The sequence below is a fragment of the Micromonospora sp. NPDC048898 genome (assembly GCF_043198035.1).
In the GTDB taxonomy this organism is placed as follows: Bacteria; Actinomycetota; Actinomycetes; order Mycobacteriales; family Micromonosporaceae; genus Micromonospora.
Window position 1 is genome coordinate 57,672 of record NZ_JBICUF010000010.1, and the last position, 115,343, is coordinate 173,014.

Below are 115,343 nucleotides of genomic sequence, written 5' to 3' on the forward strand. Positions count from 1 at the left end.
CGCCGTGCCCGGCCACGTGGAAGGTGCCGCCGGCGGTCTGCTCCTGCCGGGAAATGTGCAGGATGGCCGCGCTGGTGTAGTCGACCGGCATCAGCCGGAACCGCACCGGTATGGGTTCCGGGACGGCACCGCTCTGCACCATGCCCTTGAGCGCCAGCCACACGTAGTCGCGGCTCTGGCAGGCCCCGGAGTACCGGTCGCCGGCGATCAGGTCGATGCGGTAGATCGAAACCGGCAGACCCCGGCCGCGGGCGATCTCGATGATCTGCTCGGCCACCCACTTGCTCTGCGTGTAGCCGGTGGGCAGCCGCTCCCCCGGGCCGGCCGGGTCGCCGACACGCAGCCCGGCGCCGCCGGTGTCACGTCCGACGTAGACGCCGAGGGTGGACACGTGGTGGACCGGCACCGTCCGGAACCGGGCGGCCAGTCGCAGAATCTCGGCGGTGCCGCCGACGTTGGCGTCGCGCACGGTCGCGTACGGCTGTACCCAGTTGACGGCCGCGCCCGCGTGGTAGACGGCGTCGACGGTGCGGGCCAGAGTGTCGTAGTGCTGCTCAGTCAGTCCGAGCCGGGGCGCGGCCAGGTCACCGGGGACGACGACGATCCGGTCCTGGTCGATCTGGCCGGTCAGGCCGTACCAGTCGAGGTTGTCCATCAGCCGCCGGCGTGCCTCGTCCGGTCCGGCACCGCGCACCAGGCAGTGCACCCGGGCCCCGGTCTGGCTCACCAGATCGCGCAACAGGTAGGCGCCGAGGAAGCCGGTAGCGCCGGTGAGCAGCACCTCGCGCGGGTCGGCCACGACCCGGTGCAGCTCGTCAGCAGGCCGGATGTCGTCGGCCAGGGTGATGTCGGCGGCGAAGTCCGGCCCGGAGGGCTGGTCGGCGCCGCCCAGCTGGCCGGCGAGGTAGCCGGCGGCGTCCAGCAGAGTCGGGTGGTCGAAGACGAACGTGGCCGGTAGCCGGAGCCCGGCGACCGCGCCGAGCCGGTTGCGGAACTCGACGCCGGTCAGCGAGTCGAAGCCGAGGTCGGACAGGCGCTGATCGGCGGGTATTTCACCGGGGTTGACGTGGCCGAGTACGGCGGCGACCTCGGCACGGACCAGTTCGACAAGCCGGTCGCGGCGCTCGTCGGCGGGCAGCCCGGCGAGTTCCTCGAGCAGGCCCGCCTGCGCGGCGTCGTTGCCGGCCGCCTCGCGGCGGGTCAGGCGCAGCACCGCGTCGAGCATGGCCGGCACCTGGTCGGGCCGCGCGCGCAGGGCGTCCGGGTCCAGGGGCGCGACCACGACGCCGGGTTCGCCGAGGGTGAGCGCCGCGTCGAAGAGCGCCGTCCCGGCGCCGGTGGCGATCGGCGGGTAGCCGGCGCGGGCGATGCGGTCGATGTCGGCGACGCTGAGCTCCCCGCCGGCGCCGCTGATCTGCCAGACGCCCCAGGCGATCGAGGTGGCTGGCAGCCCCTGCTCATGGCGGTGGGCGGCGAGCGCGTCCAGGAACGTGTTAGCGGCGGCGTAGCTGGACTGGCCGGCACCGCCGATGACCCCGGCGAGCGAGGAGAACAGGACGAACGCGGTCAGCGGCAGGTCGCGGGTCAACTCGTGCAGATGCCACGCGCCGTCGGCCTTGGGCCGCAGTACGGCGTCGAGCCGCCCGGTGGTGCCAGAGGTGATCAGGCCGTCGTCGATGACACCGGCCGCGTGGACGACTCCGGTCAGCGGGTGCTGCGGTGCGATGCCGTCCAGGACGGCGCGCAGCGCCTCGCGGTCCCCGGTGTCGCAGGCCGCGATCCGCACCCGCGCGCCGAGTCCGGTCAGCTCGTCCGCCAGCTCCGCAGCGCCCGGCGCGGCGGGTCCGCGGCGGCTGGTCAGCACCAGGTCGGTGACGCCGTGTGCGGCCACCAGGTGTCGGGCGAACAGGGCGCCCAGCGCGCCGGTGCCGCCGGTGATCAGGACGGTGCCGCCGGGCGTCCACGGCGGAGCGGACGCGGTGGCGCCGACCCGGTGCAGGCGCGGGATGAGGATGGTGCCGGAGCGGACGGCGGCCTGCGCGACGCCGCTGGCGGCGACCATCGACAGGATCGGGTACGGGTCGTCGTCATGATCGATGTCGGCCAGCACGAAGCGGCCCGGGTTCTCCGACTGCGCTGAGCGGAGCTGCCCCCACACAGCGGCCGCCGCCGGATCGGTCACCGGACCACCGGCCGGGACCGCGCCGCTGGTGGTGATCAGCAGGGGGACGTCGGTGAGCCGCTCGTCGGCCAGCCACGCCTGTACCAGGGTGAGGACGCGGCGAGTGTGCAGGTGTGCCTGCTCGGCGGTGCGCGATCCGGCGGGCTCGCCGCCGCAGTCGTACCGGACGGCGGTGGCCGCGGCGGCCCGGTCCAGGGCGGCGCGCAGCCGGTCGGGGTGGTCCGGGTCGGCGGACATCAGCTGGGCCCAGTCGTGGTCCGGGGTCGGGCCGGTGACCTCGACGGGTGTCCACCGCACGGCGAGCATCGCATCGGGCACCGGCTGCCGCCCGGAGGTGTGCGCTCCGCGTTCGGCGGCGCCGAGGGTCGCGACGAGCCGGCCGGTGCGGTCGGCGAGGACCGCACCGAACCCGCCGCCGGTGGCCGGAGTCAGGCGGGCGCGCAGGGTGGTGGCGCCGGTGGCGTGGACGTGCCAGTCGCTCCAGGCGTGGATCGGGCCGTCGCCCGGGGCCACGTTCAGCAGGGCGTCAAGCAGGGCCGGATGCAGAACGTACCGGTCCGCCTCGCCGGCGAGGTTCTCCGGGAGGGTGACCTCGGCGTACAGGTGCGGTGAGTCGGTGACCGCCTCGGGTGCGGACGGCCAGTCCGCGATCGGTTCCTGGTCAGCGGTGATGGTGACGCCGAGGGTGCCCTCGGCGTGCCGGGTCCACGGGCCGTCGCCGTCACCGGGGCGGGCGTGCACGGTCACCGGACGCCGGCCGCGCTCTCCGGGCGCCCCGACCCTGACCTGGACCTGAAGGCCGCCCCGGGCGGGCATCTCCAGCGGGGTGATCGTGCGCAGTTCGCGGACGGTCGTGCAGCCGGTCTCGTCGCCGGCGCGGGCGACCATCTCCAGCAGGGTCGCGTCGGTGACCGCCGGGTTGCCGGAGCCGGGCAGGCGGGTGGTGAACACCGTCTCGTCGCCGCCGGCCAGGGACACGGCCGCGCCCAGCAGCGGGTGGGTGGTGTCGCGCAGGCCGAGACCGGTGGCGTTGCCGGTGCGGCCGGCGGCGACATGCCAGTAACGGGTGTGCTCGAACGCGTACGTCGGCAGCGGAACGACCCGCGGGTTCGTCCCGGCGAACGGGTGTTCCCGGTCGACGGGCAGGCCCTGGGTGTGCAGGTGGGCGAGGGCGAGCTGGAAGGTGCGCACGGCGTCGGTGTCGCGGCGCAGGGTGCCGCCGACGAGCGCGTCGGCGCCCAGGTTGTCGCGCAGCGAGGCGACCAGCACCGGGTGCGCGCTGACCTCGATGAACGTGCCGTGCCCGGCGTCGGCGAGGGCGCGCAGGGTGGTGGCGAACTCGACCGGCCGGCGCATGTTGGCGTACCAGTAGCGGGCGTCCATGCCGGTGGTGTCAAGGCGCCCGCCGGTGACCGTCGAGTACAGGGGCACGGTCGCCGCCTGGGGCCGCACGTTGCGGAGGGCTTCGAGCATCTCCTGCTGTACGACGGCGACGTGCGGCGAGTGCGACGGGAAGTCGGCCGGGAACCGCTTGGTGCGCGCGCCGGCCGCAACGCACTCGGCGACGAACTCGTCCAGGGCCTGCCTTTCGCCGGCGACCAGCACCGACGCCGGGCCGTTCTCGACCGCCAGGGTCAGCCGGTCGGCGAAGCGCCCCAGGCGCCGCTCGACGTCGGCGCGGGGCAGGCCGATCGCGGCCATCCCACCGCGCCCTTCCAGCCGGCGGGCGAGCCGGCTGCGGACCGCGATGATGCGGGCGCCATCGGCGAGGGAGATCGCGCCGGCGACGACGGCTGCGGCGATCTCGCCCTGGGAGTGCCCGACGACGGCGTCCGGCCGGATTCCGGCCGCCTCCCACAGGGCGGCAAGAGCCACGTGTACGGCGAACAGGACCGGCTGCACCACCTCGATGCGGTCCAGGGCCGGCGCGCCGGGCACGCCGCGCAGCACGTCGTCCAACGACCAGTCCAGGTGCGGTTCGAACGCCTTGACGCACTCGACGACGCGGGCTGCGAACACGTCCGAGGAGGCGAGCAGCGCGGTCGCCATCCCCGGCCACTGGCTGCCTTGGCCGGGGAAGACGAACACGGTACGACCCCGGTCGGCGGCCGTGCCGGTCATCAGATTCTCGGCGCTCTCCCCGGCGGCGAGCGCGTCCAGGCCGGCCAGCACGGTGTCCCGGTCGGCGGCCACCACCACCGCCCGGTGCGGGAACACCGTACGTGTGGTGGCCAGCGAGTACGCCACGTCGCGCAGGACGTCCGGGCGGTCGCTCGCGGGCAGCGACCGTACGTGGGTGGCGAGCCGGGCGGCCTGGGCCCGCAGCGCGGCCGGTGTCTTCGCCGACACCGCCCACGCAAGCGGCCCCGCGACCACCGTCTCCGGCTCGTCGCCGGACGGCTCTCGGGTTTCCGGTGCCTGTTCGAGCAGCAGATGGGCGTTGGTGCCGCTGGCGCCGAACGCGGAGACCGCGCCGCGGCGGGGTCGATCGGTGCTCGGCCACGGCCGGGTGGTGGTGAGTAGTTCGACGTCGCCGGCCGACCAGTTCACGAACGGCGACGGCTCGTCCAGGTGCAGCGTGCGGGGCAGCACGCCGTGCCGGATGGCCTGCACCATCTTCACGATGCCACCGACCCCGGCGGCCGCCTGGGCGTGCCCGACGTTCGACTTGAGCGAGCCGACCAGCACGGGACGGCCCTCGGGGCGGCCGGCGCCGTACGTGGCCAGCAGCGCCCCGGCCTCGATCGGGTCGCCGAGCCGGGTCCCGGTGCCGTGCGCCTCGATCGCGTCAACGTCGGCGGTGGTCAGCCCGGCGTCGGCAAGCGCCTGCCGGATGACCCGCTCCTGGGCGAGCCCGTTCGGGGCGGTGAGCCCGTTGGAGGCGCCGTCGGAGTTGACCGCGCTGCCGCGGACCACGGCCAGCACGCGGTGACCGTTGCGCCGCGCGTCGGCAAGCCGCTCCAGCACGAGGATCCCGGCGCCCTCGGACCAGCCGATCCCGTCGGCGGCGGCGGAGAACGGCTTGCACCGGCCGTCCGGGGCGAGTCCCCGCTGCCGGGAGCCGTCCAGGTAGCCGCCGGGGTGCGCGGCAATGTACGCGGCACCGGCCAGCGCCAGGGTGGACTCGCCGGAGCGCAGCGACTGGGCGGCCAGGTGCACCGCGACCAGCGCCGACGAACAGGCGGTGTCGATCGACACGGCGGGGCCCTGCAGCCCCAGCGTGTACGCGATCCGCCCGGACGCCATGCTGCTCAGCTTGCTGGTCATCTGGTAGCCCTCGAACTCCTCCGGCGGGTCGAGGTCCAGGTAGCTCTGCTCGACCAGCCCGGCGAACACCCCGGTGCGGGACCCGGTCAGCGTGCTCGGATCGATGCCGGCGTTCTCGAGGGCCTCCCACGCCGACTCCAGCAGGATCCGCTGCTGCGGGTCCATGGCCAGCGCCTCGCGCGGGGAGATGCCGAAGAACGCGGCGTCGAACAGCCCGGCGGTGGCCACGAAGCCGGCCTCGCGGATGTAGATGTGGCCGGGCTTGGCCGGGTCCGGGTCGTAGAGGGCGTCCAGGTCCCAACCGCGGTCAGTCGGGAACGGGGTGATCTCGTCGCGTTCCTCGACGGCGACCCGCCACAGCTCGTCCGGGTCCTGCGCGCCCGGGAACCGGCAGGACATGCCGACGATGGCGACCGGGTCGCGCTGCGGGTTCTCCATCTCGGCAATGCGGGCGCGCGCCTGCTGCAGGTCGGCGGTGACCCACTTGAGGTAGTCGACCAGCTTCTCTTCGTTGGACATGTGCGGTCCCGTCCTCGGGTCAGCCGGCTCGGCGGCCGAGCTCGGTGTCGATCAGGTGGAAGATCTCGTCGGTGCTGGCATCGGCGATCCGGGCGCTCGGGTCGGGTCCGCTGGCCGCGGGGGCGCCGGTGAGCCGGTCCAGGACGGCCCGCAGCCGGGCACCGGCCGGGGCCAGCGCCGGGTCGCCGGGTGTCCGGCCGGTCAGGGCCGCTTCGAGCTGGTCGAGCAGGCTCGGCAGGTCAGCGTCAGGCACGCCGGCGGGCAGCAGGGTGAGCAGGTGCGCGGCGAGCGCGGCCGGGGTCGGGTGCTCGAAGACGACCGTGGCGGCCAGTTCCAGGCCGGTGGCGGCGCGGAGCCGGTCGCGCAACTGGACGGCGGTCATCGAGTCCATGCCGGTCTCCTGGAACGGTCGGTCGGCCGGGATGGCCGTGTCGTCGGTGTGGCCGAGCGCCTCGGCGCTGTGGCGCAGCACCAGGTCACGCACGGCCCGCTCGCGGTCCGCGTGATCCAGCCCGGCCAGGGTGGTGGCGAGCGTCGGGGCCGGCTCGGTGGGCGCCGACTGAGGTTCCGGGGTACGGGCGGTGCCGGTGGCCAGCCAGTAGGCACGGTCGTGGTCGAACGCGTACCGGGGCAGGTCGATGCGGGTGGCGCCGCTGCCGGCGAAGTAGGCGGACCAGTCCACGGCCGCGCCACGTGACCACACCGTCGCCAGCGCGTCGAGCAGCGTCGTCACCTCGTCGCGGTCGCGGCGGCCGGCCGGCACCGCGCCGTCGACCAACGCCGAGAGCGCCGCGTCCGGCCCGACCTCGAGGAACACACCGATGCCCTGGTCGCGCAGGGTGCGTACGGCGTCGGAGAACCGGACGGTGGCCCGGATCTGCCGGGTCCAGTAGTCCGGGTCGCTCCACTCGTCCTGCACGGCGTTGCCGGTCACCGTCGACACCGCCGGGATCGTCAGTCCGGCGTAGTCGACCATCTCGGCCTGTTTGCGGAACTCCGGCTGCATGGGCTCCATCCGGACCGAGTGGAACGCGTGTGACACGGTGAGCCGCCGGGTGCGCCGGCCCCGACCCGCCCACCGGGCCACCACCGCCGCCACGATCTGCTCGTCGCCGGAGATCACCACCGAGTCGTCGGCGTTGACGGCGGCGATGTCGATCTCGTCGCCGATCTCGGCCTCGGTGGCCTGCACGGCGGCCATCGCCCCGCCCGCGGGCAGCGCCTGCATGAGTCCGCTGCGGGCGGCCACCAGCACGCAGGCGTCCGGCAACGACAGCACGCCGGCGACGTGCGCGGCGACCAGTTCGCCGATCGAGTGCCCGGCGAGCGCGTCCGGCCGTACGCCCCAGGACTCCAGCAGGCGGAACTGGGCAACCTCGAACGCGAACAGGGCGGGCTGGGTCAGTCCCGTCTCGTCGAGTCCGGCGCCGCTGTCGATGGCGGCGCTGAGCGAGGTGGGCAGCAGGCGGTCGAAGATGTCGCAGATCTCGTTGTAGGTCGTCCGGAAGATCGGGAAAGCGGACCGCAACCCGGCGCCCATGCCGACCCGCTGCGCGCCCTGCCCGGTGAAGAGGATCGCAAGGCCACCGGTGCCGGCGGTGACGGGCACGGCGTGCTCGACATCGGTGCCGATCACGACCGTGCGGACCGGGAGCGCCGCGCGGGTGGCGAGGGTGTAGCCGACGTCGGCGAGGTCCGTGCCGGGGTGCTGGGTCAGGTGCTCGCGCAGCCGGGCGAGCTGGCGCCGCAGCGCCGGCTCGTCGCGGGCGGAGAGCACCCACGGCAGGACCGGCGGTGTCTGCTTCGCAGTCGGCCCGGTTGTCGGGCCCTGTTCCAGGATGACGTGCGCGTTCGTGCCGCTGATCCCGAACGACGACACCGCCGCACGCCGTGGACGGTCCTCGACAGGCCACGACTGGGCCTGCGACAACAGACGCACTCCCGAGGCATCCCAGTCAATCTCCGACGACGGCGTCTCGCTGTGCAACGAACGCGGCATCACCCCGTACCGCATCGCCTGAACCATTTTGATCACACCACCGACCCCCGCCGCCGCCTGCGCGTGGCCGATGTTCGACTTCAGCGAACCCAACCAGACCGGACGCCCGGAACGACCGTAGGTCGCCTGCAACGCCTGAACCTCAATCGGATCGCCGAGCCGGGTACCCGTGCCATGACCCTCCACCACGTCAACATCCGTCACCGTCAGGCCAGCGGTCGCCAGAGCCTGGCCGATCACCCGCTCCTGCGCAGGGCCACTCGGCGCGGTCAGCCCGTTCGACGCGCCATCCTGATTCACGGCCGAACCACGCACCACAGCGAGGATCTGACGACCGGAAGCGACCGCGTCCGACAACCGCTGGACCAACAGCAACCCGACACCCTCGGACCAGCCAGTACCCTGCGCGTCATCGGCATAGGAACGGCACCGGCCATCCACTGCCAAGCCGCGCTGCCGAGAGAACTCCACAAACGTGTTCGGCGACGACATCACCGTCACCCCACCCGCAACCGCCAGATCACACTCACCGCGCTGCAGAGCGGACACCGCCCAGTGCAGGGCCACCAAAGACGACGAACACGCGGTGTCGACCGTCACCGCCGGACCCTCGAGACCGAACGTGTACGCCACCCGCCCCGACACGACGCTGCTCGCGCTGCCGCCGGCGAGGTAGCCCTCCAACTCCGGGGGCACCTCGCGGACCCGTGCGCCGTAGTCGCTGTACATCGCGCCGGTGAACACGCCGGTGTTGGAGCCGCGCAGGGTCGCCGGGTCGACGCCGGCGTCCTCGAACAGCTCCCAGGTCGTCTCCAGCACGAGCCGTTGCTGCGGGTCGGTGGCGAGGGCCTCCTTCGGCGACAGGCGGAAGAAGTCGGCGTCGAAGCGGTCGGCGTCGTACAGGAAACCGCCGTGCCTCGTGATCGACGTGCCCGGGTGGGCCGGGTCCGGGTCGTACAGCGACTCCAGGTCCCAGCCGCGGTTGGCCGGGAACTCCCCGACCGCGTCGACCTCCTCGGCCACCAGCCGCCACAACTGCTCCGGCGAGCCCACCCCACCCGGAAACCGGCAGGCCATTCCCACGATCGCGATTGGCTCGTCCGCCTCGGCGCGCATCCGCTCGGCGGACGGCGCCTCGGCCGGGTCGCCGCCGAGTTGGGCGGACAGGTACGCGGTCAGCCGCTCGACGGTGGGGTGGTCGAAGGCGAGCGTGGCGGGCAGGCGCAGCCCGGTCGCGGCGCCGAGCTGGTTGCGCAGCTCGACCGCGGTCAGCGAGTCGAGCCCGAGTTCCTGCAACGGACGGTCGGTCGGGATGGCCGTGGGGTCGGCGTGGCCGAGCACGGCGGCGAGCGTGGCGCGGACCAGGTCGGAGGTGGCCCGGTTCGGCTTCGGCGGTGCCGCTGGGCGACGGCGACGCGGCACCAGCTCCCGCAGCAGCGGCGAGGCGTCGGCGGCGTCCAGCGCGGACCGGTCCAGGCGGGTCGCCGCGTACACCGGTTCGGTGCCGGCGATGGCCTGGTCGAACAGGGCCAGCCCGGCTGCGGTGGACAGCGGCCGCAGGCCGAGCCGGGTCAGGCGGCCGCGGTCGGTCCCGGACAGGTGTCCGGTCAGCGCGCTGTCGGCCTCCCACAGCCCCCAGGCCAGGGAGACGGCGGGCAGCCCGGCGGCCCGCCGGTGCGCGGCGAGCGCGTCCAGGAAGGTGTTGCCGGCCGCGTAGTTGGCCTGCCCCGGTGTGCCCACCAGGCCGGCGAGGGAGGAGTACAGCACGAACGCGGACAGGTCCCGGGTGAGCTCGTGCAGGTGCCACGCACCGTCGATCTTGGGTCGCAGCGTCCGGTCGAGGCGGGCCGGGTCGAGGGCGGTCAGCACGCCGTCGTCGGTGATCCCGGCGGTGTGCACGACGGCACGTACCGGATGGTCAGCCAGGACCGCTTCGAGGGCGGCGCGGTCGGTCACGTCGCAGGCGGCGAAGGTGACCCGCGCGCCGGCGGCGGCGAGCTCGTCGCGTAACTCGGCGCCGGGCGGCGTCTCGCCGCGGCGGCTGAGCAGCAGCAGATCCCGGGCACCGTGCTGGTGCACCAGGTGGCGGGCCAGCGCGCGGGCGAGCGTCCCGCCGCCGCCGGTGATCAGGATGGTCCCGTCGAAGCGCGGCGCGGTGCCGGCCGGGGCGACCGGGACGGCCGGGACCAGGCGCGGGACGAACAGCACGCCATCGCGGATCGCGAGCTGTGGTTCGCCGGCCGCGACGGCGGCCGCCAGCAACTCCGGGGTGCCGGGCACGTCGGCGTCCACGAGCGTGATCCGGTCCGGGTGCTCGCTCTGCGCCGAGCGCAGCAGGCCCCAGACGGCGGCGTGGATCAGCGAGGGTGCTTCGCCGGGTGCGGTGGCGACCGCACCGCGGGTCAGCACGACCAACCGGGTGGCGGTGAACCGGTCCTCGGCGAGCCAGTCGCGAACCAGGGTGAGCACGTGCGCGGTGGCGGCGCGCACGGCGGCGGGCAGGTCGCCGTCCGGCGGTGGGCCGGGCACGGGGGCGAGCACGACGTCCGGCGGTTCGGCGGCCAACGCGGCCAGGTCGGACGGGGCGTGCAGCGTCGCCCAGCTCGTGCCGGGTCGCGGATTCCCGGCGGCTGCCGGGCGCCAACGCAGGGGCAGCAGGTCGGCCGCCGGCGCCGGGGCGCCGGAGGTGGACAGCGGGCGCAGCGCGACGGCGTCGACCCCGGCCAGCGGGGTGCCCGCGCTGTCGGCGACAAGCAGGGCGTACGTGTCGGCGCCCGCCGGGGTGAGCCGGACCCGCGCGGTGGTCGTCGCGCCGGGCCGGAAGCGTACGCCGGCCCAGCTGAACGGCATCCGGGCTGGCGCCTCCCCGGCCACACCTGGCAGCAGCGCGTGCAGGGCGGCGTCGAGCAGTGCCGGGTGCAGGGCGAAGTCGCCCGAGTCGACGCCACTCACCTCGGCGAACAGCTCGTCGTCGCGATGCCACAGCCGCCGCAGGCCGCGCAGGCGCGGGCCGTAGCCGTAGCCGAAGTCGCGAAGCCGCTCGTAGGTGCCGGTCAGGTCCAGCTCGGTGGCGCCGACGGGCGGCCACTCGCGCAGGTCCTCGACGGGTTCGGCCGGCGTCTCGGTGAGCTGACCGGTGGCCACCGGGTACCAGGTGCCGTCGGTGGCGGCGTGGATGTCGACGCGCTGGTCGGCGGCGCGGACCGCCACCTGCACGTCGACGCCGGCCCGCGGTGGCACCGTCAGCGGTGTGAGCAGGGTGAGCTCCGCGATGCCGGTGGCGCCGGCCTCGTCGGCGGCACGCCGCGCCATTTCCAGCAGCGCCGTGCCCGGGACGATCACCTGACCGTTCAGCGTGTGGTCGGCGAGCCAGGGCTGGGTGTCGGTGTCGAGGTGCCCGGTCAGCAGCAGGTCGCCGGCGCCGGCCGGGCGGACGGCGGCGCCCAGCAGCGGGTGCCCGGTCGCGGACTGGCCCAGCGCGGCGGCGTCCGGGACGGCGGTACGCGGGCTGAGCCAGTAGCGCTGGCGGGCGAACGCGTACCGGGGCAGGTCGACGTGCGGGCCGGTGCCGCCCGGGAAGTAGCTGGAAAAGTCGACAGGCACGCCACGTTTCCACAGGTCGGTCAGCGCGCCGACGACGGCCGGGACCTCGGGGCGGTCGGCGCGGCAGGCCGGGACCGCGCCGTCGACCAGGGCGGACAGCACCGCGGTCGGTCCGATCTCGACGAAGGTGGTCACGCCGAGTTCGCGCAGCTTGCGTACGGCGTCGGCGAACCGGACGGTGGCGCGGACCTGCCCGGACCAGTAGCCGGGTCGCTGCCATTCGTCGCGGACCGGGGCACCGCTGACCGTGGAGACGGCGGCGAGCTTCGGTACGGCGTACGTCAAGGTGTTCGCCTGCTCGCGCAGGGCGTCCAGCATCGGGTCCATCCGGGCCGAGTGGAAGGCGTGCGAGACCGTCAGGCGGCGGGTGCGCCGGCCGCGGCCGCGCCACAGCGCCTCCACCCGGGCGGCGGCCCCCTCAGCACCGGAGATCACCACCGCGTCGTCGGCGTTGATCGCGGCGACGTCGACGCCGTCGGGCAGCGTCGGGCGCAGCTCGTCCTCGCTGGCCTGGATCGCGACCATCACGCCGCCCGGTGGCAGGGCCTGCATCAGGGTGCCGCGGGCGACGACGAGCCGGGCCGCGTCGGGCAGCGTGAGCACGCCCGCGACGTGGGCGGCGGCGAGTTCGCCGATCGAGTGGCCCACGACGAAGTCCGGACGCAGCCCCCAGGAGGCGAGCAGGCGGAACAGTGCGACCTCGAAGGCGAACAGCGCCGGCTGGGTGAAGCCGGTCTGTTCCAGCCCGTCGCCGGACTCGATGACCGGGCGTACCGGGCGCGGCAGCCAGCGGTCCAGCTCCGCGCAGGCCGCGTCGTACGCGTCCCGGAAGACCGGGAAGGCCGCGCGAAGTTCGCTGCCCATCCCGGCCCGCTGCGCGCCCTGCCCGGTGAACATGACGGCGAGCGCGCCACCGGCGGCGGCCGGGGCCGGTTCGGCGGCCGCGAGCGCGGCGCGCAGCTCCCCCCGGCTGGTCGCGGTGATCACCGCGCGGGTCGGCAGAGCGGGACGAGCGGCGAGAGTACGGCCGATGTCGGCGACACTGGCCTCGGGGTGGGCCTGGGCGAACCCGGCCAGCTGCTCGGCCTGCGCGCGCAGTCCGGCCGCGTCGTGCGCGGAGATCAGCCACGGCACCACCGGCGGCGCGGGTGGCGGGGTGACCGGCTGCGGCACGGTGTGTTCGAGGACGACGTGCGCGTTGGTGCCACCGAAGCCGAACGACGAGACCGCCGCGCGGCGCACCCCGTCGGTCGCGGGCCAGTCCCGGGCCTCGCGCAGCAGCGTGACACCGCCACTGTCCCAGGCGACGTGCGGGGTCGGCTCGTCGGCGTGCAGGGTGCGCGGCATGACGCCGTACCGCATGGCCTGCACCATTTTGATGACCCCGCCGACCCCGGCGGCGGCCTGGGAGTGCCCGATGTTGGACTTGAGCGAGCCGAGCCAGACCGGCCGCCCGGCCTGGCCGTAGGTGGCTTGCAGCGCCTCGACCTCGATCGGGTCGCCGAGCCGGGTGCCGGTCCCGTGTCCCTCGACCACGTCGACGTCGGCCGGGCGCAGGCCCGCCGCGTCCAGGGCGCGGCGGATGACGCGCTCCTGGGCGGGGCCGTTCGGGGCGGTCAGGCCGTTGGAGGCGCCGTCGGCGTTGACCGCGGTGCCGCGGAGCACGGCCAGCACCCGGCGGCCGTCGCGGATCGCATCGGACAGCCGCTGCACCAGCAGCAGGCCGACGCCTTCGGCCCAGCCGGTGCCGTCGGCCGCGGCGGAGTACGAGCGGCACCGGCCGTCGGTGGACAGGCCGCGAAGCCGGGAGAACTCGATGAACGCGACCGGGGTCGACATGACGGTCACGCCGCCGGCCAGGGCCAGGTCGCACTCGCCGCGGCGCAGCGCGGAGGCGGCGAGGTGCAGCGCGACCAGCGACGACGAGCAGGCGGTGTCGACGGCGACGGCGGGGCCCTCCAGCCCGTACGTGTAGGCGAGCCGCCCGGCGGCGATGCTGCCGGCGCTGCCACTGAACAGGTAGCCCTGGAACTCGTCCGGCGGCAGGCCGGGCCGGGTGCCGTAGTCGCTGTACATGGCGCCGGCGAACACGCCGGTGGCGGTGCCCCGCAGCGTCGCCGGGTCGACCCCGGCGTCCTCGAACGCCTCCCACGCCGTCTCCAGCAGCAGCCGCTGCTGCGGGTCGGTGGCGAGGGCCTCGCGCGGCGACATCCCGAAGAAGTCCACGTCGAACAGGTCGGCGTCGTGCAGGAAGCCGCCCTCGCGGGTGATGGAGGTGCCCACGTGGTCGGGGTCGGGGTGGTAGAGCCGCCGCAGGTCCCAGCCCCGATTGTCCGGGAACCCGCCGACCGCGTCGACGCCGTCGGCGACCAGGCGCCACAGCTGCTCGGGGGTGCGCACCCCGCCCGGATAGCGGCAGGCCATGCCGACCACGGCGATCGGCTCCTGCTGGCTGTCCTGCACCTGTTGCAGACGCTGGCGTACGTCGCGCGCATCGGCGATCGCACGCTTGAGGTATTCGCGAAGCTTCTCTTCGTCAGCCATGGGGCCACCCACTTTCCAGGTCGGCGATCACTCGGACTCGTCGACGAGCGCGAACAGTTCTTCGTCGCTGGCGGCCGCCAGGTCGGCACCGGCCGGTCCGGCACCGGGTTGGACGATCTTGAGCAGGGCGTGGAGCCGTTCGGCGAGATCGGCGGCGTCCCCCACCTCGACCGCCGCCGCCAGGTTCTCGCCGATCCGGTCCAGATCGGCCAGCAGCGCCCGCGCGGCGGCCCGCGGGTCCGGAGCGACGATCCGGTCGAGGTAGGCGGCGAGGGCGCCGACGCTCGGATGGTCGAAGACCACCCCGGCCGGCAGTTGCGTGCCGATCGCGGCACCGATCCGGTTGCGCAGCTCAACCGCGGTCAGCGAGTCCAGGCCGAACTCCTGCAAAACCCGGTCCTCGGCCAGGGCCTGCTGATCGGCGTAGCCCAGCACGGCGGCAGCCTGCCCGCGGACCAGGCGCAGCAGGGCGGGACGGCGTTCGGCTGCGGGCAGCGCGCCGAGCCGAGCAGCGGCCGGTTCGCCGGTCCCGGCCGGGCGGGAGCTGGCGGCCGGCACGAGCGCGCGCAGCAGCGGTGGAACGGCACCGGTGGCGCGGACGGCGGCCAGGTCGAGGCCGGTGAGCGCGTACAGCGGCTCGGTGCCGGCGGTCGCCGCGTCGAACATCACCATCGCCGCTTCCGTGGCGACCGGGCGTAGGCCGAGGCGGGCGAGGCGTTGCCGGTCGGCGTCGCCGAGGTGCCCGCTCAGTTCGCTGGTCTGCGCCCACAGCCCCCAGGCGAGGGAGGTGCCGGGCAGTCCGGCGGCGTGGCGGGCGGCGGCGAGGGCGTCCAGGTACGTGTTGCCGGCCGCGTAGGCGGCCTGCCCGGCGGTGCCGAAGAGCCCGGCGACCGAGGAGTAGAGGACGAACGCCTCCAGCTCGCGCTCACGGGTCAGCTCGTGCAGGTTCCGGGCGGCGTCGATCTTGGCGGCGAGGACGCGATTGACCTGCTCGTCGGTCAGCCCGGTCAGCACGCCGTCGGCCACCACGCCGGCGGCGTGCACGACGGCCCGCACCGGGTGGACGGCCAGGACGGCGGCCAGGGCGGCGCGGTCGGTGACGTCGCACGCGGCGAAGGTCACCCGCGCGCCGGCGGCGGTCAGCTCGTCGCGCAGTTCGGCGGCGCCCGGTGCGGTCTCGCCGCGGCGGCTGAGCAGCAACAGGTCGCGGGCGCCGTGCCGGGTGACCAGGTGGCGGGCCAGGATCCGGCCAAGCGTGCCGGTCGCGCCGGTGAGCAGCACCGTTCCGGCCGCCCAGTCGGGCGCCGCGCCCGGTGTGCCGGTGGCCCGGACCAGCCGGGGCACGAGGAGTTGTCCGTCACGTACGGCGAACTGCTGCTCCGTCGTGGGCAGCGCGGGCGGCGACACGGGGTCGTCGTGGTCGACGTCGAGCAGGACGAACCGGCCCGGGTGCTCGGTCTGGGCCGTGCGGATGAGCCCCCACACCCCGGCGTGGACGGGACCGGCCGCCCGGCGGGTGACCACGGCGAGGCGGCGCTCGGCAGTGCTCTCATCGGCCAGCCACCGCCGTACCCGGTGCAGCGTGTCGCGGACGACGTCGCCGGGGTCGGTGCCGGTGACCTCGTACACGTCCACCGTGGTGCCGGGCTCGGAGGCGGCGGGAACCCAGGAGACCGTCAGCAGCGGGTCGTGCGGCATCGCGCCGGCCAGGGGCCGCAGGCTCAGCGCCTCGGCACGCAGCACGGGCGTACCGAACTCGTCGGCGGCGGCGACCGCGACGGTGTCCGGGCCGGTACGGGTCAACCGTACGCGCAGCTTGCGGGCTCCGGTCCGGTACAGCCGCACGCCCGCCCAGCTGAACGGCACGACGGCCGGCCGGTCGTCGGCCGCGACCCCGGGGAGCAGGGCATGCAGGCCGGCGTCGAGCAGGGCGGGGTGCAGCAGAAACCCGGCGTCGTCCTCTTGCTCGACCTCGGCGTACAGGTCGTCACCGGCGGTCCACACCCGACGCAGGCCCTGGAACGCCGGCCCGTACCGGTAGCCGTGTCCGGCGAGCCGCTCGTAGGCGCCGGCCAGGTCGACCTCGGTGGCGGCCGGCGGCCACTCGATCGCGTCGACGGCGGGTTCGTCGTCCTCGCCCGGGGCGAGCGTCGCCGTCGCGTGCGAGGCCCATTCGTCCTGCTCGCCGGCGCGGGCGTGCACCTCGGCGGCGCGGTTCCCGCGATCGTCCGGCGCGGCGATCAGCACCTGCAACCGCAGCGTGCCGTCGTCCGGTACCACCAGGGGCGCGGTGACGGTCAGGTCGGCGACTCTCGGGCAGCCGGTCTCGCGGCCGGCGCGCAGCAGCATCTCCAGCACGGCGGTGCCGGGGATCAGGACCGCGTCGCCGACCCGGTGATCGGCGAGCCAACCGGTCGCGGCGGCGCTGCCGGTGAAGACCATGCCGCGCCGGCCGGCCAGCTCGGTGCCGGTGTGCAGCAGCGGGTGGCCGAACCCGCCGTCGGTGTCGGCGGGCGGCGCCGGGAGCCAGTAGCGGTCGGCCTTGAAGCTGTACGTCGGCAGGTCGGTGTGTCGCCCGCCGGGGAACACCGCAGCCGGGTCCCAGGTCGCGCCGTGCAGGCGCAGCTGGGTGAGCCCGGCGGCGATCCCGTGCGGCTCGGGCCGGCCGGGCGGCAGCAGCGCGGCACAGGTGGCGTCCCGGTCCGCCGGCAGGCACTGCTGGACCAGGGCGGCCAGGGTCCCACCCGGGCCGATCTCCAGGTAGCGGCCGACGCCGAGGGCGTCGAGCTGGCGTACGCCGTCGAAAAAGCGCACCGTCTCGCGGATGTGGCGGACCCAGTAGCCCGGCTCGCGCAGCTCGTCCGGGTCGGCGAGTTCCCCGGTCAGGTTGGAGACGATCGGGATGCGCGGCTGGTGGAAGTCCACCTTCGCCAGCGCGGCGAGGAAGTCGTCCAGCACGACGTCCATGTGCGGGGAGTGGAACGCGTGGCTGACCGTCAGCAGCCGGCAGGCGACGCCCTGCTCGTCCCACCACGCGGCGAGGCGGTCGGCCGCCGGAGCGTCGCCGGAGACGACGGTGGCCTGCGGGCCGTTGACCGCGGCGACCGCGAGCGCCTCGTCCAGTCCGAGGCGGCGCACGTCGGCGCGGACCTGCTCCTCACTGGCGCGGGCGGCGATCATCACGCCGCCTTCACGGGCAGCCTGCATGAGCCGGCCGCGGGCGGCCACGACCGCGCAGGCGCCGGGCAGGTCCCACAGACCGGCGACGTGGGCGGCGCTCACCTCGCCTATGGAGTGGCCGAGCAGGTAGTCCGGGCGTACGCCGTGGTGCTCGACCAACCGGTAGAGGGCGACCTCAACGGCGAAGAGCGCGGCCTGCGTGTACGCGGTCTGATCCAGCAGGGCCGAGTCGGCAGAGCCGGGCTCGGCCCACAGGACCTGGCGCATCGGCCGGGGCAGGTGCGGGTCGAGCAGGTCGCAGATCTCGTCGAAGGCGCGGGCGAATTCGGAACTGGTCTCGTGCAGCTCGCGGCCCATGTCGAGGCGCTGGCTGCCCTGCCCGGTGAACAGGAACGCGGTGCGGGCGCCGGTGTCGCGGACGGCACGCGCGGGCAGCACCGCCGGGTGCGGCGTGCCGGTGGCCAGCGCGTCGAGCCCGGCGAGGGGGTCGTCACCGACGACGGCGGCCCGGTACTCCAGCAGGGGCCGGGTGGCGAGGGTGTAGCCGACGTCGACGGGGTCCGTATCCGGATACCGGGTCAGGTGCTCGCTCAACCGGGCCAGCTGACGCCGCAACCCCGGTTCATCACGAGCCGAGAACACCCACGGCACAACCGGCGACCGCCGCCGCGCGACCGGCTCGACCACCGGACCCTGCTCCACAATGACATGCGCGTTCGTGCCGCTGATTCCAAACGACGACACCGCCGCCCGCCGCGGACGGTCCTCGACAGGCCACGACCGGGCCTGCGACAACAAGCGCACCCCACCGGCATCCCAGTCAACCTCCGACGACGGCGTCTCGCTGTGCAACGAACGCGGCATCACCCCGTACCGCATCGCCTGAACCATCTTGATCACACCACCGACGCCCGCCGCCGCCTGCGCATGACCAATGTTCGACTTCAACGAACCCAGCCACACCCCATCGCGCGAACGACCATAAGTCGCTTGCAACGCCCCAACCTCAATCGGATCACCAAGCCGAGTCCCCGTCCCATGACCCTCCACCACATCAACATCCGCCACCGACAAACCAGCAGCCGCCAACGCCCGACCAATCACCCGCTCCTGCGCAGGAGCACTCGGTGCCGTCAATCCATTAGACGCGCCATCCTGATTCACCGCCGAACCACGAACCACAGCCAAAACCCGACGACCAGCAGCAACCGCATCCGACAACCGCTGAACCAACAACAACCCCACACCCTCGGCCCAACCCGTACCCCCCGCACCATCAGCGAAGGAACGACACCGCCCATCGACCGCCAGACCACGCTGCCGAGAAAACTCCACGAACGTGTTCGGCGACGACATGACCGTCACCCCACCGACCACCGCCAGATCACACTCACCACGCTCCAACGCCGAAACGCCGAAATGCAAAGCCACCAACGACGACGAACACGCCGTATCAACCGTCACCGCCGGGCCCTCAAAACCAAAGGTGTACGCCACCCGCCCGGACACGACGCTGGAGAGGTTTCCGGTGAGCAGGAAGCCTTCGAACTCCGGTGGGGCGCTGCGGCGGCCGGCCGCGTAGTCGTCGTACATGGCGCCGGTGAAGACGCCGGTGTTCGAGCCGCGCAGCGTCGCCGGGTCGATCCCGGCGTCCTCGAACAGCTCCCAGGTCGTCTCCAGCAGCAGCCGTTGCTGCGGGTCGGTGGCGGCGGCCTCGCGGGGGGACATGCCGAAGAACTCGGCGTCGAAGCGGTCGGCGTCGTACAGGAAACCGCCCTGCCTCGTGATCGACGTCCCCGCGTGGTCCGGATCCGGATGGTACAACGACTCCACATCCCAACCCCGGTTGACCGGAAACTCCCCGACCGCGTCGATCTCCTCGGTCACCAGCCGCCACAACTCTTCCGGCGAGCCCACCCCACCCGGAAACCGGCAGGCCATCCCCACGATCGCGACCGGCTCGTCGGAGACCTTCGCGACCGCCGGAACGACCGGCGCGCTCTCGTCGGCGCCAGCACCGAACTGGGCGCTCAGATGGGCCGCGAGCGCCTGCGGGGTGGGGTGGTCGAAGACCACGGTGGCCGGCAGGCGCAGTCCGGTCGCGGCGCCGAGCTGGTTACGCAGCTCCACGCCGCCCAGGGAGTCCAGGCCGAGTTCACGGAATGCCCGCCGCGGGTCGACCCGGTCGGTGCCGCGGTGTCCCAGGACGGTGGCGGTGGCCGCACGCACCAGTTCCAGCGTCCGGTCCTCGTCGAATTCCACGACCCGGTCATCGTCGAGCGAGACGGCAACCTGCGCGACGGGTCGCGGTTGGTATCGGGCCGGCGCGATCAGGGCCGCGTCGGCGCTGATCGCGGCATCGAACAGGGCGAGGCCGTCGGCGGCGCCGAGCGGGGCGAAGCCGGCCCGGCGCCAGCGGGCGAGGTCGTCCTCGCCGAGGCCGGCGCCCATCCCGGCGGTGCCGTCCCACAGTCCCCAGGCCAGCGACAGCGCCGGCATCCCGGCGGCACGCCGGTGGGCGGCGAGCGCGTCCAGGAAGGTGTTCGCGGCCGCGTAGTTGGCCTGCCCGGGTGTGCCGACCAGGCCGGAGACCGAGGAGAAGAGCACGAACAGCGCCGGTGGACGGTCCCGGGTGAGCTCGTGCAGGTGCCAGGCCGCGTCGATCTTCGGACGCAGCACGGTGGTGATCTGCTCGTCGGTGAGGGTGGCGACGGTCGCGTCGGCGAGCACGCCGGCGGTGTGCAGGACACCGGTCAGGGGGTGCTCGGCGGGGATCTCGTCCAGCACGCGGGCGAGTTGGGTGCGGTCCGCCGCGTCGGCCGCGACCGCGCGTACCCGGACACCGTGGGCGGCGAGTTCGGTGACCAGCTCGGGCAGCCCGGGGGTGTCCGAGCCGCGGCGGCTGAGCAGCAGCAGGTGGCGTACGCCGTACTCGGCGACCAGGTGGCGCGCGAACCGGGCGCCGAGCCCGGCGGTGCCGCCGACGATGAGCACCGTCCCCGCCGGGTCGAGCCGCCCGCTCACGGCGCCGGCCGGCGCCGCCGGGACGAGCCGGGGCGCGAGCAGCTTTCCGCCCCGGACGGCGACCTGCGGTTCGCCGGTGGTCAGGGCCCGGCGCAGCTGGAGGTCGTCGGCCGCCTCGTCCAGGTCGACCAGCACGACCCGGCCGGGATGCTCGCTCTGCACCGAGCGCACCAGGCCCCACGCCGTGGCGGCACCGAGACCGGTGACGTCCTCGCCGGGCAACACCTGCACGGCGTTGCGGGTGACGACGGCGAGCCGCTCGTCGCCGGGCAGCCGCCCGCGGATCAGCCGGGCCAGGTCGAGGGCCGTGGTGTGTGCCTGTCCGGGCAGCTCACCGGGCGCGTCGATGGGCACGACGGTCAGGATCGGCGGCGAGGTCCCGGCGCTGACCTCGACCCAGTCGAGGGTGTGCAGGCGAGCGTCGGTGGCGGTCACCGGTCGTACGGTGACGGCGTCGACCGTGGCCACCGGCGACCCGTCGGCGGCCACGAGCCGCAACCCGGCCGCGTCCGTCCCCGCCGGGGTGAGCCGGACCCGCGCCGTGGCCGCGCCGTGCCGCGCGACCTGCAGACCGGCGATCACGAACGGCAGGTCGATGGTGTCCGCGTCGCCGGTTCGCCGGGACAGGAGCTGCCAGACCAGGGCGTGCAGCGCCGAGTCGAGCAGCACCGGGTGCAGGCCGTGGCCGGCGGCGGTGTCGCGCAGCCCGTCCGGCAGGCCGACCTCGGCGTAGACACCGTCGCTGTTGTGCCAGAGACCGCGCAGCCCGCGAAAGGCCGGACCGTAGTGGTAACCGGCGTCGGCGAGGCGGGCGTAGACGTCGGCGATCGGTACCGCGGTCGAGCCCGGCGGCGGCCACGCCCCGGCCGGTCCGGCCCGCTCCGGCACGGCCGGGGTGAGCAGGCCGGTGGCGTGCCGGCTCCACTGTTCCCCGCCGGTGTCCGCCGCGGCGTGCACGGTGAACGCGCGGCTGCCGTCGCCGGCCGGGGCGGCGACGGTGATCTGCACGCGCACCGGCGCGTCCAGCCGCAGCGGTGCCTCCAGCGTCAGCTCCGCGACGCGCGGGGCGCCACACGTCAGTCCGGCGCTCAGTACCAGCTCGGCGAAGGCCGCCGCGGGCAGCAGCGCCCCCGATCCGACGACGTGGTCGGCCAGCCACGGCTGCTCGTCCGTCGACAGCCGGCCGGACAGCACGACCTCGTCCCGTCCGGCGATGCTGGTGCGGGCGCCCAGCAGCGGATGCCCGGCGGGCATCAGGCCGAGGGTGCGCACGTCGCCGCCACCCTGCGGCGCCAGCCAGAAGCGTTCCCGCTGGAACGGGTAGGTGGGCAGATCGGCGCGCGCGTCACCGGGGGCGAGCAGGTCGAGATCGACCGGTACGCCGTGGACGTGCGCCCGGGACAGCGCCCCGGCCACCGACCGGGTGTCGGAGTGCCCGCGACGCAGCGCCGCGATCGCCGTCACGTCCGGCGGCAGCGTCCGCGCGGCGAGCGGTGCGAGCACCGCGTCCGGACCCACTTCGACCAGCAGCCCGGCACCGGCCTCGACGAGCGCGGTCACCGCGTCGGCGAAGCGGACCGTCTCGCGGATCTGCCGGGTCCAGTACTCCGCCGTGGCGATCTCCTCCCCGGCGAGCCGCCCGGTGACCGTGGAGATCAGCGGCAGCCGAGGCCGGTGGTAGGTGACCTGCTCGGCGACGGTCCGGAACTCGTCCAGCGCCCCGTCCATGTGCGCCGAGTGGAAGGCGTGGCTGACGATCAGCGTCCGGGTGCGGCGGCCGCGCGCGGCCCAGCGCTCGGCCAGCGCGGTCACCGCGTCGGCGTCGCCGGAGACCACCACGGCGTCGGGGGCGTTGACGGCCGCGAGGCTCACCTCGGCGCTCAGTTCCGGCTCGACCTCGGCGGCACCAGCCTCGATGGCCGCCATGGCGCCACCCGCGCGGGCGTCGCGCATGGCACGGCCGCGGGCGGTGACCAGGCGGGCCGCGTCGGGCAGCGAGTACACCCCGGCCAGGTACGCGGCGGCCAGCTCACCGATCGAGTGCCCGGCGAGCAGGCCGGCCCGCAGCCCGTGGTGCTCCAGCAGCCGGGCCACGGCGACCTCGACGGCGAACAGGGCGGGCTGGGTCCAATCCGTCCGGTCGATGTCCTCCCCGGCGTGCACGACCTCGCGCAGCGGCCGGTCCAGATGCGGTGCGAAGGCGTCGCACACCTCGTCGAAGGCGGCCGCGAAGACCGGGTCGGCCTCGTACAGCTCGCGGCTCATGCCGGGGTACTGCGCGCCCTGCCCGGTGCAGAGCAGCGCCGTCGGCGCGGACACCCGCGCCTCGCCGGTGACGACGTCCGGATGCGCGCTTCCCGCGGCCACGGCCGCAAGCCCGCCGAGCAGGGCCTCGAGGTCGGTGCCGAGGACGACGGCGCGCCGTTCGAAGGCGGTCCGTCCGGTGGCGAGCGTCCGCGCGACCGCGGTCGGGTCGGTCTCCGGCGCGGCGCTCAGCCGCTCGTGCAGGCGGCGGGCCTGCTCGGTCAGGGCGGCACCGGTGCGCCCGGAGACGGCCCAGGCAAGCGGGTACGGACCGGCCGGCGCGGGAGCGCCCGGCCCCGGATCGTCGCCCTCCTCGAGGACGACGTGCGCGTTGGTGCCGCTGACCCCGAACGACGACACTGCGGCGCGACGTGGCCGGTCGCCGCGCGGCCATTCCCGGTCCCCGGTCAGCAGGCGAACCCCGCCGGCGTTCCAGTCGACATGGTCGGTGGGCCGGTCCACGTGCAGGGTTCGCGGCAGGCGCTGGTGCCGCATCGCCTGCACCATCTTGATGACTCCGCCGACACCGGCGGCCGCCTGGGTGTGGCCGATGTTCGACTTCAGCGAGCCGAGCCACACCGGATGGCCGGCCTGCCCGTACGTGGCCCGCAGCGCGTCTGCCTCGATCGGGTCGCCGAGGCGGGTGCCGGTGCCGTGCGCCTCCACGGCGTCGACAGCGGTCGCGTCCAGGCGGCCGTCGGTGAGCGCGTCGCGGATCACCCGCTCCTGGGCCGGGCCGCTGGGGGCGGTCAGGCCGTTGGACGCGCCGTCGGAGTTGACCGCGCTGCCCCGGATCACGGCGAGGACCCGGTGACCGTGGCGGCGCGCGTCGGCGAGCCGCTCGATGAGCAGCAGGCCGGCACCCTCGGCCCACGAGGTGCCGTCGGCGGCCGCGGCGAACGACTTGCTGCGGCCGTCGGGCGCCAGTCCCCGCTGTCGGGAGAACTCGACGAACATGCCGGGGCCGGACATCACCGCGACGCCGCCCGCGAAGGCGAGGGTGGATTCGCCGGACCGTACCGAACGCACCGCCAGGTGCAGCGCGACCAGCGACGACGAGCAAGCGGTGTCCACCGTGACCGCCGGGCCGTGCAGGCCCAGCTGGTAGGCGATGCGCCCGGACATCACGCTGGCGGTGGTGCCGGTCAGCACGTGCCCGTCGACCTCCGAGCCGGCGGTGTGCATGCGCGGTCCGTAGTCGAGGTGGGTGCCGCCGACGTACACGCCGGTACGGGTCCCGCGCAACGAGCGCGGGTCGAGCCCGGCGCGTTCGGCCGCCTCCCACGCGGTCTCCAGCAGCAGTCGCTGCTGCGGGTCCATGGCGAGCGCTTCCCGCGGTGAGATGCCGAAGAAGTCGGCGTCGAACAGCGCCGCGTCGTAGAGGAAGCCGCCCTGGTCGACGTAGCTGCGGCCGGGCCGGTCGGGGTCGGGGTCGTGCAGGTGGGCGTCCCAGCCGCGGTCGGTCGGGAACGCGCCGACCGCGTCAACGCCGTCGGCGACCAGCCGCCACAGGTCCTCGGGGGAGGCGACGCCGCCCGGGTAGCGGCAGGCCATGCCGATGATGGCGACGGCACCGTCGTCGCCGGTCCCCTCGGCCGTCACGGCCGCCGTGCCACCGGAGTCGGCGCCGGTGCCCCCGGCCAACGCAGCCGCCGTGCCACCGGAGTCGGCGCCGGCTTCGGCCAGGTGGGTCACCAGGTCGCCGATGGTCGGCCGGTCGTAGATCAGTGCCGCGGGCAGCGACCGGCCGGTCGCGGCGGCCAGGGCGTCGCGCAGCTCGACGCCCATCAGCGAGTCGAAGCCGAGGTCGCGGAAGGTGGCGTTCGGATCGAGCCGCTGTCCCGGCGCGATGCCGAGCACGGCTGCGGCGTGCTCGTGGACCAGGGACGCCAGGTCGGTGGTCGCCGGGTGCCGCGGCGCGGCTTCGACCGGCGCGGTGCTCACGGTGTCGAACCAGTGCCGGCGTCGCTGGAACGCGTACGGCGGGAGCTCGGCTCGCGGGCCGGGGCCGCAGGCGGCCGCCCAGTCCACCGGCACGCCCCGCACGAACGCCTGGGCAATCGCGGTGGTGAAGGTCCGTGGTTCGTTCCGGTTCGCCCGCAGCAGCGGTACGGCGGACGCGCCGCCCGCCTCGGGCAGGGCCGCCGCGATCAGCGCACTGCACACCCCGTCCGGGCCCAGCTCCAGGTAGGTAGCGACGTGCTCGGCCGCCAGCGCCCGGATCGCGTCGTGGAAGCGCACCGGCCGGCGAACCTGCGTGCTCCAGTAGCCGGGGTCGGTGGCCTCGTCGTCGCGCAACGCCCGCCCGTGAACGGTGGAGATCAACGAAATCCGGGGCGGGCGCGGATCCAGCCCGGCCACGACGGCGTGGAACTCCTGGAGCATCGGCTCCATCAGCGCCGAGTGGAAGGCGTGGCTGACGCTCAGACGGCGGGTGCGGTGCCCGGCGGCCCGGAACGCCTCGGCGAGTTCCAGGACGGCCGGTTCCGGGCCGGAGATGACCACGGCGGCCGGCCCGTTGATCGCCGCGAGGTCCACGCCGGCGGTCAGGCGCGGGCGCACCTCGTCCTCGGTGGCCTCGACGGCGACCATCGCGCCGCCGGCCGGCAGGGCCTGCATGAGCCGCCCCCGGGCGGTGACCAGGGTCGCCGCGTCGGCCAGGGTGAACACGCCGGCGACGTGCGCGGCGGCGATCTCGCCGATGGAGTGTCCGGTCACGTGATCGAAGCGCACTCCCCAGGACTCGGCGAGTCGGTAGAGGGCGACCTCGACGGCGAACAGCGCCGGCTGGGTGAATCCGGTGTCGTCGAGGCCGTCCCCGGAGACGATCACGTCGGTCAGCGGCCGGGGCAGCAACCGGTCCAGGTGGGCGGCGATCTCGTCGAATGCCTCGGCGAAGCGCGGGAACGCCGCGTACAGCTGCCGTCCCATGCCGGCGCGCTGGCTGCCCTGGCCGCTGAAGACCGCCGCCACGGGTCCGGGCGCGACGGCTCCGGTGATCAGATTCGGCGCTGGGCGGCCGGCAGCCGCCGCGTCGAGAGCGGCCGGGTCGGCGTCGAGGATGACCGCGCGGTGGTCGAAGACCGTACGGGTGCCGGCGAGCGCCCGGGCGACGTCCGCGGGTGGCGGCGGGTCGTCCCGGTTCAGCCAGTCACGCAGCCGGGCCGCCTGCGCGCGCAGCGCGTCCTCGCGCGCGGTGACCACCCAGGGCAGCACCGGCGGGACCGGGCCCTCGGGCTGCTCGGGGGTCGCGGGCGCCTCGGCCAGGACGACGTGGCAGTTGACGCCGCCCATGCCGAACGAGCTGACGCCGCCGACCAGCGGTCGGGTCGGGTCCGGCCACGGGCCGCGTCGCTGCTGGACTTCGAGGCCGAGCTCGGCGAACGGGATGTCGGGGTTCGGCACGCTGAAGTTGCGGCTGGCCGGCAGCTCTCGGTGGGAGAGCGCGAGCAGGACCTTGAGCAGTCCGACGACGCCGGCCGCGGCCTCCAGGTGGCCGACGTTGGTCTTCGCCGAGCCGATCCGCAGCGCCTGCGCGGCGGGGCGCCCGACGCCCAGGGCGGCACCGAGCGCCTGGGCCTCGATCGGGTCGCCGAGCCGGGTTCCGGTGCCGTGCGCCTCGACGTACTGCACCTCGTGCGGGTCGGTGCCGGCCCGGCGGTACGCCGCGCGCAGCAGGTCGGCCTGCGCGTCGGCACGGGGGACGGTCAGCGCCGGCGCCGCGCCGCCGTGGTTGACGGCGCTGCCCCGGATGACGCCGTAGACGCGGTCGCCGTCGGCCCGCGCCTTCGTCAGGGGCTTGAGCACGACCAGCGCGGCGCCCTCGCCGGGGGCGAAGCCGTTGGCCCGGGCGTCGAAGGCGTAGCTCTCGCCATCCGGGGAGAGCGCGCCGAAGCGCCGTTCGGTGACGTGGTCGCCGAGCAGCGCCAGGTTGATCCCGGCGGCGAGGGCGAGGTCGGCCTCGCCGGTGCGCAGGCTCTCGCCGGCCAAATGCACGGCGACCAGTGAGGAGGCCTGCGCGGCGTCCACGGTGAGGCTGGGTCCGCGCAGGTCAAGGAAGTAGGAGACCCGGTTGGCGATGATTCCGCGGCTGAGCCCGGTCATCGAGTGCTGGGTGACGGCCTGCTCGCCGTGCCGGCGCACCAGGTGGGCGTAGTCGTCGCGCAGCGCGCCGACGTAGACGGCGGTGCGGCTGCCGGCGAGGGTGGCCGGGATGATGCCGGCGTCCTCGAGGCCCTCCCAGGCCAGTTCGAGCAGCAGGCGCTGCTGCGGGTCGACGGCGGCCGCTTCGCGGGGCGAGATGCCGAAGAACGCGGCGTCGAAATCGCCGGTGCCGTCGAGGCGGCCCGCCCGCGTGCCGTCGGCGCCGGTGCGCAGGCCGCTGCCACCGGCGGCGAGCAACTCCCAGAACGCGCCGGGCTCGGAGGCGCCGGGCAGCCGGCACGCCATACCGACGACTGCGATCTCGTTCATCATCCGCCTTCCGGGTGGACCTGGGGATCTCCCACCCTTCCGGCCCTTCCTCAGCAGGCGGTAACGATGTGGTAACCCAAAGTGGATGAGTGCTCCGTTGCCCGGCGGTGGGGTCGGCAACGACCGCGCCCGGTTAGCGTCGGCCACCGATGACTTCGGACACCAACGGAGGGAGCACGCCATGACCGTCACACAAGAGCAGCTGGTCGACGCCGCGCGCGAGCACGGGGAGCGATACGTCGAGGCGTTCAACTCGGGAGACGTCGACACGATCAACGCGATGTACACGGAGGACGCGATCTCGGTGTGGGAGCCGGGCAACCCGCAGACCGGTCAGGCCCGGCGCGACTCGCTCGCGGAGTTCATCAGCCAGAAGCCGCAGATGCGCGCGACGCTGCGCGAGTCGCACGTCACCGGCGACACCGCGCTGCTGGTGGTGGACTGGGCGATCGACGTGGAGACGCCGGAGGGTGCACAGCAGCTGGAGGGCGTGGGCCTGGACGTGCTGCGCCTGGGCGCCGACGGCCAGTGGCGGTTCGCCGTCGACAACCCGTTCGGGCAGAGCCCGGCGAACTGAGTGCACGACGCGGAAGGTCCGTCCCGGGGGTGCCCGGGGCGGACCTTCCGCGTCGAAGGGCGCCGGTCAGACGGCGGCCGGTACGCCGAGGCGCACCGGGACGACCTCGTGCCCGTTGGAGACGAACGACTCCACCGGCGGCAGTTTCTCCACCGGCTCGGCGAGCCGCAGGTCCGGGAAACGCTCGAAGAGCGCGGGCAGCGCCACCGATGCCTCCAGCCGGGCCAGCGGCGCCCCCACGCAGTGGTGCACGCCGTGGCCGAACGAGATGTGATTGCCCCGCTCGGGGCGGCTGATGTCGAACACGGACGCGTTGTCGCCGAAGACCTTCGGGTCGCGGCCCGAGGCGGCGAAGTTGACGAGGATGGCGTCGCCCTTGGCGATCGTCACGTCGCCCAGGTCGATGTCCTCGACGGCGAAGCGCAGCGGCAGGCTGCCCAGCGGGGACTGCACCCGCAGCGTCTCCTCCACCACGTCCGACCAGGTCGCGGCGCCGCTGCGGACCAGCGCCAGCTGCTCGGGATGGGTGAGCAGCAGGACCGCCGCGTGATCGAGCAGGTTGACGGTGGTCTCGTGGCCGGCGGTGTACATCAGGAAGATGGTGTCGATCAGCTCGCGCTCGGTGAGGCCGACGCCGCCCTCGTCGCGGACCGAGACCAGGCCGCTGGCCAGATCGTCGCCGGGCGTGGTCCGCTTCAGCTCGATGAACCCGACGGCCAGCTCGTAGAGGGCCGCCTCGTTGGCGCGGGCCTCTTCCTCGCTGGCCGAGGTCTGGAAGATCGCCTGCATCCGCTCCAGCAGGTCGTCGCGCATGCCGGCGGGAATGCCCAGCAGTTCGGAGATGATCAGGGTGGGCAGCGGGAAGGCGAAGTTCGCCCGCAGGTCGACCACGTCGTGCGGGCCGGCGGTGGCCATTCCGTCGAGCAGCGCCGCGGTGACCTCCTCGATCCGGGGCCGCAGCGCGGCGGTACGCCGGGCGGTGAAGGCCTTGGCGACCAGCTTGCGCAGCCGGGTGTGCTCCTCGCCGTACGCGGTGATCATGTTGTGATCCTGGACCCAGATGGCCAGCGGCCAGGAGCGCGCCAGCTCGCCCTCGCCGTTCTCCCAGGCCGGCCAGTGCCGGTACGCGTCGCGGGAGACCCGGTCGTCGGTGAGCAGGCGCTTGATCAGCGCGTGACCGGTGATCGACCACGCGGGGACCTCACCGGGCAGTTCGATGCGGGTGGCCTCGCCGCGCTCGCGCAGCGCGGCCGCCTCACCGTGAATGTCCGAGCCGGCCGGATCGATGGCGTACGGGCATTGGGATTGCTTCGCTTCGGCTTCCATGGGACACCCCGAATCCTGGCGATGAATTGTCACCGGCCACGGTAGGCACGGACTCGTCATCAAACGCTCACGCACCGGTCTATCCACCACACTTACCTCCAGGTAAGTACGGACATATGAGTCCCTACTTGTGTCTCGACATTCCCTGCGGAAGCCTGGCAGCACACCGGGTTTCGGAAACGATGGCGCGCGCCTCGGCGTGGGCTGGCTGGAGACAAGTCATTGAGCAGCTACACGGGTAAGAAGGCAGTGATCACCGGTGGCACGATCGGCATGGGTCTGGCTACCGCGAAGGCACTGATCGACGGCGGTGGCGAGGTCCTGGTCACCGGCCGCAACGAGAAGAACCTCGCCGCCGCGCAGACCGAGCTCGGCGACGCCGCGCGCGTGGTGCGCTCGGACACCGCCGTGCTCGCCGACATCGAGCAGCTCGGCGAGACCGTGGAGAAGGAGCTCGGCCAGATCGACCTGCTCTTCGTGAACGCAGGCTTCGCCCAGCCCGGCCCGTTCGGGCACGTCACCGAAGAGCTGTATGACAACACCTTCAACGTCAACGCCAAGGGCGCGTTCTTCACCGCCCAGCGCCTCGCACCGCTGATCAAGGACGGCGGCGCGATCATCTTCACCACCTCGGTCGCCAACGACTCCGGCAACCCCGGCATGGGCCCGTACGCCGGTTCCAAGGCCGCCGTCCGCGCGTTCACCAAGGTCATCGCCGCCGAGCTGCTGCCCCGCAACATCCGGGTCAACAGCCTCAGCCCCGGCTTCATCCACACCCCGACCGCGGGCATCACCGGCGCCACGCCCGAGCTGCTGGCCACCTTCGAGAAGGTCGGCGACACCATCACCCCGATGCGCCGGCACGGCTCCTCCGAAGAGGTCGCCCGCGCCGTGCTCTTCCTCGCCTTCGACGCCACCTTCACCACCGGCGCCGAGCTCAACGTCGACGGCGGTCTCGGCCAGCGCCTCAACCGCCAGCAGTAACCCCTGATCCGTCAGTAACCCCTGATCCGTCGCTGCGAGGCGACGCTGCGCCTTCACCCTGGCGCAGCGTCGCTTTTGCGCGTTGTCGCCCAACGGCACTCACCGGCCGGTAATCGGCGACTCACCGCGTTAGCCGTGAAGCCGCGGTTACCCCGCCATGACCAGGTTCAGGTTGTTGTCTGCCACGATTCCTGCGTTCCTTCCGGACGTGTGCAGCGTCGAGCCGACAAGGAGACGGAATGACTACTCGGGAAAATGACGTCGAGGCCGTGCTGAGCGCCGTACGCAAAATGGTTCCGCAATTGCGGGAAAACGGCCTGGAAGCCGAGGACCGACGCTGGCTGCCCGACGAGAACCTGCGTCTTCTCGAAGACGCCGGCGTATTCCGGATGGCCACTCCCGACTACCTCGGCGGCCTGGGCTTCTCGGTGGCCGAGCAGGCCGCCGTGCTGTCCGAGATCGCCCGCGGTGACGTGTCGACGAGCTGGATCGCCAGCGTCTGGGTCTCCAGCGCGTGGATGGCCACGCTGTTCCCGGAGGAGATCCAGAAAGAGGTCTTCGCGACGCCCTCGGTGCGCATCTCCGGCGGCTTCACGCCCTCCGGCGTGCTGAAGGCGACCGACGGCGGCTACACGCTCAACGGGTCGTGGAAGTTCAACTCCGGCTGCCGCGGCGCGCACTGGAACATCGCCACCTCGCTGATCGAGCACCCCGACGGCCGGTACGAGGACGCCATCGCGATGGTGCCGATGAGCGATTTCAGCATCGCCGACGACTGGAACACCTCGTCGGTCGCGGCGACCGGTAGCTGCACCTCCACCGCCGAGAACGTCTTCGTACCGGCGCACCGGGTGATCCCCGGCGACGCGGCGGCCTTCGAGGCCGCGCTTGCCGAGCTGCCCGCCGACTGGCAGCCGACCGGCCGCGAGTACGGGCTCTACAGCTTCATCATCGCGCAGGGCGTGGCGACCCTGATCGGCGCGGCCCGCGGCGCCCTGGACGCGTTCCTGGACCGGCTGCCCGGCCGGGGCATCACCTACACCCCGTGGACCGAGCAGAAACTGCACCCGCTGACCCAGATCCAGGTGGCCACCGCCGACGCGAAGATCGCCGCCGCCGAGGCGTTGATGGGCCGGGTGTACGAGACCCTGCAGCGCCGGGCCGACGCGGGCGAGCTGCCCACCCTGCAGGAGAAGGCGGCCACCCGGGGCCACAGCGCGTACGCGGTCGAGCTGGCCAAGGAGGCGGTCGCCATCCTCTTCAACGCCAGCGGCGCGACCGCCATCCAGCGGGCCGTGCCGATCCAGCGGTTCCACCGCGACATCCAGGGCCTGGCCCTGCACGGCATGATCCTGCTCAACTCCAGCCTCGAGGTCCACGGCCGCGTTCTGCTCGGCCTGGACCCGGAGACGCCGCTGCTCTGAGGAGCCGGCCGTTACACCCCGTCCCGCCACGCCGGGCGCGGAACGTCTCCACGTTCCGCGCCGGGCGTATGTCACGGGACCCACTTTTCCCGGGCGAACCGGGAGATCACACCGTCCTGCGCGAGGGGGCCGGACGGTGCCACCTGTCGTCCCGCGCGCGTGGGCACGACCATCACTGGGGGGACCCAACATTGCGGAACCAACACACCGCACCAACGACCGCACTTTCCGGCCACCGGCTGTCGCGGCGCCGGCTCGTGCAGGCCGCCGGCCTGACCGCGGTGGCCGCCTCGGCGGGCACCGCACTGGGCTCGCCGGCCCGCGCCGATTCACCCCGCACCAACCGTGACGTGATCGTCGTGGGCGCCGGGTACGCCGGCGTCACCGCGGCCCGCGAGCTGCGGGCCCGGGGCTTCCGGCCGGTCATTCTGGAGGCCCGGTCCCGCATCGGCGGCCGGACTTGGACCACCACGTTCGAAGGCAAGCAGATCGAGCTCGGGGCACAGTGGATCGGCCCGACGCAGCCGCTGGTCAACGCCGAGGTCCGCCGGTACGGTCTGAGCACCCTGACCGGCTCCATCCCGTCGCGGCTGCTGATGCCGTCACTGTCCGGCCCGGCGGCGGTGGATCTGGAGAGCGGCGACGCCCGCTACGGTGCCCTGATGGAGCGGCTGTTCGCCGGCGCCCGGGACCTGTTTCCGGACCCGCTGAACCCGCTGGCCAACCGTGCCGCGGTGGTCGCCGCCGACGGGCTGACCCTGCGCGACCGGCTCGACCAGCTCGGCCTGACCGCGGATGAGCGGCTCTGGCTTAGCGGCACCACGGCCGGATACTCCGGCGGGGACAGCCGGATCGGCGCGTACACCGCGCTGGCGCACTGGTGGGCGCTGGCCGGGTACAACGTAGCCGGTTACGACGCGGCGATGTCGCTGCGGATCTCCACCGGGATGACCGGGCTGTTGCAGTCGATGCTCAACGACGCGCAGGCCGAGCTGCACCTACGCACGGCGGTGGCGTCGGTGACCGACACCGGCGGCGAGGTGTGCGTGACCACGACCACCGGGGTGACGTACCGGGCGCCCTGGGCGGTGATCGCGGTGCCGGTCAACGTCTGGAAGACGATCGCGTTCCGGCCGGGCCTGGCCGCGGTGCGCGCGAGGGCCAGCGCCCAGGGCGTCGGTGTGCCACACAGCAACAAGATCTGGATGAAGGTCACCGGCCTGCCGGACCGGGTCGCCGCCCGGGGCACCGAGGGCGACCCGTTCACCACCCTGCTGTCGCAGGGCGACGTGAACGGCGGGCAGCTCATGGTGGCCTTCAACAGCCTACCGCCGGTCGACGGCACCAGCGTCTCGGCGGTCCAGCGGGCCCTGCGCTATTACCTGCCCGAGGCCTCGGTGACCAGCGTGCTGGCCCAGAACTGGGGCACCGACCGGTATTCGTTGGGTGGCTGGGCGCTGCGCCGTCCCGGCCAGCTGTCCACCCAGTTGCCCGCCATCCAGACGCCACAGGGCCGGCTGGCGTTCGCGTCCGGTGACATCGCCACCGGCTGGATCGGTTTCGTGGAGGGCGCGATCGAGTCGGGCCTGCGCGCGGCCGGCCAGGTGGCCACGATGGGCACCCCGGCGCTGGCCGCGGTCTGAACCCGCGTCGATGAGCGTGACCGCCGTGCACCCGGACGCGGGCCACGGCGGTCATGCCGGCGACGGCGGGGCTGCCCCGGGACGGAACCCGCCGCCGAAGAAGATCAGCCCGTCGGCGCCCGTTCCTCGCAGGCTGTTGATGACCGAGCCGACAAAGATCGAGTGGTCGCCGGAGTCGTGCGCGTCCACCAGGACGCACTCGATCCAGGCCAGCGCGCCGCTGAGCAGCATAGCCCCGGTACGCGGCCCGGGATGCCAGTCGAACGGTTCGAACTGTGGCGCGCCCAGCGGACGGCTCTTGTCGGCGAAGTAGCGGGCATGCCGTTCCTGGTCGGCGGCCATGATGGAGATCGCGAAGCGGCGCTCGGAGCTGATCGCCTTGTGCATGACCGCGCTGTGCGCCACGCAGCAGAGCACCTGCGCCGGATCGAGGGATACCGAGCTGAAGGCGTTAGCGGTCATGCCGTGCGGATGCTCGCCGCCAACGGTGAGCACGATGACGCCGGTGGCGAACATCGACATGACCTCACGCATGGTCGCCGCCGCGGGCGGTTCCTGAAGGGACATCGCTGCTCCCGTCCGAGGGGACTCGTGATCGAACGTAGTTGCGTCGTGGCAGTCGGTATCCATCACGAGGTAATCGCGTGGCAATCCGCGCCACGCCAGGACGCTTACCGCGCCGAGACCGTACGCTGCCGGGCCGTAGTCGACCCGTCGGTAACGTCCCCGGCGCATACGGCCCGTACCTGCTGACGCGGACGAGGAGCCCCGATGACCACCACCGAATCCCACGCACCCGAACTGGCCGAGCCGCAGATGCTCGGCTTCCTCGCCCAACTCGGCATCGACGTCGAGTTCGTCCGGGCCGAGGGGGACACGCTGTTCTACCGCAGTGGCGCCGGCGAGGACGTGCCGGTGCTCGATGTCGCGGGCGGTTACGGCGCGCTGATCCTCGGACACAACCATCCGGAGATCGTCGACGCGGCCCGCGACTTTTTCGCCGCCGGCCGGCCGGTGCTGGCCCAGGCGTCCCGGCAGAGCGACCCCACGCTGGTGGCGCGGCTGCTGAACGACATCCTGCGGCGCGAGTTCGGCGATCCGGAGCCGTACTACGCGGTGTTCGCCAACAGCGGGGCCGAGGGCGTCGAGGTCGCGATGAAGCACGCCGAGTTCGCCCGGGTGCTGCGCGTACAGGATCTGCTCACCGAGATCGAGACGCACCTGGCCGCCGTGGTCGAGGCGGTGGGCTCGGGCGCCGCGCGCGTACCGGAGGAGGTCCTGCGGCGCCTCGGCGCCGAGCCCGGCGACGGCCCCGGCGTCCTCGCCGACCGGGTCCGCGCCGCCGTGGCCCAGCAGGCCGCCCAGCCGCCGGTCTTTCTCACCTTCGCCGGGTCCTTCCACGGCAAGCTCGCCGGTTCGATCCAGCTGACTCACAACGCGGGCTTCCGGGTCCCGTTCGCCGGGCTGGCGGCGAGCGCCCGGTTCGTTGCGTTCGAGCAGCCGGGCGCGGTCGCCGAGGCGGTCGAGGCAGAAGGGGTCGACGTGCCGGACCTGCTGGTCGAGGGCGGCGAGATCAGACTGGTACAGCGCCCGTTCCCGACGGTCGCCGCGTTCGTACTGGAGGTGATCCAGGGCGAGGGCGGCATCCGGATGGTCTCCGCGCCGATCGCCGCCGAGCTTCGGGCCGCCGCCGACGCGGCCGGGTTCCCGGTCGTGGTCGACGAGATCCAGAGTGGGATGGGCCGCACCGGCGCGTTCTTCGCCAGCTCACACATCGGTCTGCGCGCGGACTACTTCGTGCTCGCCAAGGGGCTCGGCGGTGGTATCGCGAAGACCGCGGTCACCCTGATCAGGGAGAGCTGCTACCGCCCGGACTTCGAGCTGCTGCACAGCTCGACGTTCGCCCGCGACGGGTTCTCGACCGCGCTGGCGCTGCGCACCCTGCGGGTGCTGGAAGCCGACGGCGGCGCCGTGTACCGCCTGGCCGCCCGGGCCGGTGAGCGGCTGCGGACCACCCTGGAGAAGGTCCGGGCCGACTTTCCGGACGTGGTGGCCGAGGTCCGCGGCCGCGGCCTGATGCTGGGGGTGGAGTTTCGCGACCAGTCGACGTCCCCGCTGCCGCCACTGCGCGAGGCGACCGCGAACGGGATTCTGGGCTATCTGTTCTCCGGCTATCTCTTCCGGGCGCACCGGATCCGAACCTTTCCGACCGCGAGTGCGGTGAGCACCCTGCGCCTGGAGCCGTCGGTCTATTTTGGTGACGAGGCGGTCGCCGAGCTCGACGGCGCGCTACGCGCGTTGTGTTCTCTGCTGCGCACCGGCGATCCACGCCTCTTCGAGACTGCGTGACCACAACGACACGTTGCGTTCGGATCGCGCCCGTGGCACGGTGGTGGCGGGTTCGGCGGCCGTGACCGGCACGGCCGCCTCAGTCCCGGCAACGACAAGGGTGTGATGCATGAGCGTGCGAGCGCGACCACCGTTCTGCGGCCTCGACGCCTCGATGGAAGTCATCAGCGGCAAGTGGAAGGTCCTCATCCTCTGGGCCCTGCGCGACCAGCCCCAGCGGTTCGGTGCCCTGAAACGGCAGGTGCCGGGGGTCAGTGAGAAGGTGCTCACTCGCCAGCTGCGCGAGTTGGAGGAGGATCGGATCGTGCTGCGCGAGGCGCACGACGACCAGACCGGCCTGCGCGTCGAGTATTCGCTCACCCAGCGCGGCGTCGACCTGTACAAGGCCCTGGAGCCGCTGGGCGACTGGGGCCGGCGCTATCTGACGCCGGCCCGCCAGGACGAGCTGGCGCACAGCTCAACCGGCAACGCATGAGGTCGTCGTAGCGGTCAGACAGCGCGGCGGCCGCATGGCCAGCAGCGACCGCAGATGGCGGCGGCGCTCGTCGGGGTGGGTGCCGGCACTCGCGCCCAGCAGCTGGCGCAGCCAGCCACCCAGCCCGCGCGCCGCCTGACCGTCGGCGCTGTCGAGAAGCCGGTCGACCGCGGTGTCCGAGAGCGCGTCCAGCGTCAGCGTGGTGATGTGCCGCTTGCCACCGCCCCAGCCGGGCCGTACCTCGAGCAGACACGGCTGGGCGGAGGCCACCACGAGCAGCGGCACGTCGGAGACGTCGGCGAGGCCGTTGACCATGGTCAGCACGTCGTCGTCGGCATCGTGGAGATCGTCGATCAGCAGCACCAGCGGCCGGTCCAGTGGCACGTGCTCCAGGAACTGCCGCCACGCGCCCAGCTCGGCCTGCAGGTCGCCGAGGTGGTCGCGGTCGGCGTCCGGATCGACGTAGGCCCGCAGGCACGCGGCCAGGGTCCGTTGCCGGTCCGGGTCGGGGACGAGGTTGCGCAGCGTCCGGTCCAGCTTCGTCTTCCGCACGTCGACGGAATCGTCCTCGTTCACCTCGCAGAGCGCCAGAATCAGCTCGCGCTGCACGGCGAAGGCACCGCTCACCGCCTGCTCTGCGGCGCCGCCGGCGGCCACCGGGAACCGGGCCACGTGGGCGAGGCCGCTGATGACGTGTCGCAGCTCGGCCAGGAACCGGGTCTTGCCAGTGCCGGATTCGCCGAGGATGGTCACCAGGTGCGGGGTGTTGCGATGGCGTGCCCGCTCCAGCAAGTCGCGGATCAGCAAGAGTTCGAACTCGCGCTCGACCAGCGGGATGCCGTCGTAGGCCGCCTCGTCGAACCGCAGGCCCCGCACCGTCCACTCCCCCGGCTCGGCGAGCCGGTCACTGCGGTACACGTCATCGACGTCGCAGCGGGTCTCGTCGCAGATGCGGATCTCACCGTCGCCGGCACGGGCCAGTAGGGCGTGACAGCGGTCGAGGACCTGGCCGGTGGCCGACGACAGCGCTCCCCCGTCCGGCGACTCGTAGCGCACCAGCGCCGATCCGGTGACCACCGCGGCCCGGAACCGCACCGGTGGGCGGGTCACCTCGTCGCCGGAGTCGCACAGGCGTTCGCGCACGGCCAGCGCCGCGAAGACGGCGCGCTGTGCCCCGTCCTGGCCACCGTCGGCGGGAAAGACGGCCATCGAGATAGGACCGATCGCCGCGGTGGCCTGGCCACCGAGGTGCTCGACGCGCCGGCGGGTGTCGTCCGCGACGCCGGCCAGCAGCGCGTCGGCGTCGGGATGCCCGCTCGACCGGCTCTCGTCGTCCACCTGCGTGCTCACCAGCAGCACGCTGACCTGGCGGCGGGCGCTGGCTGCGGCCGCGACAGGATCGGCCGGTGGCGCGACGAGGGGGGCGCGCTGGGCGGGGACACGCGCCGGGACGGGATCGGCGGCCGGTGACACCACGACGGCCGGCTCACCGGTCGTCGTGGTGTCCACGTCGAGTGCCGGATCCTGGGCCAGGATCGCGTTGTGCAGCACCTGCAGGTCCCGGCCGGGTTCGAGGCCGAGTTCCTCGACCAGGTAGGTGCGCATGCGCCGGTAGACGTTGAGCGCGTCGGCCTGCCGGCCGCTGCGGTAGAGCGCGAGCATGAGCTGCTGGCAGGAGCGTTCGCGCAGGTTGGAGCCGCAGACCATGGTCTCCAGGTCGGCGAGCACGCTCTGGTGCTGGCCGCAGGCGAGCTGGGCCTCGAAGTAGTCCTCCAGGGCGTCCAGCCGGGAGTTTTCCACGGCGGTCAGCTCCGGCCAGACGATGTCGGCCTCGGTGAGGTCGGCCAGCGCCGGGCCGCGCCACAGATCGAGGGCCTGGCGCAGGATCGCGGCCGCGGCGGCGGGCTCGCCCCGGGCCAGTCGCTCGCGTCCCGTGTCGGCCTGGGCCTGGAACTGGACGAGGTCGACGCTGTCCGGCGCGACGACGAGCTTGTATCCGGGTGACTGGGTCATCAGCTCCACCTGGTCGGCGCCGTCGGCCGCGGCCAGCACCCGCCGCAGGCCCCACACCGCGTTCTGCAGGATTTTTCGGGCCGAGACCGGCGCGTCGTCGGCGGGCCAGAGCGCGTAGAGCAGCTGACTGGTGGCGACCACCCGGTTCGGTCGCAGGAGCAGGTATCCGAGCGCTGCGCGCTGCTTGGTTCCTCCCAGTGGCACCGCCCTACCCTCGTGCACTACCTCCAGCGGCCCAAGGACACCAAATCGCATACTTCCCCCGAAGAATGATGTTTCTCGATCTATCGAGCCCTATGTCTATACCGTTATGCCAAGTCGATACATCCTTTTGTGAGCTGCGCCACACGGCGGCCTTTAGGGCAGGATAATGAGCTGCGTCGATGGGATTTAGCTGCTGTCCGGATCATTTCACGAACGTTAAATTCTGCTTCCCGCGGCCAGGATTCCGGCACTGGATCGCCGATCGCGCCACCGCCGTCGCCGATCCGCACCGCCTCTTCCCGTCCGAGTCCCACCCTCTGACGCACGTGTGCCCGACTGGGACTCTAGTGGGCCCACCCACCCCAAAGTAAGTACGGACTTAAAGGTAAGTACCCACCCGACTCTCCTCCGGAGACCACCGGTGAGTAACCGACCAGGCACCCACCGTCGCATCTGGACGGTTACCGCAGCATGACCGTCCGTCGCGGCGTTCGTGGAACGCTTCGGAGGCGGACCCCCTGCCACCCCTGGCGCCGAGCAGACAGGAGCACCGACATGACCATGATCAATGAATCGACCATTCCCGACGACCCAGACCTGCAGAACGAACTGTTCGTACGGATTTTCAATTCCGGCGACGGCGCGTTGTACGACTCGATGTATACGCCGGACGCCATATCGAACATCTCCGGCGCACCGTTGACCGGAGCAGAACGCACGCAGTTCTTCAAGGACTTTCTGGCCACCGGTCCGAAGATCGCGTCGAAAGTATCCCAGACCTACACCACCGGGGACACGTCCCTGCTGATCGTCGACTACCAGTTGGAGCTCCCGCAGCCGGACGGCAGCACCGCGACCGTGCAGGGCACCTGCACCGACGTGCTGATCCGCAACGCCGAGGGCCAGTGGCGACTGGCCATCGACCGCCCCGTCCCCGACGGCGAGCACGCCTGAGCACGCGACGTCCCGGTCCCCGTCCCACGCCGGGGACCGGTCCGGCCGACCCGCTCCCGCGCCAACCTCGCACAAGGAGAATCCATGACGAGCGCCAGGCTCGACACGCGTGCGGACGAGATCCGTACCCTCCCGGACGCCCTGCAGCTGCGTCGCGAGCGCCAGTCGGACGACGTGGCCTACGTGTCCCTACGCGACGGTGAGGTGCCCGACGAGACTCTCACCTACGGCGAACTGGCCGATGCCGCGCACGAGCGCGCCGTCCGCTTCGCCGCCCTCGGACTGGCCGGGCACACCGCGGTGCTGCTCTACCCCTCCGGCCTGGAGTTCGTGCGCACCCTGCTGGGCTGCATGACCGCCCGCACGATCGGCGCGCCCGTGCAGGTGCCGCGCCGCCGCGACGGCCTGGCCCGGATCCGGCGCATCGCGGACGACGCCGGGACCACCGCGATCCTCACCACGGCGGCCGTCAAACGCGACCTGCAGGATCGCTTCGGCGATGCCCCCGAACTGGCCGGGCTGACCCTGCACGCCACCGACGAGCCGGCCATCACTGGGCTCGCCGAGCTGCCTGAGGGGCCACGGCCGGACGACATCGCGCTGTTGCAGTACACCTCCGGCTCCACCGGCGAGCCCAAGGGCGTCATGGTGACGCACCGCAACTTCCTGCACAACGCCCGCGAGACCGCCGAGCTGTGGCCGCTCGAACCGGACGCCACCGTGGTCAACTGGCTGCCGCTCTTTCACGACATGGGCATGCTCTTCGGCGTCGTCATGCCACTCTGGGGCGGAATCCCGTCGTACCTGATGGCCCCGGACTCCTTCATCCGGCGCCCGGCCCGCTGGCTGGAGGCGATCGCCCGCTTCGGCGGCACCCACTCCGCCGCGCCGAGCTTCGCCTACGAACTGTGCGTGCGCGCCGCCGCCGACGGGCAGACCGGCGACGTCGGCGACCTGTCCCGCTGGCGCGTCGCGGCCAACGGCGCCGAACCGGTACGCCGCCACGTGATCACCGCCTTCCTCGAAGCGTTTGCTCCGCACGGCTTCACGCCGCGGGCCATGTGCCCTGGCTACGGGCTCGCCGAGAACACCCTGAAGGTCACCGGCACCGAGGAGCACCGGCCACCCCGGATGGCGTGGTTGGCCGCCGGCCCGCTCGGCGACGGCATCGCCGAGTTCGCGGCCGAGCCCGGCCCCGACACCCTGCCCGCGGTCGGCAGCGGCAGCACGGTGCCCGGCACCACCGTACGCATCGTCGACCCGTCCACCCGCCGCGAGTGCCCGCCCGGACACGTCGGCGAGATCTGGGTCAGCGGCCCCTGCGTCGCCGCCGGGTACTGGAATCGGCCGGAGCTGTCCGAGGAGATCTTCCGCGCCCGGATCGAGGGCGGCGACGCCACCGGCTACCTGCGCACCGGCGACCTCGGCTTCGTGCACGACGGCGACCTGTTCGTCACCGGCCGCCAGAAGGACGTGATCATCCGCAAGGGTCGTAACTTCTACCCACAGGACATCGAGGAGTCCGCCCAGCACGCCGTCGACGGACTGCATCCCAACTGCGCGGCCGCGTTCTCGGTCGACGACGGCAGCTCCGAGCGACTGATCGTGCTTGTCGAGGTCGACGGCCGGGTCGCCCGCGTCCCCGGCATCGCCGCCGCACACGACGCCATCCGCGCGGCGATCTGGGACCGGCACCGGCTGGAGGCCGACGAGATCCTGCTCGTACGCCGGGGCACGCTGTCCAGGACCTCCAGCGGCAAGGTGCAGCGGCGCGCCTGCCGGCAGCGCTACGAGTCCGGCGCGCTGATGCCGTTGACCGCGGAGGCGCAACGATGAGCTCGCACCGGGGCTCGACGATCCTCGGCGTGGGCGCCTACCGCCCCGCCCGGATCGTCGGCAATGACGAGGTCAGTGGACCGATCGACTCCTCCGACGAGTGGATCCGGCGGCGCTCGGGCATCGTCACCCGCCGCTTCGCCGGCCCGGACGAGACCGTCGTGAGCATGGCGGCCGAGGCCGCGCGCAAGGCCGCCGCCCAGGCCGGCACCGATCCCCGCGACCTCGACGTGATCCTGCTGGCCACCATGTCGCTGCTGCACCAGTCGCCGCCGGCCGCGCCGCAGGTCGCCGAGCTGATCGGCGCCCGGGCGGCGGCCGGCATGGATCTCAACGCCGCCTGCTCCGGCTTCAACTACGCGCTCGCGCTCGCCGACGGCTTGATCCGATCCGGCGCCCGCCGCGTCGTGGTGGTCGGCTCGGAACGGATGAGCGACCTGATCGACCGCACCGACCGCAGCACCGCCTTCCTGTTCGGCGACGGCGCCGGCGCGGTCGTGGTGGGCGCCGCCGACACCCCGGGCATCGGCCCGGTCGTCTGGGGCAGTGACGGCAGCCGGCACCACCTCATCGCGCACGACGCCGCCTGGGGCGGACCCGGTACCCGCCCCTACCTACGGATGATCGGGCCCGAGGTGTTCCGCTGGGCGATCGAGATGGTCCCCGACATCTCCCGACGCGCTCTGGCCGCCGCCGGGACGGACCCGAGCGAACTCGCCGCGTTCATCCCCCACCAGGCGAACCTGCGCATCGTCGAGGCCGCCGCCCGCGTCCTCGCGCTGCCGGCGCACACCGCGGTGGCCCGCGATGTCGTCCACGCCGGCAACACCTCGGCCGCCTCGGTCCCGCTCGCCATGGAGGCTCTGCTGGCCCGCGGCGAGGCCGGCTCCGGCGGCCGGGCACTGCTGGCCGGATTCGGCGCCGGGCTCACCTACGCCGCCCAGGTGGTGACGTTGCCGTGAACATGACCACCGCCGAACAACTGGCCGAGTTGCGGCGCCGCCGCGAGCGGGCCCGGCAGCCGTACGACCCGCGTGCCGTCCAGCGGCAGCGGGAGAAGGGCAAGCTCACCGCCCGGGAACGGGTCGAAGCCCTGCTCGACGCCGACTCGTTCGTGGAGTTGGACGCGCTGGCCCGGCACCGCTGCCACACCTTCGGGATGGAGCAGGAGCGTCCGTACGGCGATGGCGTGATCACCGGTTACGGCACCGTCGACGGCCGGCCGGTCTGCGTCTTCGCCCAGGACTTCACCGTCTTTGGCGGCAGCCTCGGCGAGGTGTACGGCGAGAAGATCATCAAGGTGATGGACCTGGCCCTGCGCACCGGCGCCCCGATCATCGGCATCAACGACTCCGGCGGCGCCCGCATCCAGGAGGGCGTGGTCTCCCTGGCCTACTACGCGGAGATCGTCAAACGGCACGTCGAGGCATCCGGCGTCATCCCCCAAATCTCGATCATGGTGGGTCCGTGCGCGGGCGGCGCCGTCTACGCCCCGGCGATCACCGACCTCGTCGTCATGGTCGATCAGATCTCGCACATGTTCGTCACCGGGCCTGAGGTGCTGCGCGCGGTCACCGGCCGGGATGTCGACCACGCGGAGCTCGGCGGCGCGACCAGCCACAACAGTGTCTCCGGCAACGCGCACTACCTGGCCGCCGACGAGAAGGACGCCTTCGACTACGTCCGCGCGGTACTGGCCCACCTGCCCTCGAACAACATGGCCGAACCGCCGGTGCTGACCGTCCTCGGGCCGGAGACCGCTCGCGACCTGACCCTGGACGAGATCATTCCGGATGACCGGAACCGACCGTACGACATGGTCACGGTGATCGAGTCCGTTCTGGACGACGGCGCACTGCTCGAGGTGCAGCCGCTGTTCGCCCGCAACATGATCTGCGGCTTCGGCCGGATCGAGGGCCACAGCGTCGGCGTCGTCGCCAACCAACCCATGCGGCTGGCCGGCGCGCTGGACATCGACGCGGCCGAGAAAGCCGCCCGGTTCATCCGGCTGTGCGACGCCTTCCACCTGCCGGTGCTGACCTTCGTCGACGTGCCCGGCTTCCTGCCCAGCCCGGAACAGGAGCGCGGCGGCATCATCCGGCGCGGGGCCAAGCTCATCTACGCGTACGCCGAGGCCACCGTCCCGATGGTCACCGTGGTCACCCGCAAAGCCTACGGTGGCGGTTACGGGGTGATGGGCTCCAAGCACCTGGGCACCGACGTCACCCTCGCCTGGCCCACCGCGGAGATCGCGGTGATGGGCGGCGACGGTGCGGTCAGCGTGCTGCACCGGCGCGCACTCAAGGACGCCGCAGACCCGGGCGCGGAGCGCGCACGCCTACGCGAGGAGTACGAGCGCACCCTGTGCAACCCGTACCTCGCGGCCGAACGCGGCTACGTGGACGAGGTCATCCTGCCCAGCGAGACCCGCTCCCGGATCGCCGGAGCACTGCGGGCCCTTCGGGACAAGCGGGTGACCCGCGCGCCCCGCAAGCACGGGAACATCCCGCTGTGAATGCCACGTCACCCGATCCTGACGAGGTCGCGGCGGTGCTCGCCGTTCTCTGCCTGCTGACCCCCGCCGCGCCGGCCGCCGCGCCGCCCGCCCGGCGGCGCCGGATCGTCACGTCGCACCGCCCGGCCGTGCTGTCCCGCGGTCCCGGCGTCTGGCGGCACAGTGCCTGGACATGACCAGCACGGGGAGATCGAGATGCGCAAAGTACTGATCGCCAACCGGGGCGAAATCGCCGTCCGCGTCGCTCGCGCCTGCCGGGATACGGGCCTGACCAGCGTCGCCGTTTATGCCGAGCCGGACCGGGACGCACCCCACGTGCTGCTCGCCGACGAGGCCCACGCGCTGGGCGGCCAGACCCCGACCGAAAGCTACCTGGACGCCGGCAAGCTGCTCGCCGCGGCGGACGCGACCGGCGCCGACGCGGTGCACCCCGGTTACGGCTTCCTGTCGGAGAACGCGGACTTCGCCCAGGCGGTGATCGACTCCGGGCGGGTCTGGATCGGACCGCCGCCGGCCGCGATCCGGGCGCTCGGCGACAAGGTGAGCGCTCGCGCCATCGCCCGGCGCGTCGGCGCACCCCTGGCGGTCGGCACCGAAGAGCCGGTCACCGGCGCCGACCAGGTGATCGACTTCGCCCGTGACCACGGCCTGCCGCTCGCTATCAAGGCCGTACACGGAGGGGGTGGTCGCGGCCTCAAGGTGGCGCGGACGCTCGGCGACATCCCAGACCTCTACGCCTCCGCCGTACGCGAGGCGAGCGTGGCCTTCGGCCGCGGCGAATGCTTCGTCGAGCGCTACCTGGAACGTCCCCGGCACGTCGAGACGCAGTGTCTGGCCGACGCGCACGGTTCGGTTGCGGTGATCTCCACCCGCGACTGCACGCTACAGCGCCGCCACCAGAAGCTGATTGAGGAGGCACCCGCGCCGTTCCTGACCGCCGAGCAGGACGTCGAACTGCGCCGGGCCTCCAAGGCGATCCTGGCCGAGGCCGGCTACGTCGGCGCCGGCACCTGCGAGTTCCTGATCGCCGCCGACGGCACGATCGCATTCCTGGAGGTCAACACCCGGCTCCAGGTGGAGCATCCCGTCACCGAGGAGGTCACCGGCATCGACCTGGTGCGGGAGATGTTCCGGCTGGCCGCTGGCGAGGCTCTCGGCTACGACGACCCGCCGGTGCGCGGTCACGCCATCGAGTTCCGCGTCAACGCGGAAGACCCCGGACGCCAGTTCCTGCCCGCGCCCGGGACGCTGACCCGCTTCGACCCGCCGTCCGGCCCCGGCGTGCGCCTCGACGCCGGCGTCCGCTCGGGCACGGTGATCGGTCCGGCCTGGGACTCGCTGCTGGCCAAGCTGATCGTGGTAGGTGCGACCCGCCGGGAGGCCCTGCACCGCGCCCGGCGGGCGCTGCGCGAGTTCACGATCGACGGCACGGCGACCGTGCTGCCCTTCCATCGTTTGATCGTCGAGGATCCCGCCTTCACCGCCGAGCCGTTCGCGGTTCACACGTCCTGGGTGGAACAGGAGTTCGCCGGCCAGTTAGCCCCGCAGGAACCGGCGACCGGCGCGGAAGCGCCGCAGCTGCCGCGCCACACCGTGGTGGTCGAGGTCAACGGCCGTCGCATGGAGGTCTCCGTGCCGGCCGGGCTGGCCGCACCGGCGTCCCCGGCGACGCCGCTGCCGGCGGCCCGCACCCGCCGCCCGCACCGCGCCGCCCCCGCCGGCACCAGCCTCACCAACCCCATGCAGGGCACCGTGGTGAAGGTCGCCGTCAGCGAGGGCGAGCACGTCGAGCAGGGTCAGCTGGTCGCGGTCATCGAGGCGATGAAAATGGAACAGCCGCTGACCGCGCACCGCGCCGGCATCATCAAGGACCTGCGGATCATCGTCGGCGACGCCATCCCGGCCGACGCGGTCATCTGTGAGATCAAGGACTGACCGCCGGCGGTTCGAGGCGCAGGTGGGCGGCGCGTCAGGCGGTGAGGCGGCGGACGAGTTTGCGCATGCCGGCCTGCCAGCCGTCCGGGTCCTCGGCGCGGCGGCGGGCGTAGTCGGCGACCTCCGGGTGCGGCAGGATCAGGAAGCGTTCCTCGGCCAGCCCGGCGATGGCGGCCTCGGCGACCTGGTCGGGCGTGAGCACCGCGCCGGACGCGGCGACCACCCGGGCACCGAGATGACCATTGAGGAGCCCGTCGGCGAGCATCGGGGTGTCCACCCCCTGCGGGCACAGTGCGCTGACCCGGATGCCCCGGTCCCGGTAGGTGATCGCGAGCCACTCGGCGAAGCTCACCGAGGCGTGTTTCGTCGCGGTGTACGCGGCGTCGCCCACCGCGGTCAGCACGCCCGCCGCCGAGCAGGTGTGCAGCAGGTGCCCGCCGCCGCGGGCGAGCATGCCGGGCAGCACCGCGCGGGCCGAGTAGACGTGGGCGAGCACGTTGACCCGCCACGCCCGGTCCCAGCCGGCGTCGTCGACCTCCACGCCCCCGCCGGTGGTCACCCCCGCGTTGGCGCAGAACAGGTCGATGCGGCCGTAGCGCTCCTCGGTGTCGGCGACCAGGTCGCGGACCTGTTCCTCGTCGGTGACGTCGAGGGCGATGGGGTGCGCGACCGGGCCGATCTGCTCGGCCACCGCGTCCGCCGCGTCGGCGTCCAGGTCGGCGACCACGATGGCGGCGGCTCCCTCCGCGGCGAAGCGGCGGCACAGCGCCGCCCCGATGCCGCCGGCCCCGCCGGTGACCACCACGATCCGGTCGGTGAGGTTCACGCGGACGCTCCTTGGGGCTCGGCACCCAACTGGGCGATGAGGCTGAGCAGCGCGGTCGCGCCGCCGGCGGTGACCTCGGGGGTGGGCAGCAGCGCCAGGACCGGCACGTCGACACCGGCGGCGGCGTAGCGGCGTACCTCGGCGCGACACCGCTGCGGTGAGCCGTGCAGCACCAACGCGTCGACCACCTCGTCCGGCACCGCCGCGCCGGCGCCACGCCGGTCACCGGCGGCCCAGGCCGCCCACATGGGCGCGAGAGCCTCGCCGCGGCCGAGCCAGCGGTGGAACTCGGCGTACGCACCGACCGTGAGGTAGCTGGTGATGAGCCGGCGGCCCAGCGCCCGGGCGTACCCGGCGTCCTCGGTGGGGCAGACGAAGATCCGGGCGGCGACCTCGAAGCCGGCACTCCGCTCGCCCACCTCGGCGAGGGCACGCGGCACGTCGTCGGCGCTGAGCCAGTTGAGGATGACACCGTCGGCCTCCGCGCCGGCCAGCCGGAGCATCCCCGGGCGCAGCGCGGCGAGCAGGATCGGTGGCGGCACCGCCGGTGGGCGTTCCAGCGTGAACCGGCGTACGGCGAACGTGTCGTAGGCCTCGTCGACGGTCTCGCCGCGCAGCGCGGCGCGCAGGAACCGCAGCATGTCACGGGTGCGGCGGAACGGCTCGTCGAACGGCACCGCGTTCCAGTCCCGTACGAGCACCGGTGAGGACGCGCCGATGCCGAGCGTGAACCGGCCGGGCGCGGCCTCGGCCAACGCCGCCGCGCTCATCGCCAGCAGTCCGGGCCCTCGGGTGAAGACCGGTGTGATGGCGGTGCCCAACCGCAGCCCCGGCTGCCAGGCCGCGGCGAGCGCCAACGGGGTGAACGCGTCGGTCCCGGCGACCTCGGACGACCAGACGTCGGTGAACCCGGCCCGGTCGAGGGCCGCGTAGGCCGCGTCGTGGTGCGCCAGGGCAATCCCGCCCAGCGGCACCGTCATACCCCATCGATTCGTCACCGACCGATCGTGCCCGTCGGCGGGGCATCCGAGCAAGATCCCCGGGTTGGGCAGAATCGCCGGTTTCCGGCCGCCCGTGCCGGTGCGGATGCTACGACTTCGGCGTGGACCGGACCGACGGCGCAGGCCGCTGACCATGGATTTCAGGGCGGCAGGGCACCTGGAGCCGGTCAAGCGCGACCCGGGCCGGGCGACCTTCCTTGAGCTCTTCTTCGATCTGGTGTTCGTCTTCGCGCTCACCCGGATCTCGGCGCGCGCGTTCGAGGACCTGACCGAAGGGCCGGCTCGGGAGCACACCGCGGCGGCGATCACCGGGAGCGGCAAGACGCTGTTGCTGCTGCTCGCACTCTGGTCGGTCTGGCAGGGCACCGCGTGGACGACCAGCCGCTACGACCCGTACCGCGTGTCGTTGCAGACCGTGGTGCTCACCGCGTTGGTGTGCAGCATGCTGCTCGGGGTGGCGATCCCCCGGGCGTTCAGCGAGACCGGGCTGATGTTCGCGGTGGCGTACGTGGTGGCGCAGCTGACCCGACCGGTGATCCTGTCGATCGCGCTGGGACCCCACCCGTACCGCCGGTTGAAGATCCGCATGGCGGTGGTGTTCGCCGTCAGCGGGGTGCTCTGGATCATCGGGGCGCTGCTGAGCACCAACATGCAGGTCATGCTCTGGACGGGTGCGCTGGCCTTCGAGTACGTGGCCGCCCGCTGTGGCTGGCCGGTGCCGTGGCTGGGCCGCTCGACGGTCTCCAAGTGGGAGATCGCCGGGGAACACCTGGCGGAGCGGTACCAGCAGTTCTTCCTCGTCGCGCTGGGCGAGACGATCCTGGTGGCGGGTTTCGCGTACAGCGAGGGGCCGTACGAGTCGGGGCACGTGTGGGCGTTCGCGCTCGCGTTGGCCACCTCGATCATGTTGTGGCGGATCTACGTGCAGCGGGCCGGGCGGATCCTGGGCGAGGCGGTGGTGAAGGCCCGGCACCCCGCCACCATCGGTCGGTCGGCGGCCGACACCCACCTGGTGATGGTGGTCGGTCTCGCCGCCACCGCGATCGGCTACGAGCTGATCATCCAGCATCCGCTGGAACAGATCCCCGGGCCGTGGCTGGCCATGACGCTCGGTGGCCCGGCCCTGTTCCTGGCCGGGCGGGCCCGCCTGGAGTACGAGGTGTTCGGACGGATCTCCCCGTCCCGGTGGGTTGCTCTCACGGTGCTGGTGGCGGCGTCGGTGCCGCTGCTGTTCCTGCCCGGTGTGGCCGCGACCGCCGTCGGGGTGCTGGTGTTGGCCGCCGTCGCGGTCATCGACGCCCGTCGGGCGCACGGTGCCCCGCCGGAGGCCGCCGCGCCACCCTTCTGAGCCGACCCGGTACGACGATGTCAGGCGCTAATCTCGGCGCGTGACCTTCTCGCTCGTCGCCCGCTCCGCCGACGGTCGCCGGCACGGCGTCGCCGTCGCCAGCAAGTTCCTCGCCGCCGGGGCGCTGGTGCCGGCCGCCGCCGCCGAGGTCGGCGCACTGGCCACCCAGGCGCACGTCAACCTCGCCTACCGCCCGCAGGGTCTCACCCTGTTGCGCACCGGCGTGGCCCCGGTCGACGTGGTGGCCGGGCTGATCGCCGCCGATCGCGAGCGGGAGCACCGCCAGCTCGGGGTGGTGGGTGTCCAGGGTTCGGGTGCCACCTGGACCGGGCCGGCCTGCCACCCGTGGGCGGGCGGGCGCGCCGGCGACGGTTGGGCCGCGCAGGGCAACGTGCTCACCGGCCCGGAGGTCGTCGACGCGCTTGCCGACGCCTGGCTGGCCGGGTCGACGCTGCCGTTCGCCGAGCGGTTGGTCGCCGCGTTGCGGGCCGGCGACGAGGCCGGCGGCGACCGGCGGGGCCGGCAGAGCGCCGGCCTGCTGGTGGTCGAGCGCGGCGGAGGGTACGGCGGCACCAGCGACGTGCTCGTCGACCTTCGGGTGGACGACCACCCGGACCCGGTCGCCGAGTTGGGCCGACTGCTCGCCGTGCACACCATGCTGTTCAGCCGGCCCGACCCGGCCACCCTGCTCGACCTGAGCGGCGCGGTGGCCGACGAGGTCGCGGCGTTGCTCGTCGCGCTGGGTCATCCGGTGGCCGGTGGGGGCACCGAGGCGGCGTTGATCTCTTGGGCCGCGTTGGAGAACCTGGAGGAGCGGCTGGTGCCGGGGCGGATCGACCCGGTGGTGCTGACGCACCTGCGCGGCGCCGCCCCACACGTCCCCGCACCCCGCTCCGCGAGCTGACCCCCCACCGCCGCGCGGACCTCGTTTATCGGCCCGCTCAGCCCTTGACCCGGGGCACCAGCCGGTGCACGACGGTGAGCACCAACGCCATCACCACCGCCATCGTGCCGGCGATCCCGGCGGCGCTGCCCGCGTACCCGACGAACAGGGGCCGGCGGGCCAACTCGTCCGGGCCGATGTCGCGCAGGTCGACGAGCCAGCCGAGGGCCAGGCCGCAGGCGACCAGGGCGAGCGCCCCGCCCACACCGAGCACCAGCACGGCCATCCGGTGCGCGTCGCCGGGTGCGACCTCGGCCTGCTCCCGCTGGGTGATCAGCAGGACCAGCCCGGCGACCGCCGCCCAGACGCCCACCACCAGGTACGCGGCGATCGCGTCGCTGGGCCGGTGCCAGCCGGCGGAGAGGGTGGCGACTCCGGCGATGGCGGCGTAGGCGGCGGCGAGGAAGGCACCGGCCGCCCGCACCTTGGCCGGCAACACGAGCACCAGCGCGACAGCCACCGCACCGGCCACCGTGGTGTGCCCGCTGGGCAGGCTGTTGCCCACCGCGACACGCTCCGGGTCGACGCCGTAGTCGGGGCGGCTGAGCCCGTACTTCAACAGTTGGGTCGTGACGTTCGCGCCGGCGATCAGGAGGGTCGCGGTGATCGCCAGGGCGATCCGTCCGCGGATCACCGCGATGAACCCGATCATCGCGGTGGCGGCCAGCAGGGACACCACCGACATCGCGTTGAGGATCCGGTCGACCGGGCCCTCGATGGTGTCCTGCCCGATCCGGTTGCCGGTGAGGGCGACGGTGTCCACCCACTGCCCGATCTCGCTGTGCACGGCCACCCGCCACACGACGAGGAACGCGGCCGCCTGGACGAGGGTCAGAACGACCAACCAGACCGCGGTCCAACCCCGTGCCGTCGCGCGCATCCGCACACCGTAGCGGCCGGTGCCGGCCGGTCGATCGGTGGCCCGCCGCGCGCCGCCGGTTAGGTTGTGCCAGAGGCGAGGAGGCGGCGGTGGGCGGAACACCGGAGCACGACAGCGGCCAGGCCGCACCCGATCCGGACCAGCGGGTGGGTGCCGACCCGGGCCCCGGAGGGCGGGTGCGCGTCGAGTCGCTGGCGGACCTGTTGGGCGGGCGGGGCGGCGCGGTCGACGCCACCCTGCCGCCGCTCGCGTTCGCGGCGGGCTGGTTGCTGGGCGGCGAGTCGCTGTGGGGTGGGATCGGCGCGGCGCTGGCCGTGGGCGCGGTGGTGGCCGGCGTACGGCTGCGTCGGGGTGACCGGCCGCGTTCGGTGCTGATCGGTCTGCTGGCCGTGTGCGTCGCGGCGTTGATCGCGGTGCGCACCGGCCGGGCCGAGGACTTCTTCCTCATCCAGGTGCTGTCCAACGCCGCCAGCGCACTCGCCTGGGCGGTCAGCATCGTGGTGCGGTGGCCGCTGCTGGGTGTGTTGGTCGGCGGGGTGCTGGGCCAGCGCACCCGGTGGCGGCGCGACCGGGCGCTGCTGCGCGCTTACGGCCGGGCCAGTTGGGTGTGGACGGCGACCTATCTGGTGCGGCTGGCGGTGTTCGTGCCGCTCTACCTGGGTGGGCAGGTGCTCGCACTCGTGGTGGCCCGGGTGGCTCTGACCTGGCCGCTGGTCGCCGCGGCGCTGGCGCTGAGTTGGGTGGTGCTGCGGCGGTCGTTGCCGGCCGGGCACCCCGGTCTGCGTCATCCGGTCACCGGAGAGCCGGGGGCGAACCGGGGCCGATCCGGGCGGGCGTAGGGCAAATCCGGGCGGGCGTAGGGCAAAAAAGTGGAGAGGCCGCCACGGGGGGAGCGGCCTCTCCGGTGACGTACGTTACTCCGTTGCGGACCTCGGCGTGATCCCGTGACGGCCCGAATTTCTGGGCTTTTTCGCGGTTGGCTCCAGTCCGGGCGGTGGGGTGGGCCAGCCGATCCGCTGCGTCGGCCAGATGGCCGGCCCACCCCGGCCTGACCGTGGGTGTCAGGCCGTCCGGCCGGCCGGAGTCCGTCGTTCCCCGGACCCCGGCCGGATCCCGGGGTGGGCGGTCCACGCCACCCACCCCGGGTCGTCGTCAGCCGTTCGGGAACAGGCTGCCGAAGTCGGCGTACGCCATGGCGACGTCAGCCTGTGCCCAGAACCGGTGGTAGTTGAAGCTCGGCTCCGGGCCACCGTCCAGGTACGCCTGCACCTTGGGCCAGTCCGGGTCGTTCTTGTAGAAGGACCGGATGTCGAGGAAGCTCTTGCCGGCGGCGATGGTGTCGCCGTTCGGCATCTCCCCGGTCCAGCCCGGCGGGACGTAGAGGCCCTGACCGGTGGACGCGTTGTAGGTGTCGTCGAAGCGCCGGTAGTCGCCACGCTTCTCGGTGGTGGAGACACCCTTGGCGTCGGCCGCGGCGGAGAGCCCGTCGAGCAGCCCCTTCGCCGTGTCCTTGGCCGCCACGTTGCCCGACTTGGCCGCGTACGCGATCAGGGTCCGGGCGTAGGCGCCGGCGACGCCGACGTCCTGGCCCTTGACCGTGACCTCGACGTGCAGGCCGGTGTTGGGCTGCGGGTTGCTCGGGTTCCAGGTGGTCGGCTGGCCGGTCCACACCATGTCCGACGGGATCGACCAGTTGGTGCCGAGGGTGGTGTTGGCGATCGCCCACGGCACCCACTTGTCCAGCAGCGCCTTGGCCTTCGCGTTACCGGTCTGCAGGTACAGCTCGGCGATGCGCTGCATCGACCAGACCTGCATACCGAACCACTGGTTCGACGGCGGGTCGTTGTAGACCGGGTCGACGTCGTAGAACATGCCGTAGAAGGTGCTGGTGCCGGCCGGCGGCTGGGCGTAGCTGCCGTCCCAGCTGTTGGTCGCACCACCGGCGATGCCGCCCTCGGCGGACTGCAGCCAGGTGTAGAACTCCAGCTGCCGTTCGAAGCTCTTGGTCCAGTCCGCGACCGCGGTCGGCGACTGCGGCTTGAGCTCCGGGGTGTTGGTCAGCGCCCAGGCCGCGAACGGGTTCTGGTAGCCGAAGTGGTTGTGGCTGGAACCGATCCGCCAGGACCAGTTCTGGCTGGTGTCGTACGCACCGCCCCAGGCGTAGTACCAGGACAGCAGGTAGTGCGCCGAGTCCCTGCCGGTGCCGGCGGGGCAGGTGGTGGCCCCGACGCAGTTGCCGATCTTCTTGAAGTACTTGTCGAACATCGCGTACCGCAGGTAGTCGCCCATCTTGGCGGCCTTCGCGATGGTGGCCGCCACGTCGGCCTGCTTGTTCTGGGCCTTGGCCCAGGTCAGCGCCCAGTACGCGGCCTGCACGGCGCGGGCGTCGGCGTCCGGGGCGTTGGTGTACTTCCACTGCTTGGCGGGGGCGCCGGTGTCCTTGACGAACAGGTCGAGGTAGCCGTACTGACCGCCGTGCGCGAAGGTGTCGCAGGAGGGCTGCGGGATGGTCTCCCACACCGACTCCTGGGTGCCCCGCTGGAAGGTGTTGATGTAGGCCGGCTTGGTGGTGCCGTCACCGCAGCGGCCGAAGCCGTAGGTGTTGTCGACGTCCATCAGCCAGTGCATGCCGTAGATGTCGCCGGTGCCGTAGGTGGACTGCAACTCCGCGCGGAGCGGGTCCTGCCCGACCGAGACGTTCGGGTTCAGCGCCGAGGGGTACTGGCTGGGCAGGTTGTACTCCGCCGCGTACTGCGGGGTGCCCGCGGAGCCGGCGGTGGGCTGGTCGGCGTGGGTCGGGATGATGTACTTCTCCATCACCGTCCAGGCGTTGTTGAACGGGGCCCAGTTCTGGGTGACCCGCCCGTAGTTCGCCTCCAGCCACAGCCAGAAGCTGAACGCCTCCGACGTGGTCTCGTGACCGTGGTCGGGCGCCTCGACGATCAGCGTCTCCACCGAGTGGTACGGCACGCCCTCGGGGCTGAAGTAGCCCGAGTTCTTGATCTTGCCGTACTGCTCGAGGAACTTCGCGATGTAGGCGTTGTCGCCGCCGGGGGTGTCGTTGTCGATCTCGGTGGCGGAGACCGCCAGCGAGGCGAGACCGGTGGCGGCGGCGGTGATGGTGGCGGCGCCACCGACGGTGTCGGCGTCCTCCGCCGCGGCGACCGTGACGGTGACCCCGGTGTTCCAGTTGCTCGGGGTCAGCGTGGCGGTGGTCGGCGTGACCGTGACGTCGGCGTCGCCGCTCGGGGTGAGGGTGATCGGCACGCTGCCTGTCGGCGCGTCGCTGAGCCTCAGGTTGAAGGTGGAGGTGCCACCCTCGCTGACGCTCACCGCGGACGGGCTGGCGAGCAGCCTCGGGCCGTTGGCGGTGCCGACGGTGAACGCCTTCTCGTCGACCCCGATGCCGTTGGCGTTGTCGTACGCCTTCGCCTGCACGGTGTAGTTGCCGGCCGGCAGGTCCTCCTGCGTGTAGGCGTACGGCGCCGAGGTGTCGGTGTTGACCAGCAGGCCGTTGCGGTAGAACTCAACCTTGCTGATCGTCCCGTCCGGGTCGCTGGCCGTGGCGGTCAGCGGCACGTCGGCCGGTGCGGTGAACGGCCCACTCGGCAGGCCGAGGGAGACCGTCGGCGGCAGGTTGGCCGGGGTGCCGTTGCACGGGGTGCCGTTGAGGGTGAACGAGGTCGGCTTCGGGTTGGTGCCCGAGTGGGCGCCGTTGAAGCCGATCGTGGTGGAGGCCCCGGCGGCGAGGTTCCCGTTGTACGACTCGTTGGTCACGGTGACGTCGCTGCCGGTCTGGCTGTATCTGGCCGACCAGCCCTGGACGACCCGCTGGCCGCTGTTCGGGAAGGTCCACTTGAGCGTCCAGTTACTGATCGGATCGCCCAGGTTCTTGATCGTCACGTTGGCGGTGAAGCCGTTGTTCCAGTCGTTGGTCGCGTAGACCACGTCGCAGGCGGGCGCCGCCTGTGCGGCGCCGGCGGGCAGGGTCACCCCGCCCGCGGCGAGCGCGGCGGCGGCGAAGATCGCCACTCGACGGCGTCGTGCCAGTTGTCTCATGTGCGCGGTGTCTCCTCGGACCAGGCCGGGACGGTCCCCGGCGAGGCGCCTGCCCGCGAGGGTGGTGGTCCGCGGGGATTTCGAGGCGCCGGGAAGGTGGTCTCCCCCGGGCCCGGCCGGGGTAGGGCGGTGCGGCCGCACGGGAGGGGTCCCGCCGGCCGCGATGGGGTGACCGTGACCGGAAACGTGCTGCCGGCTGCCCTCGGTGAACCCGCGCTGACGCGATGTGGCTCCTGTCGCGTTGAATCGATAGTCTGCCATGGAAGCGCTCCCACAACAAGCGCAGACGTCTCTCGTTCAGCCCGTTGTTTCGATCTCGTTTTGGGTCTTTCACAAAGCGGTGACGGGCGTTACAGTCGCAACATCGGTCGATGGGAGCGCTTCCATCGACAAGGTTCCAAAAAGAAGATCGCTGGGGTCGTCCTGACGGGCCCGGCGAACCATCCCGAGGGCCGACGACGGGCCAGCCCGGACGCCGTCGTCAGCCATCATCCCGCCTTACGGAGGGAGGTGGAACCAGAGCCACTCGCGTGGCCCGGCTCCCGCGCGACACGCACGGCAGGACCCAAATTCCGCCCGTGTGTGTGCAGTTACGGTGGGGACGGGGGTTGCCCTCCCCCGTCCCCACACTAAACCCCCGTACACGATGGGAAAAGAGGCCGACGGGACAGGCGCACCGCGCCGCCCGGCGGCCTTGTTCGCTGTCTGGGGTCCCCAACCGCCTCGACCCGCCATCGCCGGCCGCCAAGACGGCCAGCTGACCCGGGCCGGCCTTCCCTGGCCTATCCTGGGAGCGCTCCCGAATCCCCGGCGGTGGCCCCGTATCCACGAGGAGAATCCATGTCGATACCTACCGGGCCCGCCGGCCCGCTGCGCTTCCCCGCCAACTTCGGCTGGGGCGCGGCCACCTCGGCGTACCAGATCGAGGGCGCCGCCAAGGAGGACGGGCGTGGTGAGTCCGTCTGGGACACCTTCAGCCGTGTCCCGGGCAGCACCCGCAACGGCGACACCGGCGACGTGGCCGCCGACCACTACCACCGCTACACCGAGGACCTCGACCTCATGCGCGACCTCGGGTTGCGCAGCTACCGCTTCTCCATCTCCTGGCCCCGCATCCAGCCCGACGGCACCGGCGTGCCCAACCAGCGCGGGCTCGACTTCTACCGCCGGCTCATCGACGGCCTGCACGACCGTGGGATCACCCCGATGGCCACCCTGTTCCACTGGGACCTCCCCCAGGCCCTCCAGGACGCCGGCGGCTGGGAGTCGCGCGACACCGCCCACCGCTTCGCCGACTACGCCGACGTGGTCTTCCGCGCCCTCGGCGACCGGGTGCCGGTGTGGCTCACCATCAACGAACCCAAGACCGTGGTGCAGAACGGCTACCTCACCGGCCACCACGCCCCCGGCCGGCAGGACCCGGACGCCGCCTACCTGGTCGCCCACCACCTGCAACTCGCGCACGGGCTCGCCGTCGGCGCGCTGCGGGCCACCGGCAGCGGCAGCCGGATCGGCCCCGCGCTCAACCTGCACCCCTGCTACCCCGCCGACGACTCCCCGCAGGCCGCCGCTGCCGCCCGGCTCTACGACGGCTACGAGAACCGCCTCTACCTCGACTCCCTGCTCCGGGGCGACTACCCGGAGGACCTGCTGGCCGACCTGGGCCCGCAGAGCCGGATGGTCCAGGGCATCCGCGACGGCGACCTGGCGATCATCTCGGCGCCGATCGACCTGCTGGCCGTTCAGTACTACACACCCATCTACGTCACCGCCGACGGCGGCACCGTGCGACGCTGGGCGACCACCGAGGCCGAGTGGCAGCAGATCTACCCCGAGGGGATGTACGACCTGCTGACCCGGGTCACCCGCGACTACGGCCCGATCCCCCTCACCATCACCGAGAACGGCCTGCCCACGGCGGACACGCTGGCCCCGGACGACACCGTCCACGACACCGGTCGGATCAACTTCCTGCGCGACCACCTCACCGCCGTGCACCGGGCCATCGCCGACGGGGTGCCGCTGGAGAGCTTCCACGTCTGGTCGCTGCTGGACAACTTCGAGTGGGACGCGGGTTACGACCAGCGCTGGGGCCTCGTCTACGTGGACTACCCCACCCAGCGGCGGGTGCTCAAGAGCAGCGCCACCTGGTATCGCTCCGTCATCACCGACGGCGGCTTCTGAGCGGGCCGGCACCCGGATGTTGCCGGGCCCGGACGGCTCGGCTCGGGTGAGCCGGTGACCGTCCGGGTCCCGGCCGGGGCCGGTCAGCGGGGCAGGGCCTGCTGCAACTCCGCTCGCAGCGCCGGAGTGAGCATCTCCCCCGCCTGCTTGGCCAACCGGGCCATCTCGTAGCCCACCACGCCGATATCCGCGTCTCCGGCGGCCAGCGTGGCCAGGATCGAACCGTCGCGGACCTGCATCACCAGGAAGTAGCCGCGACCCATCTCGACCACCGTCTGCTTGACGATATCGCCGTCGAACATCGAGGCCGCGCCCGCCGTGATGCTCATCAGGCCGGAGGTCACCGCCGCGAGCTTGTCCGCGTTGTCGCGGGGCAGGTGATCGGAGATCGCCACCAGCAGCCCGTCCGAGGAGACCACCACCGCGTGCGCCACGCCCGGCACCCGCTCCGCGAACGCGCTCACCAGCCAGCTCAGGTCACGCGCCTCCTGGCTCAACGTCGTCACTGTCGTCGTCCTCCTTCGTCGTACCCCCCGGACGGTGGCACGGGTATCTCGGTGGTGTCCTCGGCCTCGGCACGCCGCACCCCGCTGTAGAGCCGGGAGAGCATGCCGCCGACCGCTTCCGGGTCCGGGTCGACGCGTTTCGGCGCCGAGGTCGGTTGTGCCGTACGGGTGACCGCGCTCAACTGCGCCATCGGCACCCGCACCGGCAGCCCGCGTTCGTTCGTGCCGCCGGTCACCGGGACGGCCGGCGGCACCGCCGCCGCGGGCACCGCCGCCGCGGACGGACCCTGCCGCGACCACCAGCCCCCACCGTCGCCGGAGGCGGCGGCCGGGGCCAGCACATCCTCCGAGCGCACCGGCACCGAACGGGCCTGACGCGGCACGGCGACCCCCGGCGGACGACCGGCCACCGGCAGGTCCCTGGTGTCGAAGCCCGCCGCCGGGGCACCGGCCTCCCAGGCACCCGCGGGCTGCGCGGCCCCATCCCGGGCGGCGTTCGCCGCCAGCATCCGGGCCGACGCGGGTGGATCCAACTCCACCGCGCCCGCCGGTGCCAGCAGCCCCGCGGGCAGCACCAGCCGGGCGACCAGGCCGTCCTGGCGACCGTCGAGGCGCACGGTCACGCCCAGCCGGGCGGCCAGGTGGCTGACCACGAACAACCCCATCCGCTCCACCGCCGCGACATCCGCGGCCGGAGGGCTGGAGAGCACCGCGTTCGCCTCGGCCAGCGCGGGCGGGCTCATGCCCAGACCGTTGTCGACTATCTCGATCAGCGCGGTCGCGGCCTCGATCCGGGCGGTCACCACCACGGGGGTGTCCGGGCGGGAGAAGGCCGTCGCGTTCTCCAGCAGCTCGGCCGCCAGGTGCACCAACTCGCCGACGGCGTGCCCCACCACGTACACGTCGGCCACCGACTCGATGCGGACCCGCTGGTACTGCTCGATCTCCGCGGCGGCGGCCAGCAGCATCGCACCAAGGCCGACCGGCCGGTTCCACCGCCGGGTGGAATCGGTGCCGGCGAGCACCAGCAGACTCTCGTCGTTACGGCGCATACGGGCGGCCAGGTGATCGAGCTTGAACAGGTTCTCCAACTGGTCCGGGTCGCTCTCCTCACGCTCCAGGTCGTCCAGCAGCTCCAGTTGGCGCTCCACGAGCACCTGGCTGCGGCGGGCCAGGTTGACGAACATCGCGTTGACGTTGCGCCGCATGAGCGCCTGCTCGACGGCGACCGTGACCGCGCTGCGGTGCACCGCCACGAACGCCTCGGCCAGCTCACCGATCTCGTCGAGCGAGCGGACCACCGCCGGCGCGACCTCGATGGTGGGCACCCCACCGCCGACGGTCTTCAGCCGGCCCAGGGCGTCCGGCAGCTCGACCTGCGCGATCCGCAGCGCCTGACTCCGCAGCAACCGCATCGAACGCGCCACCGACCGCCCGACGAGCAACGAGATCAGCAGGGCTGCCAGCAGGACCGCGACGACTCCACCGACGACCAGCAGGGTGGCCCGGAGCTGACCGTTGCTGGCGTCGTCGGCCTGCCGCACGGCGTCGTCCAGCACTCCCGCCTCAAGCTGGCGCAGCAGGTCCTGGCGCTGCTGGCTGGCCGACCACCACTGCTCCGACGGCAGCACCTCGGGTGCCGCGTCGCCGGCTGGCAGGCTGCGTTCCTCCAACTGCGTGGCGACCAGGAACCCCGGGGCCACCGTCGTCTCGTCGTAGCGGCGGATCTGGTCGTTGGTCGCGGCCACCCGGAACGCGCTGAGCGCGGTGAGCTGTTGGGCGCGCAGGTCCGCGAGGAGCACCCGGTCCTCGGTGCCGTACCCACCGGTGCGGCCGGCGGCGTAGAGCCGGGCCCGGACCTGGGAGGAGAGCTCCTTGACCCGGGCGAGCTGCACGTAGCGCAGGACCGCGTCGTTCAGCTCGGGCTGGCCCTGGCCGGGGGTCGGCTCGGCGAGCAGGTCGAGCATCGCGCCGATCGCCCGGAAGTAGTTGCTCAGGATCGTGTCGCTGCTGAGCACCGCGGGCGGGATCGCCGGCCGGATGTCGTCGACCTGGTCGTACGCCTCCAACGCCTCGGAGTAGGCGACCCGCCAGGACGCGTCGGCGTCCGCGAGGGGCGCGGCGGCCCGCCGCAGGTTGTCGATGGCCCGGTCGGCCGCCGCCTGCAACGGCCGCAGGTTGTTCACCGCGGTTTCCCGGTCGCCGCCCCGGCGCAGCTCACCCAGCTCCCCCGCCGAGCGGTCGCGCTCCTGCTGGAGCTGGTGCACCACAGCGGTGATCTGCCGGCCGATGCCGACCTGGCGGGAGAAGTCGTTCAACGCCGTCGTCCGCCCGACCAACGCGCTGGTCTGCACACCGGCGAGCACCAGGAACGCCAGCGACGGCACGATCAGCACCGTCGCGAGCTTCGTGCTCATCCGCCAGTCCCGCAGCCGGAACGGTGACCGGCGTCGATGCGGGACAACTCGGACGTCGAAGCGCCGCCGGCGGTGGCTCGACACCGCGCCGTTCGCCGGGTCGGGACCTGCCGCCACCCTGCCTCCTCGGTCCTACCGCGTCCACCGCGGTCCGGGGAGCGCGGTCCATCCAACCAGGCTCGCGACCAGTGTCAACGGCCCGGGCGACGCGAGGTTCAGGAAGGATACTGCGGGTGCGAACCTCCTGCCGTGGTCGGTAAGACCAGCTCGTCCGTCCGGCCGATGTCGGCGAGCTCGATCGCGTCACCGAACCGACCCAACGCCACGAGTGCCGCGCCGGTGGCACCGATCTCCGGATTGCGTTGGTGCGACACCGGTCGCGGTGCCAGCGCGGTCGCGAACGCCTGCCGCCACCACACCGAGGCCGCCACCGCACCCCCGCCCAGCACCACACCCACCGGTTTGTCGACTGTGGACTCCAGCACCGCGAGATCCTCGGCGACCAGCTCACACAGCCCCTGCATCAGCCCGGCCAGGATGTCCACCGAAGTGGTGCTGAAGCTGAGGCCGCGGAGCTGCCCGCTGCCGGCGGGCGCCAGGCCGGGCGGTCGGTCGCCACCGAAGCGGGGGTCGGTCGGTCGGCCACCACCCGCCGGCACCAGCGCCAGTGCCGCGTCCAGCTCGGCGCCCTGGGGCAACCGCAGCTCCCGGTTCGCCCAGGCGAACAGGTTGCCCCCACTGGAGTACGCCGCGCCGGTGACCACATGGTCGTGGTCGACCCGGTAACGCCACAGTCGTTCGGGGAGCCGGGGCATCGGTTCGCCGGCCGGGATCCGCTGCATCAGCCGTACGGCCGCCGAGGTGCCCACGGTGACCGCGGCCCGGCTCGGGTCGACGCAGCCCGATCCGACGTTCGAGGCCCCACCGTCGCCCACCGGCTGCGCCCACCGCGCCTGCGCCAACTGCGGCCACCGGCGGGCCAGCTCGGCCCGGAGCCGGCCGTGCCAGTCCAACTCGCCGAGGGCCGGCAGGTCGGCTGGTCGCGCCCCGGCCAGCGTCAACGCCTCCTCGTCCCAGCGCAGGGTGCGCAGGTCGAGCAGACCGGTCCCGGATGCCTGGGACACCGACATGGGCGCGTCGTCGAGCAGCTCGCCCAGCACATACTCGGGCAGGCCGACGAACCGGGCGATCGGCGTGCCGGACTGCTCGCGCAGCCAGGGCAACCGCATCGACCAGTACGAGCGGTGCCACCAACAGCCGGTGCGCTGGTGGAAGCCGTCCGGGTCGGAGGGTCCGGCGGTACCGCCTACCGGCGCGGGCCGGGTGTCCAGCCAGGTGACCACCGAGCCGATCGGGGTGCCGTCGCGGTCGAGCGGGAGCACCGAGTGCCACTGGGCGGACACCGCCACCAGGTCGACGTCGTGCAGGTGCCCCGCGTCGGCCAACTCGTCGAGGCACTCGACCAGGCAGGCGAGGTAGCCGGGACCGGACAGCGTGCCGGTGCCGTCGTCGCCGATGGCGAGGTCGACCTTGCGCCGGGCCAGGGCGCCGGGCAGCGGACGGCTGTCGCCGTCCAGCACCAGCCCGCGTACCGAGGAGGTGCCCAGATCGAGCGCGAGAATGTTCATCGCCGGTCAAGTTACCCGGTGTCAGCCGGGCGTCGGGCGCGTAGGGTGGATCACATGCTCGCGCATCCGACCTGCTGGTGGCCCGCCAACCCGGCGGCCACCTTCCGCGCGTAGCTTCATCCACGCGGCCGCCATCGAGGCGGCCGCCGGTTCTCCCGGCCCGGATGGCCGCCCCGAACGGCGGCGGCCCCGGCCCCACGGAGACTCTGATGACCCACCTGACCGACCTGATCGCCGCCGTGACCAGCGGCGCCGACCCGGGACCCTTCGCGCTGGTGCGCCGCGACGACACCGACGAGCTGGAGTTGTTCACCGGCACCGTCGGCACCGTCGACCGTCTGGCCGACATCCCGCTGCCGCCGGGCACGCCGGGAGCGCGGACGTTGGCCCTGGTGCCGTATCGCCAGATCACCGAGCGCGGCTTCGCCTGCGTCGACGACGGTGCCCCGCTGGAGTGCCTCCAGGTCCGCGAGCATCGGCGGATCGCGCTGGCCGACGCCCTCGCCGCGCTGCCCGACGAGCCGGTCCGCACCACCGACGCCGCCTTCGACGTCACCGACGAGGAGTACGCCGAGACCGTGCGGCGGGTGCTCGCCGAGGAGATCGGCAGTGGCGCGGGCGCGAACTTCGTCATCCACCGCACCCTGCACGCCACCGTGCAGGGCCGACCGCTGGTGGCCGCGCTGGCCGCGCTGCGCCGGTTGCTGGTCGCCGAGCGCGGCGCGTACTGGACGTTCGTGGTGCACACCGGCACCCGGACGCTCGTCGGTGCCAGCCCGGAGCGGCACGTGAGCGTCGACGACGGGCTGGTCATGATGAACCCGATCAGCGGCACCTTCCGACGCTCCGGTGACACCCCGGACCGGGCGGCGCTGCTGCGCTTCCTCGCCGACCCCAAGGAGGTCGAGGAGCTGTACATGGTGCTCGACGAGGAACTGAAGATGATGGCCACCGTCGCCGAGCACGGCGGCCAGGTGATCGGCCCGCACCTGAAGGAGATGTCGCACCTGGCGCACACCGAGTACCTGCTCGCCGGGCGGGGCACCCGCGACGTGCGGGAGGTACTGCGCGAGACGATGTTCGCCCCGACCGTGACCGGCAGCCCGATGGAGAACGCCTGCCGGGTGATCGCCCGACACGAGGGCCGCGGCCGCGGCTACTACGCGGGTGTGCTCGCCCTGCTCGGCCACGACGGGGCCGGGCGGCAGACGCTGGACGCGCCGATCCTGATCCGTACCGCCGAGATCTCCCCCACCGGCCACCTGCGGGTGCCGGTGGGCGCCACCCTGGTCCGGCACTCCACGGCGGACGGTGAGGTGGCGGAGACGCACGCCAAGGCTGCCGGTGTGCTGGCCGCGCTGGGCCTCGGGCCGGCGGCGCCCGCCGGCGACGGCGGCCCGGTCGCGCGGCTGGCCGACGACCCGGAGGTACGCGACGCGCTGGCCGCGCGCAACGCGCCGCTGGCGCGGTTCTGGCTGGACCAGCGGGCACCGGGCGCGCCCGGGTTGCCCGGTCTGGTCGGCCGCCGCGTGTTGATCGTGGACGCCGAGGACACCTTCACCGGGATGCTGGCCCACCAACTGGGCGCGCTGGGCCTCGCGGTGAGCCTGCGGCCGTGGCACGCGGGCGGCCCCGTCGACGGGTACGACCTGGTGGTGGTCGGCCCCGGGCCGGGCGACCCGGGCAGCCCGGCCGAGCCGAAGATGGCGGTGCTGCGGGGGTTGCTGACCGAGTTGCTGGCGACCGGCCGTCCCACCCTCGCGGTCTGCCTGGGCCATCAGGTGCTGGCCGGGATGCTGGGGCTCGCGCTGCACCGTCGGGAGGCGCCCTACCAGGGGTTGCAGCGGGAGGTGTCGCTGTTCGGGCAGACCCGCCGGGTCGGGTTCTACTCCACGTTCACCGCCCGCGCGCAGGCCGACCGGCTGGTCACCGCGTACGGGCCGGTGGAGCTGGCCCGGGACCCGGGCGACGACGCCGTGCACGCCCTGCGGGGGCGGGGCTTCGCCGGGGTGCAGTTCCACCCGGAGTCGGTGCTCAGCCCGGACGGGCTCGCGGTGCTCACCGAGTTGTTGGCTGACCTGCTGCCGGCACCGCGCACCGACGAGCTGTCCACCACGGGCGGGCGCGCATAGGGTCTGTGTCAAAGTCCTCGGTCGAGCCGAGGCGGAGTCCAGGCGGCGACCGGTGGCGTGGGCGGGCCGAGAGCCCCCGCCCGTGCCACCGGTCGCCTCCGCCGTCAGCCGGCCATGCCCGCCTTCAGCGCGGCGCCCAGCAGCACGGCGCGTCGTGCGGTGAGCGCGCAGGCCCCGAGCGCCACGGCGTCCGGGGCGATCTCCCCGTTGTTGCTCGTGTGCGAGGCGCCGTACGGGTTGCCGGCGATGAACTGGCTGGTGTCGGTGTACGCAGGGGTGACCACGACACCGCCCCAGTGGTAGAAGACGTTGAACAGCGAGGTCAGAGTGGTCTCCTGCCCGCCGTGCGCGGTCGCCGTCGAGGTGAAGGCGGCGTAGACCTTGTTGGCCAGCGCGCCCTGCGCCCAGAGCGGGCCGGTGGTGTCGATGAACTGCTTCAGCTGGGCCGCGATCATGCCGTACCGGGTCGGCGCACCCATGATCACCACGTCGGCCCAGGCCAGGTCGTCGACCATCGCCTCGGGCACGTCCTGGGTCTCCAGGTGGTGCGCCTGCCAGCCGGAGTTGGAGCGGATCGCCTCGTCCGGCGCCAGCTCGCGCACCTTGCGCAGGCGCACGTCCGCGCCGGCATCTCCAGCGGCCTCGCAGACGGCCTGCGCCATCTGGTACGTGATGCTGGTGGCGCTGTAGTAGATCACCGCTACCTTGGTCTGGGCAGCCATCAGATGTTCCCCTTCTCGTCTCGGGTCAGCTCCCGCGACTACCCGCTGGGGGCAACCTCTAACGGCAGGGCGCACGGGCCCGTTCCGGTCGGTCCGGCTCAAGTTTTCCGCAACTTCCCGACTGTTCCGGTCCCCCGACGCGTACGGACCGCGATCCTGATGTCACCGGTGCCGGTGGTAACCAACCGCCGCCCCGCACCGCGCACCTGAACGGGGGATCGCGCTCCGCCACCAACGGCGCTGGCGTAGCGCGATCAGGGGGCTGCCTGAGCACCGCCGCCGGCCGGCTCCGCTCAGCGGACCAGGGCCGCCATCAAGCGGTCCAGCTCGGCCGCCGGATCGGCGGTGAGCCCGGTGTGCACCGGCCCGGTCTGGATCATCGTGCTGCGCGGAGCGGCCAGCCAGTGGAACCGCTCACCGAGCCGCATCCGGGTCGCCGGCCCGTCGCCGGAGCAGGTCCGGTCCCAGGAGGAGAGCACCGCGGCCACCGCCGGCAGGTCGACGTCGGGCGCCAACGCGCGGACCCGGTCGGCGTCCAGATGTGTACGCGCGGCCAGGAAGTCGCGCTGCTGGCAGTAGAGCAACACCCCGACGTTTATCTGTTCGCCGCGCTCGATGCGGGGCACCAGCCGGATCAGCGCGTACTCGAAGGGTTGCCTCATGCCGCGCTCCCCTGCGGCAGCCAGTCGGCGGTGCGGGCGACCCGGTGGGACAGGTGTTCCAGGTACGCGGCGCGGGCGGCGTCGGCCGTCTCGTAGTCGGCGGCGGTCAGCCACTGCGCCGGCACCAGGGCCAACACCTCGGTGAGCAGCTCCGGGGTGACCCGGGGAGCCAGTTCGGCGTCGGCGTCGGCCAGCCGCGAGGCGAACGGCGCCAGCACGTGGTCCTCAGCTCGGTAGGCACGGTGCACGGCCGCCTCGGCGCGCGGCCAGTTGTGGTGGAAGTACAGCGACGCGCCGTGGTCGATCAGCCACAACTCCCGGTGCCAGACCAGCAGGTTGGGGTTTCGCCAACTCCGGTCGACGTTCTCCACGTACGCGTCGAACCACAGCACCCGGGACGCCAGCACCGGGTCGACGGGGTGCGCCAACGGGTCGAAGCCCAGCGCCCCGGGCAGGAAGTCCATCCCCAGGTTGGCGCCGCCGCTGTTGCGCAGCAGCTCCTGCACCTCCTGGTCGGGCTCGGCCCGCCCGATGACCGGGTCGATGTCGAGCACGACCAGCGGGGGCACCCGCAGCTCCAACCGGCGGGCCAGCTCGCCGCAGATCACCTCGGCGATCAGCGCCTTGGGCCCCTGGCCGGCGCCCCGGAACTTCGCCACGTACGTGCCCAGGTCGTCGGCCTCCACCACGCCCGGCAGCGACCCACCCTCGCGCAGCGGGGTGACGTAACGGATCGCGGTGACCTGGCGGAGCACGCCGCCCACCCTACTGGGGTCCGGGGCCGTGGCGGGCAGGTGTGCCGCCTTCCCGGCGGGCGTCAGTCGAGCTTGTCGCGCAGCTTGTCGACCTGGGTCTGGAGCCGGTCCACCGCGTTCTCGTTGTTGACGAACGTGGAGATGCCCGCGGCCAGTCCGAGGCCGATCAGCACGGCCAGGATGCTCAGCACCAGGCCGCCGATCGACACGCCACGCCCGGTGACCCCGGGTCGGCGTGCCATCTTGAGGCCGACGATGCCGAGGATGATCCCGATGATGCCGAGCACCAGCCCCAACCAGGCAAGGATCGCCGTCAACACGCTGAAGAGCCCGGCCACTCCGAACACCAGGGCGAAGGTGGCGGCGGCGCTCGTCTTGGCGCGGACGTCCCCCCGATGGCTCCGGGATCCGGCTGGTGCGCCGGCACCCCGCACCGGCTCGCTTGCGGCAGTCATGAGAGTCCCTTCCGTACGCGCGGTGCGCGCACTTGCGCGAGCCGCTTTCCCCCGACGACAGCCCTTACGCCTCCCGTCGCGAAAGTGTCGGTGGTCGGCTCTAGGCTGGCCGTCCAGCCTGGGAAGGGACCGCCCGATGCCTGCCGACCTCAGCGCGGCCGACGCGCTGGCTCTGCGGATGACAAGCCTCCTGTTGCGCCCGCACCCGAGCACCCGGCCCGCCGGCGTCGCCGAGGTGGTCGAGTGGTTCGGCGCGATGCAGGCACAGGACCTGGCCAGCGGCCTGTGGTCACTGGGCGCGCGGCTGCCCGGGCGGGCCATCGCGGATGTGCAGGCGGCGTTGGAGCGGCGCGAGGCCCTGCGCACCTGGCCGATGCGGGGCACCGTGCACCTCGTCCCACCCGCCGACGCCCGCTGGATGCTGGAGCTGACCGGCGTTCGCTCACTTGCCGGCGCGGCGACGCGTCGGGCACAGCTCGGGCTGACGGACGCCGACGCCGACCGGGCGGTCGACGTCCTCGGCGCCGCGTTGGCCGGCGGCGGCCGGCTCACCCGGGCCCAGTGCCTGGCGACGCTGCGTGCGGCCGGGCTGGCCACCGACGGGCAACGCGGTTACCACCTGCTCTGGTATGCGAGTGTGCGCGGGGTGACCTGTGTGGCACCGAACGTCGGCACCGACCAGACCTTCGCCCTGCTCGACGAGTGGGCGCCGGACGCACGCAAGCTGGAGCGGGACGAGGCGCTGGCCCTGCTCGCCCACCGCTACGTGCGCGGGCACGGGCCGGTCACCGCCCGCGAGTTCGCCGGTTGGAGCGGCCTCACCCTGACCGACGCCCGACGCGGGCTGGCCGCCGCCGATGACGTGCTGGGCACGGTCCGGGTCGACGGCGAGCCGATGCACGTCGACGCGGCCTTGGCCGACGCGCCGCGCACCTCGCTGGACGACGTGGTGGCGCTGCCCGGCTTCGACGAATATCTGCTGGGCTACCGCGACCGCACACTCATGCTCGACCCGGCGCACCAGGCGGCCGTGGTGCCGGGCAACAACGGCATCTTCCAGGCCACCGTGGTCCGCGCCGGCCGGGTGGTGGGCGTGTGGAAGCGCAAGGTCGGCCGGGCCGCGGTCACCATCACGATCCAGCCGCTGACACCGACGGCGACCGTCGAGCGGGCCCGTGTCGAGCAGGCGCTTGAGCGCTACGCCGGCTTCCTCGGGCTACCTCCCCGGTACGACTGGCTGACCTGAGCGCGCTCGCCAGCGACGGCCTGGCCTTGGTCTGGGCTGGCCTGGTCGAGCGTCAGTCCTCGGGTGGGCGCGCCGCTTGCGCGTCACCCGATGGTGGGCGCGCCGGTCGCCCGTCACCCGATCGTGGGCGTGCCGTGGTGAGCAGGTCGACGACCCGGGCCACCCGCGGGTCCGTGCGGATCTGCGCCACGGTGGCCGGCAACGGCAACCGCCAGTTCGGGTATTCGTCGACAGTGCCCGGCAGGTTGGGCTGGCGCACCTCGCCCAGCACGTCGTAGAGGGAGACGCCGAGCAGCCGGGCCGGGCTTGCGGCGAGCGCGGCGTGCATCGCCACCACCACCTCGCCGTCGTCCGCCGTCGCGGCCAGCTTGGTCCGCGCCGGATCGGTTGGCGCGGACAGCGCAGCCGGGTCGGTTGGCGAAGCCGGGTCGGTCGGCGCAGCCGGGTCGGGCAGCGCAGCCGGGTCGGGCGGCGCGGACAGCGGCGGCGCGGCCGGGTCGGTTGGCGAGGCCGGGTCGGGCAGCAGGCTCTCGGCCCGCAACATCGTGAGCAGGCGCTCCCGGTCCGCGACGGCGCGGGCCCGCTCCACCGCCACGTCGGTGTCGAGCAGCTTCAAGTCGTCGCGGACCCGCACGTGCTCGCCGGTCAGGAAGCCCGCTGCGGTCGGCAGGTCGTGGGTGGAGATCGTGGCGAGGGCGTTGCGCGGCCACCGGGCCGGCGGGACGAAGTCACCCTCGCCGTCGCGCGCGAACCACAGCACCGTCGAGCCGAGCATGTTGCGCCCGCGCAGCCCCCGGGTCACTGCTGGTTGGACGGTGCCGAGGTCCTCGCCGATCACCACCGCGCCGGCCCGGTGCGCCTCCAGGGCGAGGATGCCGAGCATCGCCTCGGCGTCGTAGCGGACGTAGGTGCCCTCGGCGGCCCCGCCGCCCGGCGGCACCCACCACAGCCGCCACAGGCCGGCGACGTGGTCGACCCGGAGGCCGCCCGCGTGCCGCAGGGTCCGGCGCAGCATGTCCCGGTACGCCGCGTACCCGGTGGCGGCGAGCCGGTCCGGGCGCCACGCGGCCAGCCCCCAGTCCTGGCCGAGCTGGTTGAAGTCGTCGGGTGGGGCACCGACCCGCACGCCCTGCGCCAGCACGTCGGCGAGCTGCCAACCGTCCGCGCCGCCCGGGTCGATGCCGACGGCCAGGTCGTGCACCACGCCGACCGGCATCCCGGCCGCGCGGGCCGCCGCCGTGACGGCGTCGAGTTGTTCGTCGCACAGGTGTTGCAGCCAGGCGTGGAAGGCCACCCGGTCGGCGAGCTGGCGGCGCTGCGCGGCGACCGCCGGGGCGTCGGGGTGGTGCAGCTCCGCCGGCCAGGCCCGCCAGTCGTTGCCGTGCCGCTCGGCCAGGGCGCACCAGGTGGCGAAGCTCGCCAGCGCCGGGTCCGCGGCGAGGTCGACCTGCTGGGCGTACGGGTGCAGCAACTCCAGGGCGTGCCGTTTGGCCGTCCACACCTCGTCGTAGTCGATCAGGTCACCACGGTCGGGGCGCAGGGCGTCGACCACTGCCCGGGTCGCCGGATCCGCCGCCCGGTACGCGGCGGTGTCGCTGACCCGCAGGTAGAGCGGGTTGACGAAGCGTCGGCTGGCGGGAGAATACGGTGATGCGGCCACCGGGTGTGCGGGCCCGACCGCGTGCAGCGGGTTGAGCAGCACCAGCCCGGCACCTGTGGCACCGGCCCACTCGGTGAACTCGGCGAGGTCGCCAAGGTCACCCATGCCCCAGGAGCGGTCCGAGGTGAGCGCGTAGAGCTGGAGCATCCAGCCCCAGGTGCGCGGCGGCACGGGCAGCCGGCGGGGCACCACCACCACTGTCACGTCCCGGCCGGCGCAGGCCAGCCGGTGCCAGCCCAGCGGCAGGTCCGCCGGCAGCTCGCCGTCGACCGCGCGGCGGCCACCGTCCTCCAGGGTCACCACGCCGGGGCCGGGCAGTGCCCGGGTGGCGCCGTGGGTGAGCACGACAGTCTCCGGCAGCGCGCCGCGATCGACCGCACGGGCGGCGGCGAGCGCGTCGGCGATGGCCGTCGGGCTGGTGGCGTCCACACCGAGCAGGCCGAGCACGCCCACCACGGTCTCCGGTGCGACCTCGACGCGGCGCTGCCGCCAGTCCTCATACCAGGTGGACACGCCGTGCGCCTTGGCCAGCGCGGTCAGTCGTCGGTCCATCCCGCCCCCCGCCTCACGAAGCGACCTCCGACCACCTTGCCACGACCGACGGCGCGGCGCAGGACACGGACGGGGTCGGCGGGTGAACCCGCCGGCCCCGGCCGGCCCACTGCGTCGCCATGACCACGCAACATCCTTGTTGTAGTGGCATCCCGCGCGACCGACACCACTACAACAACGACAACACCATTGCGTTAGGTGGAACGGCTGTTCGTCGACCAGCACTGCCTCGCCGATCATGGAGTTGTGGTGGGTAACAGAACGCCCGTAAAACCCCCAAAGTCGGCACCACAACTCCATGATCGCCAAGCCGGGCCCAACCCGCTCCCCGATCGGGCACTTCCTGTCCCGGGTTGACCCGCCGGCTACAGCCCTAACGCAACGGTGTTGACAACAACGATCGAGCACGATCTTCACGCCGGACACGCGCGCACGCGCGCACGCGCGGACGCGGCGGACGCGCGGACGCGCCGCACGCGTCAGGGCCGCTGTCAGTCGGCGAGCGCGCCGGCCGCTCGGCCCTCGTGGAGGGTCAGGTTGCGGCCGGTGGCCGGGTCGAACAGGTGGATCTTCTCCAGGTTGAACCAGACCCGGCGCGACTGCCCCTCGGCGACCGGCGACTCCGCGGACAGGCGGGTCACCAGGTTGCCGCCGCCACCGGCGAAGTCTGCGGCACCGGCGTCGGCGGCCAACTCCTCCAGCTCGGCGGCGGTGGCCTTCTCGCCCTCCACGGTGAAGTAGACGTACTTGTCCGAGCCCATCGACTCGACGATGTCGACAGGCGCCTCGAACTCCATGCCCCGGCGGCGGGTGTCGTCGTCGACAAGTTCGGCGTCCTCGAAGTGCTCGGGGCGGATGCCGAGGATCAGCTCGCGGGGCGCGTCGGCCGCCTCCAACTCGCGGCGGATCCGGTCGCCGAGCGGCACGTCACCCAACGCGGTGTGCAGCCCGCCCTCCTGCACGGCGGCGTGCAGGAAGTTCATCGACGGGGAGCCGATGAAGCCGGCCACGAAGAGGTTGCGCGGGTGGTCGTACAGCTCCTGCGGAGGGCCGACCTGCTGCACCGCACCCCCGCGCATGATCACCACCCGGTCGCCGAGGGTCATCGCCTCGGTCTGGTCGTGGGTGACGTAGACGGTGGTAGTGCCGAGCTGCTTCTGCAACCGCGACACCACCGTACGCATCTGCACCCGCAGCTTGGCGTCGAGGTTGGACAGCGGCTCGTCCATCAGGAACGCCTTGGGCTGGCGGACGATCGCCCGGCCCATCGCCACCCGCTGGCGCTGCCCGCCGGACAGGTTGGCCGGCTTGCGGTCCAGCAGTGCGGTCAGCTCCAGCACCTTGGCCGCCTCGTCGACCTTCTGGTTGATGGTCTCCTTGTCCAGCTTCGCCAGGCGCAGCGGGAACGCCATGTTCTCCCGCACTGTCATGTTCGGGTAGAGGGCGTACGACTGGAACACCATCGCGATGTCCCGGTCCCGGGGGGCCTTGTCGTTGACCCGTTGACCACCGATGCGCAGCTCGCCGGAGCTGATGTCCTCCAGGCCGGCGATCATGTTGAGGGTGGTGGACTTGCCGCAGCCCGAGGGGCCGACCAGGATCACGAACTCGCCGTCGGCGATCTCCAGGTCGACGTCCTGCACGGCGACGGTCCCGTCCGGGAAACTCTTGCTCACCTTGTCGAGCACGATGTCAGCCATGACTACCCACCTATCCCTTGACTGCGCCGGACGTCAGGCCGGACACGATGCGGCGCTGGAAGAAGAGGACGAACAGGATGATCGGAACGGTGATCACCACGGCGGCCGCGCAGATCGCCCCGGTGGGGTCCTCGAACTGCGACGCGCCGGTGAAGAACGACAGCGCGGCCGGCACCGTGCGGGACCGCTCGGTGGAGGTCAGCGAGATGGCGAACAGGAAGTCGTTCCAGCAGAAGATGAACACCAGGATCGCGGTGGTGAACAACCCGGGCGCGGCCAGTGGCGCGATCACCCGGCGGAACGCCTGGGCCTGGGTCGCGCCGTCCATCTTGGCCGCCTTCTCCAGGTCCCACGGGATCTGCTTGAAGAACGCCGACAGCGTGTAGATCGCCAGCGGCAGGGCGAAGGTGATGTACGGAAGGATCAGCCCGAGCCAGGTGTCGAAGATGCCGATCGTCCGCTCGATCTCGAACAGCGGCGACACCAGTGACACCTGTGGAAACATCGCGATCAGCAGGGAGACGCCGACCAGCACCTTCTTGCCGGGGAAGTCCAGCCGGCTGATCGCGTACGCGGCCATCGCGCCGAGCACCACGGCGATCAGCGTGGCGATCAGGGCGATGCCGATGGAGTTGGCGAGTGCCCGGACGAACTGGTCGGTGTCGAAGATCGTCTTGTAGTTGTCGAGCGTCCACTCCCGAGGGATGAATTTCCCGTCGGTGAGGGTGGCCGGCGTCTTGAACGACAGCGACGCGATCCACAGCACCGGGACGAGCGCGAAGACGACCACGATGACGTCCAGCAGACCCCAGCGCAGCTTCGCCCGGGTGGTGGTTTCGACAGCCATGTCAGCGCCTCTCCCCGTCGTCGCTGCCGGGGGCAGCGGTGCCGAACAGCTTCACGAAGATGAACGCGATGATCGCCACGGTGATGAAGATCAGCACCGACATCGTCGAGCCGATGCCGAGGTTGAGGCCCCGGATCAGGTTGTTGTAGGCGAGCATCGACACCGACGACGTCTCGTTGCCACCGGCGGTCAGCACGAAGATGTTGTCGAAGACGCGGAACGCGTCCAGGGTGCGGAACAGCAGCGCGACCAGGATCGCCGGCTTCATCACCGGCAGCATCACCTTGGTGAACTTCTGCCAGGCGGTGGCACCGTCGGTGGAGGCCGCCTTGAGCAGGTCCTCCGGCACCAGCGCCAGCCCGGCCATCAGCAGCAGCGCCATGAACGGTGTGGTCTTCCAGATCTCCGCGAGCATGATGATCGCCAGTGAGCTGGCCCGCTCGGTGAGGGGCGCGCCGTCACTGAACAGGTCGGCCAAGTAGCCGGTGCCGGGCGTCCAGGCGTATCGCCAGGAGAACGCCGCGACCACTGTGACGATCCCGTACGGGATGAGCGCCGAGGTGCGCACGATGCCCCGCCCGACAAGCGTGCGGTGCATGATGATCGCCAGGCCCATGCCGAGCACCAACTCGACGGCCACCGTGACCACCGTGATCAGCGCGGTCACCCCGAACGCGGTCCACCAGAACTCGTTGCTGAGCACTGTGACGTAGTTGTCCAGCCCGATGAACTCCCGCTGGTCGGGGAAGCGCAGGTCGTAGCGCTGCAACGACAACCAGACCGAATAGATGATCGGGTACGCGGTCACCAGGATCATGACCAGCGCGGCGGGTGCGCAGAGCAGCCAACCCAACCTGCGTTCGGATCTCTTGTTGGCGCTCAGTGGCGGCTTACGGCGACCACCACGTTGGGTGGGCACGGCGGCGCGCTGGTCGTCGGTCTTCTCCGGGGTCTCGGTGGTGGCGGGCCGGGTCACGGTGTCACCTCTTCTCGCGACTGCGGGGCTCGCAAAACCGGCTCACTCCTCGCGCTCACGGCAGCACCCCCTTCGACTGGAGGGCGTCGGCGATGGCGCCGCGCAGCTCGTCGGCGGTCTGCTGGGGACGGATCGCCGACGGCGGCGACAGGATCGCCGACATCACTGTGGAGATGCTCTGGTACGCCGGTGTCAGGGGACGGGTCGCCGGCTCCTTCAGCTCTTCCAGGATGGTGTCCTTCATCGGGTACGCCTCGGTCATCTCCGGGTCCTCGAAGACCGCCTCGATGGTGGGTGGCACGCCGTCGTTGATGGCGGAGAACTTCTGGTGCTCGGGGTTGCGGAGGCACCGGGCCGCCTCGAAGGACAGCTCCGGGTGCTTGGAGTAGGAGCTGACCGCGAGGTTGGCCCCGCCGATGGTGACCTTGCTCGGGGTGCCCTCGTCGATGCCGGGGATCCGGGCCCAGCCGACCTGCTTGGCCAGCTCCGGGTTGGCTTCCTGCAGGGCCGGGTAGACGAACGGCCAGTTCACCTGGAACGCGCCCGAGCCGGACTGGAACTCCAGCCGGACCGGGTCCTCGGTGGCGTTGCTGAACGACGGCGAGGTCACGCCCGACGTGGCGAACTCCTTCAGCTGCTCCAGCGCCCGGACCGTGCCGTCGTCCATCACGGCCTGCGTGCCGTCGTCGTTGAGGATCTTTCCGCCGGCGCTCTCGGCCATGGTGTTGTAGAGGACGACCAGACCCTCGTACTGGGCGCCCATGGTGAGCACCTGGTACGGCTTGCCCTGGCCCTTGAGTTGCTGGGCCGCGCTGATCATCTGGTCCCAGGTGGTCGGCGGCTGCGGCACCAGATCCTTGCGGTACCAGAGCAGTTGGACGTTCGTGTGCTTCGGTGCCGCGTACAGCTTGTCCTGATAGCGGGCGGTGTCCAGCGGCCCGGCGAGGGTGCCCTGCTCGACCTCGGCCTTGTCCTGGCCGGTCCACTCGCGGATCCAGTCGGCGCTGGCGAACTCCTGGGTCCAGGTCACGTCCAGCCCCAGCAGGTCCATTCCGCTGTCCTCGGCGGCCAGCCGGCGCACCATCTGCACCCGTTGGTCGTCGGCCTGCCGGGGCAGCACCTGGTAGGCGATCTCGTACCGCCCCCGGGCCTGCGCGTTGCAGTCGTCGACGACCTTCTGCAGGTTCTGCTCGGGCGGGTAGTACAGGTTGATCGTCGGTGGGCCACCATCGTCGTCCGCGCCGCACGCGGCGAGCGGTGCGACAAGCGCCAACGCGGCAGCCGCCGCCCCCAGCCGCACAATCGGCCGGCGTCGGTGTCGAGCCGTTTCGGGGTCCGTCATCGCCCTCCCCCTCTCTTCGGCGGAAAACCGGGGAGGGCATCCGTGCCCCGGCGCACGGCGAGACATCTCCGAGCCGACGAGCTGCGAAAACGCCACGGTCCGGATGCTCTGTGCGGCTACTCTGCCCCACCCGCGAAGTCACGAAACCTGGCTGTCACAGCGGAATTACGCGTCGCGCCGCCGCCGTCACCGCACGCCGGCAGGCCGAGGCGCGGGACGTGCGACGCCGCACGCCGGTGCTCCGAACGTGATCGACTCGACTTCCTGAAAGTCGCGCTATCACCCGCACCAGGACACCCCGACATTCAGAAAGCCGAGTCGATCACGCGCGGAGATCGCCATGGTCCTGGCCGCGCTCGCGGGCGCCACGATGTTGGCGCGTCGCCTGTCACTGCGCGAGGGCCGGCCCGCCTCCGACACCTCGCACGCCACCACGGTCAAACCCGCCTGACGGTACGAGCAACACCCGTCCTGAAGTATGACAGGTGTAAGCTGCGCGTATGACAGAGCCTCAGCGCCGCTTCACGATCTCCGTTCCCCCGGACGTGAGTCAGATCCTGGAGAGCCAGGGCAACCGCATGGCCAGTGCCTACGTCACCGAGTCGGTGCGCCGTCGCCGACGGGTGGAGCAGCACAGGGAGTTGTTGCTCGCCGCCGGCATCCATGTCACCGAGCAGGGCGTGGCAGAGGCTCGGGCCCGCCGCCTGGGCGTGGACGCCGAGTGGTCCCCGGAGCGGTTCGAGGCCGAGCGCGCCAAGATCCGCGCCGCCATGGCGGCCGAGATGAACGGCGACGACGACGCTCCCGCCGGCGACGCCGCATGACCTCGGAAATGACGCCACCGGTTCGGCTGATCCTGGACCGGTCGGCCCTGCTGGGCTACGCCGTCCTCCGGACGGTGCACGTGGGCGAGCCCGTCCACGAGGTGATCGAGGACGGGGTGCGGTTCGGGGTGCCGGTGGTGGTGGCCGCCGAAGCGTTGACCATCGCGACCGGCAAGGATCTGGCTCTGCTGCACAAGTTGCTGGCCCTGACCTCCTGCGCGCTGCTGCCCGAGCGGGCGGAAGATCTGCCGGAGCTGACCTTCTGGCAGCGCAGGACCCGCCGCTTCGACCTGGCCGCCGCCGCCGTGGCGGGCCTGACCCATGACTCCGCGGTGCTGACAAGTGAGGGCCCCGGCTACACCGACGGGGTGCCGCTGATTCACTTCCCGGGATGACCGACGGCGGGCCGAGCGTCAGCCCCGGGCTCTCGCCCAGGAGAGGAAGCGCTCGGTCATCCGGGCCGGCGGGTGGTCCGGGTGGAGTTGGGTGAGCTGGGCCGTCGCCTCGCTCATGAGAGTGCCGAGGTAGATGAGCAGCGCGATCCTGTTGGTCCGGTACTCCGACAGCAGGGTGAGCTTCGCCGGCTGACAGGGCCATTCGCTGCCGCAGCTGCGGCACCGCCACAGCGGACGCATGGCCACGTGCGGGACGGGCGGCCGGACCACCATCACCGCCACCCCGCGATGTGGTGGTGATCTGTCGGGCTCAGCACATCGACCTCCTCGGGGGCGGGAAGGGGCCGCTCCCGCAAGGGGGTGACGGGAGCGGCCCGGGGCAGAGCCCGCCGCCGCCATCCCCGGCCACCAGCGAGCCCGCCACTGGTGACAGTTTGCGATGACCCGACTACGGTCGATACGTGCTCGCGGCATCCGTGCAGGTCAGCGGCCCGGTCGAGCAGCCACGAAGGACACGCCCGTTCAGGTTGGGCAGGGATTGGGGATTCGATGGGCAACGTCACCGATTACGTGTTGGAGGAGCTGCGCCTGTTCCGCACGGGGCTCGGGCTCAGTCAGGACGACTTCGGCAGGAGCATCGGCTACTCCGGCTCACACGTCAGCTCGGTGGAGACCGGCGGACGAGCCCCCACGAAGGAGTACACGCGGGCCATCGACACCCACCACCCGACCGAGGGACGCTTCCAACGCATGGTGGAGAAGCTGGCCCGGCTCGACGCCGAGCCGGCCTGGCTGCGCGAGTGGATCGAGTTCGAGCGGGAGGCGACCACGCTGCGCTGGTTCGAGTTGGCGTACGTGCCGGGTCTGCTCCAGACCGAGCGGTACGCGCGGGCCACACTGGCCGGTGGTCGGTTCGACGCCGAGGACGTGGACCGGATCGTCGCCTCCCGGCTGGAGCGGCAGGCGATCCTGCAACGCCCGCGCCCGCCGCAGCTCATCGCCGTCCTGGACGAGGCGGTGCTGCGCCGGCCGGTGCTCGACCAGCCGGGGCTCATGGTCGAGCAGTGCGAGCACCTGGCGCAGTTGGCGACGGCGGAGCACATCCAGGTGCACGTCGTGCCGGTGGATGCGGGGATGTATCTGGGGATGGGCGGGCAGTTCATCATCGCCGAGATGCCCGACGGTGAGCGGGTGGCCTATGCGGACAACCAGCTCACCGCGCAGATCGTCGATACACCGACCGAGGTCGCTAAGCTGGCGAAGACGTGGGAGATCGTGCGGAACGAGGCGCTCCCCCGCCGGCAGTCAACCGAGCTGATCAAGGAAGTGGCGAAGTCATGGACATGCTGACCCCACAGTGGCGCAAGTCGACCAGGTCCGGCGGCAACGGCGGAGCCTGCGTCGAGGTCGCCGACAACCTGCCGAGCGTGGTGCTGGTGCGCGACACCAAGGACCGCGACGGCGGCACCCTGCACGTCGACCCGACGGCCTGGAAGGCCTTCGTCGCGTACGCCAAGCAACGCTGAGCGTCGATCAAGCAGCACCGAGCGTCAATTCGGAGAGGCCCGAACCACGCCCCACACTGGGCCGGGTCGCCGGACCGGGAATGCAGGACCTCTGTCTGGACGCCACCGACGCGCTCGCCCTGGGCGGGTTCTGGGCCCGGATGCTCGACGGCGACGTGGCCGACGCCGGTGAGGACGACACCCGGGTGGACCCCCGCTCGGCGCGCTCGGCCGCCGAGTCGATCTGGGTGAACAAGGTTCCCGAACCGCGGGTGGGCAAGACCCGCGTACACCTGGATCTGCGGTTGGCCGGCGCGGACCCGGCGGCGTTGCCCGCGGCCGGCGCACGGCTGGTTCGCGAGCCGGCCGGGGAGGCCACCTGGTGGGTGCTCGTCGATCCGGAGGGCAACGAGTTCTGCGCCTTTCCGCCGCGCCCCATCGGGTGACCGGCCGACTACCGGGCGCGGGCGACATCGACTAGCGTTTTCGTAACGCCGCAGCCAGCGCGCTCGCCGCCGCCGTCGACACGCCTCCGGCCGACCCCATACCTGCCCGATCGGTTGGTAATCGCGGGAACGTCGCACCGCCGCTCCCCCGGTTCGGCAGGATCGTCCCAACGAGGAGGTGCCGTCGTGCAGGACACCCGCGCTCTCGCCCTGACGTTCGAGGTGAGCGGCCTGCCACCGGTCAAGACCGAAGCGTTGTCCATCTTCGCGGCCGGGCACCGGCAGGCGACGAGGGTCCGCGCCCTGCTCCAGTCCGCTCTCACGGCGGCTCAGCACACCGGCTGGACGCCGTTGCGCGGGCCGATCGAGGTGGATCTGGTCCTGCGGTGCCCGCCCGGGCACCGGACGGCCGACGCCAGCACCCTGCTCGGCGGCGTCTGCGCCGTGTTGCAGGACAAGCGGCGCGTGACGTCGATCGGCCTCAGCCACCTCGGGGTGCTGGTGGACGTCGCCCTCTACGACGACGACCGGCAGATCCGCCGCTTGTCGTACCACGAGGAGCCGGCGGAGGAATTTTCTTACCAGGTACGGGTCGCCGCCGTGCCGGACGGGGTTTGACCGACGACCGCGGTGGGGTATCGCGGACGCCGACGAAGGGAGCACCGATGTCGGAGCCACATGTCACGCTCGACCCACGCGGGCTCGACCCTGTGCAGCAGAAGCTGCGCGGCCCGCTGGAGGAGCAGCTGACCTCGGCGCTTCAGGCTGCCACCGACCGGGTCCGCGCCCACTACGGGGGCGAGCCGGTCGAGCAGGTCTGCCAGCGGCTGTTGGAGGAGACCCGCTCCGGGTTGCATCCCGACATCGCGGCCGGGTTCAACCCGGACATGGACGAGTTCTGCCGGGTGGCGGTGTCGATCGTCCGCGGCGGGGCCTCCTGAGGGCAGGCCCCTGATCAGTACCGTTCGAGCTGGGCGTACGGGCTGAGCACGATGCGCGGCGAGAGGGCCGGGTCCAGCCAGTTGAGCACGCCGACCAGGTGGTCGTGGGCGAGCGAGACACAGCCGGCCGTGGCGTTGCCGGCGCTGAGCCTGAACTCGTGCAGGAAGATGCCGCTGCCCGCGTTGGGGATCGGGGTCGGCACGTTCGGTGGCATGTTGTAGGTGATCACCGCGAAGTGCGTGTACGACGGGATCTCCTGCCACAGCGCCTCGCTGGCCCCACCGGGGTTGGTCGCGCTCTGCTGGAAGGTGTTGTAGCGCGGGGACGACGGGTTCTCGTTCCACCAGTCACCGCTGACCAACCGGTGGTAGGGGTATCGCACGCCCGGGTTGGCGGCGATGCCGTACATGGTGGGGCCGATCGAGTAGACACCGGTGGGGGTGGTCGGCACGCCCTCCACGTGGTTGTCGGTGAACCCCTTGGAGCCGATGCGGGCGGGCAACGCCGCCGAGGCCGGCTGCCAGCGACCCCGGATCCGCGCGTACGCCTCAAGGGTGGCGTAGGTGGTGGTGTAGCTGGTCGCGCCGACCACGATCACCTGTTGGGTCTGCGGCGGCAGGGTGGTCAACCGGGCGGCCCGGTTGGGGCGCGGCGTGGTCGGCCGGGGGCTGCGGCGCACCGGTGGGGTGGTGCCCCCGGGCGGCGGCGGCCGGGTCGCGCCGAGCGCGGGTGCCGTCGACGCGAGCAGGCTCGGCGCCGCCAGACCCGCCGCACTGCCGAACAGGAGAAATCTACGCTTCATCCGGTCATCCTGACAGTCGAACCGACGTGTGGTCCGCCCCGCTCGCCGGATCCTGTCCCGTTCCGTGGCCGGGTCAGGGCCGGGTCCGCAACTACCCTGCCCTGACCCTCGGCCGTCCGGATGATGGGAGCGGACAGCTCCGGCACTCAGCTCCACGGTGCCAACCGCCGAACGCCGGCGCCTACGGCACGTACCCCGCCGAGCCGTGAGCGCCGGCCCAGGCTAGGCCGGTCCGAACCGGGCGGACAAGCCGCGCGGGGCGACCGAGGGCACGACTGACCCCAGGGTAGAAATCAGGCAAGTCGGCGTAACGCGATCATGATCGCTGACGCTGTTCGCCTTCAGTACGCTCAGAAGTGCCGCAGCAGGTCGCGGAACGCGGCGAGGCGCAACACACCGCTGTCGGTGGGGTCCAGTTCGTCGTTCTCCAGGACCCACGTGTTCTCGTTCGGGATGAAGACCGCGTTCAGCCCGGCCGCTCGTGCCGGCAGGATGTCCGACTTCGGGGAGTTGCCGATCATCCAGGCTCGCGACGGTTCGAGGCGGTGTTCCCGGATCAGCCACCGGTACGTCTCGACATCCTTCTCGGCGACGATGTGCGCGGCCCGGAAGTGGTGCAGCAGCCCGCACGCGTCCAGCTTGCGCTGCTGGTCCGCCTGGTCCCCCTTGGTGAGCAGCAGCAACTCGTGCCGGCCGGCCAGCTCGTCGAGCGCGTCGGCCACCCCGGGCATCAGCTCCACCTGGTGTTCGACCAGGGCGACCGCCAGTCGTTCGATCTCCTGCCGCTCGGAGTCGGTGGCCGGTCGTTCGCGCAGCCGTTCCAGACACTCCGCCAGACTGCGCAGGAAGACCTTGCTGCCGTAGCCGTGTGCCACCGTGTTGGCTCGCTCGATGTCGTCGAGGATGAGCCGGATCTCCGTGCGGTCCAGTGTGGGGTGGTCGAGCCACTCCAGAAAATCGTTGATCACCTGCTCGAAGACGATGTTGTTCTCCCACAACGTGTCGTCCGCATCGAAGATCAACGCCTGCGCCTGCCGTCGCGCCGCCTCGCCGCCTGTCATACCGTCCCCTCCCCGTGCTGTCGCCGCCCAGTCGAAGGGACAGGATAGGCGGAAGATCGACGCTGGGTTTCGGGCTTTTCCGTGAACCGTCCCGGCCCGGCGTTCGTCTGGAGGGCGGAATGGATTCCTGGTGGCCGCGAGGTGCGGGACAGCTCATGAGGAGCAACGTGATCACGATGAAGTGGGTTGCCGGCGCGGCGTTGCTGGCGTGCACCGGTGCGCTGGTGGCGTGCGGGGCCGACGCCGACAGGGCACCGACGGCCGGGGCGGGCACGCCGACACCGTCGGGCGCCGTGGCGGGCACGCCGACGCCCCCGGCGGGGAAGCCGTCACCGACGATCGCGACGGACCCCCTGCTGTCCGGCAAGCGCGAGATCACGATGCTGCGGGCGCAGGGGTCCGGCGACGCGCTGGAGCTCAGCGGTCGACTCGAGGAGGGCGGCGACACCGGCGGACGCGTCCTGTTCGTTCCGGTGCCGATCGGCGACGACAGGTACGTGATCAAGGCTTTCGGCACGAAGGACGACCACCCGGCCAACGACGACCCGTCCTGCTGGGCGGTGAACGCCCTGGACATCGAGCCCGAGCTGACCATCGACGCCGCCATCTGCGACGTGGACGACCCGATCCAGCGGTTCACCATCCTCGCCCAGGGCAACGGCACGTACGCGATCCGCAGTGAGAACCGCTTTCTTCAGCACCTCGCCGGCAACGGGCTGATCCTCAAGGAGTTGGGCAACAAACCGCTGGGCACCACGTTCCGGTTCGTCGACAAGGGGCCCCACGACCGCGAGCCCCTCAACTGACCACGCCGCCCGTCACGGCCAGCGCAGCAGCCGTTGGGCGATCAACGCCTCCCGTTCCTCCTGCCCCTCGGGTCGGAGCCGACCACCCCGGGTGAGCATCACCACGCCGTGCAGCAGGCTCCAACCCACCTCGGCGAGGGTGTCCGGGTCGCGGCCCTCGGCCAACGGCGTCAGGGCCGCGCGCAACTCGGCGAAGACCGCCCGCGGCGCGGACGGAACACCATCGACGCCGAGCGCCAGGTCGGGGGTCAGCGCGAGCATCGCGTCATAGACCTCCGGATTGGTGTACGCGAAGTCGAGGTACGCACTCGCGACCGCCGGCCAGGCCCCTTCGGGGCTGCCGGCGGCCTCCGCGTGCGCCTCCGCCAGATCGGCGGCCAGGTCGGCGAAGGCGCAGACGGCGACGGCGGCGAGGAGTGCCTCAAGATCTGCGAAGTGCCGGTAGAGGTCACCGACGTCGATCTCGGCCCGCTCGGCGAGCCGTCGGGTGCTCACCCCCGCCCAGCCCTCCGTCTCGGCCAGCTCTCGCGCGACAGTGACGATGAGGTCACGCCGGTCCTGTTCGGTGGCCTTCTCGGCAGGTCCGGGCACGCAGTCGAGCGTAAGGGCGGACACCTGCCGTAGTCGCCTGGTGACGGATTGGCGACTGTGCGGGGCGGCTCAGGCCAGCAACGCCAACCGGTCGATGAGGGAATCTCGCAGGCGCGGCGGCCAGGGGAACAGCGGCGTCGCCACCTGGAGCTGCGCGTACCCGTGCAGACCGACCCAGAGGGCCGTCGCGTCGGCGAACGGGTCCGCACTTGTCGAGAGTCCCTTCGCGACGCACTCGGCGAGCGTGCGGTGGAAGACGTCGAAGGCTCCCATGCCGAGCACGGCAAGGTCGTCCGCCAGCGCCGGGGCACGATCGCGGGCCTGGCTGGCGTCCCAGACCGCCCCGAACATCAGGGCGTACCGGTGGGGCTGACGCTCGGCGAAGGTCAGGTAGGCCGCGCTGATCGCCCGCAGACGCGCGGCGGGATCCGCGTCGTCCGGCCGGGCCAGCTCCTGCTCCAGGGCGGCGAACGCGCGCTGGGCGACCACGAGCAGGATCGAGTCCAGGTCGGGGAAGTGCGCGTAGATCGACGGTGCCGAGATGCCGGCCTCCCGGGCCACCGCCCGCAGCGTCACGCTCTGCGGATCGCCGCCGTCGAGCAACTTGCCGGCGGCACTGACGATCTCCTCGCGCAGCTGCGCGCCTTCGCCGCGCTTGTTACGTGCCCGCGTTCTCGGTGTGGTCACCCCGTAAGCTTACACCCGTAAAGCCAGCGGCCCAGGTCTCTCGCCCCCAGGTGCCGGAGCAGCCCGTCGCTCGTTGGGTGAGGGGATCACCACGACGGGAGGGCACGTGGTCGCTCGACGGCACCGACCCGTGGCGCACGGATGAGCGAGAGGCGCGACGAAGGGCTGGTGCGCGACGCCGCCAGTCGGCAGCGGGCGACGTTTCTGGAGTTGTTCCTCGACCTGGTCTTCGTCTTCGCTCTCACCCGGATCTCGGCGCGGGTGATCAGCGACTTCACCGACGGTCAGCGGGGCGTGTACGCGGGCCTCGGTCAGGCCCTGCTGCTGTTCCTGGCACTGTGGGCGGTCTGGTCGTTGACGGTCTGGTCGACAAGTTGGCTGGACCCGGAGGCACCGATCGTCCAGACCGTCATCGTGATGACAGCGGTCGGCGCCATGACGATGGCGGTCGCGGTGCCCGACGGCTTCGGCGCGCGTGCCTCCCTGTTCGCCATCACCTATGTGAGCCTCCAGATCGGCCGGGTGGTCTACTTCCACGTCGCCGGGCACGGCCGGCCCGATCCCCGGCAGACCTTCCGGGTCCTGTTCTGGTTCGGTCTGAGCGCACCGCTCTGGGTCCTCGGTGGCCTGACCGCCGAGGGGAGCGTACGAGGGCCGCTGTGGACCACCGCCGCGCTGATCGACTACGCGGGGCTGTTTCTCGGCTGGCCGACCCCCCGCCTCGGCGCGCGACGGCTCGGCGTCCAGGCGATCGCGGCCGAGCACCTGGCCGAGCGGTACCAGCAGTTCCTCCTCATCGCGCTGGGTGAGGCGATCTTCGTCATCGGGTTGGCGTTCAGCGGCAGCGAATTCCACGCCGACCAGACCGGCGGTTTCCTCGTCGCGCTGGCGACGACCGTCCTGCTCTGGCGGATCTACTTCCACGTGGCGGGAGGGCTGCTCGACGCCGCGATCAGCCGCTCCCGCAAGGCCGCGCGGCTCGCCACCGACATGGCGTTCGCCCACCTGATCATGATCGCGGGCATCGTCCTGACCGGCGTCGGCTTCGAACTGTTCATCACCGAGCCACGCGGGCATCTGCCGGCGGCGTGGCTGATCGCCATCCTCGGCGGCCCGGTGCTCTTCCTCGCCGGCCGGGCGACCCTCGAATACCAGGTGTTCGCCCGGGTGTCCCGATCCCGGATCGCTGGCCTACTGGCCCTCGGCCTGCTGGTGCCGGTGACGCTGCGCCTCGATCCGCTGAGCGCGGGGGCCGTCACCGCCGTGGTGCTGCTCGGCGTGGCGGTCGCGGACTCGCGCCGCTCACGGCAACTCCCACCGGAGACACCCGCTCCTCCGCTGTAGTGCCCCGCGGGGCATCGATCCGCCGTAGTGCCCCTGCGGGGCATCGCTGCCGCTGTGGTGCCCCGCGGGGCATCGATCCGCTGTAGTGCCCCTGCGGGGCATCGCTGCCGCTGTGGTGCCCCGCGGGGCACCGATGCCCGCCGACCAGGCATGTCGCCCCTTGCGACGCTGCCGGCTCAACGACGCAGGCCGGCCTCGCGCCGCATGTGCGACAACTTCTCGGGGTTACGCACGGCGTAGATCGCGGTGATCAGGCCCTCGTCGAAGCGCAACGCGATGACCGTGTCGATCCCGCCGTCGAGATGGAAGACCAACGCCGGGTGCCCGTTGACCTGGGCCGGTCGCAGCGACATGGCCGCGGCCCTGGCCTGTCTGCTGGCCAGCAGGCGGGCCACCCGGTCGGCTCCCACGACGGGCCGCAGCAACGCCTGTTTGATCCCGCCGCCATCGCCGAGGAACACCACGTCCGGTGCGAGGACGTCGAGCAACCCCTGCACGTCGCCCGTTTCGACAGCCCGCCGGAACGCGTCGAGCGCCCGTCGGGAGTCGGCCGGAGAGATCGCCCCGCGGGGTCGGCGCGCGGCGACATGCGCTCGCGCCCGGTGCGCGATCTGGCGGACCGCCGCCGGACTCTTGTCGACGGCTCCGGCGATCTCGTCGTAGTCCAGCGCGAAGACCTCGCGCAGCACGAACACCGCCCGCTCGGTCGGCGCGAGCGTCTCCAGCACCAGCAGCATCGCCATCGAGACGCTCTCGGCGAACTCCACGTCGTCGGCGACGTCCGGTGCGGTCAGCAGCGGCTCGGGCAACCAGGAGCCCACGTAGGACTCCCTGCGCCGGCCGACCGCGCGCAGCCGGTTGAGCGCCTGGCGGGTGGTGATCCGGACCAGGTACGCCCGCGGATCCCGCACCGTCGCGAGATCCGCGTCCGCCCACCGCAGCCAGGTCTCCTGGAGTACGTCCTCGGCGTCGGCGGCCGAGCCGAGCAACTCGTAGGCGACGGTGAAGAGCAGGTTCCGGTGGTTGACGAACGCGTCGACGGCGGTGCCATCCCCACTCATCACTGTGCTCCGCTCCAGTCTTCTCGTTCTCGACCGCGTCGCCCACCGGACACCGGTCCCCCGCCCGCTGTGACACCTGACGCCTGTGTGCCGCATCACCCGCCAACCTGTCACAGCGCGTCGGCCGGTGGTGTCTCCTGTTCGACCCGCAACGGACGGAGGAACCTCATGAACCTGGCTCTGTGGATCGCGGCCGGACTGCTTGCCGCACTCGCCCTGGCCGCCGGCAGCACCAAGACATTCGTACCCAAGGAGAAGTTGGCCGCCGCCAACGGCGGTGGGTGGACCGACGATGCCAGCGTGGGCTTCGTCAAGACCCTCGGGATCCTCGAACTCCTGGCCGCGGTCGGCCTGATCCTGCCCGCCGTGCTCGACATCGCACCGGTGCTGGTGGCGGTGACCGCCGTCTGCTGGGTCCTGCTGATGGTCGGCGCGATCATCACGCACCTGCGGCACGACGAAGCACGGCTCGTCGTGCTGAATCTGGCCTATCTCGCGCTGGCCGCCTTCGTGGCCTGGGGCCGGCTCGGCCCCGAGCCCTTCACCGGCTGACCCGGCCCGGCACGGGCCAGACCAGAGCCTCACCCGTCGGACAGCGTCTTGATGCCATGGGTGTCGAGCAGCGCGGGCAGCGGGTCCGCGAGACCCCGGCGCGCCGGTCGCCAGATGTGGCCCACGTTGACCGACGAGATGGGCCCCGGCACGTCGTACGGGCCGCCGCGGGGAAAAACCGTCAGCGTGCTCCCCCACATCCCCGCGTCCGCCCAGCCCATGCGCTCGATGTCAGCCCAGGCGTACGAACGCCGCAGGCCGGCGCGCCCGCGAGTCAGCAGCCCGATGTCGTCCGCGAGGACCGCGTTCCGCCAAGTGGTGAACGCCAGGATGATCGAGGCGGCGCTCAACAACAACCCGGCCCAACCGACCCGGTCGAACAGCACCCCGACGAGGACCAGGGCGACCACGAGAGCGCCCGGGATCGCGATGGCCGGCCAGACCCGGGACTGCCCGAGGACAAGCACCTCACCTACTGGTTCGACCGGTTCCCCCATGGACGTCCACGATAGTGAACGAGTCACACATTCGCGTCGATCCACACGCTCCCGTGGCGACTGCCCGCCGCCCGCCGCCCGCCGCCCGCCGCCCGCCGCCCGCATGATCGTGCTCGATCCAGGATCGAGTGGCCTCCCGGCGCCAGCGACACCACTACAACATGGATCGAGCGCGATCATGCCCACAGGGGCAGCGGATCGGGGCGCGAGGCCCGTGCACACCTGCGGGACGGGGTCAGCGGCGGAGGGTGAGGATCAGGTCGGCCACCAGGGCGGTCCAGCCGGTCTGGTGCCAGGCTCCCAGGCCGGCCCCGTTGTCGCCGTGGAAGTATTCCGGAAAGGAGATCAGGTCCCGCCAGTCCGGGTGGGTCTGGAAGAGCTGGCACGCCCCGTAGATCGGCCGTCGAGCCCAGTCGTCCTGGGTGAAGAGCGAGATCAGCCGGGCCGAGAGGTCGTCGGCGATCTCGTCGAGTGTGCGCTTCACCCCGGAGCGGGTCGGGTATTCCACCTGGAGGTCGTCGCCGAAGAACGCCGCGTAGTCGCGCAACGCGCTGACCAGCAGGAAGTTCGTCGGCATCCAGATTGGACCCCGCCAGTTGGAGTTGCCGCCGAACAGGCCGCTCGTCGACTCGGCCGGCTCGTAGCCGACGGAGAACTCCTGGCCGCCGAGGGTGACCGAGAACGGCTTGTCCAGGTGCGCACGGGACAGCGTACGCAGGCCGAAGTCGGACAGGAACTCGTCGGGGTCGAGCATCCGGGCGAGCAGTCGGACCACCTGTTCCGGACCGACCATGGACAGCAGTCGCTGCTGCCGGCCGTCCGGGCCCAGTCGGCGGGTGCCGATCACCTGTGCGTACTCCGGGCGGTTGGTGAGGAACCAGCGCAGCCGCGCGCCCAACTCCGGTAGGCGGTGCAGGGTCTTCGCGGTGAGCCGGGTGGTCGCGGCCAACGGCAGCAGGCCGACGACGGAACGGACCTTCAACGGCACCTTCGTGCCGTCGACGAGGCGCAGCACGTCGTAGAAGAACGCGTCCTCGTCGTCCCACAACCCCTGTTCGTACGCGGCGGCGGCGATGTAGAGGAAGTGCTCGAAGAACTTGGTGGCGGTGTCCACCCAGGTCCGGTCATGCTCGGCGAGCACGATCGCCATGTCCAGCAGGTTGAGCGCGTACATGGCCATCCAGCCGGTGCCGTCGGACTGCTCCAGCACACCGGCCACCGGCAGCGCCGCCGACCTGTCGAACGGCCCGACATTGTCCAGCCCGAGGAAACCACCCTCGAAGACGTTGTTGCCGCCGGTGTCCTTGCGGTTGACCCACCAGGTGAAGTTGAGCAGCAGCTTGTGCATCACCCGGCCCAGGAACTCGTAGTCCCGACCACCGTCGATCTCGAACACCTTCAGCGCCGCCCACGCGTGCACCGGCGGGTTCACGTCGCCGAACGCCCACTCGTACGCCGGAATCTGTCCGTTGGGGTGCAGATACCACTCGCGCAGCAGGAGCAGCAGTTGTTCCTTGGCGAAGCCCGGGTCGACCCGGGCGATGCTGACGCAGTGGAAGGCCAGGTCCCAGGCCGCGTACCAGGGATATTCCCACGGGTCGGGCATGGAGATGACGTCGAAGCTGGTCATGTGCCACCAGGCGCTGTTGCGCCCGTGTCGGCGCCCGGCCGGTGGTGTCGAGCCCGGGTCGCCGTCGAGCCAACGTTTGACGTCGAAGTGGTAGAACTGCTTGCCCCACATCAGCCCGGCGATGGCCTGCCGGGCCACCAGCGCCTCGTCGGCGGTGGCGGCCGGCGGGATGACGCCGGCGAAGAAGCGGTTCGCCTCGGCCCGCCGCGCCCACACCACGGCCTCGAAGCCCTCGCTGAGGTCGGCCGGGGGTGGCGGCGCGGCGGCCGGCGGTGACGCGGTGCGGGTCAGCCGCAGTCGGATCTGGCGTTGCCCGCCGGCCGGCACGTCCAGCACGTAGTGCAGCGCGCCCTTGGTGCCCTCCCGCGCGGGGTTGACCGTGGCCGCGCCGTTGACGACGTGGTCGTTGATGCCGTCCTTCGGGTACGGCGAGCGGCCGGGCAGACCCCAGAGCCGCTCGGCGTTCGTGTCGTTGTCACAGAGCAGCGGCACCGGGCCGCCGTCACCCTCCAACAGCAGTTGACCGAGCACGCGGTGCTCGCCGACGAGCCGGGTGCCCTGGCCGGTCAGCTTCGGGATGCGGTCACCACCGGGCAGGCCCCACGCCCACGTGTTGCGGAACCACAGGGTGGGCAGCACGTGCAGGGTCGCCGCCTGGTCGCCCCGGTTGGCCACGGTGACGACCATGCACAGGTCGGTCGGGGACGCCTTGGCGTAGTCGACGGTCACCGCCCAGTACCTGTCGTCGTCGAAGATCCCGGTGTCGACAAGCTCGTACTCGGTGTCGTCGCGGCCGCGCAACGCGTTCACCGCGACGAGTTCGTCGTACGGGAAGGCGGCCTGCGGGTAGTGGTAGCGCCAGCGCATCCAGGAGTGCGTTGGAGTCGAGTCGAGATACCACCAGTACTCCTTCGCGTCCTCGCCGTGGTTGCCGCTGTCGCCGCCGAGGCCGAACATCCGTTCCTTGAGGATCGGGTCCTTGCCGTTCCACAGCGCCAGAGCGAACGCGAAGGTCTGTCGTTCGTCGCAGACGCCCGCCATCCCGTCCTCGTTCCACCGGTAAGCTCTGGACCGCGCGTGGTCGTGTGGGAAGTAGTCCCAGGCCGTACCGTGCTCGCTGTAGTCCTCCCGTACCGTCCCCCACGCCCGTTCGGACAGATAGGGACCCCATGCGCGCCAGTCCTGCTCCCCCGAGTCCGCCTGGGCGAGCCGGAGCCGCTCGGCGTCGGGTGGCGAGGCGTCGGAGGACGATCGGTCAGTGATCACGTGCATATCTTTGACGTCGCCGCGGTGCTTGACCACAGCGGCCATTCTCGTCGTGGCGTGTTACACCCCGCCGCCGGTGGAGGAAAGTTGATTGACATTCACTTCGGTCCGCAGGTCTGCGGCGATCTGACCAGCGCGGCCAGCCGGGAATGGCTGGTTCCGGACGGTCTCGGCGGCTATGCGATGGGCACGGTCGCCGGGCTGCGGACCCGCCGCTACCACGGTCTGCTGGTCGTTCCCGGTGAAACCCCGGCGTCTCGCCAGGTGGGACTGGTCAGTCTGGATCCGGCGGTCACCCTGCCGTCCGGTGCGCGGGTGCGGCTCGGCGCGCACGAGTGGTCCTCCGGCGTCGTGGATCCGCGTGGCTTCGAGCTGTTGGAACGCTTCGACCTGGTCGACGGCCTGCCCCGGTGGCGGTGGCGGATCGGCGCGGTGGTGATCGAGCGGGAGGTGGCCATGCTGCGCGGTCGCTCCTGCGTGGCGGTGGTGCACCGGCTGATCGCCGGTGGGCCCGTCCGGCTGGAGCTGTCGGCCGCCTGCACCTGGCGCGACGCACACGGCGAGCGGCGGGCCGACGGCCCGACCCCGCAGGTCGAGTCGGTGGCCGGCGGTGCGGTGGTCGAGGGCGCGTACCGGCTGGCCGGGCCGGGGTGGGCGCCCGAGGGGCAGTGGTGGCTGGGCGTACACCACCGCGAGGAGGCCAACCGGGGCCTGCACCCGGACGAGGATCTCTGGTACGCGGGGCGTTTCGTCGGCGAACTGGACCGTCCCGGCGACACGGTGTCGGTGCGGGCCTGGGCCGATCCGCTCGACCTGGAGCCCATGGCGGCGGAGGAGATCGTGGCGACGGCCCGGCGGCGCAACCGGCAGGTGGTGGCGACGGCGAAGCCGGCCGACGACGTGGAGGCCACCCTGGCGCTGGCCGCCGACGCGTTCGTGGTGCGCCCAGGCGACGCGGCGGTGGACGTGGTCGCCGGTTACCCCTGGTTCGGGGCCTGGTCCCGGGACACGATGATCTCGTACGAGGGGTTGTTCCTCTGCACCGGCCGGGCCGACCTGGGAAGGTCGCTGCTGCGGTCGTACGCGGCGACGCTGTCCGAGGGGATGCTGGCCAACACGGCCGACACCGGCCGGGTGGAGTACAACACCGTCGACGGCACGTTGTGGTTCCTGCACGCGGTGAGCCGGCACGTCACGGTCACCGGTGACACCGATCTCGGCGACGAGTTGTTGCCCGCGCTGCGTGCGGTGATCGACGCCCACGTGGCCGGCACCCGCTACGGGATCGCCGTCGACCCGGCCGACGGGCTACTCGGCCAGGGCGCCGCCGGCACCGCGCTGACCTGGATGGATGCCCGGGTGTACGGGGTGCCGGTCACCCCGCGTACCGGCAAGCCGGTCGAGGTCAACGCGTTGTGGATCAACGGGCTGGCCGGGCTCGCGGAGTTGACCGAGCTGGCCGGGCAGGACGCGGACGAGCTGTGGCGACGGCACGGGCAGGCGACCGCCTCGTTCCGGGAGCGGTTCCCGGCACCGACCGGCTGGCTGCACGACGTGCTGGACGCGCCCGCGCCGGCGTATCCCCTGGGTGGGGCCGCCCTGCACGACGACGACGCGCTGCGTCCCAACCAGTTGCTGGCCTGGTCTCTGCCGTTCGCGCCGCTGGAGCCGGACGAGGCGACGCTGCGCCGCGTCGCGGACGGGTTGCTCACCCCGCTCGGGCCGCGCAGCCTCGCCCCGGATTCGACCGAGTTCGTGGGCCGGCACCGGGGTGGCCCGGCCGAGCGCGACGGGGGCTACCACCAGGGCACGGTGTGGCCGTGGCTGCTCGGCCCGTACGCCGACGCCGCCCGCCGGGGAAAGATGTCAGTCGATGACACGTTCGTGGGGATCGAGTCTCATCTGACCGAATATGGATTAGGCTCGGTAAGCGAGACGGCCGACGGCCTCGCGCCGCACTCCGCGACCGGCTGCCCATTCCAGGCGTGGTCGGTGGCCGAGCTGCTGCGGGTGCGCCGAAGGGGCCAGTAGCGCTTTACACGACCGCAACGGTGGTGTTGCCGCCGGTTATTTCGGTCCCGGCAGGATTGGCCCCGATCCAGACGCGACGGCGGCATCAATCCGGTGTCGGTCGGCGCGCGCCCGGGGACAACTCAAAGGGGGCCGCATGTCACCCGACGCCCACGTGATCGACATCCACCCCGCCCGGCAGCTGCGGGTGCTGATGCTGTCCTGGGAATATCCGCCGGTGCTCGTCGGCGGCCTCGGCCGCCACGTACACGCCCTCTCCGTCGCCCTCGCCGCCGCCGGCCACGAGGTCACAGTCGTCACCCGCCACACCGACGGCGCACCCATGGAGGAGTACGCCGACGGCGTCCGCATCCTGCGCGCCCCCGAAGACCCGGTCGCCTTCCCCCTCGCCACCAGCTCCCTGCTGGCCTGGACCATGGCCTTCAACCACACCCTCACCCGCACCGCCCTACGCGCCACCCAGGCCGGCTCGTACGACGTCATCCACGCCCACGACTGGCTCGTCGCCCACACCGCGATCTCCCTGGCCGAGCACCTGGACCTGCCCCTGGTCACCACCATGCACGCCACCGAGGCCGGGCGACACCAGGGCTGGCTGCCCGACGAGATGAACCGCACCATCCACGGCATCGAGCAGTGGCTCACCAGCGAGTCCGGCCGGGTGATCGTCTGCTCCGGTTACATGCGTGAGCAGGTGAAGGCCCTGTTCGACATCCCGGCCACCCAGGTCGACGTGGTGCCCAACGGGGTCGACGGCCGGGCCTGGCGGGCCCGTCCACGCGCGGTCGCGTCGGCCCGGGCACGGTTCGCCGGCGACGGCCCGTTGGTGGGGTACGCCGGGCGGCTGGTCTACGAGAAGGGCGTCCAGCACCTGGTGCACGCGGTGCCCCGACTGCGCGAGCGGCATCCGGGGCTGCGCGTGGTGATCGCCGGCGACGGCCCGTACCGCGCCGAGTTGGAGGCCCAGGCCCGCCGGCTGGCGCTGTCCTCGACAGTCCGGTTCACCGGCTTCCTCGATTCCACCCAACTGCCGGCGATGCTCGGTGCCACCGACGCGACAGTGGTGCCCAGCCTCTACGAGCCGTTCGGCATGGTGGCGTTGGAGGCGGCAGCCGCCGGGGCGCCGCTCGCCGTGGCCCGCACCGGCGGCCTCGCCGAGATCGTGGAGTCCGGCGTGACCGGAGTGACGTTCCCGCACAGCGACCCGGACGCGCTCGCCGGTGCGGTCGGTCAACTGCTCGACGACGAGATCTTCGCCCGGAGGGTGGCGCGCCGGGCCCGCACCATGGTCGGCGAACAGTACGGGTGGACCACGATCGCGGCCCGCACCGCCGCCAGCTACACCGCTGCCCGTCGGGAGCACGGCCCGCTACAGACCCGCCGTGCCACGGCCCAACTGGCTGGTGGACGTGCCCGGATGACCATCCCGGAGGGAAATCTGCTGGCGCGCGTGGACCACGCCGCCTGCTGAGCCAAGTCGGACGACCGATAGGTGACTCCCGATCCGCTGGTTAGGGTGAAGCCCGGACAGCGGCTGAGGAGGAGCGTGCGCAGGTGCTGATCGCCGGTCGGTACCGGCTGCTCGACCTGGTGGGTCGCGGGGGCATGGGTCGGGTGTGGCTGGCCCGCGACGAGATGCTGCACCGCGAGGTCGCCGTCAAGGAGATCGTGCCGCCGACGTGGCTGGCCGACCACGAGCGCACCGAGGCGCGCTCGCGCACCCTGCGGGAGGCCCGCGCCGCGGCCCGGCTCAACCACCCCGCCGTGGTCCGGCTCTACGACGTCATCTCGGTCGACGACAACCCGTGGATCGTGATGGAGTACGTCCCGTCCCGCACGCTCCAGGACCTGGTGGACGCCGAGGGGCCGCTGGAGCCGGCCCACGCCGCCCGGATCGGCCTCGCCATCCTCGACGCGCTGCACGCCGCGCACACCGCCGGGGTGCTGCACCGCGACATCAAGCCACAGAACGTGCTCGTGGCGCACGACGGTCGGGTGATGCTCACCGACTTCGGGCTGGCCACCTTCGACGGCGGCGACGGGGTGACGACCCGCCCCGGCATGGTCCTCGGCTCCCCGCAGTACGTGGCCCCGGAGCGGGCGGCCGAGGGGGCGTCCACAGTCGCCGCCGACCTGTGGTCGCTCGGGGCGACCCTGCACGCCGCCGTGGAGGGCCGCTCCCCGTACGCCCGCAGCACCGCGATGGCCACCCTGAGCGCACTGGCCGCCGGCCCGCCGGACCCGGCCCCGCACGCCGGGTCGCTCGCGCCGGTGCTCGCCGGGCTGCTGCGCCGCGACCCGCGCCACCGCCTCGATCACGACGCGGCCCGCCGGTTGCTGATCCGGGCCGCGGCCGGCCACACCGACCCGACCCCGACATCGGAGTCCGCGTCGTCCTCGGAGTCACCGTCAGCGTCCGGGTCTGCGTCAGTGTCCCGGTCGTCGCCCGGGTCGTCCTCGCGGCCGGCGTCAGCGTCCGGGTCATCGTCGGCGTCGACGTCCGGGGCGGGGTCATCGTCGGCGTCGGCGTCCGGGGCGGGGTCGGCGTCGGCGTCCGGGGCGGGGTCGGCGGGTCGGCTCGATCCGGCGCCGGGCGACCCGCCCGCCGGGGCCGACGAACTGGCCGGTCAGGAGCCGACCATCCCGCTTCCCCCGCCCGGTCAGGCCAACGGACCGGGCGATGCGGTTCCGGTGCCCGACGAACCGAAGGGGCGGCGCACGACACGGCGGGCCGCGCTGGTCGCCGTGTCACTACTCGTGGCCGCGGCCGCCGGCGTCGGCACCACCCTGGCCGTCACCGCCGACCGACCCGCCGACACCGCCCGGACCTCCGACCCACCGCCGTACGCACCGCCGGGCGGCGGCGGCCCGTACGGCCCCGGCCCTGGCCCCGACCGGCGCCGACCACCACCGGGCGGGCCCGGCGTGCCCCCGCCACCGTTCGACTGCGTGCGCCCGGACATCGGCGGTGCGCCGGTGCCGGCCCGCGCCCCGGCCCCCGGCGAACGGTTCCGGCCGCCGTCAGGCTGGATCTGGCACGCCGACACCGCCGGCTTCTGGGTCTCCGTGCCGGCAACCTGGTACTACTCGCGCGACGGGGTGACGGCCTGTTTCCAGGACCCGGCGACCGGCCGGGCGTTCAGCGTCGCCGCGGGCGGCGCCACCGATCCGCTGGTCGGGCTGCGGCAGGTCCGCGACGCGGCGGCCGGAGCCGGGGCACTACCGGAGTACGACGAGATCCGACTCGCCGCGCGCGACGGCGGTGCGGAGTGGGAGTGCCGCTGGCGGGCACCGGACGGGCCACTGTTGCACGCCCGACAACTCGTCGTCGGCGCCGCACCCTGGACACTGGGTTGGATCACCGCCGACGAAGACTGGGCGGCGGCCGACGCCGACTGGGCGATGGTGCGAAGGAGTTTCCGACCACCCCGCTGACCTGCACCGTACGGCCATGATCCGGACCACCGTCCGGCGTGGATCGAGGCCGCTCAGCGGATGAGAACACCGAGATCGGTGGCTATCGTGTAACCCGGGGTGACCGAGGGGGAGCGACCGTGCATCAGTTGCTGATCGCGGGTCGGTACCGGCTGCTCGACCTGGTCGGCACCGGCGGGATGGGCCGGGTGTGGCTTGCTCGTGACGAGATGCTGCACCGCGACGTCGCGGTGAAGGAGGTCGTGCCGCCGTCCTGGCTGGCCGAGGCCGAACGCGAGGAGTTGCGGCTGCGGACCCTGCGCGAGGCCCGCACCGCCGCCCGGCTCAACCACCCCAACGTGGTGCGCATCTACGACGTGGTGCACGACCGGGAGAGCCCGTGGATCGTGATGGAGTACGTGCCGTCCCGGTCGGTGCAGCAGATCATCGGTGCCGAAGGTCCCCTGAGCCCGCAGCGCACCGCCCGGATCGGGCTGGCGGTGCTCGCCGCGCTGCGGGCCGCGCACGCCGCCGGGGTGCTGCACCGCGACGTGAAACCGCACAACGTGCTGGTCGCCGACGACGGGCGGGTGGTGCTCACCGACTTCGGGTTGGCCACCTTCGACGGTGGTGAGGGTGCGATGACCGGCCCGGGCACGGTGCTCGGTTCGCCGCAGTTCGTCGCGCCGGAGCGGGCCCGCGAAGGGGTGTCGGATCCGCGTACCGACCTGTGGTCGCTGGGCGCGACGCTCTACGCGACGGTCGAGGGGCAGTCACCGTACGCCCGGTCGAGTGCCATGGCGACGCTCAGCGCACTGGCCACCGACCCACCGGACCCGATGCGCCGCGCCGGTCCGTTGCGCCCCGCGCTCACCGGCCTGCTGCAACGCGACCCCTGGCGGCGGTTGACCGCCACCGAGGTGGAGCCGCTGTTACGCGCTGTCGCGGCGGACCACGACCAGCCCGTCGCACCGGTGCGGTCCTCGGCGGTGGCCGCGGTACGCAGCGCGAGCCGGGCCGTCCTGCCCGACCCGGTCGAGCCGCAGGCCCCGCCCGACGAACCGCCGACACCGACTCGCCCGACGGGAAAGCGGCCCGGCACACGGCTTCGTCTGATCGTTCTGGGCGGAGCGACGACCGCCCTCCTCGTCGCCGCGGGTGTGACGTTGACGCTTGTCGGCCGCCACGTCGAGCGGACACCACCGTCCGGCTCCGGAGGCGGCACGCCGACCTCCCGGCCGGCCGCGTTCGCCTGCGCGGCACCGCCGCCACCGCCGTCGACGGCCACGCCGGTGGCCTCGGTGTCGCGCCCGGCCGACGCGCCCTACCGGCTCCGCGACGGCTGGACCTGGCACGTCGACCCGACCGGGTTCCGGATCGCCGTGCCGGTGGGCTGGACACGCTGGACCGAGGGGGCGGTGACCTGTTTCCGGGAGCACGACGGCGCCCGGGTGCTCAGTGTCGAGGCGGGGCCCGTGCGGGCCGACCCGGTGGCGTACTGGAAGGCCGAGGAGACGCGCCTCACCACCGGCGAGGCGCTGCTGACCGGCTACCGCAGGGTGGACATCTCCGCGATGGACATCTTCGAGGGCGGCGCGGTCTGGGAGTGCGGCTGGGTGAACGCCGCCGGCGACGAGTTGCACAGCTTCCGGTTGCTGGCCAACACCTCGGCCGAACGTTCCTACACCGTCTCGTGGTTGACAAAAGAGTTCGACTGGCAGGTCAACGCGGCATACTTGCCGATGATCCGGCAGAGCTTCAGCCCCACGGCGTGATCCCGTCCGATGTGGACCTTCCGGGTGATGCCCCTGCGGCGCCGACGCTGACTACAGTGGCGTAGTTTTGGCGCTCAAGATCCCTGGGGAGGGTGAGCCGAGATGATGGGACCGCAACACGCGCTGTCCGGCGCGGCGGCGTGGTTGGCCGGGTCCTGGGCACTGGACCAGTTCGCCGACTATCACCAGTCGCCGCTCGCGTTGGCGGTGGGCACCGCGGTGTGTGCCGGCGGCGCGCTCTTTCCCGACCTCGACATGTCGGGCAAGGTGACCAGGAACCAGGGTGGGGCCACGGTGGCCCGCACCTTCGGCGTCTTCTCGCTCTTCGCCGCCGAGGTGATGGAGAAGATCTCACTCGGGGTCTACTACGCCACGAAGCTCAGCAGGGACCCGCGCCGCAACAACGGGCACCGGACGCTGACCCACACCCTGCCGTTCACCGTGCTGGTCGGCTGGGGCACCACCGCGCTCTGTGCCGCGTACGGCAAGTGGGCGGTGATCACCATCCTGTTCTTCATGTTCGGCCTCGCCCTGCGCGGGCTGTTCGACGAGTGGGCCGAGCGGGCCGGTTGGGTGATCATCACGCTGGCGTCGGCCGGGGCCGCCTGGTTCACCTTCGCCAACCTGCCGGGTGGGCGCGGCTATCCGCTGATCGGCACCGCCCTGGGGGTGGGCTGCTTCGTGCACATCCTCGGCGACATGATCACCCGAGCCGGTGTGCCGATCCTCTGGCCGATCCCGGTCAAACGACGCATGTGGATGATGATCGGCCTACCGAACCGCTTCGCCCTGCGGGTCGGCAGCAAGGCCGAGGTGGTCGGAATGCGCATCGCGCTGACCGTCGTCTCGGCGCTGGCCACCGTCGGCCTGATCGCGCCCTCGGTGCTGAGCCGGTTCGACATCGAGATGTGACAGGTCCGACGCTCGGGTCACCGCCGACGGCCGACGACCGGGTGCCGGCGTTCTGGCACGCGCTGGGGCTGCCCGGCCTTGCCGACGTACACGTGCACTTCCTACCGCCACGGCTGATGCGCCGGGTGTGGGCGTACTTCGACGCGCCCGGGCCGCTGGTCGGCACCGAGTGGCCGATCCGGTACCGGTGGAGCGATACCGACCGGGTCGCGCACCTGCGCCGCCTCGGGGTACGGGCGTTCAGCGCCCTGGCGTACGCGCACCGGCCGGGCATGGCGGCCGACCTCAACCGCTGGACGCTGGAGTTCGCCCGCGACACCCCGGGTTGCCTGCCCTCGGCCACGTTCTTCCCCGAGCCGGACGCCCCCGGATACGTCGAGGCGGCGCTGGCCGGCGGGGCCCGGGTGTTCAAGGTGCACGTGCAGGTCGGTGGTTTCGCGCCGACCGACCCGGCGTTGGACCAGGTGTGGGGGATGCTGTCCGACGCGGATGTGCCGGTGGTCGTACACGCCGGGCACGCCCCGGTGGGAACGGCACACACCGGCCCCGACTCGTTCGCCGCCCTGCTCGCCCGGCACCCTCGACTGCCCGCGGTGGTGGCGCACCTCGGCGCACCGGACTATCGGGAGTTCATGGACCTCGCCGAGGCGTACGAGCGGGTCCGCCTGGACACCACGATGGCGTTCACCCCGTTCCTGGACCAGTTCGTCCCCTTTCCCAGCGACGAGTTGCCCCGGCTGCGCGAGTTGGGGTTGGCCGGCAAGGTGCTGCTCGGCAGCGACTTCCCGAACATCCCGCACCCGTACGCCGACCAACTGGCCGGGCTGGCCCGGCTGGGCCTCGGCGACGACTGGCTGCGCGCGGTCTGCTGGGACAACGCCGCCGCGCTGTTCGACCTGACCTGACGCCCCGTGCCCGCGGGGTGACCGGAATTCTCTTCGACATCGGCTATTGACGTCGCCGTAACAGGTGGCCTAGCGTCTGTCGAACCGCTTCGTCGAAACGTTTCGACGATCATCCGGGAGCGATCCCACGCCTGGCCAGAGGAGGTGCGCGGTGGCCACCATGCACGACGTCGCCCGCCTCGCGGGCGTCTCGGTCAGCACCGTCTCGTACGTGCTCACCGGCGCCCGGCCGATCTCGCAGGCCACCCGGGGCAAGGTGCTCGCCGCGATGGCCGAGCTCGACTACCAGCCCAACGCGATGGCCCGTGGCCTGGCCAGTCGCCGCAGCCGGATCCTCGGCCTGCTGATGCCGATGGACGAGCGCGGCCTCGGTGCCACCGAGACCGCCTTCGTCACCGGTGCCGCGGCGGCGGCCAGCGCGGCCGGCTACCACCTGGTGCTCTCGCCGGTCGGTGGTGGAGACCTCGACGACCTGCGTCGGCTGGCCACCCAGCGGATGCTCGACGGTGTCGTGCTGATGGAGGTCCAGCTCGCCGACGAGCGGGTCACCGTGCTCCAGGACGCCGGCGTGCCGCTGGTCCTGATCGGCCGCACCGGCGACACCAGCGCGCTCTCCTACGTCGACATCGACTTCGACCAGACCGTCCGGGAGGCCGTCGCGCACCTGGTCGGTCTCGGGCACCGGCGGATCGTCTACGTCAACCACTCGGCCGCGACGGTGGCCAGCGGTTACGGGCCCGCGCTGCGTACCCGGGACGCCTTTGTCGCGGCGATGACCGGGCACGGCCTCGACCCGCTGATGATCACGGCCGAGGACAGCGCCGCCGGCGGTCGTGCGGCCCTGGCCGCCGCGTTCGCGCAGGCCCCGGAGCTGACCGCCGTGCTGGCCATGAACGAGACCGCGATCTTCGGCATCCTGGGCGAGCTGACCGGGCGTGGGTTGTCGGTGCCCGAGGACGTCTCCGTCGTCTCGATGGTCACCTCGACGCAGGTGGCAGAGTTGGCGACCCCCGCGCTGACCGCGATGACGTCACCCGGGTCGGCGTTGGGTCGGATCGCGGTCGAGGCGCTGGTGCGCCACCTGGACGTCGCGGGCGATCAGCGCCACCAGCAGTTGCTGCCCTGCGCGTTGGAGATCCGGGGATCGACAGCCGCACCACGAAGCCGCCACCTCATGGGGGCTGACCAGTAAGAACGGCCCGCCGCCGCGCTGCAACGCGACGACGGGCCCCGTGCAGTACCGCTAGATACTCAACGAGGAGGATTGTAATGCAGCGATTCCGCCGGATCGTCGCCGCGCTCGCCCTGGCGGCGACCGCGACGACCACCGTGGCCGCCTGCGGCGGTGGCGACAACGGGGACGACAGCGACGCCAAGGTTCTCAAGCTCTGGCACTACGAGAGTGAGAACAGCGCGATGGGGGTCGGCTGGAACCGGGCCATCGAGATCTTCAAGAACGAGCACCCGGGCGTCGAGGTGCGCTTCGAGCGCAAGGCGTTCGAGCAGATCCAGCAGAACGCCGGCATGATCATCAACTCGTCCGAGGGCCCGGACATCATGGAGTACAACAAGGGCAACGCGACCGCCGGTCTGCTCTCCACCCAGGGCCTGCTCTCCGACCTGAGCGCCGAGGCCGACAAGCGCGGCTGGGCCGGCAAGCTCAGCCCCAGCCTGCAGACCACCGCCCGCTACAGCGACAAGGGTGTGATGGGCTCGGGCAAGTGGTTCGGCGTGCCGAACTACGGCGAGTACGTCACGGTCTACTACAACAAGGACCTGTTCCAGCGCAACGGCGTCAAGGTGCCGACCAGCATGGCCGAGATGACCGCCGCGATGGACACCTTCGTCGGCAAGGGTGTCACCCCGCTGGGCATGGCCGGCGCCGAGTACCCGGCCGGGCAGCTCTTCTACCAGCTCGCCCTCTCCAAGGGCGACCGGCAGTTCGTCGACAACTACCAGCTCTACAAGAACCCTGTCGACTTCAAGGCCGACCCCCTCAAGTACGGCGCGGACACCTTCGCCGAGTGGGTGCGCAAGGGCTACGTCGCCAAGAACTCGGCAAGCCTCAAGGCCGAGGACATGGGCACCGCCTTCATCGGTGGCAAGGTTCCGATGATCGTCTCGGGTAGCTGGTGGTACGGCCGGTTCAAGACCGAGATGAAGGCCAACTGGGACACCTTCCTCTTCCCCGGCAACACCCTGCAGGCCGGCTCCTCCGGCAACCTCTGGGTCGTCCCGGAGAACAGCAAGGCCAAGAGCCTGGCGTACGACTTCATCGACATCACCCTGCGTCCGGAGATCCAGGACCTGATCGGCAACAACGGTGGTGTTCCGATCGCCGCCGACGCGTCGAAGATCAGCGACCCGAAGGACCGCAAGCTGATCGAGGACTTCAACACGGTCAGCAAGTCCGACGGGCTCGCCTTCTACCCGGACTGGCCGGTCCCCGGCTACTACGACGTGCTGGTCTCCGGCTTCCAGGGCCTGATCAACGGCTCCAAGTCCCCCGACCAGGTTCTCGACGCGATCGCCAAGCCGTACGCCGACGGCGTCAAGGAGATCACCGGCAAGTGACACGGCGAGCGGCGGGCACGACCGGCACGACCGGCGTGCCCGCCCGCTCCACCGGGAAGGATCTTCCATGGCAGTCTCCGAGACCGTCGCCGCCACACCATCGGCCGCGACGCCCACCCCGCCCGCGCCCAGCCGCAGACGCCGCGGCCGCAACGCGGCGTACTGGCTCTACCTGCTCCCCGGAGCGGTGCTCTTCCTCCTGGTGATCGGCGCACCCCTGGTCGGCACCCTCTACCTGTCGTTGACCAAGTGGTCCGGCATCGGTGACCCCAGGTGGGTCGGCCTGGACAACTACCAGCAGTTGATGCAGGACGACGTGTTCTGGGCGTCGTTCCGCAACACCGTCTGGATGATCGTCGCGATGGTGGTGGTGCCCACCCTGCTCGGGCTGTTGCTCGCCGCGGTGCTCTTCGACGTGATCGGCCGGCGGTTCAAGCCTCGCACCGCCGCCGCGCTGCGGGCGGCGTTCTACCTCCCGCAGGTGCTGCCCGTCGTGGTGGCCGGCATCGTCTGGGGCTGGATCCTGCGCCCCGACGGCGCGTTCAACAGCCTGCTCGACGCGGTCGGTCTGGGCGCGCTGCGCCACGACTGGCTCGGCGACCCGGGCACCGCCCTGCCGGCCGTGATGGCGGTGATGATCTGGGTGCAGATCGGCTACCCCGTGGTCGTCTTCATGGCGGCGCTGCAGCGGGTCGATCCGGAGCTGTACGAGGCGGCCGAGGTCGACGGCGCGAACTGGATCCACCGGTTCCGCGCGATCACCCTCCCGCAGATCCGGCCGGAAACCTTCGTGGTGGCCCTGACCTGCACCATCGCCGCGCTGAAGGTGTTCGGGCCGATCTTCGCCCTGACCCGGGGCGGCCCGGACAACGCCACGAACGTGCCGAGCTACTTCGCGTACTACACGTTCTTCAAGAAGTTGCAGGTCGGCTACGGCTCCGCGATCTCCACGGTGCTTACCCTGATCATCGTTCTGGTGGCCGTGGTCTTCATCTGGATGCAGGCGCGCAGCGAGCGCCGGGACCGGGGGAACTGAGATGGCCGTCATCACTCCGACCGCGGCCCCGGTGACGCCACGCCGGCCCGTGCCCGATCGGCACCACCGCGGCGTCAGCCGCTGGATCGTGCTCACCCTGGTCGTCCTCGGTGCGCTGGTCATGCTCGTGCCGTTCGCGTTCATGCTGCTCAACGCGTTCAAGTCGCCCGGTGACTACTCGTCGAGTGGCCCGTTGAGCTGGCCGAGCGAGTTCTACACCAAGGGTCTGCGCACGTACTGGACCGAGGTGAACTTCCCGCTCAAGCTCTGGAACTCGGCGCTCATCGCCGGCTCCGTGGCCGTGCTCGGCGTCGCCGTGTCACTGCTCAACGCGTACGCTCTGGGCATCGGCCGGGTCCGTGGCCGGCTCTGGATCGTCGGGTTGTTCCTGCTGGCCAACATGCTGCCGCAGGAGGCACTGATCTACCCGCTGTACTACGCGGCGAAGCAGATCGGCCTCTACAACACCCAACTCTCGGTGATCATCATCTTCACCGTCATCCAGAGCGCGTTCGGCACCTACCTGCTCGCCTCGGTGCTGGGGACGTTCCCGCGTTCGCTGCTGGAGGCCGCCGCGCTCGACGGCGCCGGCAAGTGGACGGTGCTGTGGCGGGTGGTCTTCCCCAACCTGCGGCCCACCCTCTCGGTGCTGCTCATCTTCTTCTTCATCTGGACGTGGAACGAGTTCCTCATCCCGCTGGTCATGCTGATCGACAACCAGACGCAGACGATCCCGGTCGCGCTCGCGTCGTTGCAGGGTGACCGGCTGATGGACGCTCCGACCACCAACGCCGGCGCCCTGATCAGCCTGGTGCCGGCAATCCTCTTCTTCCTCATCTTCCAGCGCACCCTGGCGCGCGGCATCACGGCAGGAGCCGAGAAGTGAAGTTCACCGACGGGTACTGGCAACTACGCCCCGGTGTCAGTGTCCTGCGTCCCAGCGTCGTGGAGTCGGTCGAGCCGGACGACCGCGGCTTCACCGTCTTCGCGCCGACCGCCCCGATCACCGGTCGCGGCGACACCCTGAACCGTGCCCTGGTCACCGTCCGGTTCTTCTCCCCCGCCTCCGGCGTCATCGGCGTGACCATCGCCCACCACACCGGCGGGCTGCCCCGCGAGCCGCACTTCGGGCTGAGCACCGACGAGACGCACCCGGTCACCGTCGACGTCACCGGGATCAGCGCGACGCTGACCACCGGTGAGTTGACCGCGCGGGTCGCGCTCGTCGACGGGTGGCGGGTCGAGTTCCAGCACGGCGACCGGCTGGTCACCGCGTCCACCGGGCGCAGCATCGGCGTCGTCACCGACGCCGAGGGCCGCCGGCACGTGCACGAGCGGCTCGCGCTCGGTGTCGGCGAGACGGTGTACGGGTTGGGCGAGCGCTTCGGCCCGTTCGTCAAGAACGGGCAGACCGTCGACATCTGGAACGCCGACGGTGGCACCGCCAGCGAGCAGGCGTACAAGAACGTGCCGTTCTACCTCAGCAGCGCCGGCTACGGGGTGTTCGTCGACCACCCGGAGCACGTGTCGTTCGAGGTCGGCTCCGAGGTCGTCGCGCAGACCCAGTTCAGCGTCGAGGGGCACTCGCTCACGTACTACGTCATCGACGGGCCCGACCCGAAGGACGTGCTGCGCCGCTACACCGCCCTCACCGGCCGGCCGGCCCGCATCCCCGCCTGGTCGTACGGGCTGTGGCTGTCCACCTCGTTCACCACCTCGTACGACGAGAAGACGGTGACCGAGTTCGTCGACGGGATGGCCGAGCGTGGGCTGCCGCTGTCGGTGTTCCACTTCGACTGCTTCTGGATGCGCCAGTTCCACTGGGTCGACTTCGTCTGGGACCCGGCGACCTTCCCCGACCCGGAGGGGATGCTGCGCCGGTTGCACGAGCGGGACCTGAAGGTGTGCGTCTGGATCAACCCGTACATCGCGCAGCGCTCGTACCTGTTCGAGGAGGGCCGCGAGGCCGGCTACCTGGTCCGCAACCCGGACGGGTCGGTCTGGCAGTGGGACAGGTGGCAGGCCGGCATGGCGCTCGTCGACTTCACCAACCCGGATGCGGTGCGCTGGTTCACCGGCAAGCTCAGGGCGCTGCTGGACATGGGTGTCGACTGCTTCAAGACCGACTTCGGTGAGCGCATCCCGACCGACGTCGTGTGGCACGACGGCTCGGACCCGCAGCGGATGCACAACTACTACTCCTACCTCTACAACAAGGCGGTCTTCGAGCTGTTGGAGGCCGAACGCGGCAAGGGCGAGGCGGTGCTGTTCGCCCGCTCGGCCACCGCTGGCGGGCAGCAGTTCCCGGTGCACTGGGGCGGCGACTGCGAGTCGACGTTCGTCGCGATGGCCGAGTCGCTGCGCGGCGGGTTGTCGCTGGCCGCGTCCGGCTTCGGCTACTGGAGCCACGACATCGGCGGCTTCGAGGGCACCCCCGATCCGGCCGTGTTCAAGCGGTGGGTCGCGTTCGGGCTGCTCTCCTCGCACTCGCGGCTGCACGGCTCCGGCTCGTACCGGGTGCCGTGGGCGTTCGACGACGAGGCCGTGGACGTGCTGCGGCACTTCACGCGGCTCAAGCTCCGCCTGATGCCGTACCTCGCGGCCGCCGCCCAGGAGGCGCACCGCGACGGTACGCCGGTGATGCGCCCGATGTTCCTGGAGTTCCCGGACGACCCGGCCACGGCGCACCTGGACCGCCAGTACATGCTCGGCCCGGACGTGCTGGTCGCGCCGGTGTTCAGCGCCGACGGCGACGTCACCTACTACGTGCCCGCCGGCACCTGGACGCACCTGGTCAGCGGCGCGCAGGTCACCGGCCCGGCGTGGGTCACCGAGAAGCACGCGTTCGACAGCCTGCCGGTGCTGGCCCGGCCCGGCGCGGTCATCCCGTTCGGCTCCCGCACCGACCGACCGGACTACGAGTGGGCCGACGATGTGCGGCTGCGGCTGTACGCACCGGCCGAGGGGCAGCGGACCCGGGTCCGGGTACCGTCACCCGGGGACGGGCCGGGCGCCGAGTTCGACGTGCGCTACGAGGGTGGGACGGCCAGTGCGGAACTGGTCGTCGGTGCCTCGACGGGCTACAGCTGCGAGATCCAGGGGACGGAACGATGACGCGACACCACTTCCCGGAGAGCTTCGTCTGGGGGTCGGCGACGGCGGCGTACCAGATCGAGGGTGCGGCCACCGAGGACGGCCGCGGACCGTCCATCTGGGACACCTACAGTCACACGCCCGGTCGGACGCTCAACGGCGACACCGGTGACGTGGCCGCCGACCACTACCACCGGTGGGCCGACGACCTGGGGCACATCGCCGACCTGGGGCTCAGCGCGTACCGGTTCTCCATCGCCTGGCCGCGGGTGCAGCCGGGCGGCTCGGGCCGCTTCAACCAGGCCGGCGTCGACTTCTACTCGCGGCTGGTGGACGGTCTGCTGGACCGGGGCATCCGTCCGGTGGCGACCATGTACCACTGGGACCTGCCGCAGGAGTTGGAGGACGCCGGCGGCTGGGCGGCACGGGAGACCGCGCTGCGTTTCCAGGAGTACGCGGCCGGCATCGTCGGTGCGCTGGGCGACCGGGTGCACACCTGGACGACGCTCAACGAGCCGTGGTGCTCGGCGTACCTGGGCTACGCCTCCGGCGTGCACGCACCGGGTCGGACCGAGCCGGCGGCGGCGCTGGCCGCGGTGCACCACCTCAACCTCGCGCACGGGCTGGCCGGTCGGGTGGTACGGGAGTTGGCGCCGGCCGCCGAGTTGTCGGTGACGCTCAACCTGCACGTCATCCGAGGCGCCTCCGACTCGGCGGCCGACGCCGACGCGGTGCGGCGGATCGACGCCCTGGCCAACCGGGCGTTCCTCGGGCCGATGCTGGACGGCGAATACCCGGCCGACCTGCTGGCCGACACCGCGTCGGTCACCGACTGGTCGTTCATCCGTGCGGGCGACGAGAAGCTGATCGCGGTGCCGTTGGACGTGCTGGGGGTCAACTACTACTCCAGCACCCTGGTCCGGGCCTGGGACGGGGTGTCGGCCCGCTCCGACGCCGACGGGCACGGTGCGTCGACGTCGACGCCGTGGGTCGCCGCCGACAACGTCGACTTCCTGCCGCAGCCCGGCCCGTACACGGCGATGGGGTGGAACATCGACCCGCCGGCCCTGACCGAGCTGCTGCTGCGCCTGCACCGGGAATACCCCAGCCAGCCGATGATGATCACGGAGAACGGCGCGGCGTTCGACGACGTGGTCTCGGCCGACGGCCGGATCCACGACGACCGGCGGATCGACTACCTGCGCCGGCACATCGGCGCGATGGCCGACGCCCGCGCGCAGGGTGCCGACGTCCGTGGCTACTTCGTCTGGTCGCTGCTGGACAACTTCGAGTGGGGCTACGGCTACGACCGCCGCTTCGGGATCATCCGCGTCGACTACGACACCCAGGTCCGCACCTGGAAGGACAGCGCGCACTGGTACCAGCGGCTGGCCGCCACCGGCGAGCTGGACTCGGCGCAGGACTGAGGTCTGCCACGCCCGCTCCGATCACCACCGGTCGGGCGGCCATGCCCTGACGAGCGTGATGCCGGTGAGTCATCTTGATGACTCACCGGCATCACACGTTCTGGGCTGCGCGACGCGACGCCTCCCGCGGCTCGCGATTGACGACGTGCGCCACTGCCTCTCCGGTGCCTGACCTGGCGTCGGTGGGTCCAGGACCCTGTCCTGGACCCACCATCGCCGGTGTCAGTTCTCGTTACGTCGCAGTCTCAGTCGGGCCAGCAGTAGCAGGGCCACACCGAGGCCGATTCCGGCGCTCCCTATCCCCAGCATCGGCCAGGTCGAGGTGCCGGTGACCGGCAACGGGTGCTTGGTCGGGTAGCCCGTCGGGCTCACCGGCGGCTGGGTCGTCGGTGCGGAGGTCGGCCCGGTCGGTGTCGGCGTCGGCCCGGTCGGTGTGGGTGTCGGCCCCGTCGGTGTCGGTGTCGGTGTCGTCGGGGTCGGGGTCGGTGTCGTCGGTGTCGTCGGTGTCGGGGTTGGTGTCGTCGATGTGGGTGTCGGCGTCGGTTGGGAGCAGTTCAGCAACGTCGAGAACGGGAAGTCGTGGATCTCCCCGCCGTCGTGCGTCAGCGTCCGGCTGATGACGCTTCCCTCGATGTTGCCGTTCGTCGCGGCATTCAGGGCGGCGTTGGGCGCGTAGATCGTGCCCTCCAGCGTCGCGCTGTCGTCGGTGAGCGTGATCGAGGTGGCGGTCGGGAGGTTGAACAGGATGTACCTGGCCTGTTCTCCGCCGATTCCGGCGAAGTTCGGCACCCGCCAGACGAACGCGTCAGAGACGTCGCTGGTGTCCACGTTGACCAGCAGTGGCGTGTCGGCGGTGGGCTGGTCGGCGAAGGTGAGCACCGAGATGTTGGCAAGATCGCTGGCCGACAGATTGAGCACGTTCGTGACACCCGGGGCGAGGTTGACCACCGCGTTGCTGCCCGGGGGAACGGGCCGGGGCAACGGCGCACCCTCCGGGGTGGTCAGCACGACGTTCTGCTGACAGGTGGCCAGGCTGGTGGCGGTCGCGCGGAAACCCTCGAAGGCGCTGTCGAAATCCAGCGGCGAGGAGGGCCCGACACTCGCCACGGGTTGCCGGGTCACGAGCTCGACCCGGGGTGATGCCTCGTAGTCGTCCACCGGCAGGACCCGGGTGTTGACCTGGGCGCCGTTGTTGTCGGTGTCGCGGACGAAGGTGCCGGTCAGGTCGCCGACCTTCACGTAGCCGCTTCCCAACACCTGCAACCGCGACCCGGGGACACTGGCGGCGAAGTCGACCCGGCCACCCACCAGCAGGGCCGTCGGATTACTGTCCGGCGGCACCACAAAAGACCCGGCGCTGCTCCCGGCGACCTGATAGTTGCCGAAGCTGAGGTTGCCCCCGACCGCGATGGTCCCCTCGTTCTCGGCACCGATCAGCCGCGCGTCTCCGGCGGTCATGACCAGGAAGCCCTGCGTGCCGGCCACCGGATCGACGGCTAGCCGGGGCTGGGCCTCGGAGGTGGTCGCCAGCATCGCCAGTACGACGGCAGTCGCCCCTCCCACCAGGGGCAGAAGCAGGCGTCGAGTGCCCACCCCGGTCTTCGTTCTCATCTGCACTGTCTCGGCAAAGGTCACGAACCGGTAACGAGCCCCCTCATGGCAAGGGACGCCCGGTCCACGAAATCACCCAAAAGGTGATGCATCGCCTAAATCACCCACACGGGTGGGATTCCGGGGAGCAACCGTCCGCGTCACCCGGCAGCCACCCTCAGACCCCGACCCGCTGCGGCGGGACGGTCAGGCCGTAGAGCGCCATCAGCTCCGGGGTGTCGACGCGGCTGCCGTCGGCCACCGAGTCGCAGGCGATGTCGACGATCTGGTCCTTGTGCGCCAGCAGGTACGGTCGGGCACCCACGTCGGCGCTGGCCAGGGTGGCGATGCCGGGCCAGTGCCGGCGGCCGAACAGCATCGGGTAGCCGCGCAGCCCGTCGTAGGTGGCGCAGACCAGCACATCGGGGTACGGCAGTGCGGCCACCCGGCGGACCGCGACGGCGGTCAGCCCCGGCATGTCGACCGGGACCACCACCACCGCCTCGATCCCCTCGTCGTCCAGGGCGGCAAGACCGGCCCGGATGGACGAGCCGACCCCGGTGCCCCACGCCTTGTTGATGACGACCGTGGCCCGGCCCAGGTCGGCGGTTTCCCGGACCTGCTCGGCGGCGGCACCCAGCACGACCACGATGCGCGCGCAGCCCGCCTCCGTCATCGTGTCGATCATCTGGTTGACCAGTGGCTTCTCGCCCTGGTGCAGCAGCGCCTCGGGACCACCGATCCGTCGTCCCCCGCCTGCGGCGATGATCATTCCTGCGATCCCGTTCAGCTGCGCCCCCTCCAGCGTGGGACCGACCGTGACCGATCCGCCCCTCCTACGGACACTGCAACGAGGACGGCCAGCCGAGAGTAGCGGGGCGAAAAGGAGAAAAAGTGCAATCGTTATACACCGCTCCACTGATTCGACGATCAGGCCGACAAACGTGCGGCGGCGAGCGCGACCGGCATCGCGTCCCGCGGGTGCCGACCCAGCAACCCGGCGAGGTCCGCGTGCCCGCCAGCGAGGAAACCGGCCGCCGTCGCCGAGTAGATCGACATCAGCATGGCTGGCTGGAAGGGCAGCAGGCTCAGATCGTCCAGGGCGCGCCGCTGCGCACCCAGCGACACCGGGCGATAGGGCACCTCCAGCGCCTCGGCAAGAGCGGCCGCCGTCAGCGCGACCGGGCCGGTCAGCTCGTACACCCGGCCACGGTGCACGGTCGGGTCGTGGGCCACCCGCACGGCGGCGTCGGCGAGATCCTGCCGGCTCACCGCAGCCAACCCTCCCGTCCCGAACGGAGCCGTCACCACACCGCCGACCGGCGCCCCCAACTGACCGAACAACTCGGCGTAGATCCCGTTGCGCAAGATGGTCCACCCCAGGGCGCTCTCCTGAAGGCGGCGCTCGGTCCACCGGTGCGCCAGCGCGAACGCCAGGTGGTCACCACCGCCGGCCAGGCTCGTGTAGACGACATGTTCCACCCCGTACCGCTCGGCGGCCGCGATGACCCGGCCGTGGCGGGCGATGACGACGTCGTCCTCGCCGTAGCCGGCGGAGACCAGCACCAGCACGCTAACCCCCGCCAGGTCCGGGCCCGCCGGGTCGTCGAAGTCCATGGCGCGACCAGAGTCGCCGTACGGGGCGGGACTCCGAGTGCCAGCCAACGGCGACATTCCCCGGGCGAACAGCCCGGCGTGGATGAGTGAACCCAGGTGCCCGGAGGCACCGGTGACCAGCAGCATGGGGATCCTTCCAGTGGTACTGATCAGGAACTAACTTCATCGTTGGGAACCGCCGGACCGGACACAAGGAGGCACTTCCGTGTCAGTAGGCCACACCGTGGTAACCGCCGCCCTCGAACCCTGCGGGCTGCCCGAGCACCCGGACTGCGGGATCCGCGACGTGCTCGACCGCATCGGCGACAAGTGGTCGGTGCTGGCGATCGTCGAGCTGTCCGTCGGCACCAGGCGTTTCCGCGAGCTGCAACGCGCCATCCACGGCATCTCGCAGCGGATGCTCACCCTCACCCTGCGCCGCCTGGAACGGGACGGCCTGGTGCTGCGGACGGTCTTCCCGACCGTCCCGGCGACGGTGACCTACGAGCTGACCGACCGCGGCCGAAGCCTTACCCACCTGGTCCGGCAGTTGACCGACTGGTCACTGGCGCACAAGGACGCGATTGCCGAATCCCGCCAGGCGTGGGACGCGGCGAACCCGGGGTCGGCCGTCTCCTGACCCGATCGGCCGCCGGGCGGGCCACCCGGGTCAGGCCGCGTCGGCGTAGCAATCCACGATGGACAGGTCGAGCGGAAACCGGACCGGCGTGGCACCGAAGAGCAGCGTGGAGGCCCGCTCGCCGCACCGGGTGACGGCCGCGGCGACCGCATCCGCCTGCGCGGCCGGCGCGTGCACGACCACCTCGTCGTGCTGGAAGAAGACCAACTCCGCGTCGGTGTCGGCCAACTCCGTGCGCAGCGTGGCAAGCAACGTGGAGGCCCACTCGGCGGCGGTGGCCTGGATGACGAAGTTACGTGTGAAACGACCCCTCGACCGCGCGGCCCGCGCCCGGGGGCCCTGCGGATCGGCCGCCGCGTCCGGGTCGGGGGGCGCGTCGTCCGGATCGCCGAACCCCACCGAACCGGGCGGGCACGTCCGCCCCAGCCACGACCGCACCAGCCCACCCGCCTCGCCGGTGCGCGCCGCCGCCTCGACGAAGGCGAACGCCGTCGGGTAGCTGCGCTTCAGCACCGCCAAGGCGGGCACCGCCGCGCCGCCGGTCTGCCCGTACATCGCGCCGAGCAGCGCCACCTTGGCCTTGGCCCGGTCGCCGCCGAACGAGTCGCGGGCCAGCGCGGCGTAGAGGTCACCGGCCCCGCCCGCCGCCGCCAGCCGGGCGTCGCCGGAGACCGCCGCCAGCACCCGTGGCTCCAACTGGCCGGCGTCGGCGACCACCAACCGCCAGCCCGGATCGGCCACCACCGCCCGGCGGATCACCTTCGGGATCTGCAACGCGCCACCACCCCGGGTCGCCCAGCGGCCGGAGACGACCCCGGCGGGCACGTACTCCGGTCGGAACCGCCCGTCGCGCACCCACTGCTCGAGCCAGGACCAGCCGTGCGCCGTCCAGATCCGGTAGAGCTCCTTGTATTCCAACAGCAGCGGCACCGCCGGATGGTCGACCCCACGCAGCACCCAGGCCCGGGTGTTGGGCAGCTCCACCCCGACCCGGGCGAACGCCTTCAGCAGCTCCGCCGGGGAGTCGGCGTGCAGGCGGCGTACGCCGAACGCGTCGGCCATCCGTGCGGCCAGCTCGGCGAGTCGGCGTGGCGGGCCACCGACCGGGGACGCCTCGCCGAGCAGCTCGTGCAGGATCTCGTCGTGCACGTCGGCACGCCACGGCAACCCGGCGGCACCCATCTCCACCGCGATCAGCGCGCCGGCCGACTCGGCGGCCACCAGCAACCGGAACCGGCCCGGGTGCTCGGTCGCGGCGATGCGGGCGAGCTGGTCGGCGTACACCTGGATCAGTGCGTCGATGCCCGGCCCCGACGGGCCGGGCAGCGTGTCGAAGAGCGCGCCCTGGCCGTGCCCGGGAGGCGCGGCGGCGCGCGGCGGTGGGTCGGGCGGCACCGACGCACCCGTCAACCGGGCCCAGGCCGCGGCCAGCGCGCGGGGCTCGCCCCAGCGGCCCGCCTGGCCGAGCAGCAACGCCTCGGTCAACTCCACGTCGTGGCACCTGTCGACCCGGACGCCGGCACGCAGCAGCGGCGGGTAGACGGAGGTGGCGGCGGACCAGACCCAGCGCGGATGCTCGGCGGCCTCGCGGGCGGCGACCGCGGCGACCAGGTCGACGACGGGCTCGGTCGGACCGACCGGCCGGCCGGCCGAGTCCAGTGGGCAGAGAACTCCCCCACCTCGCTCGTCGGACACCACCGCCACCAGCACGAACGTGATTCTGCCTCTCCCGTGCGACAGAACCGGAGGCGGACCTCACCGGCGTCGGCGCCCTCCGGTGTCGGGGACGGTCGGTAGCGTGGTCGGGTGCCCCCACAGATCCCGCATTCCGATCCCGGCACTCCCGACACCCGGGGTCCGATGCGATACCTGTGGTGGCTGGTCCGCTGCCAACCCTGGCGGGTGCTGCGCGGCAGCCTGATCGGCACGGCCTGGATGGTCGGGCTCTCCGCCCGGCCCTACCTGATCTACCGCGCCGTCGACGACGGGCTGCGCACCGGAGACACGCGCGCCCTGGTCTTCTGGGTCGCGGCGATCGTCGTCGCGGGGGTGGCCCTGTCCTACCTCGGCATCATGCGGCACCGCACGATGACCTTCATCCGGGAGGACGCCAAGGCCCGCTCGGCGGAGGTGCTGCTGCGCCACCTGTCCCGCATCGGCGCGGTGCTGCCGCGCCGGGTCGGCGCGGGTGAGGTGTCCACCATCGGCGGCTCCGACATCGACTGGACCGCGCAGGTGCTGACGCTGACCGGGCCGGGCGTCGGCGCGGTCGTCGCGTACGCGATCATCGCCGTGGTGCTCTGGTCGATCTCCCCGCTGCTGGCGCTCTGCGTGCTGGTGGGAGTGCCGGCGGTCGGCCTGGTCGTCGGGCCCCTGCTGCGCCGCCTGGAGCGGGTCGAGTCGGTCTACCGCCGGCATCAGGGCGCGCTCACCGCCCGCTCCGGCGACATCGTGGCGGGGCTGCGGGTGCTCGCCGGGGTGGGCGGCCGGGACCTGTTCGCCCGGCGGTACGCGGCCAGGTCCCAGGAGCTGCGCGCGGAGGGCTACCGGGTCGGCGCGGTCTACAGCTGGATCGACGCGGCGACGGTCGCCATCCCCGGGTTGTTCCTGGCGGCGGTGGTGTGGCTGACGGCTCGGATGGCGGTGACCGGTGCCGTCACGATCGGCGAGCTGGTGGCCGTCTACGGCTACGTGGCGACCCTGATCGTGCCGGTGTGGTTCCTGCTGGAGGGCAGTCACCAACTGATCCGGGGGCGGGTCGCTGCCCGGCGGATCGCCGACCTGCTCAACGTGGCCCCGGACGAGGTCGGTGGCCCGGGTCGCCGGTGGTCGGGCGCGGTGCCCGACGCACGCCGGCCGGGTGCCCTGGCCGCACCGGCCGGCCCCGCCGACCTGCACGACCCCCAGAGCGGTCTGACCGTGCCCGCCGGCCGGCTGACCGGGGTGGCCGCCGACGACCCGGCGGTGGCCGTGGCGCTGGCCGACCGGCTCGGCCGGTACGTCGTCAGCGACACCACCTGGGGCGGTGTGCCGTTGACCGCTGTCGCCCTGGACGAGGTCCGGTCCCGGATCGTGGTCGCCGACCACGACTCGTACCTCTTCGCCGGGACACTGCGCGACGTGCTGCGCCCCGGGGCCGACGACGACCGGATCCGGGCGGCTCTGCGGGCCGCCTCGGCGGACGACATCGTCGACGCCCTGCCCGCCGGGCTGGACACCCCGCTGGACGCGCGCGCCCGGACGCTCTCCGGCGGTCAACGCCAACGGGTCCGCCTGGCCCGGGCGCTCCTCGCCGAGCCGGAGGTGCTGATCCTCGTCGACCCGACCTCGGCGGTGGACGCGCACACCGAGGCGCGGATCGCCGAACGGTTGCGTGCCGCGCGGGCCGGCCGGACGACCGTCGTGATCGCCACGTCGCCGCTGCTGCTCGGCCGCGCCGACGTGGTCGCGTTCCTGAGCGCCGGCCGGATCACCGCCACCGGCAGCCACGCCGACCTGCTCGACGCCGACGCCGACTACCGGCGCCTGGTGGCCCGGGGCAGTGCCGATCTCGACCAGCCCACCGACACCGAGGAGGTCTACCGGTGAACCGGCTGCCGGTGGCCGACCGCCGCACCGTCCGCCGCGCCCTGCGCGACATGATCGGTCGGCATCGCCGCGCGGTCGGTGTCGTGCTGGCGCTGCACTGCGCCGCCGCGGTCGCCGGCCTCGCCCCGCCGTGGCTGCTGGGCACCATCGTCGACCGGGTCACCGCCGGTGCCGGCGTGGCCACCGTGGACCGGCTGGCGCTGGCCATCGCCGGCTGCGTCCTGGTCAGCGCGCTGCTCTCCCGCTACGCCCAGTACGCCGGCCACCGCTTCGGTGAACGGGCCGTCGCCGAGCTGCGCGAGGAGTTCGTCTCCCGCACCCTCGGCCTGCCGGTGTCGGTCGTCGAGCGCGCCGGCTCCGGCGACCTGGCCACCCGCAGCTCGGTCGACGTGGCGACGGTCGGCACCACCGTGCGCAACGTGGTGCCCACCATCGTCATCGCGTCCGTGCAGTTGACGTTGCTGTTCGGGGCGATCTTCCTGCTGCATCCGCTGCTCGGCCTGGCCGCGCTGGGCGGGCTCCCGTCGATCGTGGCGACCACCAGGTGGTACCTGCGGCGCGCCAGTCCCGCGTACCTCACCGAGGGTGCGGCGGCGGCCGAGTTGACCGAGACGCTCACCACCACCGCCGAGGGCACCCGCACGGTGGAGGCACTGCGGCTGAGCGACGACCGGGTCCGGCACGGCACCAGCCGGATCGCCCGGGTGTGGCAGGCCCGCCGGGCGACCCTGGCGCTGCGTACGGTGTACTTCTCGGTCGTCGAGGCCAGCTATCCGCTGCCGATCGCCCTGGTCCTGCTCGTCGGCGGTTACCTGCTCTCCCGGGAGGTGGTCTCGCTCGGCGCGGTGGTCGCCGCCGCGCTCTACCTGCAACAGGCGATCGACCCGATGGACCGGCTGTTGCAGTGGACCGAGCAGGCGCAGCGCGGCTTCGCGTCGTACGCCCGGGTGCTCGGCGTCGGCATGGTCCCGCCGGAGGCGCCCGGTCGGGCGGCCACCTCGCGGGGCGAGCGGGTCGTCGTCCGCGGGGCGCGGTTCTCCTACTCCGGTGGGCCGGACGTGCTGCACGGCATCGACCTGGAGGTGCAGCCGGGTGAGCGGCTGGCCGTCGTCGGTCCGTCCGGTGCCGGCAAGTCCACCCTGGCCCGGCTGCTGGCCGGGATCGACGCGCCACGCCACGGCGTGGTCAGCATCGGTGGCTGCCCGGTCACCGACCTCGACCCCGCCGAGCGTCGGCGGCGGATCGCCCTGGTCACGCAGGAGCACCACGTCTTCATCGGCTCGGTGCGCGACAACCTCTCCTTCGCCGCGCCGGACGCGTCGGACGAGCAGATGCACGCCGCGTTGGTCACCGTGGGTGCCGACTGGTTTGCGGAGCTGCCCGACGGACTGGACACCGAGCTCGGCGACGGGGCCCGGCAGCTCGGCGCGGCCGAGGCACAGCAGCTCGCGCTGGCCCGACTGGTGCTCGCCGACCCGCACACGCTGATCCTCGACGAGGCGACCGCCGCGCTCGACCCGAGCACCGCCCGCCGTACCGAACGGGCGCTGGCCGCCGTGCTGGTCGGGCGGACGGTCATCGCGATCGCGCACCGGCTCAACACCGCGCACGACGCCGACCGGGTCGCCGTGCTGGCCGACGGCCGGATCACCGAGATCGGCAGCCACGACGACCTGGTGGCCGCCGACGGGGCGTACGCCGCGCTGTGGCACTCGTGGCACAGCCAGGCCGACGAGCGCCCGAGGTGACCTGCTACTTGACGGCGCCGGAGGTGAGGCCGGCCTGGATCTGGCGTTGGAAGACCGCGTACACGATGATCATCGGGAGGATGGCGAGGGTCAGCGCGGCGAACAACCCGGACCAGTCCGCCTCGTAGCCGGCGTTCACCGAGATCTCCGCGATGCCCTGGGTGAGCACCCACTTGTCCTTGTCGGACAGCAGCACCAGGGGCAACTGGTACTGCGCCCACTGACCGATGATGTTGAAGATCGCCACGCTGATCAGGCCCGGCTTCGCCATCGGCATCATCACCTGGAAGAACAGCCGGGTGTGCCCACAGCCGTCGATCATGCCCGCCTCGGCGACCGACGTCGGCAGCGTCTTGAAGAACGCGGCCAGGAAGAACACCGTGAACGGCAACGAGTACGCGGTGTAGACCAGCACCACCCCGAGGTGGCTGTCC

General features: G+C 72.2%; 77 protein-coding genes and 1 pseudogene (2 of these 78 cut by a window edge). 43 read left to right on the plus strand and 35 right to left on the minus strand.

What is annotated here, in order from left to right:
• From ACGFIQ_RS24040 to ACGFIQ_RS24050, 3 genes and pseudogenes are all read right to left on the minus strand, one after another.
• Positions 1-5,968, minus strand: partial view of a thioester reductase domain-containing protein gene (locus ACGFIQ_RS24040; protein WP_393247087.1) — the 5' portion only. Its footprint begins 317 nt before the window's first position; 5,968 of the gene's 6,285 nt are visible here — the first part of the coding sequence; the start codon lies at positions 5,966-5,968; the stop codon falls past the left edge of the window.
• A gap of 19 nt (positions 5,969-5,987) precedes the next feature.
• Positions 5,988-14,102 (minus strand): annotated as a pseudogene (locus ACGFIQ_RS24045) (SDR family NAD(P)-dependent oxidoreductase); the annotation flags it as partial.
• 39 nt (positions 14,103-14,141) lie between these two features.
• Entirely contained in the window at positions 14,142-27,095 is a 12,954-nt protein-coding gene (locus ACGFIQ_RS24050; protein WP_393247089.1) for an SDR family NAD(P)-dependent oxidoreductase, read from the minus strand.
• A gap of 181 nt (positions 27,096-27,276) precedes the next feature.
• Between ACGFIQ_RS24050 and ACGFIQ_RS24055 the strand changes: the two genes are divergently transcribed.
• Positions 27,277-27,672, plus strand: a complete 396-nt coding sequence (locus ACGFIQ_RS24055) for a YybH family protein (protein ID WP_393247091.1) — start codon at positions 27,277-27,279, stop codon at positions 27,670-27,672.
• Between the two features lie 66 nt (positions 27,673-27,738).
• Here the strand turns inward: ACGFIQ_RS24055 and ACGFIQ_RS24060 are convergent, their stop codons facing one another.
• Entirely contained in the window at positions 27,739-28,998 is a 1,260-nt protein-coding gene (locus ACGFIQ_RS24060) for a cytochrome P450 (RefSeq protein WP_393247093.1), read from the minus strand.
• Between the two features lie 222 nt (positions 28,999-29,220).
• Here ACGFIQ_RS24060 and ACGFIQ_RS24065 point away from each other — a divergent pair, with 222 nt between their 5' ends.
• The 3 genes from ACGFIQ_RS24065 to ACGFIQ_RS24075 all read left to right on the plus strand — a co-directional run bounded on the left by ACGFIQ_RS24065 (position 29,221) and on the right by ACGFIQ_RS24075 (position 33,049).
• Positions 29,221-29,982: an SDR family NAD(P)-dependent oxidoreductase gene (locus ACGFIQ_RS24065; protein WP_393247095.1), complete on the plus strand. Its 762-nt coding sequence runs from the start codon at positions 29,221-29,223 to the stop codon at positions 29,980-29,982.
• Positions 29,983-30,221: 239 nt separating this feature from the next.
• A complete protein-coding gene (locus ACGFIQ_RS24070; protein ID WP_393247097.1) occupies positions 30,222-31,406 on the plus strand; it encodes an acyl-CoA dehydrogenase family protein in 1,185 nt (394 codons plus the stop codon).
• A 191-nt stretch (positions 31,407-31,597) separates the two neighbouring features.
• Positions 31,598-33,049: an FAD-dependent oxidoreductase gene (locus tag ACGFIQ_RS24075; protein ID WP_393247099.1), complete on the plus strand. Its 1,452-nt coding sequence runs from the start codon at positions 31,598-31,600 to the stop codon at positions 33,047-33,049.
• A 51-nt stretch (positions 33,050-33,100) separates the two neighbouring features.
• On the opposite strand, the gene ACGFIQ_RS24080 is transcribed toward ACGFIQ_RS24075, so the two are convergent.
• On the minus strand, positions 33,101-33,616 hold the full coding sequence (locus ACGFIQ_RS24080) for a flavin reductase family protein (RefSeq protein ID WP_393247101.1): 516 nt from the start codon (positions 33,614-33,616) through the stop codon (positions 33,101-33,103).
• 204 nt (positions 33,617-33,820) lie between these two features.
• Here ACGFIQ_RS24080 and ACGFIQ_RS24085 point away from each other — a divergent pair, with 204 nt between their 5' ends.
• A complete protein-coding gene (locus tag ACGFIQ_RS24085; RefSeq protein WP_393247103.1) occupies positions 33,821-35,398 on the plus strand; it encodes an aminotransferase class III-fold pyridoxal phosphate-dependent enzyme in 1,578 nt (525 codons plus the stop codon).
• Between the two features lie 109 nt (positions 35,399-35,507).
• Positions 35,508-35,873 (plus strand): winged helix-turn-helix transcriptional regulator, encoded by a 366-nt coding sequence (locus ACGFIQ_RS24090; protein ID WP_393247105.1) that lies wholly within the window; start codon positions 35,508-35,510, stop codon positions 35,871-35,873.
• On the opposite strand, the gene ACGFIQ_RS24095 is transcribed toward ACGFIQ_RS24090, so the two are convergent.
• Positions 35,856-38,090 (minus strand): BTAD domain-containing putative transcriptional regulator, encoded by a 2,235-nt coding sequence (locus ACGFIQ_RS24095; protein ID WP_393247107.1) that lies wholly within the window; start codon positions 38,088-38,090, stop codon positions 35,856-35,858. The genes ACGFIQ_RS24090 and ACGFIQ_RS24095 overlap by 18 nt on opposite strands.
• 555 nt (positions 38,091-38,645) lie before the next feature.
• Here ACGFIQ_RS24095 and ACGFIQ_RS24100 point away from each other — a divergent pair.
• The 6 genes from ACGFIQ_RS24100 (at position 38,646) to ACGFIQ_RS24125 (ending at position 45,330) form a co-directional block, all read left to right on the plus strand.
• On the plus strand, positions 38,646-39,044 hold the full coding sequence (locus tag ACGFIQ_RS24100; protein WP_393247109.1) for a YybH family protein: 399 nt from the start codon (positions 38,646-38,648) through the stop codon (positions 39,042-39,044).
• Positions 39,045-39,128: 84 nt separating this feature from the next.
• Positions 39,129-40,880, plus strand: a complete 1,752-nt coding sequence (locus ACGFIQ_RS24105; RefSeq protein WP_393247110.1) for a fatty acyl-AMP ligase — start codon at positions 39,129-39,131, stop codon at positions 40,878-40,880.
• Positions 40,877-41,842: a beta-ketoacyl-ACP synthase 3 gene (locus ACGFIQ_RS24110; RefSeq protein ID WP_393247112.1), complete on the plus strand. Its 966-nt coding sequence runs from the start codon at positions 40,877-40,879 to the stop codon at positions 41,840-41,842. The genes ACGFIQ_RS24105 and ACGFIQ_RS24110 overlap by 4 nt, the downstream gene beginning before the upstream one ends.
• Before the next feature lie 2 nt (positions 41,843-41,844).
• Positions 41,845-43,395, plus strand: coding sequence for an acyl-CoA carboxylase subunit beta (locus tag ACGFIQ_RS24115; RefSeq protein ID WP_393247370.1), 1,551 nt, complete (start codon positions 41,845-41,847; stop codon positions 43,393-43,395).
• Positions 43,392-43,571, plus strand: coding sequence for an acyl-CoA carboxylase epsilon subunit (locus ACGFIQ_RS24120; protein ID WP_357074519.1), 180 nt, complete (start codon positions 43,392-43,394; stop codon positions 43,569-43,571). Before ACGFIQ_RS24115 ends, ACGFIQ_RS24120 begins: the two co-directional genes overlap by 4 nt.
• 19 nt (positions 43,572-43,590) lie before the next feature.
• Positions 43,591-45,330: an acetyl/propionyl/methylcrotonyl-CoA carboxylase subunit alpha gene (locus ACGFIQ_RS24125; protein WP_393247115.1), complete on the plus strand. Its 1,740-nt coding sequence runs from the start codon at positions 43,591-43,593 to the stop codon at positions 45,328-45,330.
• Positions 45,331-45,364: 34 nt separating this feature from the next.
• Here ACGFIQ_RS24125 and ACGFIQ_RS24130 read toward each other — a convergent pair whose 3' ends face one another.
• Together ACGFIQ_RS24130 and ACGFIQ_RS24135 are read right to left on the minus strand one after the other, a co-directional pair.
• Entirely contained in the window at positions 45,365-46,156 is a 792-nt protein-coding gene (locus tag ACGFIQ_RS24130; RefSeq protein ID WP_393247117.1) for an SDR family oxidoreductase, read from the minus strand.
• Positions 46,153-47,136, minus strand: coding sequence for an LLM class F420-dependent oxidoreductase (locus tag ACGFIQ_RS24135; RefSeq protein WP_393247372.1), 984 nt, complete (start codon positions 47,134-47,136; stop codon positions 46,153-46,155). The genes ACGFIQ_RS24130 and ACGFIQ_RS24135 overlap by 4 nt, the downstream gene beginning before the upstream one ends.
• A 154-nt stretch (positions 47,137-47,290) precedes the next feature.
• On the opposite strand from ACGFIQ_RS24135, the gene ACGFIQ_RS24140 reads away from it, so the two are divergent.
• Positions 47,291-48,505, plus strand: a complete 1,215-nt coding sequence (locus ACGFIQ_RS24140; protein WP_393247119.1) for a low temperature requirement protein A — start codon at positions 47,291-47,293, stop codon at positions 48,503-48,505.
• A 40-nt stretch (positions 48,506-48,545) separates the two neighbouring features.
• Positions 48,546-49,409, plus strand: coding sequence for a DUF1028 domain-containing protein (locus tag ACGFIQ_RS24145; protein WP_393247121.1), 864 nt, complete (start codon positions 48,546-48,548; stop codon positions 49,407-49,409).
• A gap of 37 nt (positions 49,410-49,446) precedes the next feature.
• On the opposite strand, the gene ACGFIQ_RS24150 is transcribed toward ACGFIQ_RS24145, so the two are convergent.
• Positions 49,447-50,334, minus strand: coding sequence for a phosphatase PAP2 family protein (locus tag ACGFIQ_RS24150; RefSeq protein ID WP_393247374.1), 888 nt, complete (start codon positions 50,332-50,334; stop codon positions 49,447-49,449).
• 140 nt (positions 50,335-50,474) lie between these two features.
• On the opposite strand from ACGFIQ_RS24150, the gene ACGFIQ_RS24155 reads away from it, so the two are divergent.
• Positions 50,475-51,167: a DUF3159 domain-containing protein gene (locus ACGFIQ_RS24155; protein WP_393247376.1), complete on the plus strand. Its 693-nt coding sequence runs from the start codon at positions 50,475-50,477 to the stop codon at positions 51,165-51,167.
• Between the two features lie 313 nt (positions 51,168-51,480).
• Here the strand turns inward: ACGFIQ_RS24155 and ACGFIQ_RS24160 are convergent, their stop codons facing one another.
• A complete protein-coding gene (locus ACGFIQ_RS24160; RefSeq protein ID WP_393247123.1) occupies positions 51,481-54,387 on the minus strand; it encodes a glycoside hydrolase family 48 protein in 2,907 nt (968 codons plus the stop codon).
• Positions 54,388-55,227: 840 nt separating this feature from the next.
• Here ACGFIQ_RS24160 and ACGFIQ_RS24165 point away from each other — a divergent pair.
• Positions 55,228-56,571 (plus strand): GH1 family beta-glucosidase, encoded by a 1,344-nt coding sequence (locus tag ACGFIQ_RS24165; RefSeq protein WP_393247125.1) that lies wholly within the window; start codon positions 55,228-55,230, stop codon positions 56,569-56,571.
• An 83-nt stretch (positions 56,572-56,654) separates the two neighbouring features.
• On the opposite strand, the gene ACGFIQ_RS24170 is transcribed toward ACGFIQ_RS24165, so the two are convergent.
• From ACGFIQ_RS24170 to ACGFIQ_RS24180, 3 genes are all read right to left on the minus strand, one after another.
• On the minus strand, positions 56,655-57,068 hold the full coding sequence (locus ACGFIQ_RS24170) for a roadblock/LC7 domain-containing protein (protein WP_393247378.1): 414 nt from the start codon (positions 57,066-57,068) through the stop codon (positions 56,655-56,657).
• Between the two features lie 5 nt (positions 57,069-57,073).
• Positions 57,074-59,611 carry a nitrate- and nitrite sensing domain-containing protein gene (locus tag ACGFIQ_RS24175; RefSeq protein WP_393247127.1) on the minus strand — a complete coding sequence of 846 codons (2,538 nt, stop codon included), beginning with the start codon at positions 59,609-59,611 and terminating at the stop codon, positions 57,074-57,076.
• 98 nt (positions 59,612-59,709) lie between these two features.
• The gene (locus tag ACGFIQ_RS24180; protein ID WP_393247129.1) at positions 59,710-61,122 is read right to left on the minus strand and encodes an FGGY family carbohydrate kinase; all 1,413 of its coding nucleotides are present in this window, start codon (positions 61,120-61,122) and stop codon (positions 59,710-59,712) included.
• Between the two features lie 209 nt (positions 61,123-61,331).
• Between ACGFIQ_RS24180 and ACGFIQ_RS24185 the strand changes: the two genes are divergently transcribed.
• On the plus strand, positions 61,332-63,254 hold the full coding sequence (locus ACGFIQ_RS24185) for an anthranilate synthase family protein (protein ID WP_393247131.1): 1,923 nt from the start codon (positions 61,332-61,334) through the stop codon (positions 63,252-63,254).
• Positions 63,255-63,358: 104 nt separating this feature from the next.
• On the opposite strand, the gene wrbA is transcribed toward ACGFIQ_RS24185, so the two are convergent.
• The 4 genes from wrbA to ACGFIQ_RS24205 all read right to left on the minus strand — a co-directional run bounded on the left by wrbA (position 63,359) and on the right by ACGFIQ_RS24205 (position 65,848).
• Positions 63,359-63,976, minus strand: coding sequence for an NAD(P)H:quinone oxidoreductase (gene wrbA, locus ACGFIQ_RS24190; RefSeq protein WP_393247133.1), 618 nt, complete (start codon positions 63,974-63,976; stop codon positions 63,359-63,361).
• A gap of 293 nt (positions 63,977-64,269) precedes the next feature.
• Entirely contained in the window at positions 64,270-64,638 is a 369-nt protein-coding gene (locus ACGFIQ_RS24195; protein ID WP_357074482.1) for a DUF3037 domain-containing protein, read from the minus strand.
• Positions 64,635-65,393, minus strand: coding sequence for a HipA family kinase (locus ACGFIQ_RS24200; protein ID WP_393247135.1), 759 nt, complete (start codon positions 65,391-65,393; stop codon positions 64,635-64,637). The genes ACGFIQ_RS24195 and ACGFIQ_RS24200 overlap by 4 nt, the downstream gene beginning before the upstream one ends.
• Positions 65,394-65,455: 62 nt before the next feature.
• Positions 65,456-65,848 carry a hypothetical protein gene (locus ACGFIQ_RS24205; protein WP_393247137.1) on the minus strand — a complete coding sequence of 131 codons (393 nt, stop codon included), beginning with the start codon at positions 65,846-65,848 and terminating at the stop codon, positions 65,456-65,458.
• Positions 65,849-65,984: 136 nt separating this feature from the next.
• On the opposite strand from ACGFIQ_RS24205, the gene ACGFIQ_RS24210 reads away from it, so the two are divergent.
• Positions 65,985-67,094 carry a winged helix DNA-binding domain-containing protein gene (locus ACGFIQ_RS24210; protein WP_393247139.1) on the plus strand — a complete coding sequence of 370 codons (1,110 nt, stop codon included), beginning with the start codon at positions 65,985-65,987 and terminating at the stop codon, positions 67,092-67,094.
• 52 nt (positions 67,095-67,146) lie between these two features.
• Here the strand turns inward: ACGFIQ_RS24210 and malQ are convergent, their stop codons facing one another.
• The 5 genes from malQ to ACGFIQ_RS24235 form a co-directional block, all read right to left on the minus strand.
• Positions 67,147-69,306 carry a 4-alpha-glucanotransferase gene (gene malQ / locus ACGFIQ_RS24215; RefSeq protein WP_393247141.1) on the minus strand — a complete coding sequence of 720 codons (2,160 nt, stop codon included), beginning with the start codon at positions 69,304-69,306 and terminating at the stop codon, positions 67,147-67,149.
• Between the two features lie 491 nt (positions 69,307-69,797).
• Entirely contained in the window at positions 69,798-71,006 is a 1,209-nt protein-coding gene (locus ACGFIQ_RS24220) for an ABC transporter ATP-binding protein (RefSeq protein ID WP_393247143.1), read from the minus strand.
• Between the two features lie 10 nt (positions 71,007-71,016).
• A complete protein-coding gene (locus ACGFIQ_RS24225) occupies positions 71,017-71,853 on the minus strand; it encodes a carbohydrate ABC transporter permease (protein ID WP_393247145.1) in 837 nt (278 codons plus the stop codon).
• Between the two features lies 1 nt (position 71,854).
• On the minus strand, positions 71,855-72,772 hold the full coding sequence (locus ACGFIQ_RS24230; RefSeq protein ID WP_393247380.1) for a carbohydrate ABC transporter permease: 918 nt from the start codon (positions 72,770-72,772) through the stop codon (positions 71,855-71,857).
• 112 nt (positions 72,773-72,884) lie between these two features.
• Positions 72,885-74,171 (minus strand): ABC transporter substrate-binding protein, encoded by a 1,287-nt coding sequence (locus ACGFIQ_RS24235; protein ID WP_393247147.1) that lies wholly within the window; start codon positions 74,169-74,171, stop codon positions 72,885-72,887.
• Between the two features lie 500 nt (positions 74,172-74,671).
• On the opposite strand from ACGFIQ_RS24235, the gene ACGFIQ_RS24240 reads away from it, so the two are divergent.
• Both ACGFIQ_RS24240 and ACGFIQ_RS24245 read left to right on the plus strand, forming a co-directional pair.
• Positions 74,672-74,995, plus strand: a complete 324-nt coding sequence (locus tag ACGFIQ_RS24240) for a hypothetical protein (protein ID WP_393247149.1) — start codon at positions 74,672-74,674, stop codon at positions 74,993-74,995.
• On the plus strand, positions 74,992-75,390 hold the full coding sequence (locus tag ACGFIQ_RS24245; protein ID WP_393247151.1) for a hypothetical protein: 399 nt from the start codon (positions 74,992-74,994) through the stop codon (positions 75,388-75,390). Before ACGFIQ_RS24240 ends, ACGFIQ_RS24245 begins: the two co-directional genes overlap by 4 nt.
• Positions 75,391-75,408: 18 nt before the next feature.
• Here the strand turns inward: ACGFIQ_RS24245 and ACGFIQ_RS24250 are convergent, their stop codons facing one another.
• The gene (locus ACGFIQ_RS24250; protein ID WP_357524533.1) at positions 75,409-75,663 is read right to left on the minus strand and encodes a flavin reductase; all 255 of its coding nucleotides are present in this window, start codon (positions 75,661-75,663) and stop codon (positions 75,409-75,411) included.
• 276 nt (positions 75,664-75,939) lie between these two features.
• Between ACGFIQ_RS24250 and ACGFIQ_RS24255 the strand changes: the two genes are divergently transcribed.
• The 5 genes from ACGFIQ_RS24255 to ACGFIQ_RS24275 all read left to right on the plus strand — a co-directional run bounded on the left by ACGFIQ_RS24255 (position 75,940) and on the right by ACGFIQ_RS24275 (position 78,282).
• Positions 75,940-76,740, plus strand: coding sequence for a helix-turn-helix domain-containing protein (locus ACGFIQ_RS24255; protein ID WP_393247153.1), 801 nt, complete (start codon positions 75,940-75,942; stop codon positions 76,738-76,740).
• Positions 76,734-76,916 carry a DUF397 domain-containing protein gene (locus ACGFIQ_RS24260; protein ID WP_393247382.1) on the plus strand — a complete coding sequence of 61 codons (183 nt, stop codon included), beginning with the start codon at positions 76,734-76,736 and terminating at the stop codon, positions 76,914-76,916. The genes ACGFIQ_RS24255 and ACGFIQ_RS24260 overlap by 7 nt, the downstream gene beginning before the upstream one ends.
• An 80-nt stretch (positions 76,917-76,996) precedes the next feature.
• On the plus strand, positions 76,997-77,341 hold the full coding sequence (locus ACGFIQ_RS24265) for a VOC family protein (protein WP_393247155.1): 345 nt from the start codon (positions 76,997-76,999) through the stop codon (positions 77,339-77,341).
• A gap of 186 nt (positions 77,342-77,527) precedes the next feature.
• Positions 77,528-77,959 carry a hypothetical protein gene (locus ACGFIQ_RS24270; protein ID WP_357074439.1) on the plus strand — a complete coding sequence of 144 codons (432 nt, stop codon included), beginning with the start codon at positions 77,528-77,530 and terminating at the stop codon, positions 77,957-77,959.
• Between the two features lie 47 nt (positions 77,960-78,006).
• Positions 78,007-78,282 carry a hypothetical protein gene (locus tag ACGFIQ_RS24275; protein ID WP_357074436.1) on the plus strand — a complete coding sequence of 92 codons (276 nt, stop codon included), beginning with the start codon at positions 78,007-78,009 and terminating at the stop codon, positions 78,280-78,282.
• A gap of 14 nt (positions 78,283-78,296) precedes the next feature.
• Here the strand turns inward: ACGFIQ_RS24275 and ACGFIQ_RS24280 are convergent, their stop codons facing one another.
• Together ACGFIQ_RS24280 and ACGFIQ_RS24285 are read right to left on the minus strand one after the other, a co-directional pair.
• Entirely contained in the window at positions 78,297-79,085 is a 789-nt protein-coding gene (locus ACGFIQ_RS24280) for a L,D-transpeptidase (protein ID WP_393247158.1), read from the minus strand.
• A gap of 350 nt (positions 79,086-79,435) precedes the next feature.
• The gene (locus ACGFIQ_RS24285; protein ID WP_393247160.1) at positions 79,436-80,146 is read right to left on the minus strand and encodes an HAD family hydrolase; all 711 of its coding nucleotides are present in this window, start codon (positions 80,144-80,146) and stop codon (positions 79,436-79,438) included.
• A 155-nt stretch (positions 80,147-80,301) separates the two neighbouring features.
• On the opposite strand from ACGFIQ_RS24285, the gene ACGFIQ_RS24290 reads away from it, so the two are divergent.
• Entirely contained in the window at positions 80,302-80,952 is a 651-nt protein-coding gene (locus ACGFIQ_RS24290; RefSeq protein ID WP_393247162.1) for a hypothetical protein, read from the plus strand.
• A 12-nt stretch (positions 80,953-80,964) separates the two neighbouring features.
• Here ACGFIQ_RS24290 and ACGFIQ_RS24295 read toward each other — a convergent pair whose 3' ends face one another.
• Both ACGFIQ_RS24295 and ACGFIQ_RS24300 read right to left on the minus strand, forming a co-directional pair.
• Positions 80,965-81,543: a TetR/AcrR family transcriptional regulator gene (locus ACGFIQ_RS24295; protein ID WP_393247164.1), complete on the minus strand. Its 579-nt coding sequence runs from the start codon at positions 81,541-81,543 to the stop codon at positions 80,965-80,967.
• A 69-nt stretch (positions 81,544-81,612) separates the two neighbouring features.
• A complete protein-coding gene (locus ACGFIQ_RS24300; protein ID WP_393247166.1) occupies positions 81,613-82,230 on the minus strand; it encodes a TetR/AcrR family transcriptional regulator in 618 nt (205 codons plus the stop codon).
• 141 nt (positions 82,231-82,371) lie between these two features.
• On the opposite strand from ACGFIQ_RS24300, the gene ACGFIQ_RS24305 reads away from it, so the two are divergent.
• On the plus strand, positions 82,372-83,574 hold the full coding sequence (locus tag ACGFIQ_RS24305) for a low temperature requirement protein A (RefSeq protein ID WP_393247167.1): 1,203 nt from the start codon (positions 82,372-82,374) through the stop codon (positions 83,572-83,574).
• Positions 83,575-83,750: 176 nt separating this feature from the next.
• On the opposite strand, the gene ACGFIQ_RS24310 is transcribed toward ACGFIQ_RS24305, so the two are convergent.
• The gene (locus ACGFIQ_RS24310; RefSeq protein WP_393247170.1) at positions 83,751-84,635 is read right to left on the minus strand and encodes an RNA polymerase sigma-70 factor; all 885 of its coding nucleotides are present in this window, start codon (positions 84,633-84,635) and stop codon (positions 83,751-83,753) included.
• A 168-nt stretch (positions 84,636-84,803) separates the two neighbouring features.
• Here ACGFIQ_RS24310 and ACGFIQ_RS24315 point away from each other — a divergent pair, with 168 nt between their 5' ends.
• Positions 84,804-85,187: a DoxX family protein gene (locus tag ACGFIQ_RS24315; RefSeq protein ID WP_393247172.1), complete on the plus strand. Its 384-nt coding sequence runs from the start codon at positions 84,804-84,806 to the stop codon at positions 85,185-85,187.
• 29 nt (positions 85,188-85,216) lie between these two features.
• Here the strand turns inward: ACGFIQ_RS24315 and ACGFIQ_RS24320 are convergent, their stop codons facing one another.
• On the minus strand, positions 85,217-85,684 hold the full coding sequence (locus tag ACGFIQ_RS24320; RefSeq protein ID WP_393247174.1) for a hypothetical protein: 468 nt from the start codon (positions 85,682-85,684) through the stop codon (positions 85,217-85,219).
• A 235-nt stretch (positions 85,685-85,919) separates the two neighbouring features.
• Positions 85,920-88,586, minus strand: a complete 2,667-nt coding sequence (locus ACGFIQ_RS24325) for a glucosidase (RefSeq protein ID WP_393247176.1) — start codon at positions 88,584-88,586, stop codon at positions 85,920-85,922.
• Between the two features lie 81 nt (positions 88,587-88,667).
• Between ACGFIQ_RS24325 and ACGFIQ_RS24330 the strand changes: the two genes are divergently transcribed.
• From ACGFIQ_RS24330 to ACGFIQ_RS24385, 12 genes are all read left to right on the plus strand, one after another.
• On the plus strand, positions 88,668-90,611 hold the full coding sequence (locus ACGFIQ_RS24330; RefSeq protein ID WP_393247178.1) for an amylo-alpha-1,6-glucosidase: 1,944 nt from the start codon (positions 88,668-88,670) through the stop codon (positions 90,609-90,611).
• A gap of 136 nt (positions 90,612-90,747) precedes the next feature.
• A complete protein-coding gene (locus ACGFIQ_RS24335) occupies positions 90,748-92,082 on the plus strand; it encodes a glycosyltransferase family 4 protein (protein WP_393247180.1) in 1,335 nt (444 codons plus the stop codon).
• A gap of 83 nt (positions 92,083-92,165) precedes the next feature.
• The gene (locus tag ACGFIQ_RS24340) at positions 92,166-94,046 is read left to right on the plus strand and encodes a protein kinase (protein WP_393247182.1); all 1,881 of its coding nucleotides are present in this window, start codon (positions 92,166-92,168) and stop codon (positions 94,044-94,046) included.
• A 119-nt stretch (positions 94,047-94,165) separates the two neighbouring features.
• Entirely contained in the window at positions 94,166-95,800 is a 1,635-nt protein-coding gene (locus ACGFIQ_RS24345) for a protein kinase (RefSeq protein ID WP_393247184.1), read from the plus strand.
• A 102-nt stretch (positions 95,801-95,902) separates the two neighbouring features.
• Positions 95,903-96,712, plus strand: coding sequence for a metal-dependent hydrolase (locus ACGFIQ_RS24350; protein ID WP_393247186.1), 810 nt, complete (start codon positions 95,903-95,905; stop codon positions 96,710-96,712).
• Positions 96,709-97,617, plus strand: a complete 909-nt coding sequence (locus ACGFIQ_RS24355) for an amidohydrolase family protein (RefSeq protein WP_393247188.1) — start codon at positions 96,709-96,711, stop codon at positions 97,615-97,617. Before ACGFIQ_RS24350 ends, ACGFIQ_RS24355 begins: the two co-directional genes overlap by 4 nt.
• A gap of 160 nt (positions 97,618-97,777) precedes the next feature.
• On the plus strand, positions 97,778-98,809 hold the full coding sequence (locus ACGFIQ_RS24360; protein ID WP_393247384.1) for a LacI family DNA-binding transcriptional regulator: 1,032 nt from the start codon (positions 97,778-97,780) through the stop codon (positions 98,807-98,809).
• A gap of 77 nt (positions 98,810-98,886) precedes the next feature.
• Positions 98,887-100,191, plus strand: a complete 1,305-nt coding sequence (locus tag ACGFIQ_RS24365; RefSeq protein ID WP_393247190.1) for an ABC transporter substrate-binding protein — start codon at positions 98,887-98,889, stop codon at positions 100,189-100,191.
• Positions 100,192-100,258: 67 nt separating this feature from the next.
• A complete protein-coding gene (locus ACGFIQ_RS24370) occupies positions 100,259-101,227 on the plus strand; it encodes a carbohydrate ABC transporter permease (protein WP_393247192.1) in 969 nt (322 codons plus the stop codon).
• A gap of 1 nt (position 101,228) precedes the next feature.
• Positions 101,229-102,113, plus strand: a complete 885-nt coding sequence (locus ACGFIQ_RS24375; RefSeq protein ID WP_393247194.1) for a carbohydrate ABC transporter permease — start codon at positions 101,229-101,231, stop codon at positions 102,111-102,113.
• Entirely contained in the window at positions 102,110-104,341 is a 2,232-nt protein-coding gene (gene yicI, locus ACGFIQ_RS24380; RefSeq protein WP_393247196.1) for an alpha-xylosidase, read from the plus strand. Before ACGFIQ_RS24375 ends, yicI begins: the two co-directional genes overlap by 4 nt.
• Positions 104,338-105,747, plus strand: coding sequence for a GH1 family beta-glucosidase (locus ACGFIQ_RS24385; protein ID WP_393247198.1), 1,410 nt, complete (start codon positions 104,338-104,340; stop codon positions 105,745-105,747). The genes yicI and ACGFIQ_RS24385 overlap by 4 nt, the downstream gene beginning before the upstream one ends.
• 222 nt (positions 105,748-105,969) lie before the next feature.
• Here the strand turns inward: ACGFIQ_RS24385 and ACGFIQ_RS24390 are convergent, their stop codons facing one another.
• The 3 genes from ACGFIQ_RS24390 to ACGFIQ_RS24400 form a co-directional block, all read right to left on the minus strand.
• On the minus strand, positions 105,970-107,358 hold the full coding sequence (locus tag ACGFIQ_RS24390) for a collagen-binding domain-containing protein (protein ID WP_393247200.1): 1,389 nt from the start codon (positions 107,356-107,358) through the stop codon (positions 105,970-105,972).
• Positions 107,359-107,515: 157 nt separating this feature from the next.
• Positions 107,516-108,109: an NTP transferase domain-containing protein gene (locus ACGFIQ_RS24395; protein WP_393247202.1), complete on the minus strand. Its 594-nt coding sequence runs from the start codon at positions 108,107-108,109 to the stop codon at positions 107,516-107,518.
• A gap of 158 nt (positions 108,110-108,267) precedes the next feature.
• On the minus strand, positions 108,268-109,080 hold the full coding sequence (locus ACGFIQ_RS24400) for an NAD(P)H-binding protein (RefSeq protein ID WP_393247204.1): 813 nt from the start codon (positions 109,078-109,080) through the stop codon (positions 108,268-108,270).
• A gap of 79 nt (positions 109,081-109,159) precedes the next feature.
• On the opposite strand from ACGFIQ_RS24400, the gene ACGFIQ_RS24405 reads away from it, so the two are divergent.
• A complete protein-coding gene (locus ACGFIQ_RS24405; protein WP_393247206.1) occupies positions 109,160-109,573 on the plus strand; it encodes a winged helix-turn-helix transcriptional regulator in 414 nt (137 codons plus the stop codon).
• 30 nt (positions 109,574-109,603) lie between these two features.
• Here ACGFIQ_RS24405 and ACGFIQ_RS24410 read toward each other — a convergent pair whose 3' ends face one another.
• A complete protein-coding gene (locus ACGFIQ_RS24410; RefSeq protein WP_393247386.1) occupies positions 109,604-111,313 on the minus strand; it encodes a bifunctional 3'-5' exonuclease/DNA polymerase in 1,710 nt (569 codons plus the stop codon).
• Between the two features lie 120 nt (positions 111,314-111,433).
• On the opposite strand from ACGFIQ_RS24410, the gene ACGFIQ_RS24415 reads away from it, so the two are divergent.
• Together ACGFIQ_RS24415 and ACGFIQ_RS24420 are read left to right on the plus strand one after the other, a co-directional pair.
• Positions 111,434-113,161: an ABC transporter ATP-binding protein gene (locus ACGFIQ_RS24415; RefSeq protein ID WP_393247388.1), complete on the plus strand. Its 1,728-nt coding sequence runs from the start codon at positions 111,434-111,436 to the stop codon at positions 113,159-113,161.
• Positions 113,162-113,211: 50 nt separating this feature from the next.
• Positions 113,212-114,909, plus strand: coding sequence for an ABC transporter ATP-binding protein (locus ACGFIQ_RS24420; RefSeq protein WP_393247390.1), 1,698 nt, complete (start codon positions 113,212-113,214; stop codon positions 114,907-114,909).
• A gap of 4 nt (positions 114,910-114,913) precedes the next feature.
• On the opposite strand, the gene ACGFIQ_RS24425 is transcribed toward ACGFIQ_RS24420, so the two are convergent.
• A protein-coding gene (locus ACGFIQ_RS24425) for a carbohydrate ABC transporter permease (protein WP_393247208.1) crosses the window boundary here: on the minus strand, positions 114,914-115,343 show its 3' portion. 497 nt of this gene lie beyond the right edge of the window; 430 of the gene's 927 nt are visible here — the last part of the coding sequence; the start codon falls outside the window, past its right edge; it ends in the stop codon at positions 114,914-114,916.

Excerpts from the sequence above, each read along its gene's own strand:
- ACGFIQ_RS24050 (WP_393247089.1), bottom strand. The coding sequence starts at position 27,095 with ATGAACGAGATCGCAGTCGTCGGTATGGCGTGCCGGCTGCCCGGCGCC.
- ACGFIQ_RS24055 (WP_393247091.1), top strand. The coding sequence starts at position 27,277 with ATGACCGTCACACAAGAGCAGCTGGTCGACGCCGCGCGCGAGCACGGG.
- ACGFIQ_RS24060 (WP_393247093.1), bottom strand. The coding sequence starts at position 28,998 with ATGGAAGCCGAAGCGAAGCAATCCCAATGCCCGTACGCCATCGATCCG.
- ACGFIQ_RS24070 (WP_393247097.1), top strand. The coding sequence starts at position 30,222 with ATGACTACTCGGGAAAATGACGTCGAGGCCGTGCTGAGCGCCGTACGC.
- ACGFIQ_RS24080 (WP_393247101.1), bottom strand. The coding sequence starts at position 33,616 with ATGTCCCTTCAGGAACCGCCCGCGGCGGCGACCATGCGTGAGGTCATG.
- ACGFIQ_RS24085 (WP_393247103.1), top strand. The coding sequence starts at position 33,821 with ATGACCACCACCGAATCCCACGCACCCGAACTGGCCGAGCCGCAGATG.
- ACGFIQ_RS24090 (WP_393247105.1), top strand. The coding sequence starts at position 35,508 with ATGAGCGTGCGAGCGCGACCACCGTTCTGCGGCCTCGACGCCTCGATG.
- ACGFIQ_RS24100 (WP_393247109.1), top strand. The coding sequence starts at position 38,646 with ATGACCATGATCAATGAATCGACCATTCCCGACGACCCAGACCTGCAG.
- ACGFIQ_RS24105 (WP_393247110.1), top strand. The coding sequence starts at position 39,129 with ATGACGAGCGCCAGGCTCGACACGCGTGCGGACGAGATCCGTACCCTC.
- ACGFIQ_RS24110 (WP_393247112.1), top strand. The coding sequence starts at position 40,877 with ATGAGCTCGCACCGGGGCTCGACGATCCTCGGCGTGGGCGCCTACCGC.
- ACGFIQ_RS24115 (WP_393247370.1), top strand. The coding sequence starts at position 41,845 with ATGACCACCGCCGAACAACTGGCCGAGTTGCGGCGCCGCCGCGAGCGG.
- ACGFIQ_RS24125 (WP_393247115.1), top strand. The coding sequence starts at position 43,591 with ATGCGCAAAGTACTGATCGCCAACCGGGGCGAAATCGCCGTCCGCGTC.
- ACGFIQ_RS24135 (WP_393247372.1), bottom strand. The coding sequence starts at position 47,136 with ATGACGGTGCCGCTGGGCGGGATTGCCCTGGCGCACCACGACGCGGCC.
- ACGFIQ_RS24140 (WP_393247119.1), top strand. The coding sequence starts at position 47,291 with ATGGATTTCAGGGCGGCAGGGCACCTGGAGCCGGTCAAGCGCGACCCG.
- ACGFIQ_RS24160 (WP_393247123.1), bottom strand. The coding sequence starts at position 54,387 with ATGAGACAACTGGCACGACGCCGTCGAGTGGCGATCTTCGCCGCCGCC.
- ACGFIQ_RS24165 (WP_393247125.1), top strand. The coding sequence starts at position 55,228 with ATGTCGATACCTACCGGGCCCGCCGGCCCGCTGCGCTTCCCCGCCAAC.
- ACGFIQ_RS24180 (WP_393247129.1), bottom strand. The coding sequence starts at position 61,122 with ATGAACATTCTCGCGCTCGATCTGGGCACCTCCTCGGTACGCGGGCTG.
- ACGFIQ_RS24185 (WP_393247131.1), top strand. The coding sequence starts at position 61,332 with ATGACCCACCTGACCGACCTGATCGCCGCCGTGACCAGCGGCGCCGAC.
- wrbA (WP_393247133.1), bottom strand. The coding sequence starts at position 63,976 with ATGGCTGCCCAGACCAAGGTAGCGGTGATCTACTACAGCGCCACCAGC.
- ACGFIQ_RS24195 (WP_357074482.1), bottom strand. The coding sequence starts at position 64,638 with ATGAGGCAACCCTTCGAGTACGCGCTGATCCGGCTGGTGCCCCGCATC.
- ACGFIQ_RS24205 (WP_393247137.1), bottom strand. The coding sequence starts at position 65,848 with ATGACTGCCGCAAGCGAGCCGGTGCGGGGTGCCGGCGCACCAGCCGGA.
- ACGFIQ_RS24210 (WP_393247139.1), top strand. The coding sequence starts at position 65,985 with ATGCCTGCCGACCTCAGCGCGGCCGACGCGCTGGCTCTGCGGATGACA.
- malQ (WP_393247141.1), bottom strand. The coding sequence starts at position 69,306 with ATGGACCGACGACTGACCGCGCTGGCCAAGGCGCACGGCGTGTCCACC.
- ACGFIQ_RS24220 (WP_393247143.1), bottom strand. The coding sequence starts at position 71,006 with ATGGCTGACATCGTGCTCGACAAGGTGAGCAAGAGTTTCCCGGACGGG.
- ACGFIQ_RS24225 (WP_393247145.1), bottom strand. The coding sequence starts at position 71,853 with ATGGCTGTCGAAACCACCACCCGGGCGAAGCTGCGCTGGGGTCTGCTG.
- ACGFIQ_RS24235 (WP_393247147.1), bottom strand. The coding sequence starts at position 74,171 with ATGACGGACCCCGAAACGGCTCGACACCGACGCCGGCCGATTGTGCGG.
- ACGFIQ_RS24240 (WP_393247149.1), top strand. The coding sequence starts at position 74,672 with ATGACAGAGCCTCAGCGCCGCTTCACGATCTCCGTTCCCCCGGACGTG.
- ACGFIQ_RS24245 (WP_393247151.1), top strand. The coding sequence starts at position 74,992 with ATGACCTCGGAAATGACGCCACCGGTTCGGCTGATCCTGGACCGGTCG.
- ACGFIQ_RS24250 (WP_357524533.1), bottom strand. The coding sequence starts at position 75,663 with ATGGTGGTCCGGCCGCCCGTCCCGCACGTGGCCATGCGTCCGCTGTGG.
- ACGFIQ_RS24255 (WP_393247153.1), top strand. The coding sequence starts at position 75,940 with ATGGGCAACGTCACCGATTACGTGTTGGAGGAGCTGCGCCTGTTCCGC.
- ACGFIQ_RS24260 (WP_393247382.1), top strand. The coding sequence starts at position 76,734 with ATGCTGACCCCACAGTGGCGCAAGTCGACCAGGTCCGGCGGCAACGGC.
- ACGFIQ_RS24265 (WP_393247155.1), top strand. The coding sequence starts at position 76,997 with ATGCAGGACCTCTGTCTGGACGCCACCGACGCGCTCGCCCTGGGCGGG.
- ACGFIQ_RS24275 (WP_357074436.1), top strand. The coding sequence starts at position 78,007 with ATGTCGGAGCCACATGTCACGCTCGACCCACGCGGGCTCGACCCTGTG.
- ACGFIQ_RS24280 (WP_393247158.1), bottom strand. The coding sequence starts at position 79,085 with ATGAAGCGTAGATTTCTCCTGTTCGGCAGTGCGGCGGGTCTGGCGGCG.
- ACGFIQ_RS24285 (WP_393247160.1), bottom strand. The coding sequence starts at position 80,146 with ATGACAGGCGGCGAGGCGGCGCGACGGCAGGCGCAGGCGTTGATCTTC.
- ACGFIQ_RS24290 (WP_393247162.1), top strand. The coding sequence starts at position 80,302 with ATGAGGAGCAACGTGATCACGATGAAGTGGGTTGCCGGCGCGGCGTTG.
- ACGFIQ_RS24305 (WP_393247167.1), top strand. The coding sequence starts at position 82,372 with ATGAGCGAGAGGCGCGACGAAGGGCTGGTGCGCGACGCCGCCAGTCGG.
- ACGFIQ_RS24310 (WP_393247170.1), bottom strand. The coding sequence starts at position 84,635 with ATGAGTGGGGATGGCACCGCCGTCGACGCGTTCGTCAACCACCGGAAC.
- ACGFIQ_RS24315 (WP_393247172.1), top strand. The coding sequence starts at position 84,804 with ATGAACCTGGCTCTGTGGATCGCGGCCGGACTGCTTGCCGCACTCGCC.
- ACGFIQ_RS24320 (WP_393247174.1), bottom strand. The coding sequence starts at position 85,684 with ATGGGGGAACCGGTCGAACCAGTAGGTGAGGTGCTTGTCCTCGGGCAG.
- ACGFIQ_RS24325 (WP_393247176.1), bottom strand. The coding sequence starts at position 88,586 with ATGCACGTGATCACTGACCGATCGTCCTCCGACGCCTCGCCACCCGAC.
- ACGFIQ_RS24335 (WP_393247180.1), top strand. The coding sequence starts at position 90,748 with ATGTCACCCGACGCCCACGTGATCGACATCCACCCCGCCCGGCAGCTG.
- ACGFIQ_RS24350 (WP_393247186.1), top strand. The coding sequence starts at position 95,903 with ATGATGGGACCGCAACACGCGCTGTCCGGCGCGGCGGCGTGGTTGGCC.
- ACGFIQ_RS24360 (WP_393247384.1), top strand. The coding sequence starts at position 97,778 with ATGCACGACGTCGCCCGCCTCGCGGGCGTCTCGGTCAGCACCGTCTCG.
- ACGFIQ_RS24365 (WP_393247190.1), top strand. The coding sequence starts at position 98,887 with ATGCAGCGATTCCGCCGGATCGTCGCCGCGCTCGCCCTGGCGGCGACC.
- ACGFIQ_RS24370 (WP_393247192.1), top strand. The coding sequence starts at position 100,259 with ATGGCAGTCTCCGAGACCGTCGCCGCCACACCATCGGCCGCGACGCCC.
- ACGFIQ_RS24375 (WP_393247194.1), top strand. The coding sequence starts at position 101,229 with ATGGCCGTCATCACTCCGACCGCGGCCCCGGTGACGCCACGCCGGCCC.
- ACGFIQ_RS24385 (WP_393247198.1), top strand. The coding sequence starts at position 104,338 with ATGACGCGACACCACTTCCCGGAGAGCTTCGTCTGGGGGTCGGCGACG.
- ACGFIQ_RS24390 (WP_393247200.1), bottom strand. The coding sequence starts at position 107,358 with ATGAGAACGAAGACCGGGGTGGGCACTCGACGCCTGCTTCTGCCCCTG.
- ACGFIQ_RS24395 (WP_393247202.1), bottom strand. The coding sequence starts at position 108,109 with ATGATCATCGCCGCAGGCGGGGGACGACGGATCGGTGGTCCCGAGGCG.
- ACGFIQ_RS24400 (WP_393247204.1), bottom strand. The coding sequence starts at position 109,080 with ATGCTGCTGGTCACCGGTGCCTCCGGGCACCTGGGTTCACTCATCCAC.
- ACGFIQ_RS24415 (WP_393247388.1), top strand. The coding sequence starts at position 111,434 with ATGCGATACCTGTGGTGGCTGGTCCGCTGCCAACCCTGGCGGGTGCTG.
- ACGFIQ_RS24420 (WP_393247390.1), top strand. The coding sequence starts at position 113,212 with ATGATCGGTCGGCATCGCCGCGCGGTCGGTGTCGTGCTGGCGCTGCAC.